General features: G+C 59.9%; 110 protein-coding genes and 1 pseudogene. 50 read left to right on the top strand and 61 right to left on the bottom strand.

The genetic code is table 11. The annotated features are described in order from the left end of the window. Positions 1-73: 73 nt before the first annotated feature. Complete coding sequence (locus ACWIKB_RS08900; RefSeq protein ID WP_475266243.1) at positions 74-802, top strand: class I SAM-dependent methyltransferase; 729 nt, start codon at positions 74-76, stop codon at positions 800-802. Between the two features lie 157 nt (positions 803-959). Here the strand turns inward: ACWIKB_RS08900 and tam are convergent, their stop codons facing one another. Next, entirely contained in the window at positions 960-1,730 is a 771-nt protein-coding gene (tam, locus tag ACWIKB_RS08895) for a trans-aconitate 2-methyltransferase (RefSeq protein WP_475266242.1), read from the bottom strand. 395 nt (positions 1,731-2,125) lie between these two features. Between tam and ACWIKB_RS08890 the strand changes: the two genes are divergently transcribed. From ACWIKB_RS08890 to ACWIKB_RS08880, 3 genes are all read left to right on the top strand, one after another. Then, entirely contained in the window at positions 2,126-2,629 is a 504-nt protein-coding gene (locus tag ACWIKB_RS08890) for an inclusion body family protein (RefSeq protein ID WP_475266241.1), read from the top strand. Positions 2,630-2,752: 123 nt separating this feature from the next. Further along, positions 2,753-3,313, top strand: a complete 561-nt coding sequence (locus tag ACWIKB_RS08885) for an AidA/PixA family protein (RefSeq protein WP_475266332.1) — start codon at positions 2,753-2,755, stop codon at positions 3,311-3,313. Positions 3,314-3,498: 185 nt separating this feature from the next. Then, entirely contained in the window at positions 3,499-3,909 is a 411-nt protein-coding gene (locus ACWIKB_RS08880; RefSeq protein WP_475266240.1) for a low affinity iron permease family protein, read from the top strand. Between the two features lie 44 nt (positions 3,910-3,953). Here ACWIKB_RS08880 and ACWIKB_RS08875 read toward each other — a convergent pair whose 3' ends face one another. The 8 genes from ACWIKB_RS08875 to ACWIKB_RS08840 all read right to left on the bottom strand — a co-directional run bounded on the left by ACWIKB_RS08875 (position 3,954) and on the right by ACWIKB_RS08840 (position 10,049). Continuing rightward, complete coding sequence (locus ACWIKB_RS08875; protein WP_475266239.1) at positions 3,954-4,457, bottom strand: DUF4142 domain-containing protein; 504 nt, start codon at positions 4,455-4,457, stop codon at positions 3,954-3,956. A 74-nt stretch (positions 4,458-4,531) separates the two neighbouring features. After that, entirely contained in the window at positions 4,532-4,690 is a 159-nt protein-coding gene (locus ACWIKB_RS08870) for a KGG domain-containing protein (RefSeq protein WP_082356627.1), read from the bottom strand. A gap of 116 nt (positions 4,691-4,806) precedes the next feature. Next, positions 4,807-6,156 (bottom strand): sensor domain-containing protein, encoded by a 1,350-nt coding sequence (locus tag ACWIKB_RS08865; RefSeq protein ID WP_475266238.1) that lies wholly within the window; start codon positions 6,154-6,156, stop codon positions 4,807-4,809. Positions 6,157-6,258: 102 nt separating this feature from the next. Continuing rightward, positions 6,259-6,897, bottom strand: a complete 639-nt coding sequence (locus ACWIKB_RS08860; protein ID WP_475266237.1) for a LysE family translocator — start codon at positions 6,895-6,897, stop codon at positions 6,259-6,261. A gap of 59 nt (positions 6,898-6,956) precedes the next feature. Further along, positions 6,957-7,373, bottom strand: a complete 417-nt coding sequence (gene fos, locus ACWIKB_RS08855; RefSeq protein ID WP_475266236.1) for a fosfomycin resistance glutathione transferase — start codon at positions 7,371-7,373, stop codon at positions 6,957-6,959. Between the two features lie 7 nt (positions 7,374-7,380). After that, the gene (locus tag ACWIKB_RS08850) at positions 7,381-8,106 is read right to left on the bottom strand and encodes a PA3715 family protein (protein WP_475266235.1); all 726 of its coding nucleotides are present in this window, start codon (positions 8,104-8,106) and stop codon (positions 7,381-7,383) included. Between the two features lie 26 nt (positions 8,107-8,132). Then, complete coding sequence (locus tag ACWIKB_RS08845; protein WP_475266234.1) at positions 8,133-8,870, bottom strand: PA3715 family protein; 738 nt, start codon at positions 8,868-8,870, stop codon at positions 8,133-8,135. Between the two features lie 261 nt (positions 8,871-9,131). Beyond that, positions 9,132-10,049, bottom strand: a complete 918-nt coding sequence (locus tag ACWIKB_RS08840; RefSeq protein WP_475266233.1) for a LysR substrate-binding domain-containing protein — start codon at positions 10,047-10,049, stop codon at positions 9,132-9,134. 78 nt (positions 10,050-10,127) lie between these two features. On the opposite strand from ACWIKB_RS08840, the gene ACWIKB_RS08835 reads away from it, so the two are divergent. Beyond that, positions 10,128-10,616, top strand: coding sequence for a DMT family transporter (locus ACWIKB_RS08835; RefSeq protein WP_475266232.1), 489 nt, complete (start codon positions 10,128-10,130; stop codon positions 10,614-10,616). A 78-nt stretch (positions 10,617-10,694) separates the two neighbouring features. Here ACWIKB_RS08835 and ACWIKB_RS08830 read toward each other — a convergent pair whose 3' ends face one another. The 4 genes from ACWIKB_RS08830 to ACWIKB_RS08815 form a co-directional block, all read right to left on the bottom strand. Then, the gene (locus tag ACWIKB_RS08830) at positions 10,695-12,026 is read right to left on the bottom strand and encodes an MFS transporter (protein ID WP_475266231.1); all 1,332 of its coding nucleotides are present in this window, start codon (positions 12,024-12,026) and stop codon (positions 10,695-10,697) included. 188 nt (positions 12,027-12,214) lie between these two features. Beyond that, complete coding sequence (locus ACWIKB_RS08825) at positions 12,215-13,141, bottom strand: hydroxymethylglutaryl-CoA lyase (protein WP_475266230.1); 927 nt, start codon at positions 13,139-13,141, stop codon at positions 12,215-12,217. Beyond that, the gene (locus ACWIKB_RS08820; RefSeq protein WP_475266229.1) at positions 13,138-14,331 is read right to left on the bottom strand and encodes a CaiB/BaiF CoA transferase family protein; all 1,194 of its coding nucleotides are present in this window, start codon (positions 14,329-14,331) and stop codon (positions 13,138-13,140) included. The genes ACWIKB_RS08825 and ACWIKB_RS08820 overlap by 4 nt, the downstream gene beginning before the upstream one ends. A gap of 255 nt (positions 14,332-14,586) precedes the next feature. Beyond that, the gene (locus ACWIKB_RS08815) at positions 14,587-15,495 is read right to left on the bottom strand and encodes a LysR family transcriptional regulator (RefSeq protein ID WP_475266228.1); all 909 of its coding nucleotides are present in this window, start codon (positions 15,493-15,495) and stop codon (positions 14,587-14,589) included. Positions 15,496-15,695: 200 nt separating this feature from the next. Here ACWIKB_RS08815 and ACWIKB_RS08810 point away from each other — a divergent pair, with 200 nt between their 5' ends. Together ACWIKB_RS08810 and ACWIKB_RS08805 are read left to right on the top strand one after the other, a co-directional pair. Then, entirely contained in the window at positions 15,696-16,931 is a 1,236-nt protein-coding gene (locus ACWIKB_RS08810) for an aminotransferase class I/II-fold pyridoxal phosphate-dependent enzyme (RefSeq protein ID WP_475266227.1), read from the top strand. 17 nt (positions 16,932-16,948) lie between these two features. After that, positions 16,949-18,115, top strand: coding sequence for a multidrug effflux MFS transporter (locus ACWIKB_RS08805; RefSeq protein WP_475266226.1), 1,167 nt, complete (start codon positions 16,949-16,951; stop codon positions 18,113-18,115). On the opposite strand, the gene yiaY is transcribed toward ACWIKB_RS08805, so the two are convergent. Next, positions 18,112-19,260, bottom strand: a complete 1,149-nt coding sequence (gene yiaY, locus ACWIKB_RS08800; protein WP_475266225.1) for an L-threonine dehydrogenase — start codon at positions 19,258-19,260, stop codon at positions 18,112-18,114. The genes ACWIKB_RS08805 and yiaY overlap by 4 nt on opposite strands. Positions 19,261-19,419: 159 nt before the next feature. Here yiaY and ACWIKB_RS08795 point away from each other — a divergent pair, with 159 nt between their 5' ends. Then, positions 19,420-20,439: a DUF4917 family protein gene (locus ACWIKB_RS08795; protein ID WP_475266224.1), complete on the top strand. Its 1,020-nt coding sequence runs from the start codon at positions 19,420-19,422 to the stop codon at positions 20,437-20,439. 147 nt (positions 20,440-20,586) lie between these two features. Here the strand turns inward: ACWIKB_RS08795 and ACWIKB_RS08790 are convergent, their stop codons facing one another. Further along, the gene (locus ACWIKB_RS08790) at positions 20,587-21,129 is read right to left on the bottom strand and encodes a helix-turn-helix domain-containing protein (RefSeq protein WP_475266223.1); all 543 of its coding nucleotides are present in this window, start codon (positions 21,127-21,129) and stop codon (positions 20,587-20,589) included. A gap of 159 nt (positions 21,130-21,288) precedes the next feature. Here ACWIKB_RS08790 and ACWIKB_RS08785 point away from each other — a divergent pair, with 159 nt between their 5' ends. Together ACWIKB_RS08785 and ACWIKB_RS08780 are read left to right on the top strand one after the other, a co-directional pair. Next, entirely contained in the window at positions 21,289-22,071 is a 783-nt protein-coding gene (locus ACWIKB_RS08785) for an aldolase (protein ID WP_054615903.1), read from the top strand. Between the two features lie 29 nt (positions 22,072-22,100). Then, positions 22,101-22,988 carry a dihydrodipicolinate synthase family protein gene (locus ACWIKB_RS08780; RefSeq protein WP_475266222.1) on the top strand — a complete coding sequence of 296 codons (888 nt, stop codon included), beginning with the start codon at positions 22,101-22,103 and terminating at the stop codon, positions 22,986-22,988. A 131-nt stretch (positions 22,989-23,119) separates the two neighbouring features. Here ACWIKB_RS08780 and ACWIKB_RS08775 read toward each other — a convergent pair whose 3' ends face one another. From ACWIKB_RS08775 to ACWIKB_RS08765, 3 genes are all read right to left on the bottom strand, one after another. Continuing rightward, positions 23,120-23,464: a YegP family protein gene (locus ACWIKB_RS08775; RefSeq protein ID WP_475266221.1), complete on the bottom strand. Its 345-nt coding sequence runs from the start codon at positions 23,462-23,464 to the stop codon at positions 23,120-23,122. 167 nt (positions 23,465-23,631) lie between these two features. After that, the gene (locus ACWIKB_RS08770; protein WP_475266220.1) at positions 23,632-23,937 is read right to left on the bottom strand and encodes a ribbon-helix-helix domain-containing protein; all 306 of its coding nucleotides are present in this window, start codon (positions 23,935-23,937) and stop codon (positions 23,632-23,634) included. 14 nt (positions 23,938-23,951) lie between these two features. After that, a complete protein-coding gene (locus ACWIKB_RS08765; protein ID WP_034151484.1) occupies positions 23,952-24,533 on the bottom strand; it encodes a DJ-1/PfpI family protein in 582 nt (193 codons plus the stop codon). A 291-nt stretch (positions 24,534-24,824) separates the two neighbouring features. Here ACWIKB_RS08765 and ACWIKB_RS08760 point away from each other — a divergent pair, with 291 nt between their 5' ends. Then, positions 24,825-25,715 carry a DMT family transporter gene (locus ACWIKB_RS08760; RefSeq protein ID WP_163908887.1) on the top strand — a complete coding sequence of 297 codons (891 nt, stop codon included), beginning with the start codon at positions 24,825-24,827 and terminating at the stop codon, positions 25,713-25,715. A gap of 83 nt (positions 25,716-25,798) precedes the next feature. On the opposite strand, the gene ACWIKB_RS08755 is transcribed toward ACWIKB_RS08760, so the two are convergent. The 5 genes from ACWIKB_RS08755 to ACWIKB_RS08735 form a co-directional block, all read right to left on the bottom strand. Beyond that, positions 25,799-27,013, bottom strand: a complete 1,215-nt coding sequence (locus ACWIKB_RS08755; protein ID WP_475266219.1) for a class I SAM-dependent methyltransferase — start codon at positions 27,011-27,013, stop codon at positions 25,799-25,801. A 408-nt stretch (positions 27,014-27,421) separates the two neighbouring features. After that, positions 27,422-28,039, bottom strand: coding sequence for a TPM domain-containing protein (locus tag ACWIKB_RS08750; protein ID WP_475266218.1), 618 nt, complete (start codon positions 28,037-28,039; stop codon positions 27,422-27,424). A gap of 28 nt (positions 28,040-28,067) precedes the next feature. Beyond that, on the bottom strand, positions 28,068-28,826 hold the full coding sequence (locus ACWIKB_RS08745) for a TPM domain-containing protein (RefSeq protein WP_475266217.1): 759 nt from the start codon (positions 28,824-28,826) through the stop codon (positions 28,068-28,070). A 33-nt stretch (positions 28,827-28,859) separates the two neighbouring features. Beyond that, positions 28,860-29,813, bottom strand: a complete 954-nt coding sequence (locus tag ACWIKB_RS08740) for a TPM domain-containing protein (protein ID WP_475266216.1) — start codon at positions 29,811-29,813, stop codon at positions 28,860-28,862. Continuing rightward, the gene (locus tag ACWIKB_RS08735; protein ID WP_475266215.1) at positions 29,813-30,421 is read right to left on the bottom strand and encodes a LemA family protein; all 609 of its coding nucleotides are present in this window, start codon (positions 30,419-30,421) and stop codon (positions 29,813-29,815) included. The genes ACWIKB_RS08740 and ACWIKB_RS08735 overlap by 1 nt, the downstream gene beginning before the upstream one ends. Before the next feature lie 248 nt (positions 30,422-30,669). Between ACWIKB_RS08735 and bglX the strand changes: the two genes are divergently transcribed. Beyond that, complete coding sequence (gene bglX / locus ACWIKB_RS08730) at positions 30,670-32,961, top strand: beta-glucosidase BglX (RefSeq protein WP_475266214.1); 2,292 nt, start codon at positions 30,670-30,672, stop codon at positions 32,959-32,961. Positions 32,962-33,230: 269 nt separating this feature from the next. Here the strand turns inward: bglX and ACWIKB_RS08725 are convergent, their stop codons facing one another. The 5 genes from ACWIKB_RS08725 to ACWIKB_RS08705 all read right to left on the bottom strand — a co-directional run bounded on the left by ACWIKB_RS08725 (position 33,231) and on the right by ACWIKB_RS08705 (position 37,600). Further along, positions 33,231-34,388, bottom strand: coding sequence for a phospholipase D-like domain-containing protein (locus ACWIKB_RS08725; protein WP_475266213.1), 1,158 nt, complete (start codon positions 34,386-34,388; stop codon positions 33,231-33,233). Between the two features lies 1 nt (position 34,389). Next, a complete protein-coding gene (locus ACWIKB_RS08720; RefSeq protein WP_475266212.1) occupies positions 34,390-34,980 on the bottom strand; it encodes a YceI family protein in 591 nt (196 codons plus the stop codon). 135 nt (positions 34,981-35,115) lie between these two features. Continuing rightward, positions 35,116-35,439, bottom strand: coding sequence for an amidase (locus ACWIKB_RS08715; RefSeq protein ID WP_475266211.1), 324 nt, complete (start codon positions 35,437-35,439; stop codon positions 35,116-35,118). Continuing rightward, a complete protein-coding gene (locus ACWIKB_RS08710; protein WP_475266210.1) occupies positions 35,436-36,530 on the bottom strand; it encodes a serine hydrolase domain-containing protein in 1,095 nt (364 codons plus the stop codon). The genes ACWIKB_RS08715 and ACWIKB_RS08710 overlap by 4 nt, the downstream gene beginning before the upstream one ends. Positions 36,531-36,712: 182 nt before the next feature. Next, positions 36,713-37,600: an acyl-CoA dehydrogenase middle domain-containing protein gene (locus ACWIKB_RS08705; RefSeq protein WP_475266209.1), complete on the bottom strand. Its 888-nt coding sequence runs from the start codon at positions 37,598-37,600 to the stop codon at positions 36,713-36,715. A gap of 155 nt (positions 37,601-37,755) precedes the next feature. On the opposite strand from ACWIKB_RS08705, the gene olsB reads away from it, so the two are divergent. After that, positions 37,756-38,511 carry an L-ornithine N(alpha)-acyltransferase gene (gene olsB, locus ACWIKB_RS08700; protein ID WP_475266208.1) on the top strand — a complete coding sequence of 252 codons (756 nt, stop codon included), beginning with the start codon at positions 37,756-37,758 and terminating at the stop codon, positions 38,509-38,511. After that, a complete protein-coding gene (locus tag ACWIKB_RS08695; protein ID WP_475266207.1) occupies positions 38,511-39,302 on the top strand; it encodes a lysophospholipid acyltransferase family protein in 792 nt (263 codons plus the stop codon). Before olsB ends, ACWIKB_RS08695 begins: the two co-directional genes overlap by 1 nt. Positions 39,303-39,389: 87 nt before the next feature. Here ACWIKB_RS08695 and ACWIKB_RS08690 read toward each other — a convergent pair whose 3' ends face one another. Beyond that, entirely contained in the window at positions 39,390-39,989 is a 600-nt protein-coding gene (locus ACWIKB_RS08690; protein WP_475266206.1) for an acyl carrier protein phosphodiesterase, read from the bottom strand. A gap of 168 nt (positions 39,990-40,157) precedes the next feature. Here ACWIKB_RS08690 and ACWIKB_RS08685 point away from each other — a divergent pair, with 168 nt between their 5' ends. Genes ACWIKB_RS08685 through ACWIKB_RS08675 form a run of 3 tightly spaced genes read left to right on the top strand, consistent with a single transcriptional unit; the run spans position 40,158 to position 42,719 of the window. Further along, the gene (locus ACWIKB_RS08685; protein WP_054046859.1) at positions 40,158-40,478 is read left to right on the top strand and encodes an ArsR/SmtB family transcription factor; all 321 of its coding nucleotides are present in this window, start codon (positions 40,158-40,160) and stop codon (positions 40,476-40,478) included. Between the two features lie 2 nt (positions 40,479-40,480). Beyond that, positions 40,481-41,647, top strand: coding sequence for an MFS transporter (locus tag ACWIKB_RS08680; RefSeq protein WP_475266205.1), 1,167 nt, complete (start codon positions 40,481-40,483; stop codon positions 41,645-41,647). Between the two features lie 22 nt (positions 41,648-41,669). After that, positions 41,670-42,719, top strand: coding sequence for an alkene reductase (locus ACWIKB_RS08675; RefSeq protein WP_475266204.1), 1,050 nt, complete (start codon positions 41,670-41,672; stop codon positions 42,717-42,719). Between the two features lie 270 nt (positions 42,720-42,989). Here the strand turns inward: ACWIKB_RS08675 and emhR are convergent, their stop codons facing one another. Continuing rightward, complete coding sequence (emhR, locus tag ACWIKB_RS08670) at positions 42,990-43,622, bottom strand: efflux system transcriptional repressor EmhR (protein ID WP_475266203.1); 633 nt, start codon at positions 43,620-43,622, stop codon at positions 42,990-42,992. A 265-nt stretch (positions 43,623-43,887) separates the two neighbouring features. Here emhR and emhA point away from each other — a divergent pair, with 265 nt between their 5' ends. The 5 genes from emhA to ACWIKB_RS08645 all read left to right on the top strand — a co-directional run bounded on the left by emhA (position 43,888) and on the right by ACWIKB_RS08645 (position 52,428). Beyond that, positions 43,888-45,042 (top strand): efflux RND transporter periplasmic adaptor subunit EmhA, encoded by a 1,155-nt coding sequence (gene emhA / locus ACWIKB_RS08665; protein WP_475266202.1) that lies wholly within the window; start codon positions 43,888-43,890, stop codon positions 45,040-45,042. A 3-nt stretch (positions 45,043-45,045) separates the two neighbouring features. Continuing rightward, entirely contained in the window at positions 45,046-48,195 is a 3,150-nt protein-coding gene (emhB, locus tag ACWIKB_RS08660; protein WP_475266201.1) for an efflux RND transporter permease subunit EmhB, read from the top strand. Continuing rightward, positions 48,192-49,652, top strand: coding sequence for an efflux RND transporter outer membrane subunit EmhC (gene emhC / locus ACWIKB_RS08655; protein ID WP_475266200.1), 1,461 nt, complete (start codon positions 48,192-48,194; stop codon positions 49,650-49,652). The genes emhB and emhC overlap by 4 nt, the downstream gene beginning before the upstream one ends. A 425-nt stretch (positions 49,653-50,077) precedes the next feature. Further along, entirely contained in the window at positions 50,078-51,337 is a 1,260-nt protein-coding gene (locus tag ACWIKB_RS08650; RefSeq protein WP_475266199.1) for an OprD family porin, read from the top strand. A gap of 275 nt (positions 51,338-51,612) precedes the next feature. Continuing rightward, a complete protein-coding gene (locus ACWIKB_RS08645; protein WP_475266198.1) occupies positions 51,613-52,428 on the top strand; it encodes a methyltransferase domain-containing protein in 816 nt (271 codons plus the stop codon). 155 nt (positions 52,429-52,583) lie between these two features. On the opposite strand, the gene pcaC is transcribed toward ACWIKB_RS08645, so the two are convergent. The 11 genes from pcaC to pcaR all read right to left on the bottom strand — a co-directional run bounded on the left by pcaC (position 52,584) and on the right by pcaR (position 63,528). Next, entirely contained in the window at positions 52,584-52,976 is a 393-nt protein-coding gene (gene pcaC, locus ACWIKB_RS08640) for a 4-carboxymuconolactone decarboxylase (protein WP_475266197.1), read from the bottom strand. A 10-nt stretch (positions 52,977-52,986) separates the two neighbouring features. Continuing rightward, positions 52,987-53,793 (bottom strand): 3-oxoadipate enol-lactonase, encoded by an 807-nt coding sequence (gene pcaD / locus ACWIKB_RS08635; RefSeq protein ID WP_475266196.1) that lies wholly within the window; start codon positions 53,791-53,793, stop codon positions 52,987-52,989. Between the two features lie 11 nt (positions 53,794-53,804). Then, the gene (locus ACWIKB_RS08630; protein WP_475266195.1) at positions 53,805-55,169 is read right to left on the bottom strand and encodes a 3-carboxy-cis,cis-muconate cycloisomerase; all 1,365 of its coding nucleotides are present in this window, start codon (positions 55,167-55,169) and stop codon (positions 53,805-53,807) included. A gap of 45 nt (positions 55,170-55,214) precedes the next feature. Continuing rightward, on the bottom strand, positions 55,215-56,519 hold the full coding sequence (locus tag ACWIKB_RS08625) for an MFS family transporter (RefSeq protein ID WP_475266194.1): 1,305 nt from the start codon (positions 56,517-56,519) through the stop codon (positions 55,215-55,217). Between the two features lie 194 nt (positions 56,520-56,713). After that, positions 56,714-57,280 (bottom strand): protocatechuate 3,4-dioxygenase subunit alpha, encoded by a 567-nt coding sequence (pcaG, locus tag ACWIKB_RS08620; RefSeq protein WP_475266193.1) that lies wholly within the window; start codon positions 57,278-57,280, stop codon positions 56,714-56,716. Between the two features lies 1 nt (position 57,281). Beyond that, positions 57,282-57,986, bottom strand: coding sequence for a protocatechuate 3,4-dioxygenase subunit beta (pcaH, locus tag ACWIKB_RS08615; RefSeq protein ID WP_475266192.1), 705 nt, complete (start codon positions 57,984-57,986; stop codon positions 57,282-57,284). A gap of 35 nt (positions 57,987-58,021) precedes the next feature. Next, positions 58,022-59,227, bottom strand: coding sequence for a 3-oxoadipyl-CoA thiolase (gene pcaF / locus ACWIKB_RS08610; RefSeq protein ID WP_475266191.1), 1,206 nt, complete (start codon positions 59,225-59,227; stop codon positions 58,022-58,024). Next, positions 59,224-60,006, bottom strand: coding sequence for a CoA-transferase subunit beta (locus ACWIKB_RS08605; RefSeq protein ID WP_475266331.1), 783 nt, complete (start codon positions 60,004-60,006; stop codon positions 59,224-59,226). The genes pcaF and ACWIKB_RS08605 overlap by 4 nt, the downstream gene beginning before the upstream one ends. Then, the gene (locus ACWIKB_RS08600) at positions 60,003-60,860 is read right to left on the bottom strand and encodes a CoA transferase subunit A (protein WP_054046891.1); all 858 of its coding nucleotides are present in this window, start codon (positions 60,858-60,860) and stop codon (positions 60,003-60,005) included. The genes ACWIKB_RS08605 and ACWIKB_RS08600 overlap by 4 nt, the downstream gene beginning before the upstream one ends. 280 nt (positions 60,861-61,140) lie before the next feature. Beyond that, positions 61,141-62,487 (bottom strand): 4-hydroxybenzoate transporter PcaK, encoded by a 1,347-nt coding sequence (gene pcaK, locus ACWIKB_RS08595; protein WP_475266190.1) that lies wholly within the window; start codon positions 62,485-62,487, stop codon positions 61,141-61,143. Positions 62,488-62,685: 198 nt separating this feature from the next. After that, positions 62,686-63,528, bottom strand: a complete 843-nt coding sequence (gene pcaR, locus ACWIKB_RS08590; protein ID WP_054046895.1) for a pca regulon transcriptional regulator PcaR — start codon at positions 63,526-63,528, stop codon at positions 62,686-62,688. A gap of 677 nt (positions 63,529-64,205) precedes the next feature. Between pcaR and ACWIKB_RS08585 the strand changes: the two genes are divergently transcribed. Further along, positions 64,206-64,406, top strand: a complete 201-nt coding sequence (locus tag ACWIKB_RS08585; RefSeq protein ID WP_007903846.1) for a hypothetical protein — start codon at positions 64,206-64,208, stop codon at positions 64,404-64,406. Positions 64,407-64,782: 376 nt separating this feature from the next. Beyond that, complete coding sequence (locus ACWIKB_RS08580; RefSeq protein WP_054046896.1) at positions 64,783-66,258, top strand: inorganic phosphate transporter; 1,476 nt, start codon at positions 64,783-64,785, stop codon at positions 66,256-66,258. Positions 66,259-66,511: 253 nt separating this feature from the next. Here ACWIKB_RS08580 and ccoM read toward each other — a convergent pair whose 3' ends face one another. Continuing rightward, positions 66,512-66,625: a cytochrome c oxidase subunit CcoM gene (ccoM, locus tag ACWIKB_RS08575; protein WP_054046898.1), complete on the bottom strand. Its 114-nt coding sequence runs from the start codon at positions 66,623-66,625 to the stop codon at positions 66,512-66,514. Positions 66,626-66,769: 144 nt separating this feature from the next. Continuing rightward, complete coding sequence (locus ACWIKB_RS08570) at positions 66,770-66,931, bottom strand: hypothetical protein (protein WP_008016476.1); 162 nt, start codon at positions 66,929-66,931, stop codon at positions 66,770-66,772. A gap of 171 nt (positions 66,932-67,102) precedes the next feature. Here ACWIKB_RS08570 and ACWIKB_RS08565 point away from each other — a divergent pair, with 171 nt between their 5' ends. The 3 genes from ACWIKB_RS08565 (at position 67,103) to ACWIKB_RS08555 (ending at position 69,721) form a co-directional block, all read left to right on the top strand. Then, positions 67,103-67,975, top strand: coding sequence for a LysR substrate-binding domain-containing protein (locus tag ACWIKB_RS08565; RefSeq protein ID WP_475266189.1), 873 nt, complete (start codon positions 67,103-67,105; stop codon positions 67,973-67,975). Between the two features lie 88 nt (positions 67,976-68,063). Beyond that, the gene (locus tag ACWIKB_RS08560) at positions 68,064-68,534 is read left to right on the top strand and encodes a RidA family protein (protein ID WP_475266188.1); all 471 of its coding nucleotides are present in this window, start codon (positions 68,064-68,066) and stop codon (positions 68,532-68,534) included. Continuing rightward, positions 68,531-69,721 (top strand): aminotransferase class V-fold PLP-dependent enzyme, encoded by a 1,191-nt coding sequence (locus tag ACWIKB_RS08555; protein WP_475266187.1) that lies wholly within the window; start codon positions 68,531-68,533, stop codon positions 69,719-69,721. Before ACWIKB_RS08560 ends, ACWIKB_RS08555 begins: the two co-directional genes overlap by 4 nt. Before the next feature lie 45 nt (positions 69,722-69,766). Here ACWIKB_RS08555 and ACWIKB_RS08550 read toward each other — a convergent pair whose 3' ends face one another. Next, a complete protein-coding gene (locus tag ACWIKB_RS08550; RefSeq protein WP_475266186.1) occupies positions 69,767-70,108 on the bottom strand; it encodes an aspartate-semialdehyde dehydrogenase in 342 nt (113 codons plus the stop codon). A 261-nt stretch (positions 70,109-70,369) separates the two neighbouring features. Here ACWIKB_RS08550 and rapA point away from each other — a divergent pair, with 261 nt between their 5' ends. Beyond that, on the top strand, positions 70,370-73,216 hold the full coding sequence (gene rapA / locus ACWIKB_RS08545) for an RNA polymerase-associated protein RapA (RefSeq protein WP_475266185.1): 2,847 nt from the start codon (positions 70,370-70,372) through the stop codon (positions 73,214-73,216). Positions 73,217-73,376: 160 nt separating this feature from the next. Here rapA and ACWIKB_RS08540 read toward each other — a convergent pair whose 3' ends face one another. Together ACWIKB_RS08540 and ACWIKB_RS08535 are read right to left on the bottom strand one after the other, a co-directional pair. Further along, positions 73,377-74,726: a spinster family MFS transporter gene (locus tag ACWIKB_RS08540; protein ID WP_475266184.1), complete on the bottom strand. Its 1,350-nt coding sequence runs from the start codon at positions 74,724-74,726 to the stop codon at positions 73,377-73,379. A gap of 141 nt (positions 74,727-74,867) precedes the next feature. After that, positions 74,868-74,957 (bottom strand): annotated as a pseudogene (locus ACWIKB_RS08535) (metal ABC transporter ATP-binding protein); the annotation flags it as partial. Positions 74,958-75,097: 140 nt separating this feature from the next. On the opposite strand from ACWIKB_RS08535, the gene ACWIKB_RS08530 reads away from it, so the two are divergent. Together ACWIKB_RS08530 and ACWIKB_RS08525 are read left to right on the top strand one after the other, a co-directional pair. After that, entirely contained in the window at positions 75,098-75,463 is a 366-nt protein-coding gene (locus ACWIKB_RS08530) for a YkgJ family cysteine cluster protein (RefSeq protein WP_475266183.1), read from the top strand. A 149-nt stretch (positions 75,464-75,612) separates the two neighbouring features. After that, entirely contained in the window at positions 75,613-77,895 is a 2,283-nt protein-coding gene (locus ACWIKB_RS08525; protein WP_475266182.1) for a putative bifunctional diguanylate cyclase/phosphodiesterase, read from the top strand. Here ACWIKB_RS08525 and ACWIKB_RS08520 read toward each other — a convergent pair. After that, entirely contained in the window at positions 77,786-78,682 is an 897-nt protein-coding gene (locus ACWIKB_RS08520) for an NAD(P)-dependent oxidoreductase (protein WP_475266181.1), read from the bottom strand. The genes ACWIKB_RS08525 and ACWIKB_RS08520 overlap by 110 nt on opposite strands. 196 nt (positions 78,683-78,878) lie before the next feature. Here ACWIKB_RS08520 and ACWIKB_RS08515 point away from each other — a divergent pair, with 196 nt between their 5' ends. After that, positions 78,879-81,074, top strand: a complete 2,196-nt coding sequence (locus ACWIKB_RS08515) for a hypothetical protein (protein ID WP_475266180.1) — start codon at positions 78,879-78,881, stop codon at positions 81,072-81,074. Between the two features lie 309 nt (positions 81,075-81,383). Here ACWIKB_RS08515 and ACWIKB_RS08510 read toward each other — a convergent pair whose 3' ends face one another. Further along, positions 81,384-81,689, bottom strand: coding sequence for a DUF2288 domain-containing protein (locus ACWIKB_RS08510; RefSeq protein WP_475266179.1), 306 nt, complete (start codon positions 81,687-81,689; stop codon positions 81,384-81,386). A 350-nt stretch (positions 81,690-82,039) separates the two neighbouring features. On the opposite strand from ACWIKB_RS08510, the gene ACWIKB_RS08505 reads away from it, so the two are divergent. The 5 genes from ACWIKB_RS08505 to ACWIKB_RS08485 all read left to right on the top strand — a co-directional run bounded on the left by ACWIKB_RS08505 (position 82,040) and on the right by ACWIKB_RS08485 (position 87,042). Next, positions 82,040-83,167 carry a branched-chain amino acid ABC transporter substrate-binding protein gene (locus ACWIKB_RS08505; RefSeq protein WP_403017736.1) on the top strand — a complete coding sequence of 376 codons (1,128 nt, stop codon included), beginning with the start codon at positions 82,040-82,042 and terminating at the stop codon, positions 83,165-83,167. Between the two features lie 232 nt (positions 83,168-83,399). Further along, positions 83,400-84,323, top strand: coding sequence for a high-affinity branched-chain amino acid ABC transporter permease LivH (gene livH / locus ACWIKB_RS08500; protein WP_475266178.1), 924 nt, complete (start codon positions 83,400-83,402; stop codon positions 84,321-84,323). Further along, entirely contained in the window at positions 84,320-85,576 is a 1,257-nt protein-coding gene (locus tag ACWIKB_RS08495; RefSeq protein ID WP_475266177.1) for a high-affinity branched-chain amino acid ABC transporter permease LivM, read from the top strand. The genes livH and ACWIKB_RS08495 overlap by 4 nt, the downstream gene beginning before the upstream one ends. Then, complete coding sequence (gene livG / locus ACWIKB_RS08490; RefSeq protein ID WP_475266176.1) at positions 85,573-86,340, top strand: high-affinity branched-chain amino acid ABC transporter ATP-binding protein LivG; 768 nt, start codon at positions 85,573-85,575, stop codon at positions 86,338-86,340. Before ACWIKB_RS08495 ends, livG begins: the two co-directional genes overlap by 4 nt. Beyond that, positions 86,341-87,042, top strand: a complete 702-nt coding sequence (locus ACWIKB_RS08485; protein WP_201201292.1) for an ABC transporter ATP-binding protein — start codon at positions 86,341-86,343, stop codon at positions 87,040-87,042. Positions 87,043-87,596: 554 nt separating this feature from the next. Here ACWIKB_RS08485 and ACWIKB_RS08480 read toward each other — a convergent pair. Next, the gene (locus tag ACWIKB_RS08480) at positions 87,597-88,511 is read right to left on the bottom strand and encodes a LysR family transcriptional regulator (RefSeq protein ID WP_475266175.1); all 915 of its coding nucleotides are present in this window, start codon (positions 88,509-88,511) and stop codon (positions 87,597-87,599) included. Between the two features lie 105 nt (positions 88,512-88,616). Between ACWIKB_RS08480 and ACWIKB_RS08475 the strand changes: the two genes are divergently transcribed. After that, the gene (locus tag ACWIKB_RS08475; RefSeq protein WP_201201277.1) at positions 88,617-89,216 is read left to right on the top strand and encodes a short chain dehydrogenase; all 600 of its coding nucleotides are present in this window, start codon (positions 88,617-88,619) and stop codon (positions 89,214-89,216) included. 24 nt (positions 89,217-89,240) lie between these two features. On the opposite strand, the gene ACWIKB_RS08470 is transcribed toward ACWIKB_RS08475, so the two are convergent. Beyond that, positions 89,241-90,326: an acyltransferase family protein gene (locus ACWIKB_RS08470; protein ID WP_475266174.1), complete on the bottom strand. Its 1,086-nt coding sequence runs from the start codon at positions 90,324-90,326 to the stop codon at positions 89,241-89,243. 144 nt (positions 90,327-90,470) lie between these two features. Here ACWIKB_RS08470 and ACWIKB_RS08465 point away from each other — a divergent pair, with 144 nt between their 5' ends. Continuing rightward, a complete protein-coding gene (locus ACWIKB_RS08465) occupies positions 90,471-91,124 on the top strand; it encodes a COG3650 family protein (RefSeq protein ID WP_475266173.1) in 654 nt (217 codons plus the stop codon). A 94-nt stretch (positions 91,125-91,218) separates the two neighbouring features. Next, entirely contained in the window at positions 91,219-92,832 is a 1,614-nt protein-coding gene (locus tag ACWIKB_RS08460; RefSeq protein WP_475266172.1) for an NAD(P)/FAD-dependent oxidoreductase, read from the top strand. A gap of 253 nt (positions 92,833-93,085) precedes the next feature. Here the strand turns inward: ACWIKB_RS08460 and ACWIKB_RS08455 are convergent, their stop codons facing one another. Continuing rightward, complete coding sequence (locus ACWIKB_RS08455; RefSeq protein ID WP_475266171.1) at positions 93,086-94,180, bottom strand: PLP-dependent cysteine synthase family protein; 1,095 nt, start codon at positions 94,178-94,180, stop codon at positions 93,086-93,088. 258 nt (positions 94,181-94,438) lie between these two features. Between ACWIKB_RS08455 and nhaA the strand changes: the two genes are divergently transcribed. From nhaA to ACWIKB_RS08430, 5 genes are all read left to right on the top strand, one after another. Further along, the gene (gene nhaA / locus ACWIKB_RS08450; RefSeq protein ID WP_475266170.1) at positions 94,439-95,623 is read left to right on the top strand and encodes a Na+/H+ antiporter NhaA; all 1,185 of its coding nucleotides are present in this window, start codon (positions 94,439-94,441) and stop codon (positions 95,621-95,623) included. A 31-nt stretch (positions 95,624-95,654) separates the two neighbouring features. Continuing rightward, positions 95,655-96,134 (top strand): hypothetical protein, encoded by a 480-nt coding sequence (locus ACWIKB_RS08445; protein ID WP_475266169.1) that lies wholly within the window; start codon positions 95,655-95,657, stop codon positions 96,132-96,134. A 142-nt stretch (positions 96,135-96,276) separates the two neighbouring features. Next, the gene (locus ACWIKB_RS08440; RefSeq protein ID WP_475266168.1) at positions 96,277-97,497 is read left to right on the top strand and encodes a colicin E3/pyocin S6 family cytotoxin; all 1,221 of its coding nucleotides are present in this window, start codon (positions 96,277-96,279) and stop codon (positions 97,495-97,497) included. A 7-nt stretch (positions 97,498-97,504) separates the two neighbouring features. Further along, complete coding sequence (locus tag ACWIKB_RS08435; RefSeq protein WP_475266167.1) at positions 97,505-97,759, top strand: colicin E3-like toxin immunity protein; 255 nt, start codon at positions 97,505-97,507, stop codon at positions 97,757-97,759. Beyond that, the gene (locus tag ACWIKB_RS08430; RefSeq protein WP_475266166.1) at positions 97,756-98,025 is read left to right on the top strand and encodes a pyocin S6 family toxin immunity protein; all 270 of its coding nucleotides are present in this window, start codon (positions 97,756-97,758) and stop codon (positions 98,023-98,025) included. Before ACWIKB_RS08435 ends, ACWIKB_RS08430 begins: the two co-directional genes overlap by 4 nt. A 71-nt stretch (positions 98,026-98,096) precedes the next feature. Here ACWIKB_RS08430 and ACWIKB_RS08425 read toward each other — a convergent pair whose 3' ends face one another. Beyond that, positions 98,097-98,561: an outer membrane lipoprotein gene (locus ACWIKB_RS08425; protein ID WP_054046952.1), complete on the bottom strand. Its 465-nt coding sequence runs from the start codon at positions 98,559-98,561 to the stop codon at positions 98,097-98,099. A 166-nt stretch (positions 98,562-98,727) separates the two neighbouring features. Between ACWIKB_RS08425 and ACWIKB_RS08420 the strand changes: the two genes are divergently transcribed. Continuing rightward, positions 98,728-98,964 (top strand): hypothetical protein, encoded by a 237-nt coding sequence (locus ACWIKB_RS08420; RefSeq protein ID WP_475266165.1) that lies wholly within the window; start codon positions 98,728-98,730, stop codon positions 98,962-98,964. Between the two features lie 5 nt (positions 98,965-98,969). Here ACWIKB_RS08420 and pdxH read toward each other — a convergent pair whose 3' ends face one another. The 5 genes from pdxH to dinG form a co-directional block, all read right to left on the bottom strand. After that, positions 98,970-99,617, bottom strand: a complete 648-nt coding sequence (pdxH, locus tag ACWIKB_RS08415; RefSeq protein ID WP_475266164.1) for a pyridoxamine 5'-phosphate oxidase — start codon at positions 99,615-99,617, stop codon at positions 98,970-98,972. Between the two features lie 23 nt (positions 99,618-99,640). Further along, entirely contained in the window at positions 99,641-100,753 is a 1,113-nt protein-coding gene (locus ACWIKB_RS08410) for an OmpA family protein (protein ID WP_475266163.1), read from the bottom strand. Positions 100,754-100,866: 113 nt separating this feature from the next. Beyond that, positions 100,867-102,012, bottom strand: a complete 1,146-nt coding sequence (locus ACWIKB_RS08405; protein ID WP_475266162.1) for a serine hydrolase domain-containing protein — start codon at positions 102,010-102,012, stop codon at positions 100,867-100,869. Between the two features lie 227 nt (positions 102,013-102,239). After that, on the bottom strand, positions 102,240-104,735 hold the full coding sequence (locus tag ACWIKB_RS08400; RefSeq protein ID WP_475266161.1) for a beta-agarase: 2,496 nt from the start codon (positions 104,733-104,735) through the stop codon (positions 102,240-102,242). A gap of 95 nt (positions 104,736-104,830) precedes the next feature. After that, the gene (dinG, locus tag ACWIKB_RS08395) at positions 104,831-106,975 is read right to left on the bottom strand and encodes an ATP-dependent DNA helicase DinG (protein ID WP_475266160.1); all 2,145 of its coding nucleotides are present in this window, start codon (positions 106,973-106,975) and stop codon (positions 104,831-104,833) included. 99 nt (positions 106,976-107,074) lie between these two features. Here dinG and ACWIKB_RS08390 point away from each other — a divergent pair, with 99 nt between their 5' ends. Next, positions 107,075-107,539 (top strand): CopD family protein, encoded by a 465-nt coding sequence (locus ACWIKB_RS08390; RefSeq protein WP_475266159.1) that lies wholly within the window; start codon positions 107,075-107,077, stop codon positions 107,537-107,539. Between the two features lie 228 nt (positions 107,540-107,767). Here ACWIKB_RS08390 and ACWIKB_RS08385 read toward each other — a convergent pair whose 3' ends face one another. The 4 genes from ACWIKB_RS08385 to ACWIKB_RS08370 form a co-directional block, all read right to left on the bottom strand. Beyond that, complete coding sequence (locus ACWIKB_RS08385; protein WP_475266158.1) at positions 107,768-108,526, bottom strand: collagen-like protein; 759 nt, start codon at positions 108,524-108,526, stop codon at positions 107,768-107,770. Further along, on the bottom strand, positions 108,519-108,797 hold the full coding sequence (locus ACWIKB_RS08380) for a DUF1145 domain-containing protein (protein ID WP_475266157.1): 279 nt from the start codon (positions 108,795-108,797) through the stop codon (positions 108,519-108,521). The genes ACWIKB_RS08385 and ACWIKB_RS08380 overlap by 8 nt, the downstream gene beginning before the upstream one ends. 150 nt (positions 108,798-108,947) lie before the next feature. Continuing rightward, positions 108,948-109,670, bottom strand: a complete 723-nt coding sequence (locus ACWIKB_RS08375; protein WP_475266156.1) for a PA1041 family peptidoglycan-binding anchor lipoprotein — start codon at positions 109,668-109,670, stop codon at positions 108,948-108,950. Positions 109,671-109,761: 91 nt separating this feature from the next. After that, positions 109,762-110,457 carry a PA1041 family peptidoglycan-binding anchor lipoprotein gene (locus tag ACWIKB_RS08370; protein WP_475266155.1) on the bottom strand — a complete coding sequence of 232 codons (696 nt, stop codon included), beginning with the start codon at positions 110,455-110,457 and terminating at the stop codon, positions 109,762-109,764. Positions 110,458-110,648: 191 nt separating this feature from the next. Between ACWIKB_RS08370 and ACWIKB_RS08365 the strand changes: the two genes are divergently transcribed. The 4 genes from ACWIKB_RS08365 (at position 110,649) to ACWIKB_RS08350 (ending at position 112,466) form a co-directional block, all read left to right on the top strand. After that, positions 110,649-111,146 (top strand): DUF6231 family protein, encoded by a 498-nt coding sequence (locus ACWIKB_RS08365; protein ID WP_475266154.1) that lies wholly within the window; start codon positions 110,649-110,651, stop codon positions 111,144-111,146. A 4-nt stretch (positions 111,147-111,150) separates the two neighbouring features. Continuing rightward, positions 111,151-111,627, top strand: coding sequence for a YchJ family protein (locus ACWIKB_RS08360; protein WP_475266153.1), 477 nt, complete (start codon positions 111,151-111,153; stop codon positions 111,625-111,627). Between the two features lie 132 nt (positions 111,628-111,759). Next, positions 111,760-112,245: an LEA/WHy family protein gene (locus ACWIKB_RS08355; protein ID WP_475266152.1), complete on the top strand. Its 486-nt coding sequence runs from the start codon at positions 111,760-111,762 to the stop codon at positions 112,243-112,245. 5 nt (positions 112,246-112,250) lie between these two features. Next, positions 112,251-112,466, top strand: a complete 216-nt coding sequence (locus ACWIKB_RS08350; RefSeq protein ID WP_054046981.1) for an SEC-C metal-binding domain-containing protein — start codon at positions 112,251-112,253, stop codon at positions 112,464-112,466. Positions 112,467-112,530 lie beyond the last annotated feature (64 nt).

Below are 112,530 nucleotides of genomic sequence, written 5' to 3'. Positions count from 1 at the left end.
CATCACTCTTCGAGGGAAACCAATCGGCGGCAACTCGTGCCGCCCGTGACCAACTCAGCAGAGCAATCCGAACATGACGCAAAACATTTACGACGATCCGGAATTTTTCCAGGGCTACAGCCAGATGGGCCGTTCCATCGGCGGACTGGATGCCGCGCCTGAATGGCCGGCGCTTCAATCCATGTTGCCGCCGATGAAAGGCTTAAAAGTGGTGGACCTCGGCTGCGGTTACGGTTGGTTTAGCCGTTGGGCGAGTGAACAAGGCGCTCATAGCGTGCTCGGTCTTGATGTGTCGGAGAAGATGCTGGAGCAGGCGCGTAAGACGACCTTCGCTGCCAACATCCAATATGCGCGCGCCGATCTGGAGCAACTTGATCTGCCCGCAGGCAGTTTCGATCTGGCCTACAGTTCTCTGGCATTGCACTACATCAAGGATCTGCCGGGGCTGTTCAAAAATATCCACGCCGCCCTGAAACCTGGTTCGCGTTTTGTGTTTTCCATCGAGCACCCGATCTTCATGGCGCCGCGTAATCCGGGCTGGTTGATTGATGGCGAAGGTCGCAAGCGTTGGCCGGTGGACAGTTATCAGCTGGAAGGCGAGCGGGTGACTAATTGGCTGGCTGAGGGTGTGATCAAGCAGCACCGCACGGTGGGAACTTTGTTGAATGCCTTGATTGGGGCGGGATTCGCGATTCAGCATGTGAATGAATGGGGGCCGACGGATGCGCAGGTGGCGGCGCAGCCGGCGTTGGCGGAGGAGCGTGAGCGGCCGATGATGATGTTGGTTGGGGTTGAGCGTTGATACTAAGATAAATCGAACACTCATTACTCTGTGGCGAGGGAGCTTGCTCCCGCTGGGCTGCGAAGCGGCCCCAAGAAGGGGACTGCTGCGCAGTCCAGCGGGAGCAAGCTCCCTCGCCACAGGTTCAGTGTCACGCTCAGGTGACGGGCATTGGCTTTCACCGCGTCGCGACAATGAACAACCGCGGAAACGGCAACAACACTGTCCCATCCTCCAGCGCCGGATAAGCCTGCTCAATCGCCGCCAGATACTGCTTCAAATATTCCTCTCGCTCGCCCTCGTCCAGCGGATCGAGAAACGGCCGCAACCCGCTCCCCTTGAACCACTCCACCACGCCCGAAGCCCCACCCGTCAGCGGATGATGGTAAGTCGTGCGCCACACATCGACCCGCGCGCAATGCGGTCGCAGCATCGAGTAGTAAGCGCTGGCACTGGCCATTTCCGTCCTCTGCCCGGCAGCGTCCGCCAACTTGCTGGCCCACGGGCCATTGGCGGCGACTTCGCGCATTAAACGGTGGGAAGGCTCATTGAGATTGTCGGGCATCTGGATCGCCAGGCTCCCGCGCTTCGTCAGTCGGGAAGCCAGCGAAGGCAACAACGTTGCGTGATCAGGTAACCACTGCAAAACCGCGTTGGCGAAGATGACGTCGAACGGGCCGCTATCGTTCCAGGTTCCGATGTCAACGGTGTCGAACTGCACGTCTGGCAGACGCTTGCGGGCGGCGTTGATCATATCGGGCGAACTGTCCACACCACGCACCAGCGCATTGTCGAAACGCTCCACCAGCAACTCGGTGGAGTTGCCGGGGCCGCAGCCGATGTCAATGGCCGAGCGCGCGTCCACGGGCGGGATCGCTGCGAGCAGGTCGCGGGCCGGGCGGGTGCGTTCATCTTCAAAAGCGACGTATTGTTTGGCGGACCAACTCATTGCGTTCTCCTGTCGAGGGATTGTCCTGGCCTGGGCCGGCAACCGGTTCGCTACGATACCTCGATCCCGCGCGCCAGCCCTATTCGACTTATGTAACACGGAGGGTCTGAAGCGGGATTTTCTTATCGCCAAATCATCGCAAGCCATAACCAAATTGACCGTTCGTCGAGGGAACAGCCAAGCAATTTTGACAGCCTATATTTCGCATCTATAGTCCTAATCGCGGCCAGTCGGAAGGAACCCGACCTGTCAATTTGCACGCATGGAGCAAGGCCTGTTCAAGCCTCGTGCATGGTGGGTTCCGCCCGTAGTGTTTCAGCAACGGCCGCAAGGCAAGCAAGCGTTGTCATGCCTGGAAAATTGCCGGGCAATCACTATGAACAAGGAGCTTTACTATGTCTCGAGTCACGGATGTGCTGGTCTCTATCGACACCGAAACCATTCTGAAAAACTACCCGAACATCAGCAAAAACCCCGCTTCGCCAACGCTGATCGATGTCAATCATGTGTACATGGTGACCAACCGGGACAACGTGATCAATGGCCAGGCCGGTGGCGAACTCAATTTGAAAGCGCAGGTAGGCGACTTGATTCGCTGGCGTGAAACCAGCCTGTCGCAGAGCTTCGAGACCGCGGTGATTTTCTACAAATTCATTGGCAACGTCGGCAATGAATTGATCTCCACACCAACGCCACGCAAGGCCACAGCCTGCGTCGCTGTTCCTAACACCAGCAATCCATCGGTGCCGAGCTGCCAGAAAGTCGATAACCATTACTGGTCTTCGGAAACCCTGTCGTGCGGCAGCGTGACCTACCACTTCCACTTCCTGATCGTCGATCGCGACTGCAAAGTCGTCGGCTGCTGCTCGTGGGATCCGTTCATCACCATCCGCAACTGACGAAGGCTGGCCCCTTGGCGACAAGGGGCCAACCCGGACCGTTGCCGTTTCGCCAGGAACAGGATGTCTTGCATGAACCGAAGCGGCTGCCGTGTTGTGCCAACATCATGAAAGGAATCCATGATGACTTCCGAACCGATCAAATCGCCTTCATCCACTGTCGCGATGGCCAACAACGTGTTGCTGATCATCGATGCTGAATCGCTGCTTGCCAAGTATCCAACCCCAAGTCTTGAGGCTGAAAAACCGACGACTATCAGCGATGGATTTATCTTTGTGGCTAGCGGGATAAACTCCAAAAAAATTGCTGAAAATGACAGCAAACTGACATTAAGCGCAAGCAATGGAACAACCTTCCATATTCGTGGCAGAACCGTGAGCCTGGTCGCCGAACACAGCGTGGTTTTCTACGACATGGCAGTGGGCGATTCCCAAGTGCTGTCGCCGCCAAAACTGCTGGTGAAAGGTGGGCTCACCGTGCCGGCGCCCGACCCCGCGAACCCGACCCAACCGAGCAGCCACTTAGCCGATGATCATTATTGGGAATGCTCGCAACTGACCCCAGGCGTTGCGGCCTGCGAGCTGAGTTTTATGTTGGTGAATCAGAGCTGTGAAGTGGTGGGGTATTTCAGTTGGGGGGTTGAGGTGAAGCTTTCTGCTGGAGAATCCAGCCTAAAAAGCTAAGCGCAAACCCTGTGGGAGCGGGCTTGCTCGCGAAGAGGCCATCAGATCCTACATCCATGTTGGCTGACATACCGCTTTCGCGAGCAAGCCCGCTCCCACAAAATTGCGGCGTCACTAGATCAATAGAATTTTCATCAAGCCGTCGCTGTCTGAATTTCAGGCGCATCCCTATAAGGAACACGGCAATGAAATTCGCAAAAATCTCGCAGAAGCTTGCCTTGTGGGCTGGCAGTCCCCGGACGTTTTTGATTGCGATCATTCTGATTGTTGTGTGGGCGCTGACCGGGCCGATCTTTCATTACAACGACACCTGGCAGCTGATCATCAACACCTCGACCACCATCATCACCTTCCTGATGGTGTTCCTGATCCAGAACACCCAGAACCGCGATACGGATATCTTGCACTTGAAAATCGATGAGTTGCTGCGGGTAACGACTGAGGCGCAGAACGCGATGTTGGGGCTGGAGGCGCTGGATTTGAAACAACTGGAAGAGTTGCGCAAGCAATATCGCAAGATTGGCGAAGGCGAAACGATTGCCATGGACATCGCCCCCAACGGCGACAAACCGAAGCCAAAACTGGATCAATGCTGAGTCGCCTATTGCGGGTGACTTCGGTCACCCGCGCAGCATAAGGGTTAGCGGCTGGCTTGCAGTGCCTTGGCCATCTGCAGATGGTTTTGCAGTTTGGGCAAGGTTTCTTCGGCAAACGCTTTGATTTCAGGGACGTCGGTGGTCTGCGCTTCTTGCTGAATCTGCGCGATGGCCTCCTGGGTGGTTTTCACCTGACTGGCGGCGTAAGCCTGGTCGAAGGTCGGGCCATCCTTCACTTCGGGGATCATCGTTTTGGACTTATCGATCACTTCTTCCCGGGGGGCGACCGGCAAATCGAGCTTCTTGGCAATTTTCGCCAGATGCTGATTGGCGGTGGTCAGGTCGTTGATGACAACGACGGTGTAGTCCTTGACCTCTTTGGATTCGGTTTTCAGGTGTGCCAGGCGACTGGCTTCGATGTCGGCCATGCCTTTGGCGGACGCATCGTTGATGAAGTCGGCAGGCGACTGGGCCAAGGCGCTGCTGGCAAACAGGCCCAGCAACGTGGCAAAACTGGCATTGCGTAAACGGGTGGCCATCCGGCTCATGGTCGCGCCCTCCTCGAAATAAAATTCAAACGGGAGCTTGCGCCCCCGTCTCTCAATCAAAACTACCGTCGCCACTAACGAGATTTCTGACCACCTTTGCGGCCCATATCGGTTTTCGCAGGGTCTTTCTCGACAGTCGTGGTGGTAGTTTTCCCACCTTTGCGACCGGCTTCAGACGCCTTCGTTCGATCGTTGGCGAAGTTTCCCGAGTTAGAGTTTCTTGAAGTAGGCATGATTCTCATCCTCTTGGTGTTGATCGCGGCGAGCAAACGCCCGCATAGGATCAGAATTCCCATTGAGCCAAAGGTTTAGAAAAACTGGGGATGCTGCGACGAACGGCAGCGAACGTTCAGACTTCAAGCCGCCGATGCCGAAGGCGTTTGACGGCGTACATGGCCTCATCGGCATAGCGGAACAACTGTTGTTCTTCCGTGCCGTGCTCAGGGTAGAGCGCCGCGCCGATGCTCGGTTCGATGTTCAGGCTGTGGCCATCCAGACGCAACGGCTGCACCAGCACCTGACGGATTTTTCCGACGACACTGTCGGCGTCTTCTGCGGCTTGAATGCTGTGCAGCAGCACCACAAACTCATCGCCACCGATGCGCGCCACCGTGTCGGTGTCTCGCACACAGCCCTTGATGCGATTGGCCACCGCTTGCAGCAGCATGTCGCCGACGGCATGGCCGTGGGTGTCGTTGACCTCTTTGAAGCGGTCGAGATCGACGTACAGCAACGCCATTCGTCCGCCCTCCGAACGGGCCAGCGCCAGCGACGCCTTGAGCCGATCACGCAACAACTCGCGGTTGGGCAGTTGGGTCAGTTGATCGTACTGGGCCATGCGTTGCAGCCGAGCATGCAATTGCTTGCGCTCGATGGCTGTGGCCACTTGGGCGCAAACGTATTGCAGCAGTTCTTTGTCCTGCTCGGTGTAGCGCTCGCCGCCGGCCACGCTTTTGACGATCAGCGCGCCGATGGTGCCGTTTTGCGAATTCAGCGGCACGCCGAGCCAGCAGGGTGAATCCTGCCCCGCCACCAGCACTTCGAAACCCTCGGGTAGCTCGCTCTGGTCCGGGGTCAGCAGGATCGGCTGCCCACTGCGAATGACCTCGGTGCACAAGCGTCCAGTGACCGTACCGGGCAGCTCTGGCTGATGTTCAAGGTCATCGACGTGATAAGGGAAGTTCAGTTGCGCGCAGTGTTCGTCGTACAGCGCGACGGAAAAATTCAACGCCGGCAGCCATTCTCCGATGATCGTGTGAATGCGCTTGAACAGCGCCAGCAAATCCTCCGCCGCATGGGCTGCTTCGGAAATCGCATACAAAGCCGCTTGTCGCGACTCTGCCTGCTTGCGTTCAGTGATGTCCCGGGCGACGGCGATGCGCAGTTGATCGACTTCCGACCAACGCGCCGACCAGAGGATGTGCACCACCCGGCCGTCCTTGCGCAGGTAGCGGTTTTCGAAGTTGAGCTTGGGTTCGCCGCCCATGATTTCCCGAGCGGCATCGAGGGTGCGCTGGCGGTCGCCGGGGTGCACCAGGTCGATCATCGGCTGGCCGATCAATTCATCCGGCGTGTAACCGAAAACGCGCTCGCAAGCCGCGCTGACAAATACAAAGCGACCTTGTTTATCCACCGCACAAACGGCATCCAGCAACAGGTCGATGTAGCTCGCCAAAGGCGCGGAATTTCGGGTGGTCATGGTGCAGGGCGCATGTCCGGGCAATGCAGCGATAAAAAACCGTCCCTGACCGATCAACGCCTGAGCGCTGACTGTGTGACTGACGCCTCCCTGCGATCAGACTCAAGCCTTGTTCGACACCAAACCCGGCAGCGCATGCGCCAGGGCGTTGATCGCGAAGCCGATGAACATCACCCCGCACAGCCGCGTGATCAACAGTTCATGGCGTTGATACAAGGTGCGCACTCGCCGCGCACCGACAATGCCAATGAGAATAGCGTACGCCAGCAATCCGCCCACGAAGCTCAGGGCAATCAGCCACGGCAACATCGACCAATGGAGCAGCTCGGCACGGCTGGACAGCAGCGCGGTGAATGTCGCCACCGCCACCGGGTAGGCTTTCGGGTTGGTCAGACCAAACAGAATGCCGTGCCAGAACGGCTGCCGCGCCGGCCCTTGCGGTGCATCGGCGCTGCTGCGACGAGCCCGAATCGCCCGCAGACCGAGCCAGAACAGATAGAGCCCGCTGAGCACGCCCAACACATCGAACGCGGTGCTGCCAATTTCCCGGGCACCGACAATCGCGATCAGAGCCGTGCTGCACCAGACCACGTCCCCGAGCAAATGCCCGCACAGGAACCCCGCCCCCGCGCGCCGACCGCGAGCCGCGCCAATCCCGAACACCGCCAACACGCCAGGTCCTGGGGTGATGCCATAAATGAAGCCGGAGGCGAGAACGGCCATTAGCAGCGATGGGGTCATGGGGAAGTCCTGTTTGGGGCGATTGGTCGCAAGTCTATCTCAGGTCCCTGGACGTCGACTTACAGATCGTCGAAGAACTTCATGCCTGCGTAGGGCTTTTGCCGACAAGCGTTTAACCGAGAGGCAAGATCACCGACGTGGACTTCTAGCTTGTGGCCATCCGGGTCGAGGAAGTAGAACGAGGCTCCTTCGCTACGGTTATCGCGCCATTCTTTTACACCGGCAGATCGCAGGCGTTCGACGAACGGCAGGAAATCCGCAGCGCTGAGGGTGAAGGCGTAATGGGTGTAGTCGGCGGCGGGTTCGGCGTTGCGCAGTGGGTCGAGGGAAAGGCACAACCACAGGCCCGGTAGCGAGAGGTAAGCGCCGGTGTCCCAACTTGCTTCGAGACGAAGTTGCAGCAGGTTTTGATAGAACGCCACGCTGCGGTTGAGGTCGGTGACGGCGAGGGTCAGGTGGTTGAGGCCGGTCAGCATAGGGTGATTAACCTTTGAGGGCTTCTGGCACGACGTATTGTTTACCGTCGTAGCTCAAGGTGACGTGGGTTGTTTTCAACGCCTTGGACTTGCCTTGGCACTTTTCGCCGAGGACGAAGTTTTCGGTCACCGTCACCGTGGAACTGACCACAAGATCTGCAAAGCCGTTGTGCACTGTTTTGCCGATATCGACGGTTCTTTGTGTTCGCTCGCCCTGTCCCGCGCAGTTGCCGTCCCACTCGCCCCGGCCTGTGGCAATGACCAGCCCTTCCAGCACGGGGCGCAATGCTTCGCCCTCCTTGAGATAAAGGGCCAGTTCGGTTTTGTGATACGGACTCACGCTTGAGCTGTGTTCAAATTTCGATCGAATACCAAATGCACGATCATCCTGCGTCAGTTTGTACCGCGCCGTATCAATGGCCAGCCCTTCATACGCCACGGCGTCCGAAGAATAGGCGTCTTTCTTACGGTAAGTGGCCAGGGGTTTCGAACTGGCTGAATGAATAACCGATAACTCCAGGTCGACGTTTCCGCCGTCGTTGTTGCCATCTACGGAATCCGGTTTGAACGTCGACGTGGCGACAATGGTCTGGTCGTCATACGCCGGCCAGACTTTGCAAATGGTGAACGATAGCGTGCCGAAGGGGGCTTCTTCGCAACCTGCTTGTGCCTGACTGGTAGCACTTATCAAGCCAAGCATGGCGAGTGAGCTCAGCAGTTTCTGTGTGGTCATCTTGTTCCTCCCTGATAGATGCATCGTCACTCACTGCGCTTGAAGTCGCCTGGCAGCACGTAGTTTTTGCCGTCATAGCGAAGCGTTGTCTGCATCGGTTTGGCGGTCACAGAGTTGGATTCACACGCCTCGCCCTCGCCCTTCCCAACCGTGTCCATGGACACCGTTTTGACGATCAGGTCCGCGAAGCCATGTGAACTGGTTTTGCCGATTTCCAGCGTCCGGGTGATTTCAAAACGTGCACCGGCGCAATCGCCATCCCATTCACCTCCGTACTGATAGGTGATGAGTCGATCCATCACCGGCCGCAGCGTGTTGCCCTCTTTGACGTACAGCGTGAGCACTGTTTCATCCGATGGATAGAGGCGTGACGAGCCTTTGAACGTGGCGCGCACGCCGAAGGCTCGCAAGTCAGGCGTGAGTTTGTAGCGTGCGGTATCGAGTTGCAGGTCTTCAAAGACACTGGCGTCCGACTGAAAAGCCGATGACTTGTGATACGTCGCCAACGGTGTCGAAGCGCCAGCCGACACAACGGCAAGATCCAGATCATATTTACCCTCAGGCCCGGAGCCGCTTGCCGAAAATCCCGATTCAAACTGCGACATCGCCGTAATCGTCAGCCCCGGATATGCCGGCCAGTCTTTGCACGTCGAATGACCGAAATCGCCATACAACGTTGGTTTCTCACACTCAGCAAACGCCTGCGCCGTCATCACCAACCCGCACAGCGCCACACAACCCATCCATCCAGACTTCAATGTCATTCCCTGTTCCTTGTGTGTTTCAAAAAATATCAGACGAATTCAGCCGCGCACTATCCTCGGCAAGAAGCGTCCGTTCAACCAATTGTTACGACAAAACCGTAACGCGCCCTGTAGCAGCTGGCGAAGCCTGCGTTCGGCTGCGCAGCAGTCGTGAAATCAGCCAGCGCGGTGTTTCAGGAAGACCGCGCGAACAGGTTTTACGACTGCTGCGCAGCCGAACGCAGGCTTCGCCAGCTGCTACAGGGCGTGTGTTTCCTGAAATTAATCAGCGGCTGGTTTTATTCCCTGCTCAATCCGCCCATTCAACCAATTCAACGCCTGGTCCCCTCCTCGCCGTTTATGCCAGACCAACACAAAGCTGAACGACGGAATATGAAACGGCGGCGCAACGACAATCAGCGACGGTTCATCAATCCCGCGCAACCCACGGGAAGCCACGGTCAGGATCAAATCCGTGCCGCTAATAAACTCCGGTGCCACGCTCCAGTGCGGCAGGCTGATGGCCACGCGGCGGCGTTCGCGCAGGGCTGTTAGCGCCCGTTCGATTTCCGGGGTGCCGCTGCCACGCATTTCCAACAGGACGTGGGGGCGGGCCAGGTAGGTGGGCAGGTCGAGCGTACCGTCGGCGGGCAGGCTGTGGCGGTCGACGAGGCAGGCGTAGTGCTCGTCGAACAGCGGCGTGCTGCGCAGTTCGTTGGGCAATTCGGGAAACACGCCCGCCGCCACATCAATATCGCTGTTGAGCACGCCATCGAGCATGCCTTCGCGGCTGGCGTGGCTGATTTGTAGATCGATGCCCGGCGCTTCCCGACGCAACGTGCGGATCAGCCCCGGCAGGACGATGGCGGCACCATAGTCGGACATCGCAAGGCGAAAGGTGCGCTTGGCGGTGGCGGGGTCGAAGGTGTTGGGCGCCAGCAGCGATTGCACCTGGGCCAGGGCTTCGGCCAATGGCGCCATTAATTCCAGCGCACGCGGGGTCGGCACCAGACTGGCGCCAGCGCGTACCAGCAATGGATCACCGAGCAAATCGCGCAAGCGCCCCAAGGCGTGGCTGACCGCCGGTTGACTCAGGTGTAAACGCTCGGCGGCACGGGTCACGTGTTGCTCGCTGAGCAAGGCGTCGAGGATGACCAACAGGTTGAGGTCGATGCGCCGAAGATCATTCATCTGATGCATGTTCCGGATAGCAAAACGGAATTTAAATCTGCGCGACGAATACCCTACAGTCCAGCAAAACCTGTTGGAGACATGATCATGAGTACGTTGCAGTGGGCCGGTCTGTTGTTGCTGGCGGTGATTGCCGGGGCGGTGGTGCCGTTTCAGAGTGCGATCAACGCCAACCTGAGTCGCGGCCTCGGGCATCCGCTATGGGCGACGCTGGCCTCGCTGCTGGTGAGTTTGCTGGTGCTGCTGCCGATTATTCTCGCCCTGCGTTTGCCGCTGCCGTCCCTGGTGTTTGTCAGCAAGGCACCGCTGTGGATGTGGTTCGGCGGCGTGTTCGGCGTGTGCTTTGTGGCGTTGGCGGTGATGTTGCTGCCCAAGCTTGGGGCGTCGGGGTTTGTGGTGCTGGCGCTGACCGGTCAGGTGATTGCCTCGATGGTGCTCGACCATTTCGGGTTGTTCGGGTTGGTGGAGCGGCAGTTGACCTTGCCCCGGGTGTTTGGCGCGGTGTTGCTGGTGGCAGGGGTGGTGTTGATTCAGTTCAGCGGACCGTCGGGTAAGGCGTTGATAGCGACTTCTTGAAAAACAAAAGATCGCAGCCTCTGGCAGCGTCTACGGGGATGCGTGGTCCCTGCAGGAGCTGCCGAAGGCTGCGATCTTTTAAAACTTGTCGAGCGTGCGCAGTTTCTGCGGCAACCCCCACAACAGCAGCGCAGCAGCAATCAACGCGGCGACACCGATGACGTACAGCGCCGGGGTGGTGCTGCCGGTCAGGTCCTTGATCCGCCCGACCATCACCGGGCTGACGATGCCGCCAAATTGCCCGAGGGTGTTGATCACCGCGATCCCGCCCGCCGCACCGGCGCCAGCACCGGCCAACAGTTTTGGCGGCAGGGTCCAGAAGCTTGGGATGCAGGCAATAATCCCGGCACCGAGCAAGCCCAGCGCGACGATCAGGAAGGTCGTGTGGTTGGCGAAGATCCCGGCGCAGAAGAATCCGACCGCGCCCAGCGTCACCAGGCCGGCGACAAACTTGCGTCGCTCGCCGGTCGAGTCCGACAACCGCCCAATCACCACCATACTGATCGCGCCGCAGATGTAAGGGATCGCCGTCAGCAAACCAATCATCACCGGGCTCTCGGTGCCGGCGCTGCGAATCAATTGCGGGGCCCAGAAATTCAAGCCGTAGGACGCAACCTGAATCAGGAAGTAGATCAGCCCCAAGGTCAGGAACCCTGGAATCTTCAACGCCGCGAGCAGCGAACCGCCACCCTTGTGTGGCTCATGATGGGCAATGCGACTGGCCAGCAACGTCTTCTCCGAAGGCGTCAGCCAATGGGCGTCTTCGATGCGGTCCTTGAGCAACTTCAGCACCAGAAAACCGAGAACGATGCAGGGCACGCCGCCGAGCAGGAACAGCCAGTGCCAGCCGCGCATGTCCATCACGCCGTCGAGGTGTTGCAGCACCAGACCGGAGAACGGCGCGCCGACCAGACCGGCAAATGCCGAGGACAGAAACAGCATCGAAGTGATGCGCCCGCGATAGTGCTGCGGGAACCACAGCGTCAGGTAATACAGGACGCCTGGCGCGAAACCGGCCTCCATCGCGCCGATCACAAAGCGCAGGGCGTAGAACTGCCATTCGCTGTTGACGAAGACCATGGCGGCGGTGGCGACGCCCCAGGACATCATGATCCGGGCGATCCAGCGCCGGGCGCCGACCTTGTACAGCATCATGTTGCTCGGCACTTCGAACAGCACGTAACCGACCACGAACAGCCCGGCGCCGAGGCCGTAAGCGGTGTCGCTCAGGCTCAGGTCGGTCTGTAGCTGGAACTTGGCGAAGCTGATGTTGATGCGGTCGAAAAACGCGAACAGGTAGCAGACCATGATCAGCGGCATCAGGCGCCAGGCGACTTTGCTGACCAGGGCTTTTTCAACATCGTGGCTAACGGACGGGCTCGCGCCCGCCTCCAGAACATTAAGGCTCATGGTGTTTCTCCAGGCGGACTTCCCGTGGGTGTCCGATTGTTTTTGTTGTCTGGTTGAGGTGCTTTGGAATGCTTTTTACTGTGGGAGCGGGCTTGCCCGCGAAGGCGGTGTGTCAGGCAATGTTGATGGCGACTGATATGACGCCTTCGCGGGCAAGCCTCGCTCCTACAGGGGGGTATTCGGTGTGCTTAGGATGGGGTCGGATGCAGGTCGCAATTGCGTCCGGCCTTGGCCAGTTGACCGGGCACTTCGTGGCCCAGCAGCGCCGGCAAGCCTCGGGACAGTTTCAGCAGCAACGGCAAATCGATGCCGGTGTGAATGCCGACTTCTTCGCACAGGTTGACCAGGTCTTCAGTGCAGATATTGCCCGAGGCACCCGGGGCAAACGGGCAACCGCCAAGTCCGCCGAGTGCCGCGTCGAAGCGTCGGGCGCCGGCCTCGTAGGCGGCGAGGACGTTGCACAAACCGAGGCCACGGGTGTTGTGGAAATGCAGGGTCAGGTCCGCCGGCGCAACACGCTGCAACACCCGCCGCACCAGTCGATCCACCTGTCGTGGATTGGCCATGCCAGTGGTGTCGGCCAGGGTGATGCCTTGAATACCGAGTTCCTGATAGGCCTCGACTATTTGCAGTACGCGGTCCTCATCGATCTTGCCTTCGAACGGGCAACCGAATGTGGTGGCGATGCTGCCGTTGAGTCGCACCTGCGTGCCGCCGACGTAGTGCACGATCTCACCGAACGCCGCCAACGAGTCTTCACAACGCATGCGCATGTTGGCCAGGTTGTGCGTCTGGCTGGCGGACATCACCAGGTTCAGCTCATCAGCCCGTGTCGCCAGCGCACGTTGCGCGCCTTTGAGGTTGGGGATCAGCGCGACATAGATGACGTTGGGTTGGCGGGTGATGCCCTTGAACACCAGCTCACCGTCACGCAACGCCGGAATGGCTTTTGGCGAGACGAACGAACCGGCCTCGATACGGCTGAACCCGGCCAGCGACAGTTGATCGATCAGCGCAATCTTGTCGGCGGTTTCCACCCAGGTCGGCTCGATCTGCAAGCCGTCACGCGGTGAGACTTCCTGAACGATCAACGTCTCGGAAAAGTCAGTGATCATTGCACCACCCCTTCGGCTTTCAGCCGTTCGATGTCAGCACCCGTCAGGCCCAGCCCGGCCAGGATGCCGTCGGTGTGCTGACCCAGTTGCGGCCCGGACCAGTTCACGCCGCCGGGGGTTTCGGAGAGTTTGGGCACGATGCCCGGCATCTTCACCGTGGCGCCGCCGGGCAGTTCGGCGTTGAGCAACATGCCCCGCGCCTGATAGTGCGGATCGGCGACGATGTCGGCCACGGAATAGATGCGCCCAGCCGGGACTTCGGCGGCTTCCAGCGCTGACAGCACGTCGTTGATTGGCAGGCTGCTGGTCCAATGAGTGATGGCCGCGTCGAGCACATTGCTTTTCAAGGCGCGCCCGTCGTTGTGGGCGAATTCCGGCGCGTCGGCCAGATCGCTGCGACCGATCACATTCATCAGGCGCTTGTAGATGGGGTCGCTGTTGCCGGCGATCACTACATAAGCGCCATCGGCCGTGAGGTAAGTGTTGGACGGCGCAATGCCCGGCAGCGCGCCGCCACTGCGTTCGCGGATATGGCCCTGCATGTCGTATTCCGGCACCAGACTTTCCATCACGTTGAACACGCTTTCGGCCAGGGACACATCGACCACTTGCCCGCCGCCCTGCCCGGTCTTGACCCGCAGCAACGACATCAGCGCGCCGATCACCGCGTGCAACGACGCCAGGGAATCGCCGAGGCTGACGCCGACCCGGGCCGGCGGTGAACCGGGGGTGCCGGTGGTGTAGCGAATCCCGCCCATGGCCTCGCCGATGGCGCCGAAACCCGGACGATCGCGGTACGGGCCGGTCTGGCCGTAGCCGGAGATTCGCACCAGGGTCAGATTAGGGTTGAGGGCATGCAGCACATCCCAGCCCAGGCCGAGTTTTTCCAGGGCACCGGGGCGCAGGTTTTCGATCAGCACGTCGGCGCTGGTCGCCAGTTGCTTGACCAGTTCGATGCCTTCAGGGGATTTCAGATTGAGGGCCAAGGACTTCTTGTTGCGCGATTGCAGGTACCACCACAGCGAGGTGCCCTCGTGCAGCTTGCGCCATTTGCGCAGGGGATCGCCCTGGCCCATGGCTTCGATCTTGATCACCTCGGCGCCGAACTCGGCGAGCATGCGCGCGGCAAACGGCGCGGCAATCAGCGTGCCGATCTCGATTACTTTGATTGCACTCAAGGGGGCAGTCATCGCGGGTACCTCTTATTCTTGGAATATGTGGCCAAGGCTAGAGGACCGGGGGGTGGGGAATCCAACCTTCAGTTGGCAACGGGCGTTCGTGAAACGCGAACGCTCTGATCAATTGTCGTCACCTTAAGTCCGCCTTCGCGAGCAAGCCCGCTCCCACAGGGGGATCTCTTGCGTACACAAAATTTATGTTCACTGGAGATCTAATGTGGGAGCGGGCTTGCTCGCGAAGAGGCCAGCCCATTCAATACAAATTTGTCAGGCAGCCCCACGCAACTGCTCAAACAACATCCGACTCACCGGCGACAACCCCGCCTCATCGCGCACCACCAGAATCAACGCCCGATCCGACCAGTCATCCGTCAACGGCACCGCGTGCAACCCCAGCGCCCGCCCAAACAACTCATAGGCTTTCTGCGGCAAAATCCCGATGCCCATGTTGGCCTGGACCATCCGGCACATCGCATCAAACCCCGGCACATGAATCCGCAACCGCAGCACTTTGCCTGCCTTGCGCGCCGCCGCGTGGGTACGCATGTTGATCGAGCTGGCGGCATGCAGGCCAACGTAGTCGCTATCCAGCGTGTCGGCAAACGCCAGGGTCTCACGGTTGGCCAAGGGATGATCCGCCGGCATCAACACCACCAGTTTGTCTTGGCGATAGAGCACGCTGTGCAGACCTTTGACGTCGCTGTCACTGGAGCAAATCCCGAGATCCGCCACACCATCGAGCACCCCTTGAATTACCCCGCTGCTGGGCCGTTCTTCAAGGTCAGTCTTCACTTGGGGATGTCGCTCGGAAAAGTCCCGCAGGTCTTCCGGCAGAAACTGAATGATCGCCGACAGATTAGCCAGCATCCGCACATAACCGCGAATCCCATGACTGTGCTCGCCCAGTTCCAGGCCCATTTTCTCGACGTTGAACAGCATCTGCCGGGCATGGTGCAGCAGCGTTTCACCGGCCGGCGTCAGAGTCATGCCCTTGGCCTGGCGCACGAACAGGCTGATGCCGAACGCCTCCTCCAGCTCCATCAAACGCTTGCTCGCCGCCGACACCGCAATCGCTTCACGGGTGGCAGCACGGGTCAGCGTGCCCTCTTCGTGGACGGCGACGAACAGCTGGAGAGTGATCAGGTCGAGACGGCGGATCAGGCTTTTTTGCAGCATGGGGGGCTCGATGGCTTGGGTTCGGCTGAGTCGGCAGGATAGCCCGGTTTTGGCCCACAACCTCACACGCCATCGTCCTACACATAAATCTCTTGTAACACTCAACCCTGCCGGAATTGGCTGATTCAATGACCCCGTAGCACTCTGTAAAGTCTGGAAACACCACGGACGCTACACCACCCAAGGAAAGGCACCCTCACATGGACCAGACAGCGCACACGGCAAACACCTTCACCAACTATCGAAAACTGATCTCACTGGCCGATCACGACTGGGAAACCGCCGAAGCCGGGAAAGTCGCCGGGCTCAATGTCGATATCCGGAGCGCCAACCGTATGGTTGACCAATACGGACGCGCATTTCATCACTTCTGCACCACCTCTTACCTGGGCCTGGATCACCATCCCGACCTGCTCAAAGGCGCCATGAACGCGTTGTGGGAAACCGGGACCCTGCGTGTCGCCAACTCGAAAAACCGCTGCAAACTGGCCATCCTCGAGCGCTACGAAACCGAACTGTCGGCCTTGTTCGGCGCTCGTTGCCTGAGCACCTTGTCGTGCAGCGCGGCGAGTGCCGGGATCCTGCCGTTGCTGGCCAGCGGCGTGTTTACCGAAAACCGGCCACCGGTGATGGTGTTCGACCGGTTGGCGCACTACTCGATGAATCACCTCAAAGCTGCATGCGCAGACGAAACCAGGGTCGTGACGTGTCCGCATAACGACATGGACTTCCTGGAAAAACAGTGTCAGCAACACTCGACCGTCGCCTATGTCGCCGACGGCGCTTACAGCATGGGCGGGGTGGCAGACCTGAAGAGTCTTTTGTACCTGAAGGATCGCTATGGGCTGTTTCTCTACCTGGACGATTCCCACGCCCTCTCCGCCGTCGGAATGCTCGGTGCTGGCCTTGTACGTCCCAGGTTGCAAGCCCTTGAAGATGACTGCCTGATCGTCGCGTCACTGGCCAAGTCGTTCGGTGCCAGCGGTGGCCTGGTGATGTTCGGCAATGAACGGCAGCGCAAGCTGATTCAGCGTTACGGCGGCCCGAGCAATTGGTCGCAGAGCCTCAACAGTGCAGCCATCGGTGCAGGCCGGGCCTCGATCAAGCTGCACCGCACCCTGGAATTCACCGCGTTGCAGGAAAAACTTCAGGTTAATATCCAGCTCTTTGACAGCCTGATTCGAACCGAACAGCACGGCAGCAACATGGCGATTCGCTTGATCCGCTGCGGTGCAGCGGCGCTGGCCAACAGCGTGGCAACCGAATTGGCCAATCTCGGGTTCTTCACTTCTGCGGTGTTTTTCCCGGTGGTCGCGCAGGGTCAGGCGGCCATCAGGATCACGCTGCGTGCCGACATGGACGCCGCGTTGATTCGCCATTTTTGTGACCTCATCACCGAGCTTTTGCGCACTCACGGCCAGGACGTCAGCAGCTGAATCCCAAGGAAGATTCCATGAAGAGCACCACCACCCTCCTCGTCACCTGCAGCACGGTTTTTCTCGCGCAACTGGGCATGAGCATTTACTTGCCGGCGCTGCCAGAGATTGCCCGGCATCTGTCCGCCGACGCTTCACAGGTGTCTTGGGGGCTGGCGGTGTACCTGATCGGCATGGCGTTGCCGATGCTGTTCTGGGGCAGTCTTGGCCAGCGCATTGGGCGTAAACCGGTGTTACTGGCGGCGCTCGGCATTTATGGATTGGGCAACCTGGCCCTGCCTTTGGGCCAGACGCTGGAATCGTTCCTGTTTTTTCGATTGGTGCAGGGCATTGGCGCCAGCGGGATTTCGGTGATGGCCAGGGTGTTGATCCGCGACAGTTTTCGCGGTGACTTGCTGGCCAAGGCCTTGTCCTGGATTTCGATTTCCTTCGTGGTGGCGTTGGGGATCGGCCAGTACCTGGGGTCGATCATTCAGGTGGCGCTGGGTTGGCCGGCGATCTTTTACCTGCTGGGAAGTGTGAGTCTGGTGATGGGAGTGATCGTGGCGCGGGTCACGTTCCCGGTGCTGACTGAAGAGAATGCTCAGTCATCTGCCTGGCCGAGTTACGGGCGCATTTTGCGTCACCGATCTTTCCTGCTGCCGGCCCTCGCCGGCGGCCTCGGTTACGGGGTGATCATCGCGTTCAACACTGCGGCACCGTTGATTCTGCAAGGGCCGTTCAATTGGTCGGCCGTGGAGTACGGCCTATTGGGTTGGCCGATCAGTGCGGCGTATTTTCTCGGAGCGCTGGGCGTGAATCGCTTCGTGCTGCGCACCGGTCAGCATTGGCTGATGACGCTGGGCGTGGGGTTGGTGTTGGCCGGCAGCGGGGTGATGCTGCTGGGGAGTCTGGCGGGGACATCGGTGGCGTTGCTGTTCTGGCTGCCCTACTGCTTTGCAGTGCTCGGCCAGTCGTTGAACTATCCGATCAGCCTGTCGCTGGCCAACGATGGCTCACCGGTCGGTGGCGCCTATGCGATGGCGTTGAGCGGTTTCATTCATCAACTGATGGCCGCCGTCATCGGCGGTATCGCCAGCCTGATTGCCAGTCCGCAGGCGTGGCCGTTGTCGTTGTTGTGCACCTTGCTGGCCCTGGGCGCGATGCTCTGCGTGAAGCTCGCGCCGGGTCGCAAAACCGCCTAGAACGCGCTACGAAAAATCTCTTCGATCTGCCGCTGATCCGCCGCTCGCGGGTTGGTCAGGCCACAGGCGTCTTTCAGGGCGTTGGTGGCAAGGATCGGAATGTCGTTGAGCTTGGCGCCGAGGTCGCGCAAACCACCGGGAATTTCCACGTCCTTGGCCAGGCTGCGGATCGCCGTGATGGCCGCTTGCGCGCCCTCTTCCGGGCTAAAGCCGCGAATGTCGGCACCCATGGCGTTGGCCACGTCGGTCAGGCGATCGGCGCACACCAGCGCGTTGAAGCTCTGCACATGAGGCAGCAGCACCGCGTTGCACACACCGTGGGGCAAGTCGTAGAAACCGCCCAACTGGTGGGCCATCGCGTGCACGTACCCCAGCGACGCGTTGTTGAACGCCATGCCGGCGAGGAACTGTGCATACGCCATGTTTTCCCGCGCGGCCATGTCGCTGCCGTCACGCACGGCCAGGCGCAGGTTGTTGCTGATCAGGGTGATGGCTTTCAACGCGCAGGCGTCGGTGATCGGGTTGGCAGCGGTAGAAACGTAGGCTTCGATGGCGTGGGTCAGTGCGTCCATGCCGGTGGCGGCGGTCAGGCTCTTGGGCATGGCGACCATCAGCGCCGGGTCGTTGACCGACAGCAACGGTGTGACGTTGCGGTCGACGATGGCCATTTTCACGTGACGCGATTCGTCGGTGATGATGCAGAAGCGGGTCATCTCGCTGGCGGTGCCGGCGGTGGTGTTGATGGCGATCAGCGGCAGTTGCGGCTTCTCCGATTGATCGACGCCTTCGTAGTCGCGGATCTGCCCGCCGTTGGTCGCGCACAGGGCGATGCCTTTGGCACAGTCGTGGGGCGAACCGCCGCCCAGCGACACCACGAAATCACAGCGACTTTCCTTGAGCAGGCCCAGGCCGCGCTCGACGTTGGCGATACTCGGGTTGGGCTTGGCGCCGTCGAAGATCACCGAGTCGATGTCCTGCATCGCCAGTTTCTCAGCAATCATCGCCGCCACGCCGGCCTTGGCCAGCCCGGCGTCGGTGACGATCAGCGCCTTGCGAAAGCCGTACTTGCGAATGGCCTCCATCGCTTCGTCGAGGCAACCGGTGCCCATGATGTTCACGGCGGGGATGAAAAACGTGCTGCTCATGAGCGAATCTCCTGGCGGGGTGCCGAATCGATAGCTCCGATTCAGCGGATGAGCACAGGATCGACCGATCAGTCACGGCGCATGTTGATCTGGCTCAACCCCCGGTCGTGATAAAGTCGCCGCCCATCAGACCTTTCGCTTTTTGAGACGACCAACGCAATGACCGATTTCCAGGATGTTGATGCCCAACTTGAAGACTGGAACGCCTTGCGCACCACTGCTTCGTTCAGCGGCCTGCTGCTGGGCAACGGCGCCAGCCGCGCGGTGTGGGACGACTTTGGCTACGACTCGCTGTTCGAAAACGCCCGCACCGTCGAAGAAAAGCCCCTGAGCCAATCCGAGCTGAGCGTGTTCGATGCGATGCAAACCCGCAGTTTCGAGCAGGTCCTCAGCGCGCTGAAAATCACCAGCCGCGTCAACAAAGCCCTGGCCGTCAGCTCCGCCGCGCCGCGCAATCGCTACTACGCGATCAAAGAAGCGCTGATCAACACCGTGCACGCGGTGCATATCCCGTGGCGGTTGGTCGTGCCATCGACTTTGGCGACGATCAACCGGGAACTGGCCAACTATCGGACGGTGTTCACCACCAACTACGACTTGCTCGGCAACTGGGCGATCCAGCACTCACCTGATGTGGTGACTGATCTGTTCCACGGCAGCGAACCGAGCTTCGACTTGAGCGCCAGCGCGACCGACAAGCCACGCTTGTTGTACCTGCACGGCGGCCTGCACCTGGTGCGTAATCAGGACGGCACAGCTCGGAAATTGATGTCGACCGAGGGCACGTTGCTCGGCAGTTTCGCCATCAACAACACGATCAAAACCCTGGACGACGTGCCGCTGTTCGTCAATGAAGGGCCGGCCCAAGACAAGCTCAAGACCATTCGCAGCTCGGATTATTTGTCGTTCTGCTATGACCAGTTATTGGGGCATGGGGATGGGTTGTGCATTTTTGGGCATGCGCTGGGCGAGCAGGACAGCCACATCATCCATGCGTTGCGCCAGGCGAAACCGAAGGTGGTGGCGGTGTCGATTTATCCGCGCAGCAAGGCGTTCATTCAGCATCAGAAGCGGCATTACGCGAAGGTGTTTGAGGGGACGGGGGTTGAGTTAAGGTTTTTTGATTCCAAGACTCATGCACTCGGTAGCTCGAAATTGACCGTGCCGGTAGAAGTCTGAAGCAAACACCAAACTTGTGGCGAGGGGGCTTGCCCCCGTTGGGTCGCGAAGCGGCCCCCTACGGTCCTTCAGATACAACATGCCAGCAGGTTTTACTACTGCTTCGCAGCCGAACGGGGGCAAGCCCCCTCGCCACAAAAGCGCTCATCATTCTTCCGAGCTATGCACCACCACCAATAACTGCGCCTGAACCTCTCCCACTGACCGTATCCGATGCGGCTTCTGCGCATTGAAGTGCAGTGCATCCCCACGGTTGAGCAGCACCCGCTCGTTCATGAAGTCCACTTCCACCTGCCCTTCGTGGACGAACAGAAACTCTTCCCCCAGGTGTTCCTTGAAGGTCTTGTCGGTGAATTCGCTCGGCGGGTAGATGATGAACGGCAGCAAGCTGCGTTCACTGACCTGATGGGCCAGCACCGCGTAACCGGGGCTGTGGTCGTTGGCGGCCAGGGACTGGCGTTCGTCGCTGCGCACCAGGCTGTAGCTGTCGAGGCTGATGCTGTCTTCGGAGAACAACTCCTCGACCTTCACGTTAAGCGCCTTGGCCAGTTTCAGCGCAGCCGCGATCGACGGGGTATTCAGCCCACGCTCGACTTTCGACAGATAACTCTTGGTCATGCCGGACTTTTCGGCCAGGGCCTCCAGCGTTACGCCAAGTTTTTTTCTGAGTAATTTCAAACGGATAGACATGTGCAGCGATTAATCCATCAAGGAGTCAACGATTTGTCCTTGCCAATGACACAAAGTGTCATATAGCCTCTTTAGTGTCATTTGCATTCACCCACGACCTTGCAAGCAACGAGTGAACGGCAAACCCGACGTCCATTGAACCACCCAAAGGACACCGATATGGCCAAGACCTTAGCACTACCCAAAGACCAACTGGTCAAGCAAGCGCTGATCCAGATGCAAAACACCCTGGCGGATAATACGTGGACCGACCGGCAAAAGCTGGCCCTGACCTGCCGCATCCTGTTTGAGAACGGTCACGACTCCGGCCTGGCCGGGCAGATTACCGCTCGCGGCCCGCAACCGGGCACCTATTACACCCAGCAACTGGGCCTGGGTTTCGATGAAATCACCGCTGGCAATCTGCTGCTGGTCAATGAAGACCTGGAAGTGCTTGAAGGCCACGGCATGCCGAACCCGGCCAACCGTTTCCACAGTTGGGTGTACCGCGCCCGGCCGGACGTGAACTGCATCATTCATACGCACCCGACCCACGTGGCTGCGTTGTCGATGCTCGAAGTGCCGCTGCAGGTCTCGCACATGGACCTGTGCCCACTCTACGAAGATTGCGCGTTTCTCGAAGCCTGGCCGGGGGTGCCAGTAGGCAATGAAGAAGGCGAAATCATTGCCGGCGCACTCGGCGACAAACGCGCGATCCTGCTTTCCCACCACGGCCAGTTGTCCACCGGCGCGAGCATCGAGGAAGCCTGCGTGATTGCGCAACTGATCGAACGCGCGGCGAAGTTGCAGTTGCTGGCCATGAGCGCCGGGACGATCAAACCGATCCTGCCGGAACTGGGCCGTGAAGCCCATGACTGGATTTCCAAACCGAAACGCCACGCCGCCGCGTTCAACTACTACGCTCGGCAGAACCTGCGCCAACACGCCGATTGCCTGAACTGACCCCACCCATTTTCAAAAGGAGCGACAGCATGTCGAACCCAAACATTCACGGCATCATCGGCTACACCATCACCCCGTTCACCGCCAATGGCGAAGGCGTCGATCTAAACGCGCTCGGGCGTTCCATCGACCGACTGGTCGACAGCGGCGTCCACGCCATCGCACCGCTGGGCAGCACCGGTGAAGGCGCTTACCTGAGCGACGCGGAATGGGATCAGGTCAGCGAATTCAGCATCCAGCATGTGGCGAAACGGGTGCCAACCATCGTCAGCGTGTCCGACCTGACCACCGCCAAAGCGGTGCGCCGCGCGCGTTTCGCCGAAGCCCATGGCGCCGATGTGGTGATGGTGCTGCCGGCGTCCTACTGGAAACTCAGCGAAGCGGAAATCCTCGCCCACTACCGCGCCATCGGCGAGAGCATCGGCGTGCCGATCATGCTCTACAACAACCCGGCCACCAGCGGCACGGACATGTCGGTGGAGTTGATCCTGCGGATTTTCAACGCCGTGGAAAACGTCACGATGGTCAAGGAAAGCACCGGCGACATCCAGCGCATGCACAAACTGCAACTGCTCGGCGAGGGTCAGGTGCCGTTTTACAACGGCTGCAATCCACTGGCGCTGGAAGCGTTCGCCGCCGGGGCGAAAGGCTGGTGCACAGCGGCGCCGAACTTGATACCGCAGCTCAATCTGGATTTGTATGACGCGGTGCTGGCCAATGATTTGGGCAAGGCGCGGGCGTTGTTTTATCGCCAGTTGCCGCTGCTGGACTTCATTCTCAAGGGTGGTTTGCCGGCGACGATCAAGGCGGGTTTGCGCATGACCGGGTTGGAAGTGGGTGATCCGCGTTTACCGGTTTTTGCGTTGAGCGAAGCGGGTTGCGGTCAGTTGCAGGGGTTGTTGAAAGTACTGCGGTGATTTCAATACATACATAAAACCAATGTGGGAGCGAGCCTGCTCGCGAAGGCGTCGTGTCAGTCGACAGAAATGTTGTCTGACACACCGATTTCGCGAGCAAGCCCGCTCCCACAGTGGATTTGTGTTGGGGTTCAAAGCACCGGCAATGTCTTGTCCTTGATCACCGTGGTCGGCCCGTTCGCCTTCACACTGGCGATGCCCTTCTCCCGCGCAGCGTCCGAGGAATAGGCCTCGCTGCTGCCAATAATCTCGTGATTACCCGCCTTGAGATTGAAGTAAGGATGGCCATCCTTGGTGGCCTTTTTCTCGTAGCGTTCATCCATCGGGCTGTTTTTCTGCACCGCGGCTATGCCGCCATCGGCGGCGGCGCGGGTGGTGTAGTGCTCGCTGTTCAGAATGATTTCGGCGTTGGCTGCTTTCAGTACAAACCGAAACTGCCCACTGCTGGTTTTGCTGACTTCGTACCATCCGGACATGCTCGTTCTCCTTGGCAATTGAGAGGGTTCGCGCCAAAGAGTAAAGACCACGCGGCTGTTTCTGTCGCCTGGGCCGGCCCCTTCGCGGGCGAGCCTCGCTCCTAAAACGGCATACATTTCCCTGTAGGAGCGAGGCTTGCCCGCGAAAGCGGTCGACTCGGTCTGAGCTACTTCACCGCCGAGCGCACCACCGACAACTCCGGAGTCGTCACCCGCCGCTGACTCAAATACCGCATGCAACTCACCCGCAGGAACGAAGCAAAATTCACCACTTCCCCGCGATAGTTCATCACCTCTTCATACAGCTTGGCGATCAACTGGTTGGTGGTCATGCCGTCGACTTCGGCGATTTCGCTGAGGATGTCCCAGAACTGATTTTCCAGCCGCAGGGTGGTGACCACCCCGCAGATGCGCAGCGAGCGGGAGCGCGACTCGTAGAGGATCGGATCGGCTTTGACGTAGAGCTCGCACATGGAAACGTCCCTCGTTACAACGTGATTTTTGTGCCCAGCAAGCCGAGGAAACCGGCGAGCCAGCTCGGGTGCGCCGGCCAGGCGGGAGCAGTGGCCAGATTGCCTTGAACGTGACCTTCCGTCACCGGAATATCGATGAACGTACCGCCAGCGAGGCGAACTTCCGGGGCACAGGCCGGGTAAGCGCTGCATTCGCGACCTTCAAGAATGCCGGCCGCAGCGAGCAATTGCGCACCGTGGCACACGGCGGCGATCGGCTTGCCGGCCTTGTCGAAATCTCGTACCAGCTCCAGGACTTTTTCGTTCAGGCGCAGGTACTCCGGCGCACGACCGCCCGGTACCAGCAGCGCGTCGTAATCGGCAGCGTTCACCTTGGCGAAGTCGAAGTTCAGGGCAAACAGGTGACCGGGTTTTTCGCTGTAGGTCTGGTCGCCTTCGAAGTCATGGATCGCGGTGCGTACGGTCTGACCGGCGGTCTTGTCCGGGCACACGGCGTGCACGGTGTGGCCGACCATCAGCAGCGCCTGGAACGGCACCATCACTTCGTAGTCTTCGACGTAATCGCCGACCAGCATCAGAATTTTCTTGGCAGCCATGGGGAGGACTCCTCTGGGAATACGTGGGCGTGCAGGAGTATTCAAGGTAGTCCTTATCCGCAGGGTCGGGTAATAACCAGCTACTACGGCGTTATCGTTCTTCGCGAGCAAGCCCGCTCCCACAGTTGACCGTATTCCCATGGGCGACTCGGTCAACTGTGGGAGCGGGCTTGCTCGCGAAGGCGTCCTCAAACTGTACGGATAACTCTGCGCCTAGCTGTAACAGCGGCAAACCCAATGTTTATGGCTAGATGAACACTCTTCCCGCCACCCTGAATCTGGTTAACCCTCATGTCCTCGCGCGAAAACACCGGCATGGCCCTCGGCCTGCTCGGCGTCGTCATCTTCAGCCTCACCCTGCCCTTCACACGGATCGTCGTGCAGGAAATCCATCCGCTGCTCAACGGCCTGGGCCGTGCGTTGTTTGCGGCGGTGCCGGCGGCGTTGTTGTTGCTGTGGCGACGGGAGAAGTGGCCGACCTGGAAACAGGTCAAGGGCCTGACGCTGGTGATCGCCGGGGTGATCCTCGGCTTTCCGGTATTGTCAGCTTGGGCGATGCAGACGTTGCCGGCCTCCCACGGTGCACTGGTCAATGGTTTGCAACCGCTGTGCGTGGCGCTGTACGCCGCGTGGTTGTCCCATGAACGCCCGTCGAAAGCCTTCTGGGCCTGCGCCGCGCTGGGCAGTGCGTTGGTGCTCGGTTATGCGCTGATCAGCGGCGCAGGCAGCATTCAGGCCGGTGATTTACTGATGCTCGGGGCGATTGCCGTAGGTGGCCTGGGTTACGCCGAGGGCGGCCGGTTGGCCAAGGAGATGGGTGGCTGGCAGGTGATCTGCTGGGCGCTGGTGCTGTCGACGCCGTTGCTGATCGGCCCGGTGACGTACCTGGCGTTGCAGCATCAGGGCGAGATTTCGGCCAAGACCTGGTGGGCGTTTGGTTACGTCTCGCTGTTTTCGCAGTTCATTGGTTTCTTTGCCTGGTACGCCGGGTTGGCGATGGGCGGGATTGCGCGGGTCAGTCAGATTCAGTTGCTGCAGATCTTCTTCACCATTGCGTTTTCGGCATTGTTCTTCGGCGAACACATCGAGCCCATTACCTGGCTGTTTGCGGCCGGAGTGATCGTGACGGTGATGTTGGGCCGCAAGACGGCGGTCAAGCCCGCGCAAGTGGCCACAGCATAAACCTGTAGGAGCCAGGCTTGCCGGCGAAGGCGTCTTTGAAATCGCCTTCGCCGGCAAGCCTGGCTCCTACAGGGGTGTGGTGATCAGAGGTAGCCGTCAGCCCGCAGCAACGTTTCCAGGCAATGTTCGGTGATCTGGTAGAAGTCCTTCAATTCCTGAATCTTCACCAACAACTGCGCCGGGTCCACCGGCTCGGCGCGTTTGACCGCCAGGATCATCTTGTTCTTGTTGGTGTGGTCCAGTGAGATGAACTCGAACACCTTGGTCTCGTAACCGCAGGCCTCAAGGAACAACGCGCGCAGGCTGTCGGTGACCATTTCCGCCTGCTGGCCCAAGTGCAAACCGTATTGCAGCATCGGCTTGAGCAGCGCCGGGCTCTGGATTTGCAGGCGGATCTGTTTGTGGCAGCACGGCGAGCACATGATGATCGACGCGCCGGAACGAATGCCGGTATGGATCGCATAGTCGGTGGCGATGTCGCAAGCATGCAGGGCGATCATCACGTCCAGTTCGCTTGGCGCCACGCTACGTACGTCGCCGCATTTGAACACCAGCCCCGGATGTTCCAGCTTCACCGCGGCGGCGTTGCACAGGTTGACCATCTCTTCGCGCAGCTCGACGCCGGTGACTTCGCCTTCAGCGTTCAAGGTGTTGCGCAGGTAGTCGTGGATCGCGAACGTCAGGTAGCCCTTGCCCGACCCGAAATCCGCCACGCGCACCGGTTTATCCAGCGCCAGCGGAGAGGTGGTCAGGGCATGACTGAACACTTCGATGAACTTGTTGATCTGCTTCCACTTGCGCGACATCGCCGGGATCAGCTCGTGCTTGCTGTTGGTCACGCCGAGGTCAGCGAGGAACGGCCGGCTCAGGTCGAGGAAGCGGTTTTTCTCGCGGTTATGCTCAGCGGACGGCACTTCACGCAATTGCTGGGGTTTGCTCTTGAACAGCGAGCTCTTGCCCTTTTTGCTGTATTCGAGCTGAGCTTCGTCGGTCAGGGACAACAAATGCGCATTTTTAAACGCTTCGGGCAGCATTGCGGCGATGGTCGCCACGCCTTCGGCCAGCGGGAAGTTCTTGGTGATGTCGCGGGTCTTGTAGCGATAGACGAAGGACAGGCAAGGCTGATCCTTGACCGTGAGCTGCTTGATGATCAGCCGCTGCAAATCCACTTCGGCGCCGACGTACTTGGCCAGCACCAGTTTGATGAAGGCGTTCTGGTCGAGGCTGGTTTGCAGCAGGTCGATGAATTGAGCGTGGTGATCCGGCGCGAGGCTGGCGGGAGTGGCGGTAACGGACATGGGCAAAACGGCCTCGGGCGGTGCGAATCGGGGAATGGCGGGTATTTTAGGGGGGATGGGGGTTTGGGACACGCTGTTATTTACCGAACGGTTTGAAAACCACCCCTCACCCCAACCCTCTCCCCAAAGGGGAGAGGGGAAAGGGAGCCAATTGGGGGTATTTCAAATCCTGAGTTCGACGCCGATTTTTCAGGTCGATGTAGCTCGAAAGAACAACTCGGTCGGCCCCCTCTCCCAAAGAAGGGGGGAGGGGAAAGGGAGCGGATAGGGGGGTATTTCAAATCCTGAGTTCGACGCCGGTTTTTCAGGTCGATGTAGCTCGAAAGAACAACTCGGTCGGCTCCCTCTCCCCTCTGGGGAGAGGGCTGGGGTGAGGGGTGGTTCTAAAGCCGAACGAAAAACCCGCCCCTAACCCAATACCACCAACCGATTCGGCAATTCGTTCCTCACCTGCGTCACCGGCACATGCACCTTGAGCAATTCGCCGCACGCTTCGATACACGTCACAAACCCCTGCAACGTCTGGCCCTGCTTCACCTGCTGGGTGAACGCCGCGACAATCGCATCCCAGCTCTTGTTATCCAGCCGTCTGGAAATCCCTTCGTCCACAAGAATCTCCACGTAGCGCTCGGCTTCGCAGACAAAGATCAGCATCCCGGTGCTGCCCACGGTGTGGTGCAGGTTCTGCTCCAGAAACTGCCGGCGCGCCAGGTTTGAGGCACGCCAGTGGCGAACCCGGCGCGGGATCAGGTGGGTGGTGACTTGGGGAATGCGGAACACCAGGCACAGCACGATAAAACTGGCCCACTGCACCAGCAACAGGCTGTGCATGGTCAGCACGCCGCTCAGGTAATGCACGACACCCGGCACCACCAGCGCCAGCAAACTGGCCCACAGCAACGGAATGTACGCGTAGTCGTCGGCGCGGGCCGCGAGCACGGTGACCAGTTCGGCATCGGTTTCGCGCTCGACCCGGGCAATCGCCTCGGCGACCTTGCGTTGTTCGTGTTCAGTCAGTAATGCCATGTTTACCCATGCCTTTTCATTATTGTTATCACCAGCCGCCCGACGAACCGCCGCCCCCGAAACTGCCCCCGCCGCCGCTGAAGCCCCCGCCGCCTCCACCGCCGCCGCCAAACCCTCCACCGCCGAAACCGCCGCTTGAACCACCGGAGCCGCCTCGGCCGGTCGGCAGGATACCGAGCATCTGGCAGATGAAAATAGTCAGGATGAACAACATCACCAGAAAGATGAACACGCCGGGATGGCGCGAGACGAAATCGCTGTCCTCATCACCTCGCGGCTCATAGACAGTCGACGGTTCGTCCAGCGGACTGCCGCCCAACACCACCAGCATCGCTGCGACCCCGTCGCTGATGCCCTTGCTGAAATTGCCGGTCTTGAACGCCGGGGTGATCACCTGGTTGATGATCACCGAACTCTGCGCATCGGTCAGGCGATCTTCCAGGCCATAACCGACTTCGATCCGAAGCTTGCGCTCATCCCGAGCGACGATCAGCAGCGCACCGTTGTTCTTGTCTTTCTGGCCAATGCCCCAGGCGCGCCCGAGTTGATAACCGAAATCGGCGATGTCGGTGCCCTGCAAGTCCGGCAACGTGACCACTACCAATTGCTCACCGGTCGCGGTTTCATGGGCCTGGAGCTGTTGCGTCAACTGCTCGCGCACCGCTGGCTCGATCATTTGGGCGTTGTCCACTACCCGTCCGGTCAGCGGCGGGAACTTCAACTCGGCCTGAGCCGTGACCGCAACAACCCAGAGCAACAGCACCAGGCCGGATTTGAAGATTCCCATCAGCACCTCTTCCTTAATGATTCACCCGGCGCACTACCAACTGCCGGAAGCCCCGCCACCGCCAAAGCTGCCACCGCCGCCCGAGAAACGGTCCGAGTCCGAATCAGAACTCGAACTGCTGCTGGAATCGTCAGAGCTGCTGGAGCTGCTGCTCCAACTCCAACTCGACTCCTGATCAGCCTTCGGTTCCCGTCGCGGCGGGCTGTCATCTTTGGCTGGCACGTATTTGTCAGACTCGGACGGGAAGTATTCCTCTTCTTGCCACGACCGGAGGAACCCCACGATGGGAATCCCCAGGAAGACACCAAAGAACACGAGCTTTACCCACCAAATCCAGTCAATCGAATCCAGCCAGCTCCTTTCCACGGAACGACTGACCACCCTCGGCAAATTGGCTGACCCAAGCATCCTTACGATCGAGGTAGTCCCGGCAATGATCCCTGAGGAGTACAGATCATCCTTGAAATAGGGAACGATCGATTCATTGATGATAAAGCCGGCCCACATGTCATTGATCTGCGCCTCAAGCCCGTACCCTACTTCAATCCGCACCTTACGGTCATCGCGCGCCACCAGCAGCAGGACGCCATTGTTTTTGTCCTTCTGCCCGATGCCCCAATGCCGGCCCAGTTGCACGCCGAACTCTTCGATGCTGTAGCCCCCCAGGCTCGGGACCGTGACTACCACCACTTGATCGGTCGTGGCCTGTTCCAGCCGCTCAAGCATTTGCTGAAGGTAAACCACCGCCGAAGGCGTCAAGAGTCCCGCGGTGTCGACGACTCGCCCGGTGAGCTTGGGAAACAGACTTTCCAGGGATGCTGCCGTTGCAGTGGCCGGTGCTGGCTCGACCTGCGAAACGGGCTGCGCTTGACGCAACACTAACCCGTCCGTGGGTGTTGGAGCCTGTTGCTGCGCCATCACGGCGCAACTGGTTACCAGCCACAGCGACAGCAGCGTGCCTCGCAGCACGCGCTGTACGCCGCCCATCAGAATTTAACTTGTGGCGCTTTGTCGGCGTCCGGGCTGGTGGCTTCAAAGGTTTCGCGGATCGGCAAATCGCTGTACATCACGCTGTGCCACAGGCGACCGGGGAAGGTGCGGATTTCGGTGTTGTACTTCTGCACGGCGAGGATGAAGTCGCGACGCGCCACGGCGATGCGGTTTTCGGTGCCTTCAAGTTGCGATTGCAGGGCCAGGAAGTTCTGGTTGGCCTTGAGGTCGGGGTAGCGTTCGGACACCACCATCAAACGGCTCAGGGCACCGGTCAGTTGATCCTGGGCTTGCTGGAATTGCTTGAGTTTTTCCGGGTTATCCAGCGTTTTGGCATCGACCTGGATCGACGTTGCCTTGGCCCGGGCTTCAATCACGGCGGTCAGGGTGTCTTCTTCATGCTTGGCGTAGCCCTTGACGGTTTCCACCAGGTTGGGGATCAGGTCGGCGCGGCGCTGGTACTGGTTCTGCACCTGGCCCCAGGCAGCCTTGGCCTGTTCGTCGAGGGTCGGAATGTTGTTGATGCCGCAACCCGCCAGCAGGGTGGTCAGCAGCATCAGGGCTGCGACTTGCAGGCTCGAGCGATAGTGAAGTCGTACATTCATGTAGTGGGTGCTCCCGTGCACATTCCGTTGAAAAACAACCTGCGACCTTCAAACCCGGCTGATGAGGCATAATCTGCCGCCACCACTGGATTGCATCGGGCCAATGGGCTAAAAGATGCCCTGCGCGAAAAAGAGTTCAGAAGTGTGCTGCATTTTCCTGAACAACGCCCGAACAACAATAGTCGCTCCCTAAATTTTGGCTGACCGGCGCGTATTCACTGCCGTTTAGGCCTTTGAGAAAACTATTCATGAAGAAGCTGTGTTTGCTGGGCCTGTTCGTCAGTCTGGCCAGTCATAACGTACTGGCCGCCACGACCCCCGCACCCCTGGAGAACAAGGACGCTTTCATCAGCAACCTGATGAAGCAAATGACCCTCGATGAAAAAATCGGCCAGTTGCGCCTGATCAGCATCGGCCCGGAAATGCCTCGGGAGCTGATCCGCAAGGAAATCGCCGCCGGCAACATCGGGGGCACGTTCAACTCGATCACCCGCCCGGAAAACCGTCCGATGCAGGACGCGGCCATGCGCAGTCGGTTGAAGATCCCGATGTTCTTCGCCTACGACGTGATCCACGGCCACCGGACCATTTTCCCGATCCCGATTGCCCTGGCGTCGAGCTGGGACATGGACGCTATCGCACGCTCCGGGCGCATCGCCGCCAAGGAAGCCGCGGCCGACAGCCTAGACATCACTTTCGCGCCGATGGTCGATATCTCCCGCGACCCACGATGGGGCCGGACGTCCGAAGGTTTCGGTGAAGACATCTATCTCGTTTCCCGCATCGCCGGCGTGATGGTCAAGGCCTTCCAGGGCCAGGGCGCCAACGCGGCCGACAGCATCATGGCCAGCGTCAAGCACTTCGCCTTGTACGGCGCGGTCGAGGGCGGTCGCGACTACAACGTGGTCGACATGAGCCCGGTCAAGATGTACCAGGATTACTTGCCGCCGTACCGCGCCGCGATTGATGCCGGCGCTGGCGGGGTGATGGTTGCGCTGAACTCGATCAACGGCGTACCGGCCACCGCCAACACCTGGCTGATGAACGACCTGTTGCGCAAGGAATGGGGCTTCAAGGGCCTGGCGGTCAGTGACCACGGGGCGATTTTCGAGCTGATCAAGCACGGCGTCGCAGCGGACGGTCGTGAAGCGGCGAAGCTGGCGATCAAGGCCGGCATCGACATGAGCATGAACGACACCCTGTACGGCAAAGAATTGCCGGGGCTGTTGAAGGCGGGCGAGATCGAGCAGAAAGATATCGACAACGCCGTGCGTGAAGTGCTGGCCGCCAAGTACGACATGGGCCTGTTCAAGGACCCGTACCTGCGTATCGGCAAGGCCGAGGATGACCCGGCCGACACCTACGCCGAAAACCGCCTGCACCGTCCGGAAGCCCGCGACGTGGCGCGCCGCAGCCTGGTGTTGCTGAAAAACCAGAATGACACCCTGCCGCTGAAGAAAACCGCGAAGATTGCTCTGGTCGGTCCATTGGCCAAAGCGCCGATCGACATGATGGGCAGCTGGGCCGCCGCCGGTAAGCCGGCGCAATCGGTAACCCTGTTCGACGGCATGAACGCCGCCGTGGCCGACAAGGCGACACTGATCTATGCGCGTGGCGCCAACATCACCAGCGACAAGAAAGTCCTCGATTACCTGAACTTCCTCAACTTCGATGCCCCGGAAGTGGTGGATGATCCGCGCTCGGCCCAGGTGCTGATCGACGAAGCGGTAAAAGCCGCCAAGGACGCCGATGTCGTCGTTGCAGCGGTAGGCGAATCCCGTGGCATGTCCCACGAATCGTCGAGCCGTACCGACTTGAACATCCCGGCCAACCAGCGCGAGTTGATCAAGGCCCTGAAAGCCACCGGCAAACCGCTGGTGCTGGTGCTGATGAACGGCCGGCCGCTGTCGATTCTTGAAGAGAAAGACCAGGCTGACGCGATTCTGGAAACCTGGTTCAGCGGCACTGAAGGCGGCAACGCGATCTCTGACGTGTTGTTCGGCGACTACAACCCATCGGGCAAACTGCCGATCACCTTCCCGCGTTCGGTGGGCCAGATTCCGACCTACTACAACCACCTGAGCATTGGCCGGCCGTTCACGCCGGGCAAACCGGGCAACTACACCTCGCAGTATTTCGATGACACCACCGGGCCCCTGTTCCCGTTCGGTTTCGGCTTGAGCTACACCACGTTCAGCGTGGACGACATGGCATTGTCGTCGACCACCCTGAACAAGACCGGCAAGCTCGACGCCAGCGTCATGGTGAAAAACACCGGCCAGCGTGACGGCGAAACCGTGGTGCAGCTCTACATCCAGGACGTGACCGGCTCGATGATCCGCCCGGTCAAGGAACTGAAGAACTTCCAGAAAGTAATGCTCAAGGCCGGCGAACAGAAAGTCGTGCACTTCACCATTACCGAGGACGACCTGAAGTTCTACAACGCCCAGCTGAAATACGCCGCGGAACCGGGCAAGTTCAACGTGCAGATCGGCCTGGACTCCCAGGACGTGACGCAGCAGAGCTTTGAATTGCTCTAACTATCCAAACGCCACAAAACTTGTGGGAGCGGGCTTGCTCGCGAAAGCGGTCTGACATTCAACTGATGTGTTGAATGTTCAGCAGCCTTCGCGAGCAAGCTCGCTCCCACAGTTGATTTGGGTTGAAATCAAATCTTGTGCCCGACACCAATCCTCCTGTAGGAGCGAAGCTTGCTCGCGAAGAGGCCGTCACATTCAACATCTTCGTTTAATGTGATGGCGCCTTCGCGAGCAAGCTTTGCTCCTACAGGGGTATGCGGTGTGGATGACTACCCGCGTCGATCCAGCAGATTCACCACCAGCCGATCCACATAGCCCCAAATCCTTTGCTTGACCCGCCGCCACAGCGGTCGGCGTTGCCATGCCTCGAGGCTGACTTCCTGGCTAAGTGCAAAGTCCTTCTCGAAACTCGCCACCACCGCCGCCGTCAACTTGGGGTCCAGCGCTTCAAGGTTGGCTTCCAGGTTGAAGCGCAGGTTCCAGTGGTCGAAGTTGCACGAACCGATGCTCACCCAGTCGTCCACCAGCACCATTTTCAGGTGCAGGAAGCACGGCTGGTACTCGAAGATTTTCACCCCGGCCTTGAGCAGTCGCGGGTAGTAGCGGTGCCCGGCGTAGCGCACTGATGGGTGATCGGTGCGCGGCCCGGTCAGCAGCAGGCGCACATCGATGCCACGCGCAGCAGCCTTGCGCAGCGAACGGCGGACTTTCCAGGTCGGCAGGAAATACGGGGTGGCCAGCCAGATTCGCTTTTGGCCGCTGTTCAAGGCACGGAACAGTGACTGCAGGATGTCCCGGTGCTGGCGGGCGTCGGCATAGGCGACCCGGCCCATGCCCTCGCCGATGGAAGGTACGCGGGGCAAACGTGGCAGGCCGAAGTGCGAGGCGGGTTTCCAGGCCCGGCGATGGCGGTTGGCGATCCATTGGCGGTCAAACAGCAATTGCCAGTCGAGCACCAGCGGCCCGGTTATTTCCACCATCACCTCGTGCCATTCGCTGGTGTCTTCGCCCGGCGTCCAGAATTCATCCGTGACACCGGTACCACCGACCACCGCCAGGTTCTGGTCCACCAACAGCAACTTGCGGTGATCGCGATAGAAGTTGCCGACCCAACGCCGCCAGCTCAGGCGATTGTAGAAACGCAGTTCCACACCCGCCGCCATCAAGCGTTGACGCAGATTCAGCGTGAACGCCAGGCTGCCATAGTCATCGAACAGGCAACGCACCCGTACACCGCGCTCGGCGGCTTGCACCAGCGCCTGGACCATGGCCTCGGCGCAGGCCCCCGCCTCCACCAGATACAGCTCCAGTTCGACTTGTTCTTCAGCGCGGGCAATCGCCACCAACATGCGCGGAAAGAACTGCGGGCCATCGATCAGCAGTTCGAAGCTATTGCCTTCACGCCACGGGAATACGGCACCGGCCATGTCAGCGGGCCGTGAAAATCAGTACCGCACCCACCGGTACCGACAGACTGATGGCCGACAAACCGGCAACCTTGCGCAAACTTTCCAGCCCGGGGGCCAGGTCGAAATCTTCAGCGTTGATCACCAGCGGCTCCAGGGTCACCACTTGAAAGCGCCGGTCATCGAGCCGGGTCGCCAGCAGTTCAGCGTTGTATTCGTGTTGTTTGCCGTGAAGGCTGACGGTCAGCGGCAAACGCAACTCCAGCTGTGCACCGGGGGCCAGGTCGTTGATCGGTCGCAAGTCGATCTGCGCGGTGATCAGCGCTTCAGGGAAGGTCTGGATTTCGAACAGATCCTTGCGCATCCGCTCGTCACGCAGCGGGATGCCGCTGTTCACCGAGTCCATCTCGATTTCTACTTGCGCCAGGCCCGTCGGCTCGACTTTGCCGTGCAACACCAGAAAGCGCTGCACTTCGGAAATGTTGGCGTTTTTGGTGCTGATGAACGACAGCCGCGATGACTCACCGTCCAGGTACCAATCGGCGCGGGCCGACAGCGTGGCACCGGCCAGCAGCAGGAAGCCGAGGGTTTTGCAGAGGGAGCGGTTGAACATAGAGACTCGTGGGGCAGATAAACCTGAGCGAACCTTAACCGGGCATGGGCGTGTTGCAAACCTTGAAGATCAAAAGATCGCAGCCTTCGGCAGCTCCTACAGGGGAATGGCGTACATCCGTAGGAGCTCGATCTTTCAAGGTGCCAACCGGCATCCTTGGCGCTCGCCGATCCATTGCGCGCTATTGCTGCGCCCCATGCCGCTGGCCGTCACGCGTTTGGTCGCTTCGTCATCGGTAAACCCACTGGTGGGCAACCACTGTTTTACATAGCCACGGCAATACCCGGCGTCGTTGTTCATCACATAACGACACGAGCAATATTCCTTGGCGGTGTAGGCGCTGATGATGTCCGGAAAGGCCCACAGCGCCACTCGCTCTTGCCAGATCCAGCCGAGCAACACCACCAGCAGCAATAACAGAACGCTGACAACGGGGCGACGGCGAACAAAACGGCTCATGGCTGCACCTTCCCGGCAAACGCCTTGAGCGCGAGTTTGAGCAATTCGTTGTGCCGGTAACTGCCATCACGATCATCGCCATAGCGGACGATCACCAGATTTTCACTCGGAATCACATACAGCGCCTGCCCCCAATGCCCCAACGCGGCAAAGGTGTCGGCCGGTGCGGCAGGCCACGGTTGCGCCGCGCCATCCACCGCACGATTGAGCCACCACTGGCCGCCGGGCACGGCCTCGTCCTGATGGGCGCGATACCCGGCAAACGGTTCGCGGTTAAAAGTGACCCAGTCCTTGGGCAGCAATTGCCGATCCCCCCAACGACCGTCGCGAGCCATCAACAAACCGACCCGCGCCAGATCCCGGGCGGTGAGGTAGGCGTAGGACGAGGCGACAAACGTGCCGGTGGCATCGGTTTCCCAAACGGCATGGCGAATGCCCAAGGGCTCGAACAGCGCGGTCCACGGATAATCCGGATAGCGGCTCGGGCCGACGATGTTCTTCAGCGCCGCAGACAGCAGGTTGCTGTCGCCGCTGGAATAGCGGAACGCCTGGCCCGGCGCTGCATATTCATCGTGCCCGGCGGTGAACGCGGCCATGTTCGAATGGCCACGGGTGTAGAGCATGGCCACCACCGAAGATTTCAATGGTGCGTATTCGTAGTCTTCCTGCCAGTCCAGGCCGGAGGCCCAGTGCAGCAGGTCGGCCAGGGTGATCGCCGGGTGATTTTCCAGCGCCGGGTAAAACTTCACCGCCGGGTCCTGCAACGTGAACAAGCCTTCGCCATAGGCCACGCCAAGCACCGCGGCCATCAGGCTTTTGCTGATGGACCAGGTCAGGTGCGGGGTGTCGGCGGTGGTCGCGCCGGCGTAGCGCTCGTAGATCAGTTGACCGTCGCGGATCACCAGCAAAGCGTCGGTGCGGATGCCGGTTCGCGTGGCGTCGTCGCGGGTGGGGAAGGCGTAGGTTTCCATCGCTTCGAGGGCCGGGCCGGTGATTTTCGGGCCTTGTGGCCATTGTTCGGCGGGCCAGTTTTCGGCGTGGGCCGTCAGGCTGAGCAGGAGCATGAAAAGCAGGGACACGCCTTTGAACATGGTGAGGGCTCGGGGGATGGGCCTGCTGAGACTAGTTGAGGTTGGTTACAGTTTTGGCATTTGTGGTGTTAATGAGGCCGCATTCGCGAGCAAGCCCGCTCCCACAGGGATCTTCAGTGATCACAAAATTTGTGTGCAAAGGAGATCAAATGTGGGAGCGGGCTTGCTCGCGAAGAGGCCAGTCAATCCAGCGAAGATCCCGCCAAAGCCTTGGCCAACCGCTTCCCCCGCGCCCCCGACGCCAGATCCATCACCGCTCGATCGCGCTGCCACATCGCCACCCACAACGGCGGCCCACCCGCCAACGCCTGATCCACCTCAGCCTTGAGCCCCTCAAACTGCGCAAACAACCCGCCCAACACCACATGCCCGGCCGCACTACTTGGCGCCTGGCGACTGGCCTCAGCACACCCGGCCAACAGCGCCAGTAAGCGCAGTTGCAGGGTTTGCGGCCAGTCACTGTCCTGACCGACGCCATACAGCCACGCGGTCATGGCGCTCAACACATAGATGTCTTCCAGCGTGCGGAACGGTTTGACATAAGCGTCCCAGCCATCGCCCGCCAGCAACTCGCAGAAGGCATTGTCGAGAAACACCCGACCATGGCTGATGTCCGGCATCAACGGTATGGCCGGGAGTTTTTCCAGGCGCACGCCCGGTTCACCGGGATACACCACCGCCAGGCTCAGTCGCGGTTTTTCGCCAGGCTCTTCGCTGCGTGCGGCGATCAGCAGCCAGTCGGCGGCATCGCCAGCGGTGACGAAATCCTTGCGCCCGTTCAGGCGCAGGTCCTTGAGGCGGGTCTGCATGTCCGCCGGGCGCAGGCTGCGCTGTTCGGTCGCGCACAACGCGCCGAGGCTCTGCGGCGCACTCGGCCAGAGCATGCGCAATGCCGCCTGATACCCCACCAGAAACGCCAGCCCCGGCGTCGCCATCAAGCGTGCGCCGGCCACCGCCAATTCGAACGGCGTGACCGTGCCCAACTGATGCAACAAGGTCGCGAAACCTTCGGCCAGGTCAGCGTTGGCGGGCACGCGTTCGCGGCGATTGAGCAGGGTTTGCCAGGGCATTAAGAGGCTCCTTGTGGGCTGTCATATAAGCATCACCAAAGCTTCATGGCGATGACACCGGGGCTACATAGCCTGACTTTGCACAACACGGCTGCATAAAGAAAGTCGATCGGCTGCAACCCACGACGGGTGCCCGGCCCGTACGGAGATTCACAATGACTCAGATCGCCCGCATCAGCGACACCGGCAATGAACGCCGCCTGCAAGCCGAACGCCTGATCGGCAGCAAGGCCTTGCAAGAAGCCCAGGCTTTGCGTTTCAACGTGTTCAGCGGCGAATTCAACGCCAAGCTGAAAGGCGCTGAGCGCGGTCTGGACATGGATGATTATGATGTTCACTGTGCCCACATCGGCGTGCGTGACTTGAACACCGGCCGTCTGGTGGCGACTACCCGTTTGCTCGACCACACCGCCGCCAGCAGCCTGGGCAAGTTCTACAGTGAAGAAGAATTCAGCTTGCACGGTCTGGTTCACTTGAAAGGCCCGATCCTGGAAATCGGCCGCACCTGCGTCGACCCGGCCTACCGCAACGGCGGCACCATCGCCGTGCTCTGGGGTGAATTGGCCGAAGTCCTCAACCAGGGCGGCTACAGCTATTTGATGGGCTGCGCGAGCATCCCGATGCAAGACGGCGGGATTCAGGCACACGCGATCATGCAGCGCCTGCGCGAACGCTACCTGTGCACCGAACACCTGCGCGCCGAACCGAAAAAGCCGCTGCCGACCCTGGATATTCCCTCGAACGTGATCGCGGAAATGCCACCGCTGCTGAAGGCCTATATGCGCCTGGGCGCGAAGATTTGCGGCGAGCCGTGCTGGGACGAAGACTTCCAGGTCGCCGACGTGTTCATCCTGCTCAAGCGCGACGAACTCTGCCCGCGTTACGCCAAACACTTCAAGGCGGCCATGTAATGAGCCGCCTTCGGGTGTACGCGCGAATTGCGCGAGTGCTTTTCGTGGTCGCGCTGGGATTGACCATGGCCAGTGTGTTTGGCTTGTTCGAACGCGCGGGGATTGCCCATTCGATGGTTCGGCGTCAGCGTTGGTCGCGGTTTTTCATGGCGCGGCTGAGCAACGCCCTGCCCTTTCGCGTGACCGTGCACGGTGAGCTGCCGAAGACGCCGATGCTGTGGGTCAGCAATCACGTGTCCTGGACCGACATCCCGCTGCTGGGCATGATCACGCCGCTGTCGTTCCTGTCCAAGGCCGAAGTGCGCACTTGGCCGGTAGCCGGCTGGTTGGCGGCCAAAGCGGGCAGCCTGTTTATCCGCCGGGGTTCGGGCGACAGTCAGTTGATCCGCAAGCAGATGACCCGTCACCTGGAGCAACAGCATCCGCTGCTGATGTTCCCGGAAGGCACCACCACCGATGGCCGTTCGTTGCGTACCTTCCACGGTCGTCTGTTGTCAGCAGCGATTGACGCTGAAGTGGCGATGCAGCCGGTGGCGATTCGGTATCTGCGCGATGGCGAAATCGATGCGCTGGCGCCGTTCATTGGCGACGATGATTTGCTCTCGCACCTGATGCGTTTGTTTGCCAATGATCGGGGGGATGTGGAGATTCACTTGCTCAAGCCGATTGCGTGCGAAGGTCGCGAGCGTGCGGCGCTGGCGTTCGAAGCGCAGCAGGCGGTGCAGAAGGCATTGTTTGGGGCGATCCCGGAAAAACAGCAAATCCCGATGCGCCCTGCTATCGCAGCTTAAACCCACATCTTCCTGAGCAAACAAAATCCCCTGTGGGAGCGGGCTTGCTCGCGAATGCGATGTGTCAGTCGACAGCAATGTTGAATGTCAGTCCGCTTTCGCGAGCAAGCCCGCTCCCACATGGGTTTGTGCAAACTGTTGCAACTGTGGATAGAACAACCTGAAATCCTCACTCAACGGCTCATACAACACCCGCAACTCCTGCATCGCCCCCGCCAGTTCCTCAGGCTTGGTCAACCGCCGGGAAATCCCCCGCAGCACCTGCGCCAGCACTTCGAAATCCTCGTACGACCCCAACCAGTCATTCGCCACCATGTGCGGCGCGATTTGCGCCAGGCGTTCCGGCAGTTGCGGCTCGCTGGACAGCACCCGGTACACGTCCGAGGTGAACAGCGCCAGCGGCTGATCAGCGTAGAGCGTCCAGTCCCGCGCAAGGCAATGGTCGAAAAACACGTCGAGGACAATCCCGGCATAGCGCCGACGGGTGACGGAAAACCGTGACAAGGCGATGTCCACCAACGGATGGCGGTCGGTAAACACGTCGATGCTGCGATGCAGCTGGATGGCGGCTTCGATCTCCGGGTTGAACTGCCCTTGCAGCCGCCCTTTGACGAAATCGCCGTAGAGGCTGCCGAGCAATTGACCGGGGCGCTGGCCACCGAGGTGCAGATGTGCGAGATAATTCATGGGCGCAGCTTAGCACTGCGCATTCGTATCGACACCCAACGTATCGTTATAACCCGATATACCGATTTACTCGGTCATCAGACCAAAATCATATTGGTATATCGGGATATACCGATTTAAAGTTCGCCCCATCGCGATATAGCGTTTTACTCATCACGAGCCCACACCATGACCCTAGACCTCGACGAAATAATAAAAGCCCTGGCACACCCAGTACGCCGAGACATCCTCATCTGGCTGAAAGACCCCAAGGTCCAGTTTCCGGAACAGATCCACAACCACGAGTACGGCATTTGCGCCGGGCAGATCGATCAACGCTGCGGCCTGTCGCAGTCGACCGTGTCCGCGCATTTGGCAACGCTGCAGCGTGCGGGTCTGATCAGCAGCCAGAAAGCCGGTCAATGGCACTTCTTCAAACGCAACGAGGACGTGATACAGGCGGCCCTCGACGCCATCGTCAAAGAGCTCAGCGCTCCGACAAGGAATTAACAATGCCCCTCTCGCTACTCATTCTGGCCCTGAGCGCCTTCGCCATCGGCACCACCGAGTTCGTCATCATGGGCCTGCTGCCCGATGTGGCGGCCGACCTCGGTGTATCGATCCCGGGCGCCGGCTGGCTGGTGACCGGTTACGCCCTGGGCGTGGCCATCGGTGCGCCGTTCATGGCACTGGCCACCGCCCGCTTGCCGCGCAAGGCCGCCCTGGTAGCGTTGATGGGGATTTTCATTGTCGGCAACCTGCTTTGCGCCATGGCCAGTGACTACAACGTGCTGATGTTCGCCCGTGTGGTCACCGCCCTGTGCCACGGCGCGTTCTTCGGTATCGGTTCGGTGGTAGCGGCAGGCCTGGTGCCGGCCAACAAACGCGCTTCAGCCGTGGCCCTGATGTTCACCGGTTTGACCCTGGCCAACGTCCTCGGCGTGCCGTTGGGCACTGCGCTCGGTCAGCAATATGGCTGGCGTTCGACCTTCTGGGCGGTGACCGTCATCGGCGTGATCGCACTGATCGGCCTGATCCGTTTCCTGCCGGCCAAGCGTGATGAAGAAAAACTCGACATGCGTGCCGAACTGCGCGCCCTCAAAGGCGCCGGGATCTGGCTGTCGTTGAGCATGACCGCGTTGTTCGCCGCCTCGGTCTTCACCCTGTTCACCTATGTGGCACCGCTGTTGGGCGAAGTCACCGGTGTCTCGCCACGCGGCGTGACCTGGACCCTGATGCTCATCGGCCTGGGCCTGACGGTCGGCAACATCATCGGCGGCAAGCTCGCGGACAAAGGCATGGCGGCGACGCTGATCGGTGTGTTCATCACCATGGCAGTGGTTTCCACCGTGCTGACCTGGACCAGCGTTGCGCTGATCCCGACTGAAATCACCCTGTTCCTCTGGGCCACCGCGTGTTTCGCCGCCGTACCGGCCCTGCAAGTGAACGTGGTGACCTTCGGCAAAGCGGCACCGAACCTGGTGTCGACCCTGAACATCGGCGCGTTCAACGTCGGCAACGCACTCGGTGCCTGGGTCGGCGGCAGCGTCATCGCCCACGGCTTCGGGCTGACCAGCGTGCCACTCGCGGCTGCCGCACTGGCGGTACTCGCCCTGCTGGTAACCCTGATTACTTTCCGTCAGAGCGGTAACCCCGAACTGGCCCCTGCTACCAACTGAAACCTCACGAGGGTTGTATTTCATGACGACTATTTTCGATCCGATCAAACTGGGCGACCTCGAGTTGGCCAACCGCATCATCATGGCACCGCTGACCCGCTGCCGCGCCGACGAAGGCCGTGTGCCGAACGCGTTGATGGCCGAGTACTACGTACAACGTGCCTCGGCCGGCCTGATCCTCAGCGAAGCCACCTCGGTTACACCGATGGGCGTCGGCTACCCGGACACCCCGGGCATCTGGTCCAACGACCAGGTACGCGGCTGGGCCAACGTGACCAAAGCGGTCCACGCGGCCGGCGGCAAAATTGTCCTGCAACTGTGGCACGTCGGCCGGGTTTCCCACCCGTCGTACCTGAACGGCGAAGCACCGGTCGCACCGAGCGCCATCCAGCCGAAAGGTCACGTCAGCCTGGTTCGTCCGTTGGCCGACTACCCAACCCCACGCGCCCTGGAAATCGCTGAAATCGCTGATGTCGTCGACGCTTACCGCGTCGGTGCCGAAAACGCCAAGGCTGCCGGTTTCGACGGCGTGGAAATCCACGGCGCCAACGGCTACCTGCTCGACCAATTCCTGCAAAGCAGCACCAACCAGCGCACCGACAACTACGGCGGCTCCCTGGAAAACCGTGCACGCCTGCTGCTGGAAGTGACGGATGCCGCGATCGAAGTCTGGGGCGCCGGCCGTGTCGGTGTGCACCTGGCACCGCGCGCTGATTCCCATGACATGGGCGATGACAACCTGTCTGAGACCTTCACTTACGTGGCTCGCGAATTGGGCAAACGTGGCATCGCCTTCATTTGCTCCCGCGAGAAAGAAGCCGGCGACAGCCTGGGCCCGCAATTGAAAGAAGCCTTCGGCGGCCCGTACATTGCCAACGAGCGCTTCACCAAGGACAGCGCCAACGCCTGGCTGGCCGAAGGCAAGGCCGATGCGGTCGCGTTCGGCGTACCGTTCATTGCCAACCCGGACCTGCCTGCACGCTTGAAGGCAGACGCGCCGCTTAACGAAGCGCGCCCGGAACTGTTCTACGCCAAGGGCCCGGTCGGTTATATCGACTATCCAACGCTGTAAACCTCGCTGACATTAAAAAGCCCCGACTCGAAAGAGCCGGGGCTTTTTTGTGTGCAGCGCTCAAAAGACCGCAAGATTCGGACGCTGCCGCGGGTTTATTTACAGTCATTCACACGCACGAAACAAAATCCCTACAAATTACGTAGCTCACTACCTATCAACCTGCTACTAGTGCGTATATAAAAGCACATCAAGGTGCCGAGGCGCGCAAAGCAGATTTTGCTGCTGCCTAGAGCATTGAAACAACCTGATCCAATTACGCATTTTGTTTCATTTGCGCAGGCTGGGGCTCAAGCGCAGCATATCCAACCCTGTATCGACCCACCGCTCGGCTTCGGCGTGCAGCTCGAAGCTGTCCGGCGCCAGCAACCACTGATACAGGATGCCGTCGATGTAGGCATGCAGGCTGATCGCCGCGCGAGCCGTGTCGAGATCTTCCGGCAATTGGCCCCGATTCACCGCGTTCGTCAGGGCCAGGGCAATTCGCACGTTGCAGTCTAAGCTGACCGTCCGGCGTTGCTGGCGCAGGTCACACATTTCATCGGTGAATTCGCACTTATGAAACAGAATCTCATTGATGCGTCGGGTTTTCGGGTCCAGAGCAACTTGATGAAACAAATGAGTCAGCAGCTTGCGCATACAGCCCAGCGGATCGAGTTCGTCCTCGCTCTCGCTGGCCTTGGCCATTTCATCCAGAGGCTCATGCAAGGTATCGAGCATCGCCTGCACCAGGTCCGCCTTGTTGCTGAAATGCCAGTAGATGGCCCCGCGAGTCACGCCGGCCAAGGTCGCGATGTCCGCCAGTGTCGTGCGCGCCACGCCCCTTTCATAAAAGGCTTTCTCTGCCGCTTCGAGTATCTGGCTACGGGTTTCTTGAGCTTCCTCTTTGGTACGACGGACCATGGCAGTACAACCTCAATCAGGATGCTTCAGCGATGTCTGAATATGCGCTGAATAAAAGTGGAGCGAACGTTCTCGGACGTCGTCCCCGGCCTACAATTCAAACCTTTAAGCGGCATTTGTAACGGTGTGGGTACGCAGCCAAGGTATTTACAAACAACCATGAACGTAAGTATATTCCTTAGCAAGCTACTTATCCACTCAGCGCACATTTTTTAACCTTCCACATTTCTAGTGCGCATCTTGCGCGCCTGACCCGAGGATTTTCATGCAATTCAAGCCAGCTGTTACCGCTCTGGTCACCGCCGTCGCCCTCGCATCGCTGCTCAGCGGATGTAAAAAGGAAGAGGCACCTCCTGCCGCTCCCGCCCCTCAGGTCGGCGTCGTCACCCTGCAACCTCAAGCCTTTACCCTGACATCCGAACTTCCAGGCCGTACCAGTGCGTACCGCATCGCCGAAGTCCGCCCTCAGGTCAACGGCATCATTCTCAAGCGCCTGTTCAAGGAAGGCGGCGACGTCAAGGCTGGCCAGCAGCTCTATCAGATCGATCCGTCGGTCTATGAAGCCACTCTGAAAAGCGCCGAAGCCAACCTGCAACAGACCAAGTCGATCTCCGATCGCTACAAGCAACTGGTCAATGAGCAAGCCGTCAGCCGTCAGGAATACGACACCGCCACGGCCAATCGTTTGCAATCGGAAGCGTCCCTGCAGTCGGCCCAGATCAACGTGCGCTACACCAAGGTCTACGCACCGATCACCGGTCGTATCGGCCGCTCTTCGGTGACCGAAGGCGCGCTGGTCACCAGCGGCCAGACCGATGCGATGGCAGTCATCCAGCAGTTGGACCCGATCTACGTAGACGTCACCCAGTCTTCGGTGGAGTTGCTTGAACTGCGTCGCGAACTGGAAAGCGGTCGCCTGCAAAAGGCTGGCGACAACTCGGCCGCGGTCAAGCTGACCCTGGAAGATGGCAGCCAGTACAAGCAGGACGGCAAACTGGAATTCTCCGAAGTCTCGGTTGACCAGACCACCGGTTCCGTCACCCTGCGCGCCGTGTTCCCCAACCCTGATCACACCCTGCTGCCCGGCATGTTCGTGCACGCCCAGTTGCAATCCGGTGTGAACAGCGCGGCGATCCTCGCGCCACAACAAGGCATCACCCGTGACCTCAAAGGCACCCCGACCGCACTGGTCGTCGGTCCCGATAACAAGGTCGAGCTGCGTCAGCTCAAGGCCAGCCGTACAGTCGGCAGCCAATGGTTGATCGAAGACGGTCTCAAGGCAGGCGATCGCCTGATTACCGAAGGGCTGCAATTCGTCAAACCTGGCGTTGAAGTCAAGGCCACTGAAGCAACTAACGTTGGCAAGAACCCGGCCCCCGCTCAGACAGCTGATAAGGCTTACAGCGGCAAAGGGGAGTAAACCATGTCGAAATTTTTTATCGACCGTCCGATTTTCGCTTGGGTAATAGCCCTGGTGATCATGCTGGTCGGGGCTCTATCGATCCTCAAACTGCCCATCAACCAGTACCCGAGCATTGCGCCGCCGGCCATTGCGATCTCCGTGACCTACCCAGGCGCGTCCGCACAAACCGTGCAGGACACCGTGGTGCAGGTCATCGAGCAACAGCTCAACGGTATCGATAACCTGCGTTATGTGTCGTCGGAAAGTAACTCCGACGGCAGCATGACCATTACCGCGACTTTCGAGCAGGGCACCAACTCCGATACCGCGCAGGTTCAGGTCCAGAACAAACTGAACCTGGCCACCCCGCTGCTGCCGCAAGAAGTGCAGCAACAGGGTATTCGCGTGACCAAGGCAGTGAAAAACTTCCTGCTGGTCATCGGCGTAGTGTCGCAAGACGGCAGCATGTCCAAGGACGACCTGTCCAACTACATCGTGTCGAACATGCAGGACCCGATTTCCCGGACCGCCGGTGTCGGTGACTTCCAGGTCTTCGGTGCCCAGTACGCAATGCGGATCTGGCTCGACCCTGCCAAGCTGAACAACTACAACCTGACCCCGGCCGATGTCAGTGCCGCGATCTCGGCACAGAACGTTCAAATCTCCTCCGGTCAACTCGGCGGTTTGCCAGCGTTGCCTGGCCAGCAATTGAACGCCACGATCATCGGCAAGACCCGTCTGCAGACTGCCGAGCAGTTCAAGGCAATCCTGCTGAAGGTCAACAAGGACGGCTCGCAAGTGCGTGTCGGTGATGTCGCCGATGTCGGTCTGGGTGGTGAGAACTCCAGTATCGCGGCCCAGTTCAACGGCAAGCCGGCTTCCGGTCTGGCGGTGAAACTGGCCAACGGCGCCAACGCCCTTGATACGGCCAAGGCCCTGCGTAAAACCATCAACGACCTGAAACCGTTCTTCCCTGAAGGGATGGAAGTGGTGTTCCCGTACGACACCACTCCGGTGGTGACCGAGTCGATCAAGGGTGTGGTTGAAACCCTGGTCGAAGCGATCGTGCTGGTGTTCCTGGTGATGTTCCTGTTCCTGCAGAACTTCCGCGCCACCGTCATCACCACGATGACTGTACCGGTGGTATTGCTGGGTACGTTCGGGATCCTCGCGGCGTTCGGTTTCAGCATCAACACCCTGACCATGTTCGGTATGGTGTTGGCCATCGGCTTGCTGGTGGACGATGCCATCGTCGTGGTGGAAAACGTCGAACGGGTAATGAGCGAGGAAGGACTGTCGCCCAAGGAAGCCACCAAGAAATCCATGGGGCAGATCCAGGGTGCACTGGTCGGTATCGCGCTGGTGCTGTCGGCGGTACTGCTGCCAATGGCATTTTTCAGCGGTTCCACCGGTGTGATCTACAAACAGTTCTCGATCACCATCGTCTCGGCCATGGCCCTGTCGGTAATGGTTGCGCTGATCTTCACCCCGGCACTTTGCGCCACCATGCTCAAGGCGATTCCGAAAGGCGAGCACGGCACACCGAAACGCGGCTTCTTTGGCTGGTTCAACCGTAACTTCGACCGTGGCGTCAAAAGCTACGAGCGCGGTGTCGGCAACATGCTCAAGCACAAGATCCCGTACCTGCTGGCTTACCTGCTGATCATCGTCGGCATGATCTGGTTGTTCACCCGCATCCCGACGGCGTTCCTGCCGGAAGAAGACCAGGGTGTACTGTTCGCCCAGGTGCAAACCCCGGCCGGTTCCAGTGCCGAACGCACCCAAGTGGTGATCGACGAGATGCGTTCCTACCTGCTGGAGAAAGAATCCGGCGCGGTAGCCTCGGTGTTCACCGTGAACGGCTTCAACTTCGCCGGTCGCGGCCAGAGCTCTGGCCTGGCGTTCATCATGCTCAAGCCATGGGGCGAGCGTAACGCTGACAACAGCGTGTTTGCCCTGGCAGGCCGTGCCCAACAGCATTTCTTCACCTTCCGCGATGCCATGGTGTTTGCCTTCGCACCGCCGGCGGTACTGGAGTTGGGTAACGCCACCGGTTTCGACGTGTTCCTGCAAGACCGTGCCGGTATCGGTCACGACAAGCTGATGGCTGCGCGTAACCAGTTCCTCGGCATGGCCGCACAGAGCAAGGTGCTGTATCAGGTGCGTCCTAACGGCCTGAACGACGAGCCGCAATACCAGCTCGAAATCGACGACGAGAAAGCCAGCGCCCTGGGCCTGACCCTCTCCGACATCAACAGCACGCTGTCGATCTCCTTCGGTAGTAGCTATGTGAACGACTTTATCGACCGTGGTCGGGTGAAGAAGGTTTACGTTCAAGGCAAACCTGGCTCGCGGATGAGCCCGGAAGACTTGAAGAAGTGGTATGTGCGCAACAGCGCGGGCACCATGGTGCCGTTCTCCGCGTTCGCCAAGGGCGAGTGGGTGTACGGTTCGCCGAAACTGGCCCGTTACAACGGCGTAGAAGCGATGGAAATCCTTGGGGCTCCGGCACCAGGCTATTCCACCGGTGAAGCCATGGCCGAAGTTGAAGCCATTGCCAAGAAACTGCCGGCAGGTGTGGGTATTTCCTGGACAGGTTTATCCTACGAGGAGCGGCTGTCCGGCTCCCAGGCGCCAGCGCTTTACGCCCTGTCGCTGCTGATGGTGTTCCTGTGTCTGGCGGCCCTGTATGAAAGCTGGTCGATTCCGATCGCGGTCATGCTCGTGGTGCCGTTGGGGATTATCGGTGCGTTGATGGCCACCAGCCTGCGCGGTCTGTCCAACGACGTGTACTTCCAGGTGGGTCTGTTGACGACCATCGGTCTGGCATCGAAAAACGCCATTCTGATCGTCGAGTTCGCCAAGGCACTGCACGAGCAAGGCAAGTCCCTGCGCGAGGCGGCCATCGAGGCCTGCCGCATGCGTCTGCGACCGATCATCATGACGTCGCTGGCCTTCGTTCTCGGTGTGGTTCCGCTGGCCATCTCCACGGGCGCCGGTTCGGGTAGCCAGCATGCGATCGGCACCGGGGTAATTGGCGGTATGATCACCGCCACGATCCTGGCGATCTTCTGGGTCCCACTGTTCTTCGTCACCGTGTCGTCCATCGGCCAGCGTAATAAAGCCGACGAGGATGACGCCAATGAAACTCCTAAAGAGGCTGGCCAATGAGCAAGTCGCTACTCTCCCTAGCTGTTGCCGCTTTCGTGCTCGGTGGCTGCTCGCTGATTCCTGACTATCAGCAGCCCGCAGCACCGGTGGCGAATCAGTTCCCGCAAGGTCCGGCGTATTCGCCGGCCCAGGCGCCGAACCAGGCTGCGGCCGAACAAGGCTGGAAGCAGTTTTTCCATGACCCGGCGCTGCAGCAGATGATCCAGGTCGCCCTGGAAAACAACCGTGACCTGCGTGTCGCAGCCCTGAACATCGACGCCTTCGCGGCCCAATACCGCATCCAGCGTGCCGATCTGTACCCGGCTGTTTCGGCCAACGGCACCGGTAGCCGCCAGCGTGTTCCGGCGGACGCCTCGCAAACCGGCCGAGCGGGCATCACCAGTTCCTACTCGGCTACGGTCGGTATCAGCGCCTATGAACTCGACCTCTTCGGTCGGGTTCGCAGCCTGAGCGAAGAAGCCCTGCAGAAGTACTTCGCCACCGAAGAAGCACGGCGTAGTACCCAGATCAGCCTGGTGGCCAGTGTGGCCAACGCCTACCTGACCTGGCAGGCCGACAAGGAACTGCTGAAGCTGACCCAGGACACCCTCGGCGCGTTCGAGGAGAGCTACAAGCTCACCTCCCGCAGCAACGAAGTGGGTGTCGCCTCGGCCCTGGACCTGGCCCAGTCGCGTACCTCGGTGGAAAACGCCCGGGCGCAACTGGCCAAGTACACCCGTCAGGTCGCCCAGGATGAAAACAGCCTGGTGCTGCTGCTCGGCACTGGCGTCCCGGCCAACCTGCAAGCGGCCAAGCCTTTGTCGGACGACCTGCTGAGCGATGTACCGCCGGGCCTGCCGTCGGACTTGCTGCAACGCCGTCCGGACATCCTCCAGGCCGAATACAACCTGAAGGCTGCCAACGCCAACATCGGCGCGGCGCGGGCTGCGTTCTTCCCGAGCATCAGCCTGACCGCCAATGCCGGGACCCTGAGCCCGGACCTGTCCGGTCTGTTCAAGGGTGGTTCGGGGACCTGGCTGTTCTCGCCGCAGATCAACCTGCCGATCTTCAACGCCGGCAGCCTGCGCGCCAGCCTGGATTACTCGAAAATCCAGAAAGACATCGGCGTGGCGAACTACGAGAAGTCCATTCAAACGGCCTTCCAGGAAGTCGCCGACGGCCTGGCCGCTCGCCAGACCTACACCGAGCAGTTGCAAGCCCAGCGTGATTTCGTCACTGCGAACCAGGACTACTACCGTCTGGCCGAGCGTCGCTACCGCATTGGTGTCGACAGCAACCTGACCTTCCTCGATGCCCAGCGTCAGCTGTTCAGTGCCCAACAGGCGCTGATCACCGACCGTTTGGCGCAATTGAACAGCGCAGTCAATCTGTACAAGGCGCTGGGTGGTGGCTGGAACGAACAAACGGCGAAGAACGAGCCGTTGAAAGAAGAAGCGCCGAAGTTGAAGTTGTTCTGATAGCGCTTTGAACACAAGAAGCCCACCGATTGGTGGGCTTTTTGTTGGCTGCGGGAAAGATGTATCGCCCGGTCTGACGCCATCGCGAGCAAGCTCGCTCCCACATTAGATTTGCGCTCACCACAGTCCCCTGTGGGAGCGGGCTTGCTCGCGAAGAGGCCAGCCAACACAACACAAAACCCAAGCCAATCTTACGTTCGATAATCGCCCAAAACCCGCTTTCCCCAATTGAACCGCCCCGTCCATCCCCCGCACCATTCGCCCCACAAAACCAATAACAACAGGTTCGACACCATGCCCCCACGCCCTGCCCTGTCCGGCTGATCTCGCCCGTTTTTTGCCCCCAGATTCAACCCCTTGTGTCTGCACCCTCAGGTTGCGGCAGCGCCCCGTTTCACCCCTAACAATTAGAGAGACCCGAGCCCATGAAACCTTCCACCGCGCAGTACATGTTTCCCAGCCTGATCGCCGCCGCACTGGCCAGTAGCGCCCTGCCCGCCGCCGCCGAGGAGTCGGGTTTTGTCGATGGGGCCAAGGTCAACCTCAACCTGCGCAACTTCTACATCAACCGCAACTTCACCAACCCGACCAAGGCCCAAGGCAAGGCTGAGGAATGGACGCAAAACTTCATCCTCGACGCCAAGTCCGGTTTCACCCAGGGCACGGTCGGGTTCGGCATGGACGTGTTGGGGTTGTACTCGGTGAAACTCGACGGCGGTAAAGGCACCGGGGGTACGCAGTTGCTGCCGCTGGATCACGACGGACGCCCCGCAGACAACTTTGGCCGCACCAACGTCGCGTTCAAGGCCAAGCTGTCGCAGACCGAAGTCAAGGTCGGCGAATGGATGCCGGTGCTGCCGATCCTGCGCTCGGACGACGGCCGCTCGCTGCCGCAAACCTTCCGCGGCGGCCAGATCACCTCGAAGGAAATCGACGGTCTGACGCTCTACGGCGGCCAGTTCCGCGCCAACAGCCCACGGGATGACAGCAGCATGAGCGACATGTCGATGGTCGGCAAAGCGGCGTTTACCTCCGACCGCTTCAACTTCCAGGGCGGCGAGTACGTGTTCAACGACAAGCACACCCAGATTGGCCTGTGGAACGCTGAACTCAAGGACATCTACAGTCAGCAATTCGTCAACCTGATCCACACGCAGCCACTCGGCGACTGGACCCTGGGGGCCAACCTCGGCTTCTTCTACGGCAAGGACGACGGCAGCGCCCGGGCCGGCGAGCTGGACAACAAGACCTGGTCGGGCATGTTCTCGGCCAAATACGGCGGCAACACCTTCTACGTCGGCCTGCAAAAACTCACCGGCGACAGCGCCTGGATGCGCGTCAACGGCACCAGCGGCGGCACATTGGCCAACGACAGTTACAACAATAGCTACGACAACGCCCAGGAACGCTCCTGGCAACTGCGCCACGACTACAACTTCGTCGCCCTCGGCATTCCCGGCCTGACCCTGATGAACCGCTACATCAGCGGTGACAATGTGCACACCGCCACCACTACCAACGGCAAGGAATGGGGCCGCGAGAGCGAGCTGGGCTACACCGTGCAAAGCGGCACGCTCAAGGATCTGAACTTCAAATGGCGCAACTCGACCATGCGCCGGGACTTCAGCAACAACGAGTTCGACGAGAACCGCTTGATCGTCAGCTACCCGATCAGTTTGCTGTAAGGCTCAAAGACGCCTTCGCGGGCAAGCCTAGCGCCTACAGAGAGATGCGATTTCCTGTAGGAGCGAGGCTTGCCCGCGAAGAACGATTACGCGGCGCTCCAGTCACCACCCGTCAGCCCACGTGGCACTTTGCCGCCCATCTATTACAGTGAAAAAACCTGACAGGACTCAGGCGTTGTTCAACCCTCCTCCACTTCCGTTATCTGTTGTTGTGGGTCCCAGGACTTAGCCAGGCTGTCATCGGAAGACACCGCTGATCACCAGAGGACCACCTCATGATCACCCGACCAAACCCTGCCCCCGGCGATACCGCCTGGGATGCCAAGGCGTACCAGCAGTTTTCCGGTCTCAGGCAACGACCGGTCAATGAACTGCTCGATCGCGTCCAGCTCCAACACCCCCATTACATCTACGACCTGGGCTGCGGCACCGGCATCGCCACCCTGCTACTCGCCAAACGCTGGCCCCGAGCTCGGTTGATGGGCGTCGATAGCTCGGAGCAAATGCTTTCAGAGGCCCGTAGCCTGCCCATCAAGGCCTTATGGAAACACTGCGATCTGCTGGACTGGCAACCGGAACAACCGGCCGATTTACTGCTCGCCGCGGCAGTGCTGCACTTTGTCACCGGCCACAAGCAGTTGCTGCCTGGGTTGCTCGGCCGGCTCAATCCGGGCGGGTGCCTGGCCGCGCACATGCCCGACTGGCGAGATGCGTTGTGGTATCAACTGATGCTTGAAACGCTCGACAACGGCGGCCCGGGTGGCGCGCCTTTGGGATCACTGGAACTGCGCCACACAATGGCCGCGCGACCGCTACTGTCACTGGAAGACTATTACCGGCTGCTCGCGCCGATCACCCGGACACTGGACATCTGGGAAACCGAACAGCTGCAAGTGGTGGACGGCAGGTCGCCGATCTATGACTGGGTCAAGGTCTCGGCACTACGACCGGTGATGCAGGGGCTCAAGGATGACGAACTGACACGGTTCATTTATCACTACCTGATGCGCGTGCATAAGCATTACCCGCCAGAGCATGATGGGCGCACGTTGTTTCCGTTCAAGCGGGTTTTCATTGTCGCCACCGTCTAAAGCCACCGAAAACCAAACCCTGTGGGAGCGGGCTTGCTCGCGAAGGCGTCGTATCAGACACATTAATGTCGACTGACACGGCCCCTTCGCGAGCAAGCCCGCTCCCACATTTAGTCTGTGCATTGGCACAAACCCTTGTGACTGGCACCAACGCTTTACTCCCGCGACTCAACCCCCAGCTCATCCCATACCGACTCCGCCAGGTGGAACGTGGCGTTCGCCGCCGGGATCCCGCAGTAGATCGCGCTCTGCATGATCACTTCCTTGATCTCGCCACGGGTCACGCCGTTGTTGGCCGCCGCGCGCAGATGCAGTTTGAGTTCTTCGTTGCGGTTCATGCCGATCAGCATGGCGATGGTGATCAGGCTGCGGGTGTGGCGCGGCAGGCCCGGGCGGGTCCAGATGTCACCCCAGGCGTGGCGGGTGATCATTTCCTGAAACTCCGAGTTGAACTCGGTCAGGGCATTCAGACTGCGGTCGACGTGAGCATCGCCAAGCACCGCGCGGCGGACTTTCAGGCCGTCGTCGTAACGTTGTTTCTCGTCCACAAAAACCCCCTCAATGCTTCGACAAAAACGCCAACACCCGCTCGCTGAACGCAGCGCTAGCCTGGACGTTGGACAGGTGCGCGGCATAGAACTCGGCGTACTCGGCGCCCTGCACGTGTGCCTGAATAAAGTGCCCACCAGACGGCGGCGTGACCGCGTCTTCGGTGCCGGCGATCACCAGCAGCGGCACCTTGATCGCGGACAACTGATCACTGAAATCGGCATCGCGCACGGCGGCGCAATTGGCCGCGTAACCTTCAGGCAAAGTGGCCGCGAGCATGTCGGTGATCTTCTTCGCCGCCGCTGGATTGGCTTCGGCAAAGTCCGGGGTAAACCAGCGCGCAATCGACGCATCGCGCAAAGCGACCATGGCCGCAGAACCGTCACGCAGCACGGTTTCGATCCGCGGGTTCCATACCGACGGATCGCCGATTTTTGCCGCGGTGTTGCACACGATCAGCTTATTCAGCCGCTCGCCAGCGTTGATCCCCAGCCACTGCCCGATCAAGCCACCCATGGACAAACCACAGAAATGCGCGCGCTCAATGTGCAACGCGTCCAACAGCGCCAGCACGTCGTGGCCCAGTTGTTCGATGGTGTAAGGCCCCGGCGTCACCAACGACTTGCCGTGACCACGGGTGTCGAATCGCAGCACCCGGAAATGCTTGGTGAACGCCTCAATCTGCGCGTCCCACATGTGCAGGTCGGTGCCCAACGAGTTGGACAACACCAGCACCGGCGCATCGTCCGGGCCAACGAGTTGCGGCCCTTGGATTTGGTAATGCAGTTCGCCCTCGGCGAGTTGTACGAATGCCACGGCAGCCTCCTTCAGGCAGTCAACGCAAAATGTTCAGCCACCGCCCGCTCGACCCAAGTATGGGCCTGACCGAGGTAATGGTGAGGGTCCAGCAATTGATCCAGTTCAGCGTCCGACAGTTGCGCCGTCACTTGCGGCTCATCACCGAGGACTGCACGCAGATGACGCTGTTCCGCCACCGCACGCTTGCAGCACTGTTCCAATAAATGGTGCGCGGTGTCGCGACCGACCCGTTGCGCGAGGACGATGCTCACCGCTTCGGCCAGCACCAGCCCCTGAGTCAGGTCGAGGTTGCGCGACATGCGTGTCGCGTCCACTTCCAGGCCATCGGCCAGCAGCAACGCTTGTTGCAAGCTACCGGACACCAGGCAGCAAATATCCGGCAGGGTTTCCCACTCGGCATGCCACAGGCCCAGGCTGCGTTCGTGTTCTTGCGGCATGGCGCTGAACAGGGTCGAAAGCAAACCCGGCACTCGGGTCGCCGCACCGATCAACACCGCCGCGCCCACCGGGTTGCGCTTGTGGGGCATGGTCGAGGAACCGCCCTTGCCCGGCGCCGCCGGTTCAAACACTTCGCCGGCTTCGGTCTGCATCAACAGGCTGATGTCGCGCCCGAATTTGCCGAGGCTACCGGCGATCAGACCGAGCACCGCACCGAACTCCACCAGACGATCGCGCTGGGTATGCCAGGGTTGCTCCGGCAGCGTCAGTTGCAGTTCTTCGGCCAAGGCGTTGGCAATCGGCATCGCCTGATCGCCGAGGGCCGCAAGGGTCCCGGAGGCGCCGCCGAATTGCAGCACCAGCAAGCGCGGCTTGAGTTCGCGCAAACGCTGGCGACTGCGGGTCACCGCGCCCAGCCAACCGGCGATCTTCATGCCGAGGGTCACTGGCGTAGCGTGTTGCAACCAAGTCCGTCCCGCCAGCGGCGTAGCCGTGTAACGCCGGGCCTGGGTGACGAGGATGTCCGCCAGTCGCGCCAGATCGCTTTCGATCAACTCCAGCGCTCGGCGTAGTTGCAGCACCAGACCGGAGTCCATCACGTCCTGACTGGTCGCGCCCAGGTGCACATAACGCTCAGCCTCGGCATCGTTCGCCGCGATCTGTTTGCCCAGAACCTTGACCAACGGAATCGCCGAATTGCCGGCCGTGGCAATCGCTTCACCGAGGGCGTCGAAATCGTAATGCCCGGCCTGACACGCCGCTTCAATGGAGGCGACAGCGCTGTGCGGAATCAACCCGACCCGCGCTTCGGCCCGGGCCAGCGCCGCTTCAAAATCGAGCATGGCCTGCACCCGGCCCTGATCGCAGAACACCTCGCGCATATCGCGGGCAGTGAAATAGGCATCGAACAATTGATTGTTCGGTCGCTTGTTCATAAACAATCCTTGAGGGCGTGGGCCGCTGGGGCCCACGGGTAAAGATCAAAGGTCGTGATGCAAATACTTCGCCTGTTTCGGCAAGCGCAGGCTGAACAGGAACGCCACCGCCATCATCACCGTGACGTACCAATAGAAGGAGTTTTCCATGCCCACGGCTTTCAGGCTCAGCGCCACGTATTCCGCCGAACCGCCGAAGATCGCGTTCGCCACCGCATACGCCAGGCCAACGCCCAGTGCGCGCACTTCGGGTGGGAACATTTCGGCTTTCACCAAGCCGCTGATCGAGGTGTAGAAACTGACGATCGCCAGCGCCACGGTAATCAGCACAAAGGCCAGGAACGGGCTGCTGACGCTTTTCAGGCTGAGCAGAATCGGTACGGTGAACAGCGTCCCCAAGGCACCGAACCAGAGCATCGAGTTACGCCGGCCGATCTTGTCCGCGAGCATGCCGAACAGCGGTTGCATGCACATATAAAGGAACAGCGCGCCGGTCATGATGTAGCTGGCGGTCTTGGCGTGCATGCCGGCGGTGTTCACCAGGTATTTCTGCATGTACGTGGTGAAGGTGTAGAAAATCAGCGAGCCGCCGGCGGTGTAGCCGAGCACGGTGATGAACGCAGCCTTGTGGTCGCGGAACAGCGCAAGGATGCTGCCGGCGTCCTTGTTTTCGCGCATTTCTTTGCTGGAGGTTTCCTTGAGCGAACGACGCAGGAACAGCGAGATCACCGCCGCCACCGCACCAACCACGAACGGGATCCGCCAGCCGTAGGCACGCAGGTCATCTTCGGTGAGGAACTGTTGCAGGATCACCACCAGTGACACCGCCAGCAATTGCCCACCAATCAAGGTCACGTACTGGAACGAGGCGAAGAAACCGCGCTGGCCCTTGAGGGCGACTTCGCTCATGTAAGTCGCGGTGGTGCCGTATTCGCCGCCCACCGACAAGCCCTGGAGCAAGCGCGCGAACAGCAACATGATCGGCGCCCAGACGCCGATGCTGGCGTAAGTCGGCAAGCAGGCGATGAGCAACGAGCCGAAGCACATCATCAGCACCGAAATCATCATCGAATTCTTGCGCCCGTGCTTGTCCGCGACGCGGCCGAAAATCCAGCCACCAATGGGCCGCATCAGGAACCCGGCGGCGAACACACCCGCAGTGTTTACCAACTGCACCGTGGGGTTGTCGGACGGGAAAAAAGCAGGCGCGAAATAGATGGCGCAGAAGGCATAAACATAAAAGTCGAACCATTCAACCAGGTTGCCGGACGAGGCGCCGACAATGGCGAAGATGCGCTTGCTGCGCTCTTCGCCCGTGTAGTGTTCTGTTGAAGCGGTAGTCGTTGTCATTGTTTTTCACTCAATGGGGACAGTGAGAGTCTAGACACACTTCGCAACAGTCCCGTTCCGCAGTTTCATTAGGCAACGCAATCCCCCTGTGGGAGCGGGCTTGCTCGCGAAGGCGGTGTGTCAGTCGAAATAAATGTTGCCTGACACACCGCTTTCGCGAGCAAGCCCGCTCCCACAGGGGTTGTGGTGGTTGCTCAATAATCGAAGAACACCGTCTCCGCATCGGTCCCCTGCAGAATCACATTCCACTGATAAACGCCCGACGCATCGGCCTTCGCGAGCAACGTCTGGCGGCGCTCCGCTGGCACGCACTCCAACAACGGGTCAGAAACGTTCGCCGGCTCCCCATCAAAGTAAATCCGCGTCAGCAGGTGCTTCACCAACCCGCGCGCAAACACCAATACCACCAAGTGCGGCGCCTGGGTCGTGCCGTTCAAACCCTCAACCGTCCCGGGTTTGATCGTGGTGAAACGAAAGCGCCCTTCGGCATCCACCGGCACCCGGCCAAAGCCTTCGAAGTTCGGGTCCAGGGGTTTGTCCTGCTCGTCTTCGGGGTGGTCGTACTTGCCAGCGGCGTTGGCCTGCCAGACTTCCAGCATCGCGTCGTTGACGAAGTCACCATTGCCATCGACGACTTGCCCGGTGATCGCCACCCGTTGGCCGAGGGTCTGTTCGACGGTCAGGTCTTCGCGGTTCAGCCAGGTCAGGCCGATGTGGTAATACGGCCCGACGGTGTGGGATGTGGTCGCGTTCAGCGTCATCTTATTTCTCCATCGGCGTGGCTTCGCGGCCGCGCAAGACGATGTCCCAGCGATAACCGAGGGCATAGGAAGGAATGGTTTTTTCCAGGTCGAAACTGGCGATCAAACGCTCTTTGGCGCTGGTATCGGGCACGCAGTTGTAGATCGGGTCGTAGGCCAGCAACGGATCGCCCGGGAAATACATTTGGGTCACCAGCCGCGTCAGAATACTCGGCCCGAACAATGAGAAATGGATGTGCGCAGGGCGCCAGGCGTTGTGGTGGTTGCCCCACGGATAGGCGCCGGGCTTGATGGTCTGGAACTGATACCAGCCATCGGCGTCGGTCACGGTGCGGCCGGTGCCGGTGAAGTTCGGGTCCAGCGGCGCGTCGTGCAGGTCGCGGGCATGGTTGTAGCGACCGGCGGCGTTGGCCTGCCAGATCTCCACCAGAATCCCCGGCACCGGCAAGCCGTCTTCATCCAGCACGCGGCCGTGAATGATGATGCGCTCACCCAATGGCTCGCCGCTGTGCTGAGCGGTCAGGTCGTTGTCCTGCTCGTTGATGCGCTCGGCGCCGATGGTTGGGCCGGTGATTTCCGACAGCGAATGAGGCAAAAACACCAACGGCTTGGACGGCGAACGTTTGTTGGTGGATTGATAGGTCGGGTGCAGGTATTCCGGCTGGGTGCCTTCTTGCGGGCGGCGGTAGCCAGGCTTGTCAGTCATTTCGCTTTTCCTCTGTTCTTATTAGTCGGCGGCTGTCAGACGCGTTCGATGGCGAGTGCCAGACCCTGGCCGACGCCGACGCACATGGTCGCCAGACCTTTCTTGCCACCGGTCTTTTCCAGCTGATGCAGCGCCGTCAGCACCAGACGCGCGCCACTCATACCCAACGGATGACCCAAGGCAATGGCGCCGCCGTTCGGGTTGACCTGGGTTGCATCGTCGGCGATCCCCAGCTCACGCAACACCGCCAAACCCTGGCTGGCGAAGGCTTCGTTGAGTTCGATCACATCGAAATCGCTGACAGCCAGACCGAGGCGTTCGGTGAGTTTGCGCACTGCGGGGACCGGACCGATGCCCATGATTCGAGGGGCGACACCGGCGCTGGCCATGCCGAGCACTTTGGCCCGGGCTGTCAGACCGTGTTTCTTCACCGCTTCGGCGGACGCCAGGATCAGCGCCGCTGCGCCGTCGTTCACACCCGAGGCATTACCGGCGGTGACGGTTTTATCAGGACCGTTGACCGGTTTGAGTTTGGCCAGGGTTTCCAGGCTGGTGTCGGCGCGAGGATGTTCATCCTGGGTGACGACGGTTTCGCCTTTCTTGTGGGCAATCCGCACTTCAACGATTTCTTCAGCGAAAAATCCTGCGGCTTGCGCGGCGGCGGTCCGCTGCTGACTGCGCAGGGCGAAAGCGTCCTGATCCTCGCGGGACACTTCGTAGTCGTCCGCCACGTTATCGGCGGTCTGCGGCATCGCATCGACGCCGTACTGGGCTTTCATCAACGGGTTGATAAAGCGCCAGCCGATGGTGGTGTCTTCCAGCTTCATGTTGCGCGAGAACGCCGCATCGGCCTTACCCATCACGAACGGCGCGCGGGACATCGACTCGACGCCGCCGGCAATCGCCAATTCCATTTCACCACTGGCGATGGCGCGGAACGCGGTGCCGATGGCGTCCATGCCCGACGCACAGAGGCGGTTGAGCGTAACGCCGGGAATGCTTTCCGGCAGGCCCGCCAGCAGCAACGCCATGCGCGCCACGTTGCGGTTGTCTTCGCCAGCCTGGTTGGCGCAACCGAGGAACACCTCGTCCACTGCCGTCCAGTCCACCGACGGGTTGCGTTCCATCAAGGCCTTGATCGGCACGGCGGCCAGGTCGTCGGCGCGAACCGTCGACAGGCCACCGCCGAAACGGCCGATGGGCGTGCGAATCGCGTCGCAGATATAAACGTCACGCATCACGCTTCTCCGGGAGCTTGGCCGTGGGCCGCAGCGGTGCGGGCTTCCAGATCCCGCAGCGCTTTGAGTTCAATTTCGCTGGGCTCGGCGGTGTTTTCAACGTGTTCGGCGAAACGGATCGCCCAACCGGTGGCCGCGACCACTTGCTCACGGGTCACGCCCGGATGCAGCGCGGTCACCACGAATTCATGGGTTTCGGCTTCCGGCTCCATGATGCACAGGTCGGTGATGATGCCGACCGGCCCGGCGCCCGGCAGGCCCAGACGCTTGCGCGAATCACCGCCCTCGCCATGGCCGACCGAGGTAATGAAGTCGAGTTTGTCGACAAAGGAACGTGCCGACTGTTTAAGGATGATCAGTACGCTCTTGGCCGAACCGGCAATCTCAGGAGCACCACCGGCACCCGGCAGGCGAACTTTCGGCTGGTGATAATCGCCAACGACCGTGGTGTTGATGTTGCCGAAGCGGTCGACCTGCGCTGCGCCGAGGAAACCGACGTCGATGCGCCCGCCCTGCAACCAATAGCGAAAAATCTCACCGGTCGGCACCACGGTGTCAGCGGTTTCCGCCAGCTCGCCGTCACCAATCGACAGCGGCAACACGCTCGGTTTGGCACCGATCGGACCCGATTCGTAGATAAGGACTACGTCTGGCGAGGAAGTCAGCCGCGCCAGGTTGGCGGCTTTCGACGGCAGGCCGATGCCGACGAAGCACACCGAACCGTTCTTCAAACGGCGGGCGGCGGCGACGGTCATCATTTCATTGGTGGTGTAAGTCATTATTTGGCCTCCGAAGCAGCGGCCAGCTTGGCCTGGAACTCGCTGAAGTCAGCGCAGCCGTGGATGTACTCGTTGATCCACGCGGTGAAGGTGTCACGGTCCCGGGCAATCGGGTCCCAGGCCTGGTAGAAGCGGTTGTCGCGCTCGTTGTAACCGTGAGCGTAGGACGGATGCGCGCCGCCAGGCACGTGGCACACCGCGCTCAAGGCCCAGGTCGGCAGCACACAAGAGTTCATCGGCGCATTGAGGTCGTCGACGATTTCTTCGACGGTAACGATGCAGCGCTTGGCCGCCAGCGCCGCTTCTTTCTGCACACCGAGAATGCCCCACAGCAGCACGTTGCCCTTGCGGTCGGCTTTCTGCGCGTGAATCACGGTGATGTCCGGGCGCACCGAAGGCACAGCGGCCAGCACTTCGCCGGTGAAGGGGCAGGTGACGGTTTTGATCAGCGGGTTGACCTTGGGCAGGTCGGAACCGGCGTAGGCCCGCAGCACCGCGAATGGTAGGCCGGAGGCACCGGCGACGTAGGCGTTGGCCAGGTCGGCGTGGCTGTGTTCTTCGATTTCCAGCGGATGCGGCCACTGTTTCTCGACAGCATCACGCAGACGGTGCAGCGAACCCACACCGGGGTTGCCGCCCCAGGAGAAAATCAGCTTGCGAGCACAACCGGCGCCGATCAACTGGTCGTAGATCAAGTCAGGCGTCATCCGCACCAGGGTCAGATCTTTCTTGCCCTGGCGAATGATTTCATGACCCGCCGCCGTCGGAATCAGGTGAGTGAAGCCTTCGAGCGCGACGGTATCGCCGTCGTTGACGAATTGCTTCACCGCGTCATGCAGCGAAAGGATTTCAGCCATGGGGCAGGCTCCCGATTTGTTGTTTACCGACAGTGGAAGAAAAAGGCGCGAGGTTCAGCGCCGAAGTCACTGAAGAGTAAGCCGCTGAAAATCGCCAAACAATCCGATAATCGACTGAGCGTTCGTTTATCGAACAGATTGTTGTCTGGCTATCGATCCCTTCCGCAGATCGTTCCCACGCTCTGCGTGGGAATGCAGCCGGGGACGCCCCGCGTCCCATTGGAACGCAGAGCGTCCCTTGAGGCATTCCCACGCAGAGCGTGGGAACGATCGCGTACTCTCAGGTCGCATCCGCATGACTGACCATGCCCTTGATCACCACCGCCGTGGTCGCCAATGCCGCCGGAATCACCAGCGCCGTCAGCACCTGCTCAAAATTCCAGCCCAAGCCCAACAACGTCGCACCCATCCACGCCCCCAGGATCGCGCCGAAACGCCCAATCCCGAGCATCCACGACACACCGGTCGCCCGGCCCTGGGTCGGATAAAACCGCGCCGCCAGGGAAGGCATCGCCGATTGCGCGCCGTTGACGCACATCCCCGCCACCAGCACCAATGTCGCCAGCAACGTGATGTGTCCCAGGCTCTGCCCGACCGCGTAGGCAAACACCCCGGCCAACAGGTAGAAAGTGCCGATCACCTTGTGCGGGTTGAACCGGTCCATCGCCCAGCCGACACCGACCGCGCTCAACACCCCGCCAAACTGGAACAGCGCACCAATGAAAGCCGCCTGTTCCATGCTCGCTCCGCTGTCACGCATCAGCGTCGGCAACCAACTGGTCAACAGGTAAACGATCACCAGGCCCATAAAGTAGGTCAGCCACAGCAGCAAGGTGCCGGTGCTGTAGGTACCGGAGAAAATCACCGCGAACACATTGCGTGCCTTCACGGTTTTCTGTTCGGGCACGCTGAAGCTGGACGCCTGGGCCACCACCGTCGGGTCAATCGGCGCCAGGGTTTTGCGCACTTTGTCGGTGCCGCGGTTACGGACTACAAGGAAACGCGCCGATTCCGGCAGCCAGAACAGCAAAACCACCGTAAGGATCAGCGGCAGAATCCCACCGATCAGCAACAGGCTGTGCCAGCCGAACGCCGGGATCAGCTTGGCGGAAATGAATCCACCGCCAGCCATGCCGAGGTTGAAACCGCAGAACATGCTGGTCACCAGCAGGGATTTCTTGCGCTCCGGGGTGTATTCCGACAGCAGCGTGGTGGCGTTCGGCATGCCGGCGCCCAGGCCCAGGCCGGTAAGAAAACGCAGCACCAGCAATTGATCGACGTTGCTGCTGTAGGCCGAGGCCAGGCTGAAGATGCCAAACAGGAACACCGCGCCCACCAGTACGACTTTTCGCCCGAAGCGGTCAGCCAATGGCCCGGAACCGAGTGCGCCGAAGACCATGCCGATCAGCGCGGCACTCATCACCGGGCCGAGGCTGGCGCGGTCGATGCCCCAGTCCTGGGACAGGGCCGGCGCAATGAAACCCATGGCTGCGGTGTCGAGGCCATCGAGGAAGACAATCAGGAAACACAGGATCACCACTCGCCACTGGTAGCGCGAGATGGGCTGGGCATTGATGAAGGACTGCACGTCGAGGCAGTTTCCTACAGCAGACTGAGGCTGGTTCATTATTTTTATTCCACGCAAGGAACGCGTGGCCTCTTCTCATTATTATGGGGGGTCGTCGTCCGGCGTGACCGAGGGTCGATAGCGCCGGATGACGCTGCCGCGACATTAATGATCCGAGGGAAAGAGCGTCAATTCGATAAACGCGACTCTGTGCGTTTATCGAACAGCTTAGGTGGAGACTGCTTAGACAAAGACTGCTTATGCAAAGAGTTGCGCGCTGAGGTCGCGGCTGGCACTTAGCAAACCGGGCAGGAAGCGTTGTTCCAGTTCATTGCGGCTGACGCGCCCGGCGTGAGTACTGACATTGAGCGCCGCCACCACCTGGCCAGACGCGTCGTACACCGGCACCGCAATCGAGCGCAGGCCTTGTTCCAGTTCCTGATCGACGATGCACCAGCCTTGTTGTCGCACCTCTTGCAGGCATTCGAGCAACGCCTCGGGGGTGTGCAAGGTGCGGCTGGTCTTGGCCTGAAACTCCGCATGATCGAGGTATTCGCCCAGCGTCGTGTCATCCAGGGCCGCGAGCAGAATCCGGCCCATGGACGTGCAATAGGCCGGCAGACGCCCGCCCACCGACAGGTCCACGGAAATCAGGCGCTGGGTAGTTGCCGAACGGGCGATATATAGAATGTCGTCGCCTTCCAGAGTCGCCATGTTGCACGCCTCATGCAGTTGTTCGCTCATGCGGTCGAGGTACGGCTGGGCGGACACCGCCAGTGGCGTCGAGGATACGTAGGCATGGCCCAGGGTCAGGACTTTGGGCAGCAGCGAATAAGTCCGGCCGTCGGTGGTGGCATAGCCGAGTTTGATCAGCGTATGCAGGCAACGTCGCACCGCGGCGCGGGGAATTTCCGTGCGATGGCTGATCTGGGCGATGGTCAGGTGCCGCTTGCGCTCCTGAAACGCTTGCACCACCGCCAGGCCTCGGGCAAGCGAGGTCATGAAGTCCGGGTCGCCGGTCATGGCCTGAATTCGCTTGGCGGGGGAGGCGACGATCGGCGGCGCCACCGAAGCGAAGGAATTGCGCAGTTGATCGTTCATATCAGGTCCTTTTCCTACACGGCTCGATGGCTATTACAAGCGGCTCACGGTCGATACACAAGCCGTCGGCCGCAAGATTGGGCGATTATCGAACCATCGACCGATAATCGCAATCGACGGCCAACCTAAACAGGGATCGTGCGGTGCTCTTAATATTTCTTACTCTTGAGCGGTTGCAGACTTAAAAGGCAACTGTAAATGGTTAGAACTTGTCCGACTTGTTGGCGTCAGAAACAGGTCGCTGAAAAGTGGCCCCACCGAACACTCTAATTACCCGTAAAAGTTACGAGTAACAAAATCATCACACACCAGGAACCACTTTTAACTGCGCGGAGATAGTGTTCTTCGAATCGACCGCTATAATGCACCTCAGTGGCCCGCCGGTTTGTTACTTGCCGATTGTGCCACCCGGAGCGCGATGTCCCATCGCCGCCGCCCGCAGCAAGCGCCTGACGCTCATATGTTATGCACCGCCAACGCGCACGCTGAAACAGGACACTGAAGCTACGTCAGCTGTTTTTCTCTGGTGCCGTGGCCGCCTGCAACATGGAAGTGTTGATCATTGTGTCGTTAAAAAGCCGATGCCCTTTCAGGTATTGTCCTTTCGACGAACGTGGTCAATAAACTCGATGCAGCGCGTTTCACCAGAATTTATCTCAACTCAATCAGGTAGCACTGTGACGAAAGACGAACTGCGCGCGGAACTTGAGCGCCAGGAACAACGTTACAAGGAAGTTTACGGCGGGGAAGTCACCACCTACGCCGCCCAGCCCGAACCGGAACGCAAGCCGTGGCGTAAACGCGCCACCGTTCAGGATCAGGCATTCAGCCAAGAACTGCAGAAGATGGAAAAGGAACTCAAAGCCGAAGAGCCTTGACCGGTCCGGCCTGAATCCTTCAAGGGTCTGCGTCTGCATCCGCTAAAAGCGCGGTGTATCGACCATGCCTTTCGCGCCCGCTACAAGCGGGCAGCGGCCACCTCACCCACCGGATGAGGCAAATGGCGCATGTCCGACCCTCTTCTCAGATATTTCACACAAGCGTTTTCGCCTCTCGCGTCTTCGAGAGAAACCCTTGTGGATGCTCGGTTTTCAAAGAAAATCAACAAGTTGCAAAACCCAGTAAAAACCTGGGGCTTAGGGCTTTGCTACAAACTAATTCGTTGAAGAATGTTACCGATGAGCAGCTAGTGCATCGATTTCCAGTCTTTTCTGGCATAATCGCGCCCCCTTACGACCGGGTCAGAAAACCTTCATGATCGATTTATTCAGCGGACTAGATGCTTGGGTGCTTGTGAGCCTCTTGCTCGCCCTGGCCTTTGTCCTCGCCTTCGAGTTCATCAACGGCTTTCATGACACTGCAAACGCGGTGGCCACTGTTATCTACACCAAAGCCATGCCGCCTCACCTCGCGGTGTTCTTTTCCGGCGTGTTCAACTTTCTCGGCGTTCTGCTGGGCGGTGTGGGCGTGGCGTATGCCATCGTCCATTTGCTGCCGGTCGAGCTGCTGATCAATGTGAACACCGGACACGGACTGGCCATGGTGTTCTCGTTGCTCGCCGCCGCCATCACCTGGAACCTGGGCACCTGGTACTTCGGTATCCCCGCCTCCAGCTCCCACACGCTGATCGGTTCGATCCTCGGTGTCGGCCTGGCCAACGCCCTGATCAACGATATTCCGTTGGCCGATGGCGTGAACTGGCAGAAGGCGATCGATATCGGTGCGTCCCTGGTGTTCTCGCCAATGGCCGGCTTCATCGTGGCCGCACTGGTGTTGATCGGCCTTAAGTGGTGGCGCCCGCTGTCGAAGATGCACAAGACGCCGGACCAGCGCCGCAAGCTCGACGACAAGAAGCACCCGCCGTTCTGGAACCGCCTGGTACTGGTGATTTCGGCCATGGCCGTGAGCTTCGTGCACGGTTCCAACGATGGCCAGAAAGGCATCGGCCTGATCATGCTGGTGTTGATCGGTATCGTGCCGGCGCAGTTCGTTCTCGACCTGAGCAGCACCACTTACCAGATCGAACGCACCCGCGATGCGACCCTGCACTTGAGCCAGTTCTACAAGCGCAATGCCGACACCCTCGGTGAGTTCCTGGCCCTGGGCAAAAGCGTTGAAGGCGATCTGCCGGAGAAATTCCGTTGCAACCCGCAACAGACCGAACCGACCATCAGCGCCCTGCTCGACACCCTCAAGGGCGTAGCCGACTACCATTCGCTGCCGGCCGAAAGCCGTATCGAAGTGCGTCGCTACCTGCTGTGCCTGGACGACACCGCACGCAAAGTCGCCAAGCTGCCCGGCCTGCAAGCCCGTGAAAAGGCTGACCTGGACAAATTGCGCAAAGACCTGACTACCACCACCGAATACGCCCCGTTCTGGGTGATTCTGGCGGTTGCACTGGCCCTCGGCCTGGGCACCATGGTCGGCTGGAAACGCGTGGTGTTGACCATCGGCGAGAAGATCGGCAAGCAAGGCATGACCTACGCACAGGGCATGTCGGCGCAGATCACCACTGCCTGCATGATCGGCCTGGCCAACATCTTCAGCCTGCCGGTATCCACCACCCACGTCCTGTCTTCGGGCGTAGCCGGCACCATGGTCGCCAACAAAAGCGGCCTGCAAGGTGGCACGGTCAAAACCATCCTGCTGGCCTGGGTCCTGACCCTGCCAGCCACCGTGGCCCTGTCGGCCGGCCTGTTCTGGCTGGCATCGAAGGCGCTGGGTAGCTGATACATCGCTGCGACGAAAAAGGCGCGCCTCGCAAGAGTCGCGCCTTTTTCATGCCTGCTGCTTTTCGCGAATGCCCACCTGTAGGAGCGAGGCTTGCCCGCGAAAGCGGTGTGTCAGGCAACATCAATATTGGATGTTCCGCCGTCTTCGCGGGCAAGCCTCGCTCCTACAGGGGATTGGTGTTTTTACGGGCAAAAAAAAGGGCAACCGAAGTTGCCCAAAATGCCTTGCGTGCTCATTGCTCTGGAAAGAACTACGGTTTGCGCTTATGCGAATCCTTCCAGATGAAATATCCAAACCCTGCAAAAAACAGAACCATGAGGCCGACTGTCAGCACTCCGGCGATCACCACGTTATCGAAAAACATGACTGGCCTCCTGCACTTGCCCTGTTGCGATGGGGCTAAGTTAACCAATCGGGCAGGAGAGAAAATTGACCGGGATCAATGTCGCCCGAGACTGTGCGTAAAGGAGGGGAAATAACTGACCTGCATCAATCGATGCAGGGGGGCTCAACGCTTTTTCGGTTTGTTCTTCGGCTTTTTCTTCGCTTTACCCAACGGCATGGCCTGTTCGAAGGCCTGGCGCACTTCGTTCAGGCGCTTGTCGTTGAGGTCATGAACCCGCTTGGCGCGTTCAGCGTTAAGGTCGATCAGTTTGTCGTCTTGGCTCATGGTGCTCAGTGCATCGCTGGAAAAGGAAGTTCATCCGGGATTGCGCCAATAATGCGGTCTGGCGCCGGCGCTGACCAGCCACCCAGGCAACAAGGGCCTAACAAAATATGTGCTCACTCCGGTTTTTCACCGCACAATCGGTGCTTTGCGACGGACCCAAAGGACCCAACCGTGGAATTGCACCAGGATCTGCCGCCCTTGATGGCCCTGCGCGCCTTCGAGGCCGTGGCGCGCCATCTGAGTTTTATCAAGGCGGCCGATGAGCTGTCGGTGACCCAAAGCGCGATCAGCCATCAGGTGCACAAACTCGAGGAATTCCTCAACCAGCGGCTGTTTATCCGGCGTACCCGGGCCATCGATCTGACGCCGGCCGGCGAAAGCTACTACCGCAAGATTCAACCCGCACTGGAATCCATTGCCTCGGCCACCCGCGAGCTACGTGGCAATGAACAACAGGAAACCACCCTGCGCATCGGCCTGCTCGCGTCGTTCGCCACCTTATGGCTGGCGCCGCGACTGGCCGGTTTCAATGCACGTCACCCACACATTCATGTGGAACTGCTGCCTTCGGTGCAACTGGCCGACGTCAATGGCGGCGAAGTGGACCTCGCCATCCGTTATGGCAAGGGCGGCTGGCCCAAGGTCCGGGCCCGCTGCTTCATGGTAGAAACCCTCACGCCAGTGTGCAGCCCGGCGTTCAAGGCCCAAGGAATCGACAAAGGCCCGCTGCTGATGGCCAAGTCTTACCAGCCATTTGAATGGATCGACTGGAGCACACTCAACGGCATCGACCTCACCCCCTACCCCAGCGTGATGCTCCACGATTACAACATCGTCGTCGAAGCTGCCGTGGCCGGCCAGGGCATCGCCATGGGTCGCCAACACTTGATCGAACGCCGACTCAAGGAAGGCGCGCTGGTGGAAGCCTTCGACACCCCGCCGTTCAGCAGCGAGATCGGTTATTGGCTGGTCACCCCGGATCGCCCGCCGAGCCATGCCGCCGAATGCTTCGCCCAATGGCTGAACGAAATCGTCGACACATGAGCCATTTGAATACGTCGGATTAAATCTATCCGTTTGTCGCGCCAGCGCGGCGCCAACATGCTGAACCCTTCATTCAGGAGGATTCACCATGACCGACTCACTCGTCCAACGTGTCCAGAAACTCGGCCTGGCCTTGCCAACCCCGAGCCAACCCATCGCCAACTTCGTCAATTATGTGGTCAGCCAGAACCAGTTGTTCGTTTCAGGGCAGATCCCGTTGCTCGACGGCAAGCCAGCGTACATCGGCCGCTTGGGTGAGTCGATCAGCGACGAAGAAGGGGCCAACGCCGCCGAACTCGCCACCCTCGGCCTGCTGTCACAGCTCAGCGACGCATTAGGCGATGACCTGAGCAAACTGGTGCGCATCATCCGCCTCGGCGTGTTCATCGCCAGCGCCGGTGATTTCAAAAACCAGAGTGTGGTGGCCAATGGCGCATCCAATCTGCTGGTCAACGCCCTCGGCGAGAAAGGTAAACATGTGCGCACCGCCATCGGCGTTTCCAGCCTGCCCGCTGGCGTGGCGGTCGAGATTGATGCGATTTTCGAGTTGCATCCATGAACCGCGCCGAAGTGGAGCGCTTGCGAGCTGCCACTCCGGGCTGCGCCAGCGTGATTCACTTCAACCACGCTGGCGCTTCGTTGCCCAGCCAGGCGACCCTCGACGCCATCCTTGAGCAATTGCAACGCGAAGCCCTCGGCGGCCCGATGGAAGCCGCCGACCAAACCATCCAGACCCGCGCCCGGGCGGCGGCAGCCAAACTGCTGAATACCGTGCCCGAGGCCATGGCCTTCGCCAGCAGCGGTTCGGCGGCCTGGGGCATGGCGTTCAATGCGCTGGGGCCGTGGCAAAGCGGCGACCGGATTCTGATCGGTCGCCACGAATGGGGCGGCAATCTGGCGTGCATCGCCCAGGCCGTCAGCGCCGGGGCGCAACTGGAGGTGATTCCGTGCGATGACATGGGCGTGGTGTCAGTGACCGGCCTGCAGCAAATGATCAACCCAAAGGTAAAGCTGATCGCCCTGACCTGGCTCCCCGCCAATGGCGGCCTGATCAATCCCGCCGAGGCGATTGGCGCGGTGGCACGACAGCATGGCATCGCATATTTCGTCGACGCCGGTCAGGCGCTGGGGCAACTGCCCTGCGACGTACAGGCGTTGAACTGCGATGTGCTCAAGGGTGCCGGGCGCAAATTCCTGCGCGGGCCACGGGGTACGGCGCTGCTGTATATAAGGCCGGGGTTTATGGAGCGGCTCAAACCTACGCAACTCGATGTGCTTTCCGCCCCGTGGGACGGCGAAGGTTTTGCCCTGCGCGACGATGCCCGGCGCTTTGAAACCAGCGAAGTGTCCGTGGCGTTACTGGCCGGTTTGGCCAATGCGCTGGAGGAATGCAACAGTCTGGGCACCTCAAACATCCGTCAGCGGATCGATTCGCTCTGTCAGGGTTTACGCGAACGGCTCATGACGATCCCTGGCCTGGAACTGCACAACCTCGGCCCGGCAGACCATCAGTCCGCACTGGTCGCGTTTACGCTCAAGGGTTGGGACAGTGTCGAGCTGAAGCTGCGGCTGGCCCGGCGAGGGATCAATATCGGTGCCAATGGCGTGGCGTATACGCCGCTGGATATGCAGGCTCGCGGGCTGGAGAGCATTGCGCGGATTGCGGTGAGTTATTTGAACACTGAGGAGGAGATTGAGGTGTTGCTCGGGAGTTTGCGGGAATTGGCCGCAGAGGCCGGCGTCTGAAAAGATCGCAGCCTTCGGCAGCTCCTACAGGAGCCGAGTCAGATTTTAGATTTGGATATCGACCCAGAGGCCCTGGCGCGGCTCGTCTTCAATCAGCGGCGCGACCGGCACGGTGTTGTCGGCATTGAGTTCGTCACCGGGGATCGCCAGATGAGCTTCCGGGTCCTGCTCAGCTTCATGGCGACGACGATCCTGTTCCTGGCGGCGGCGTTGTTCCTCGCGCAGTTGCAGGGCGGCCTCTTCCGGGTCGCGCTTTTGCATGTCGATCGTGCTTTCGCTGGAGCTTTCCTGCACAGGCACCACCGGCGGAATGTCCGGACGCTGGCGGATCGGGTCCTGCTGTGAGGTGATCGGCACGGCACTCAAGGGGAGCATCGGTTGCAGCATAATTATTAGTCTCCTGTCATCAGGCTGTCGGCTGCTGCTGCGGCGACTTGAGCCATCGGTCGCAAAGTTGTGAACCGGTTGGCACTGTAGCTGCCGAAGGCTGCGATCTTTTAATCGGACAACGTAGAACCGTGGTGTTCCCCAAGATCAAAAGATCGCAGGCTTCGCCAGCTCCTGCGTGCGTCTACGCGCGTTATTCTTTGGCCTCAGGGTCTCATTCCGTTAAGATAGCCCGCTTTTTCAAGGTGGGAGTCAGGCAGCATGGCGCAGCAGTATCAACCGGGGCAACGCTGGATTAGTGACAGTGAAGCCGAGCTGGGTTTGGGCACCGTTCTGGCACAGGACGGCCGCTTGTTGACCGTGCTCTATCCGGCCACTGGCGACACTCGTCAGTACGCGCTACGGAATGCGCCTCTCACACGTGTGCGGTTTTCCCCGGGTGACTCGATCACTCACTTCGAAGGCTGGAAACTGACCGTACAGGAAGTCGACGATGTCGATGGCCTGCTGGTCTACCACGGCCTCAACGCGCAAAACGAAGTGGTGACCCTGCCGGAAACCCAACTGTCGAACTTCATTCAGTTCCGTCTGGCCAGCGACCGTCTGTTCGCCGGGCAGATCGACCCGCTGGCCTGGTTCTCCCTGCGTTATCACACCCTGGAACACACCAGCCGTCAGCTGCAATCGTCCCTTTGGGGCCTGGGCGGCGTGCGTGCACAGCCAATCGCGCACCAATTGCACATCGCCCGTGAAGTCGCTGACCGTATCGCGCCGCGGGTATTGCTGGCGGACGAAGTGGGCCTGGGTAAAACCATCGAAGCCGGTTTGGTGATCCATCGCCAACTGCTGTCGGGCCGCGCCAACCGCGTGCTGATCCTGGTTCCAGAGAACCTCCAGCACCAGTGGCTGGTCGAGATGCGCCGCCGCTTCAACCTGCAAGTCGCGTTGTTCGACGAAGAACGCTTTATCGAAAGCGATGCCGCCAACCCGTTCGAAGACACTCAGCTCGCCCTCGTGGCGCTGGAATGGCTGGTGGACGATGAGAAGGCCCAGGACGCGCTGTTCGCCGCCGGTTGGGACTTGATGGTCGTCGACGAAGCTCACCACTTGGTCTGGCACGAAGAAAAGGCCAGCGCGGAATACTCGCTGGTGGAACAACTGGCCGAAGTCATTCCCGGTGTATTGCTGCTGACTGCAACCCCGGAACAACTGGGCCAGGACAGCCACTTCGCCCGTCTGCGCCTGCTCGATCCGAACCGTTTCCATGACCTGCATGCCTTCCGCGCCGAGAGCGAAAACTATCGCCCGGTGGCCGAAGCCGTTCAGGAGTTGCTGGACAAGGGTCGCCTGTCGCCCGAAGCACACAAAACCATTCACGGTTTCCTCGGCAACGAAGGCGAAGCGCTGCTGACCGCCGTCAACGATGGCGACGCCGAAGCCAGCGCCCGTCTGGTCCGTGAGCTGCTCGACCGCCACGGCACCGGCCGCGTGCTGTTCCGCAACACCCGCGCCGCCGTGCAGGGTTTCCCGGAGCGCAAACTGCACCCGTACCCGCTGCCGTGCCCGGACGAATACCTCGAACTACCGTTGGGCGATCATGCAGAGCTGTACCCGGAAGTCAGCTTCCAGGCCCAGCCGGACGCCAATGAAGAAGAACGCTGGTGGAAATTCGACCCGCGCGTCGAATGGCTGATCGATCAGCTGAAAATGCTCAAGCGCACCAAAGTGCTGGTGATCTGCGCCCACGCCGAAACCGCCATGGACCTGGAAGACGCCCTGCGCGTGCGCTCCGGCATCCCGGCCACGGTGTTCCACGAGGGTATGAACATCCTCGAACGTGACCGCGCCGCCGCCTACTTCGCGGATGAAGAGTTTGGCGCGCAAGTGCTGATCTGCTCGGAAATCGGCAGTGAAGGCCGCAACTTCCAGTTCTCGCACCACTTGGTGCTGTTCGATCTGCCGTCGCACCCGGACCTGCTGGAGCAGCGTATCGGCCGTCTCGACCGGATCGGCCAGAAGCACATCATCGAGCTGCACGTGCCGTACCTGGAAACCAGCCCGCAAGAGCGCCTGTTCCAGTGGTATCACGAAGCGCTGAACGCCTTCCTCAATACCTGCCCGACCGGCAACGCCTTGCAGCATCAGTTCGGCTCGCGCCTGCTGCCGCTGCTGGAAAACGCTGACGATGGCGAGTGGCAAGCACTGATCGACGAAGCGCGCAGTGAGCGTGAACGTCTGGAAGCCGAGCTGCACACCGGTCGCGACCGTTTGCTGGAACTCAACTCCGGTGGTTCGGGCGAAGGCGATCAGTTGGTCGAGGACATCCTTGAGCAAGACGATCAGTTCGCCCTGCCGATCTACATGGAAACCCTGTTCGATGCGTTCGGTATCGACAGCGAAGACCATTCGGAAAACGCCCTGATCCTCAAGCCGAGCGAAAAAATGCTCGACGCCAGCTTCCCGCTGGGTGACGACGAAGGCGTGACCATCACTTACGACCGCAACCAGGCGCTGTCTCGCGAAGACATGCAGTTCATCACCTGGGAGCACCCGATGGTGCAGGGCGGCATGGACCTGGTGCTGTCCGGTTCGATGGGCAACACCGCCGTGGCGCTGATCAAGAACAAGGCGCTGAAACCTGGCACCGTGTTGCTGGAACTGCTCTACGTCAGCGAAGTGGTAGCCCCGCGCTCGCTGCAATTGGGCCGTTACCTGCCGCCGGCCGCCCTGCGCTGCCTGCTCGATGCCAATGGCAATGACTTGTCGGGCCGGGTGTCGTTCGAAACCCTGAACGATCAACTGGAAAGCGTACCGCGTGCCAGCGCCAACAAGTTCATCCAGGCCCAGCGCGATCAGCTGACGCCACGGATCAACGCCGGCGAAGAGAAGATCACCCCGCGTCACGCCGAGCGTGTGGCTGAGGCGCAACGTCGCCTGGCGGCCGACACCGACGAAGAACTGGCGCGCCTGACCGCGTTGCAAGCGGTCAACCCGACCGTACGCGACAGCGAACTGGTGGCCCTGCGCAATCAACGCGAGCAAGGCCTGGCCATGCTCGACAAGGCTGCGCTGCGACTGGAAGCGATTCGAGTGTTGGTGGCGGGTTAATCGCCCTCCTCTACTCCGTAGAAACAAAGAAGGCCCGCAGAGATGCGGGCCTTTTTTATGCTTTACCTTTGTGGTGTGGCTGATGGCGCCTTCGCGAGCAAGCCCGCTCCCACAGGGGAATGCATTCCAAATGTGGGAGCGGGCTTGCCCGCGAAGGCGGTTATGCAGTCACCGCAGTAACCTCTGGCACAACAACAGCCACCAACCCTTCCTTCATCCGCTTCGCATCCCGCACAAAACACCGCGACGCCATAAACAGAAACACCATGGTGAGAAACAGCGCCACCGGGATCAAATACATCGCGTCGTGCAACCCGACAGCCTTGAACGCCTCGGTCATCTCCCCGGCGCCCGCAGCCAACATCGCGGTATGGGCAAAGTGATCGGACAAGCCGCCCACTACCACCGGCCCCAAACCACCGCCCAGCAGATACAACCCGGCAAAGAACAGCGCCATGGCCGTGGCCCGCAGGCGCGGTTCAACCACGTCCTGAATCGCCGTGTACACGCAGGTGTAGAAGTTGTACGCGAACAGCCAACCGAGGCTGAACACTGCGACAAACACGCCAATCTCGATGCGCCCGGCATGCAGCGCCCACGCGGTGCACACGGTGGAGATGATCAAACTGAACGCGGCAAACAACAGTCGCCCATTGGCCACCCGTTGGTGGATCTTGTCGGCAACCCAGCCGCCCAAGGTCAAGCCGAACAGCCCGGTCACGCCGACAATCACGCCGGTTGCCACCGCCGCTTCATGCAACGGCATCAGGAAATAGCGTTGCAACATCGGCACCAGGAAAGAGTTGCAGGCATAGGTCGCGAAGTTGAAACACAGCCCCGCCAGCACCAACCACAGGAACGTCGGCACCGCCAGCACCCGACGGATCGGCCGGTCCACGCGTTCTTGTGAGACTTGCACGGTTTCTGCCGCGCCGCGTTTCGGTTCTTTAATGAAGAACATAAAGATCGCCAGGATCAACCCCGGCACCGCTGCGATAAAAAACGGCGCACGCCAGCTATCGAACGCCTTGACCATCGCGCCAATGGTGAAGAACGCCAGCAACAAGCCCAATGGCAAACCCAGCATGAAAATGCCCATCGCACGCGCGCGGCGATGGGCCGGGAACAGGTCGCCGATCAGCGAATTGGCGGCGGGTGCGTAGCTCGCTTCACCGATACCGATGCCCATCCGCACAATCAGGAAACTCCAGAAACTGCCGACCAGCCCGTTGACGGCGGTGAGCCCGCTCCAGACCGCCAGGCCCCAACCCATCAGTTTGGCCCGGGAACCGGTATCGGCCATCCGCCCCAGCGGCAGGCCGGCAATGGCATAAACGATGGTGAATGCAGTGCCGATGATCCCTAGCTGAAAGTCGCTGAGGTGCCATTCCATGCGGATCGGTTCGATGATGATGGCGGGGATGGTGCGATCGAAGAAGTTGAACAGATTGGCCAGGAACAGCAGGAACAGAATGCGCCAGGCATTCGCCGCTTGGGTCGAGTTCTGCATGGGGTCCGTCTCTTTTATTGTTATGAAGGCGTCGCTGCCCCCGGAAACTGCAATCTAGTCAGGCGCGCCAGAGCTGTCTGTAATTATTCGTAATGCTGATACCTGCCCATGGCAACCGCCCCCTCCAAACACCACAAAACCCTGTGGGAGCGGGCTTGCTCGCGAAGGCGTCGTATCAGTCGATATCAATGTTGGCTGACACACCGCCTTCGCGAGCAAGCCCGCTCCCACAGGGGAATTGTGGTGTTTTCCATCGTCCGACCAAGCGTTGAAAAATACCTCTGCGCCCCCCTTCCAAACCCCAAGCCGAAGCCTAGAATAGCGACCTGTTCTGCCCCACCGTGTCCCCCATCCCTCTTTGACTATCGCCCATGTCCGAAGCCAGTCCGTGTCTGAATTGCGGTGCCTGCTGTTCTCATTTTCGCGTGTCTTTTTTCTGGGGTGAATGCACCTCGGCCGGGGGGACGGTGCCCGACGATCTGGTCGCGCCGATCAGCCCCAGTCGGGTCGCCATGCTCGGCACAGACTGCAAACCCACCCGCTGCATCGGGCTGGTGGGCGAAGTCGGCAGCCAGGTGCAGTGCTCAATTTATGATCAACGCTCCAGCACCTGCCGGGAGTTCGATGCGTCCTGGGCCAATGGCGAGGCGAACGTGGATTGCGATGCGGCGCGCGCTGCGTTTGGGCTGCCTGCGCTGCAACCGGAGTTCGAAATCCCGTATGAACAGAGCGCTTGAGGCTTAGCGCCAATAGCTATTAGGCCCATACCGAAATCATTGGCGTCACCGTGCCATCACGGCTTGCGCTCTGTACATGACCTCTATACTCCAAAGCATTCGCCGGTGCTCAGGGCACCGGCCAGGATGACTCAGACACGGGGCATGCTATGGAGTGGCTTGGTTTGCAGTTCCTTACCGAGCTGCCGGAAGGCGGGCAGGTCATACTCAACTGCACCCACAACCCTTTTTTGGTGCTGCTGGCCTACGTGGTGGCCTGTGCAGCCGGCTTTGCCACGCTGGACATGACCGAACGGGTCGGCCACGTGGAAAAGTCCGGTACCCAGCGACTGTGGCGCTGGGTCGGTGCCGGGTGCCTGGCGGGCGGTATCTGGGCCATGCATTTCATCAGCATGCTGGCGTTCCAGGCACCGGTCGAAATCCACTACCAATTGCCCGTCACCCTGCTTTCGCTGGTATTCGCCCTGACGGCCTCCTATCTGGCGATGCACACGCTCAGCCATCCTCATGTGACGTTCTGGCAATACCTGCGCGCCGCGATCTGGATCGGCCTGGGCATCGCGACCATGCACTATGTGGGCATGGCCGCCATGCGCTCGATTGCAACGGCCTACTACAATCCCGCCCTGTTCGCCCTTTCCATTGCCATCGCGATTGGCGCCAGCCTCGCCGCGCTGTTGATTTCCAGCCACCTGCGCAATGGCACCGGCCTGTTGCATCAACTGCGCAAATTTACCGCCAGCCTGGTGCTCGGCGCCGGCATCGTCAGCATGCATTTCACCGGCATGGCGGCGCTCACCCTGGTACTGCCGATTGGCAGCCTGCCGATCCTGCCCAGCGAAAATAACCACCTGCAATTGGGGCTGACGGTCGCGGTCATGACCCTGTTGATCATCGGTAGCTGCATCAGCGCCGCACTCGCTGACAAAAAACTGCAAAACAAGGAACACGACCTGCGCCGGGTCAACACCCTGCTCAGCCAACTCGACCAGGCGCGCATGTCGCTGCAACAGGTCGCGCACTACGACGCCCTGACCAACCTGATCAACCGTCGCGGCTTCAATCAGATCTTTGCCGAGAAACTGATCGAGAAAACCAACGAGGGCGGGATGCTGGCGGTGATGTTCCTCGACATCGACCACTTCAAACGCATCAACGACAGCCTGGGCCACGATGCCGGCGACGAATTGCTCAAGGTGCTGGCCAGCCACATCAAAGGCTCGGTGCGCAGTCACGACGATGTGGTGGCGCGCTTCGGCGGCGACGAGTTCTGCATCCTCATCGGCCTGCACGACCGCGAAGAAGCCCGGCACATGGCGCAACGCATCATGTTCAAAATGAAAGAGCCCATCGAGCTGTCTGGCCGGCGCATGGTGATGACCACCAGCATCGGCATCAGCCTGTTCCCCGAGGACGGCAAGACCTGCGAAGAACTGCTGAAAAACGCCGACCTGGCGCTGTACCAGTCCAAGGGCAGCGGACGCAACAGCCTGCATTTCTTCAGTGCGAACCTGCGCACCCGGGCCACGATGGAGCTGCAGCTGGAAGAGGAACTGCGCCATGCCCTGCGCGAAGACGTCGGGCTGAAGCTGTACTACCAACCGATCTACGAGCTTAAAACCGGCCAGGTCACCAAGCTTGAAGCGCTGATTCGCTGGCAACACCCGATTCACGGTTTGCTCACGCCGGACCGTTTCATTGCCATCGCCGAGGCCAACGGGCTGATTGCCGAACTGGACAACTGGGTACTGTGCAAGGCGTGTGAAGACTTGGGTGAGTTGTCCCGCCACGGCTGTGAAGCCCTGAGAATCGCAGTGAACTGCTCGCCCCTGAACCTGGCACGGGAAGAATTGGCCGACGAAATCGAAGAGGTCCTGCGTGTGACGGGGGTCGCGCCTGAACGCCTGGAACTGGAAGTCACGGAAAATGCACTGATGGGCAATATCGCCAACACCCTGGTGCTGCTGCGGCAGATCCGTGCCCTCGGGGTGTCGCTGTCGATCGATGATTTCGGCACCGGTTATTCATCCCTGGCCTACCTCAAGCGCCTGCCGCTGAACACGCTGAAGATCGATCGATCGTTCATTCAGGACATCCCCAGGGCGACCCCGGACATGGAGATCGTCCAGGCAATCATCGTCATGGCGCATACCCTGCATTTGCAGGTGGTCACCGAGGGCGTTGAAACCGTCGAGCAATACGAGTTTCTCGAGCGCTACGGCTGCGATTTCATTCAAGGGTACCTGCTCAGCCGCCCGGTGCCACTGGAAGAACTACGCCCGGTGTTGAACGAAATCAATCAACGCAAACACGCACACACGGTCAGTCCATTGAATCTGGCTCGCGGTATAACCGGACTAACGTTGACGGATCCTTTTCCAAAAAGCCCTGGCCCCCATGCAGGCGCATCAGTTGTGCGGCCAATCCGCTGATTGGCGTGGCCGAGCCCTGTTCGCGAGAGAATTTCACCGCCGTGTCCAGATCCTTGAGCAGCGTGCGCACATGCCATTTCACCGGTTCGAAGCGGCTCTCGGCCATTTGTGGGGCGAGAATCTGCAACGGTTTTGAATCAGCGAAACCGCCGGCCAGCGCTTCGGCGATCAGGCTGGCGTCGACACCTGAACGTTCGGCCAGTGCCACCACTTCGGCGATGACCAGGGCGTTACAGGCGACGATCATCTGATTGCAGGCCTTGGTCACCTGGCCGGCACCGACGGCGCCCATGTGGGTGACCCGATGGCCCAGACTCAGCAGCACTGGCCGCACACGCTCAAGGTCCGCCGCTTCGCCACCGACCATAATCGCCAGACTGCCCGCCTCGGCGCCGACCACCCCGCCCGACACCGGCGCATCCAGCCAGGCCATGCCGGACTGGCTGTCGAGTGCCATGGCCATTTCCCGCGTGGCAGTGGGCTCCAGGCTGGAAAAATCCACCAGCAACTGGCCACTTTTCCCACCCTCGGCAACGCCTGCCGGGCCAAACACCACCTCGCGCACCACCGCCGTGTCCGCCAGACACAGCATCACTATATCCGCGTGCTCACACAGTTCGGCGGGCGTCGCCACCTGCCGCGCTCCCGCTTCTATCAAGGGTGCGCACTTGGCCGGATTGCGGTTCCACACCGTCAGCGGATAACCCGCAGCCAACAGGCGCTGGCACATTGGCAGGCCCATCAAGCCAATTCCGGCGAATCCGAGGGAAGGTAAAGCGGCCATCATTTTGCCTCCTTTTGATTAAAGATCGCCGAATACTGGCCGATCCATCATAAATCAGGAATGGACTCCCCTGAGCGGCGCACCGGTCAAAGCCCTGTCGCTTGGGACATTTACGCGCGCAAAAAGACGCGAAAACTCATTCCGTGAAGTTCGATGACACCTTGTCGTTGAACCAACCAGTCCAGGCACATGGCGCACAATGACTTCTAAAAATAATCCGGCCACTGCGGTATCCGATCTGACGTTGAGCCCTGCGGCCAACAGCCCTTCAGCGTCGAAGCCATTGATCCCGTCGCGCCCGCTGGCGACCCAGCAATACCTTTACTTCACCGAAACCAATACCGACCGCATCCTCGACAACCTCGATGGCCTGCGCGACATGGTGTTCCCGCGCCCACCGCATCTGGAAGGCGACAGCGAACAACACAATGAGCAGGAATTCCCGTCGGTGTGCCTGATCGGCCTGGGCCGTTGCGGTTCGAACATCGCGCTCGACGTGGCCGAACTGGTGTACAACGCGCGCAAGTTCTACCTCAACGAATTCAACAACGAAGATCGCCTGTCGCCGGACAAACGCTACGCCGAAAAAGGCTACAGCCCGGCCCAATGGATTCGTAACAACCTGCGCCTGGGGCCGAACAAGGCCACCAAACCGGTGTTCCTGGTCGAGCCACTGGTGATGCTCGGCGACCTGGACAAAGACATCGCCGGGCGCATCCGTTTCTCGCGCAAGGGCGAAAAAAGCGGCTTCCTGCGCGACTACAGCAAAATGAAAATCATGGACTTGTCGGAAGTCCACGCCGGTGGTGCCGGTAACGCGCCGATCCTTGGTCAGTACCTGGCCAAGATCATCCTGAACAAGGACACCCAGCGTTTCTCCAGCCCTGACTGGAAGATGATTCACTCGTACCTGATCGACAGCTGCGGGATCAAGGCCAACCAGTCGCGTCTGTATTTCTCTATTTTCAGCGCCGGCGGCGGTACAGGTTCGGGCATGGCCTCGGAATTCGGCCTGGCCCAGCAGCACTCGTACATGAACAAGACGTTCGACACCAAGCCGATGGACGAGCACGACAGCAAAAGCGGCCACGCCTTTGTTTTCGAGCCGATCTTCACCAGCGGCATTTGCGTGCTGCCGAACATCTCCGACCACCGCAGCGAAATGTCCGAGGCGCTGCACATCAACGCCGGTCGTCTGCTGTGCAAATACCTGTCTGAAGAATGGGACTTCTCCTACAACTTCGACAACGAAGACAGCAGCGAAGCCAGCGTCATGGGCCGTATCCGCCCATGGAACGCGATGATGCTGATCTCCAACGACATCATGCGTTACGCCGAAGAAAGCGATGATGGCAACATCCAGAACATTGATGTCAATGCGATGGAAAAGCACGCCAACCAGTACATCTCGCAGCAGATCTTCAACATTCTGACGGCGCAGGCGGTCACGACTGACTACGACCAGAACTATTTCCGTCGCGCCGGCATCGACATCGGCGAAACCATTCGCCTGGACGCCAACGACCTGTTCATGAGTCTGGCGGGCCCGGTGGCGATTGCCTACGCCGAATCCGTGGTGCCGGAAACTCCTGCGCCGAGCAGCGATAAATTCAAGGTGTTCGATAAAGAGCCGCAGCGCCTGAACATCGACGACCTGTTCTTCCGCTCCATCGACCTGCCGCACTTCAACAAAGTTACCCAGGCCATCGAAGGCATCAGCCTGTTGCCGATCGAGTCCAAGCGCTATCGCGCATCCCTGGAGCAGTACAAGAATTCCGGCTATGACGCGGCCGCGTTGCACGACCTGCACTTCTTCAAGAACTGCTCGTCTGTGGTGTCGATCGTGTCGTTGCCCAAGGACTACAAGCTGTCCTACATGGACCTGAACCGGTTGAAGACCCACCTCAACAGCCTGTTCCCCAACACCACGCTCAAGCGTTATGCGCTGGTGATCGGCGCCTCGGCCAACCTGTCGCTGACCACCCTGATCGCCAAGAGCCCGTGCCTGTCGGACGACTTCCTGACCCTGATCGTGGCCTTCATCAAGCGCTGCTTTGCGAAAAACCCGTACCGCTTCGACGAGACCCTGGATAACTCGATCCTCGACTTCATCATCCATGAAGACTTCGACGAAGCCCTGATCGACGACTTGCTCAACGAATTCGAAAATCCGGCGAAAATCCTCGATACCAACTGGTACGCGATCAAGCCGATGTATGAGAAGAAGTACCGCGAGCTGATCAGCGACAAAGACAAGTTTGTGTCGATCAACGACATTCGTTTGTCCCGGGATTGCGTGAAGAAGGCGATCAAGTACTTGCGCGAGATTTATCGCCACCGGATTGGCAAGACCAAGGTTATTTCGCTCAATAACCATACTGGCAAGACTTTCTAAGCCAGCGCGAGATCGAGTCGCCTCCAATCGCGAGCAAGCTCGCTCCCACAGGGGACCGCATTCTTTCACACGGAACGCGGTCCCCTGTGGGAGCGAGCTTGCTCGCGATGGCGGCCTCAACTTCAATGCAAATTCAAACATCCAGAAACAATTAAGCAGCCCGCAGGCTGCTCATAAAACTGTTCCCGTTACGTTTACGTCACCCTCTTCAAGACCCTTCTGTGGCCTTTCTCTACGGCAACATGCCATCACGCTACTCGGCTACACACTTTTAGCAGACTGGATGCCGCACCTATTTGGTGCGCAACGTCAGCTCGTCGCCCTTTCCTGGATCAGAATCCACGGCGAAACCACCACGGCCCACAACTGCGGATCGCGCTCGAAAAGATCCAGCGCCCGCGTTTCAGAGAGCTTGGCGAGGGTATCGGCAGCCAGCCAGGCAGCCACTTTCTCGCCTTCGTCGGTGGCCACGGCCTCGGCGGCAGCGATCAAATCAAGGCTGGGGTCGACCCACAATAGGGCACCCTTGGCGAAGAACGGTTCCAGTTCCTTCCAGGTAATAGATGCGGTCTCACCAAGCAGCTTGGCATAGAGGGTGCTAGGTTCTTCAGTCATGGGTCCTGTCCAGAAAAGAAATCGGCGTGAATGATAACGTCGGTGGTCTGGCAGAAAAACCCGGATGCAATTGAGTCACCGAACGAAAAGCGCAGGAAAGCCAAGGAATGCTGATGAATCAAGCGATTAGCCAGCTAACATCCCGCCGCAATTCTGTATTTTTCTTTCAAAAAAGCGACACCCTTTGGTTTTGCCCCTCGGCGCCAGCTTCCCAGGCTGACAATCGGCGCTCTACACTGTACCGGTACAGTTGCCGGGGGCATTTTCCGGAGGATATCCAAGATATCTGACCCGGTTCTGCTGCTACGGCGCCAGGACTATAAAAACTACAACAGTAAGAGTGGAGCACTATGACTAAGGCTACTAAGCAGATTTCCAAACTGTTTGCCGCTATGGTTCTGGCCGGGGTTGCCAGCCATTCGTTCGCAGCTGACACCATCAAGATCGGTATCGCCGGCCCTAAAACCGGCCCGGTAGCCCAATACGGCGACATGCAGTTCAGTGGCGCCAAAATGGCCATCGAACAAATCAACGCCAAGGGCGGTGTCGACGGCAAGAAGCTCGAAGCCGTTGAATACGACGATGCCTGTGATCCGAAACAAGCGGTTGCTGTAGCGAACAAAGTCGTCAACGACGGCGTCAAGTTCGTAGTCGGTCACCTGTGCTCCAGCTCCACTCAACCCGCTTCGGACATCTACGAAGACGAAGGCGTAATCATGATCACCCCGGCTGCCACCAGCCCGGACATCACCGCCCGTGGTTACAAAATGATCTTCCGTACTATCGGTCTGGACAGCGCCCAGGGCCCTGCCGCCGGTAACTACATCGCCGATCACGTCAAACCGAAAATCGTTGCTGTGCTGCACGACAAACAGCAATACGGTGAAGGCATCGCTACTGCCGTCAAGAAAACCCTCGAAGGCAAAAACGTAAAAGTTGCCGTATTCGAAGGCATCAACGCCGGCGACAAAGACTTCTCCTCGATCATCTCCAAGCTCAAGCAAGCCAACGTCGACTTCGTCTACTACGGCGGCTACCACCCGGAGCTGGGCCTGATCCTGCGTCAATCCCAGGAAAAAGGCCTGAAAGCCAAGTTCATGGGTCCAGAAGGCGTGGGTAACGACTCCATTTCGCAGATCGCCAAAGACGCTTCCGAAGGCCTGCTGGTGACCCTGCCGAAATCCTTCGACCAGGATCCGGCCAACGTCGCCCTGGCTGACGCGTTCAAAGCCAAGAAAGAAGACCCGAGCGGTCCGTTCGTGTTCCCGGCCTACTCGGCTGTTGAAGTCATCGCCGGTGGTATCACTGCCGCCAAGAGCGAAGACCCTGCCAAAGTGGCCGCGGCCATCCACGCAGGTTCGTTCAAAACCCCGACTGGCGACCTGAGCTTCGACGCCAAGGGCGACCTGAAAGACTTCAAATTCGTGGTTTACGAGTGGCACTTCGGCAAACCTAAAACTGAAGTTTCGCCTCAGTAAGGCCTTGCCAAGCTGACTGCCAATAAAGCCCACGGCGTGCCGTGGGCTTTGTTTTACGAACGTATTGGGCCGCGCTGGCGTGATCCGCCAGTCTCCCCACCTGAAAATCTCAAAACCGTCATCAGCGGTTCGCTGGCAAACCTCGAATTCGAAGTGGATGCAGATCCACGGGGCTCGAGCGGGAAAATGACTCCACCAGTGAAATGCGTATCAGGTTTTTAGGAGCGCTGTAATGCCTGACATCTATCACTTCTTCCAGCAGCTGGTTAACGGTCTGACCGTTGGCAGCACGTATGCCCTGATCGCCATCGGCTATACGATGGTTTACGGCATCATTGGAATGATCAACTTCGCCCACGGCGAGGTGTACATGATCGGTTCCTACGTGGCGTTCATCGCCATCGCGGGCCTGTCCATGATGGGACTCGACAGTGTTCCGCTGTTGATGACCGCCGCTTTCCTCGCCACCATCGTTGTCACCAGTGCCTACGGTTACAGCATCGAACGGATCGCCTACCGCCCCCTGCGCGGCAGCAACCGTCTGATCCCGCTGATTTCCGCCATCGGCATGTCGATTTTCCTGCAGAACACGGTTCTGCTGGCGCAAGACTCCAAGGACAAATCCATCCCCAACCTGATCCCCGGCAATTTCTCCATCGGGCCAGGTGGCGCACATGAAGTGCTGATTTCCTACATGCAAATCGTGGTGTTCGTGGTGACTCTGGTCGCCATGCTCGGCCTGACGCTGTTCATCTCCCGCTCTCGCCTGGGTCGCGCCTGCCGCGCCTGCGCCGAAGACATCAAGATGGCCAACCTGCTGGGTATCAACACCAACAACATCATCGCCCTGACCTTCGTCATCGGTGCTGCGCTGGCGGCCATCGCGGCCGTGCTGCTGAGCATGCAATACGGCGTGATCAACCCGAACGCCGGTTTCCTCGTCGGCCTCAAGGCCTTCACCGCCGCTGTATTGGGCGGTATCGGCAGCATCCCCGGAGCCATGCTCGGCGGGCTGGTGCTAGGGGTGGCGGAAGCCTTCGGTGCCGATATCTTCGGCGACCAATACAAGGACGTCGTGGCGTTCGGCCTATTGGTTCTGGTGTTGTTGTTCCGGCCTACCGGCCTGCTGGGCCGTCCGGAGGTTGAAAAAGTATGACTAGGAATCTTAAACAGGCGTTGTTCAGCGCCTTGCTGGTGTGGGCCGTGGCCTACCCGGTACTCGGTCTGAAGCTGACCATCGTCGGCATCAACCTTGAAGTGCATGGCACCAGCACCTCAACACTGATCACCATCGCCGTTTGCTCGGTGCTGATGTTCCTGCGGGTGCTGTTCGACCAGCAAATCAGCGCGGCGTGGAAATCCTCGCCGAACATGCCAGTGATGCCGGCCAAGGCCAGTAACTTCCTGACCCTGCCGACCACCCAGCGCTGGATCATCATTGCGCTGATCATCGGTGCCCTGGTGTGGCCGTTCTTCGGTTCCCGTGGCGCGGTGGACATCGCAACGCTGGTGTTGATCTACGTGATGCTGGGCCTGGGCCTGAACATTGTGGTCGGTCTGGCCGGTCTGCTCGACCTTGGTTACGTCGGTTTCTATGCCGTCGGCGCCTACAGTTATGCGCTGCTGTCGCACTACTACGGTCTGAGCTTCTGGATCTGCCTGCCAATCGCCGGCCTGATGGCGGCCACCTTCGGCTTCCTGCTCGGCTTCCCGGTATTGCGCCTTCGTGGCGACTACCTGGCGATCGTGACCCTGGGCTTCGGTGAAATCATCCGTCTGTTCCTGCGTAACCTGACCGACATTACCGGTGGCCCGAACGGCATCAGTAACATTCCCAAGCCGACGCTTTTCGGACTGACCTTCGATAAAACCGCTGGTGAGGGCTTGCAGACGTTCCACGAGTACTTCGGTCTGGCCTACAACCCGGTCAACAAGGTGATCTTCCTTTACCTGATTGCGGTGGTGTTGGCGCTATTCGCCCTGTTCGTCATCAATCGCTTGCTGCGCATGCCGTTGGGCCGTGCCTGGGAAGCGCTGCGTGAAGACGAAATCGCCTGCCGTGCGTTGGGCCTGAACCCGACCATCATCAAGCTTTCGGCGTTTACCCTGGGTGCCTGCTTCGCCGGTTTCGCCGGCAGCTTCTTCGCCGCGCGCCAAGGGCTGGTGACACCGGAGTCCTTCACCTTCATCGAGTCGGCGACCATCCTCGCCATCGTGGTGCTGGGCGGCATGGGCTCACAACTGGGCGTCGTGCTTGCCGCCACGGTAATGATCCTGTTGCCGGAAATGATGCGTGAGTTCAGTGAATACCGCATGTTGATGTTCGGCGCCTTGATGGTGCTGATGATGATCTGGCGCCCTCAAGGCCTGCTGCCCATGCAACGTCCTCACATGGAGCTGCGCAAATGAGCCGCGAGATCCTTAAAGTCGAAAATCTGAGCATGCGCTTCGGCGGTTTGCTGGCGGTCAACGGCGTGGCCCTGACCGTGCACGAAAAACAGGTCGTGGCGCTGATCGGCCCCAACGGTGCCGGCAAGACCACCGTGTTCAACTGCTTGACCGGTTTTTACAAGCCAAGCGGCGGCAGCATCCTGCTCGACGGCCAGGCCATCGAAGGTTTGCCCGGCCACGAGATCGCCCGCAAAGGCGTGGTGCGCACCTTCCAGAACGTGCGCCTGTTCAAGGACATGACCGCGGTCGAGAACCTCTTGATCGCCCAGCACCGTCACCTGAACACCAACTTCCTGGCGGGTCTGTTCAAGACCCCGGCGTTCCGCAAAAGCGAGCGCGAAGCCATGGAGTTCGCCGAGTACTGGCTGGACAAGGTCAACCTGAAGGCCTTCGCCAACCGTCCGGCCGGCACCCTGGCCTACGGTCAGCAACGTCGCCTGGAAATCGCTCGTTGCATGATGACCCGTCCGCGAATCCTCATGCTCGACGAACCGGCCGCCGGCCTGAACCCGAAGGAAACCGAAGACCTCAAGGCGCTGATCAGCGTGCTCCGCAACGAGCATGATGTGACCGTGCTGCTGATCGAACACGACATGAAACTGGTCATGAGCATTTCCGACCACATCGTCGTGATCAACCAGGGCACGCCCCTGGCCAACGGCACGCCGGAACAGATTCGCGACAATCCTGAAGTGATCAAAGCCTACCTGGGGGAAGCGTAAATGCTGCAATTCGAAAACGTTTCCACCTTCTACGGCAAGATCCAGGCCCTGCACGGCGTCAACGTGGAAATCCGCCAGGGCGAAATCGTCACCCTGATCGGCGCCAACGGCGCGGGCAAATCCACCCTGCTGATGACGCTGTGCGGTTCGCCGCAAGCCCACAGCGGCAGCATCAAGTACATGGGTGAAGAGCTCGTGGGGCAGACCTCGGCGCAGATCATGCGCAAGAGCATTGCCGTGGTGCCGGAAGGTCGTCGGGTGTTTGCCCGTCTGACCGTGGAAGAAAACCTCGCCATGGGCGGCTTCTTCACCGACAAGGGCGACTATCAGGAACAGATGGACAAGGTTCTCGGACTTTTCCCTCGCCTGAAAGAGCGTTTTGCCCAACGCGGCGGCACCATGTCCGGCGGCGAACAGCAAATGCTCGCCATCGGCCGTGCGCTGATGAGCAAGCCCAAACTGCTGCTGCTCGACGAGCCTTCACTGGGCCTGGCCCCGATCATCATCCAGCAGATCTTCGACATCATCGAACAGCTGCGCAAGGACGGTGTGACGGTGTTCCTGGTAGAGCAGAACGCCAACCAGGCGCTGAAAATTGCTGACCGCGCGTACGTTCTAGAGAACGGCCGTGTGGTGATGCAAGGCACCGGTGAAGCACTGCTGACCGATCCGAAAGTGCGTGAAGCGTATCTGGGTGGTTGAGCTTTTGCGGTAAATAAAAAACGGCCTTCGGGCCGTTTTTTTGTGCCTGACACCCACTCAACAACACTGAAGATCCCCTGTAGAAGCTGCCGAAGGCTGCGATCTTTTGATCTTTATTTTCTTCATGATCGCTGAAGATCAAGGTCAAAAGATCGCAGCCTTCGGCAGCTCAGGGGGATTTTTGGTGTTTAACAGGGTGTGTTTAATCCGTGTCAGTGTTACTTCCTGCAAGTTACAACGCCTTGCGCCATTGCCTACAGCTACGCCCGAATCCGCTGGCTTGTGCGCCTGGGGGTTGGCCTCTATCGTTTGCTCAAAATCGAACCCTACTGCTCGGCATCCAGCAAAGCATCATGCTCGCTGACTGACGGTGAATCAGGCACTGGGCCAGATCGACCCGCAATACCAGCCTGGCAACACGCCCCCGTAGGAGCTGCCGAAGGCAGCGATCTTTTGATCTTGATGTTTTTAAGATCGCTGAAGATCAAGAGCCAGATCAAAAGATCGCAGCCTTCGGCAGCTCCTACTTTGATCGGCGTGGTTTTGATGGATGCTCAACGCTGGAGGCGATCCAATGCCTCGCCACTGCGCTTGAACCACCCCATCAAATAGTCCGCCAGCACTTGGGTGCGCCTCGGTAACCCGCCCTGATACGGATGCACCAGGTACATCGGCATGCGACGGGTCTGATAATCACGCAGGAGCCAGCGTAAACGTCCGTCGGCCAATTCCGTTTGCAGCAGGTACGACGGCAACCGCGCAATGCCGGCACCGGCCAGTGCGGCTTTTTTCAGCAGGCTGTAATGGTTGCTGGCGAACGGTCCCGAAACTCGCACCCGCAACAACTCGTGTTGCTGGTGATAGAGCCATTCTTCGCGACCGCTGTAATGACTATTGAGCAGACAACGGTGTTCAGCGAGTGCTTGAGGCGTCGACGGTTCGCCATATTGCTCAAGGTAGGCCGGACTGGCGCAGGTCATTTCGTGCCAGGCCAATAACGGGCGGGCCACCAGGCGTTCGTCATTGCCGACCTCGGAGCGCACCGCCAGGTCAAAACCGTCGCGGGACAAATCACGGTAGCTGTTGCTCAAGTCCAGTTCGATCTGCACTTCGGGGTACTTGCTGGAAAACTCCAGCAACAAACCATCGAAGAAGGTTTCCCCTAGCGACACCGGAACCGTCATACGCACCGGCCCGGCCATGTCGTCCTTCAATCGCGCCAAGGCCTGACGCGCCCGCTCCACTTGAACGACAAGCGCCTGGGCTTGGGGCAACAGCGCCGCCCCCGCCGCCGTGAGGCTTAAACGGCGAGTGGTACGTTGCAGCAAGACCACGCAGAACCGCGCCTCCAACAGACTGATGCGCTTGGAGAGCTGGCCCTTGCTGCAACCCAGTTGCTGGGCCGCCAGGGTAAAACTGCCGGCTTCGATCAACACCGCGAACGCCGCCAGATCATCCATTTCGCTCATGGATTGTTTCCATTTGAAAACCAAAGGTTGCCTATTAGCGCGCTTATCCACAGAAAAAACCACTCTAGACTGAATCCTCGTTCAACCACTTCAAGGAACAGCACGATGAAGATTCTTTTGATAGGCGCAGGCGGCACCATCGGTTCGGCGGTCGACAAGGAGCTGTCGCAACGTCACGAAGTCATCCGCATTGGCCGTAACAGCGGTGATCTGCATGTGGATATCAGCGACAGCGCCTCGATCCGCGCCCTGTTCGAAAAAACCGGCAAGTTCGATGCGCTGGTCTGCGCCGCTGGCAACGTAACCTTCGCGCCGCTGGACGAAATGACCGCAGACAGCTTCGCCCTGGGCCTGAAAGACAAACTGATGGGCCAGGTCAACCTGCTGCTGATCGGCCGCGAATTCGCCAATGACGGCGCCTCGTTCACCTTCACCACCGGCGTGCTCAGCCACGACCCGATTCGCAGCGGTGCCTCAGCCGCATTGGTCAACGGCGCGCTGGACAGCTTCGTCCGCGCCGCCGCAATTGAACTGCCGCGCGGCCTGCGGGTGAACTCGATCAGCCCGACCGTGCTGCTGGAAGCCATGGGCAGCTATGCGCCGTACTTCCGTGGCTACAAGCCGGTTCCGGCAGTGGATGTGGCATTGGCCTACGCCAAAAGTGTGGAAGGCTTGCAGACGGGTCAGACCTTTCACGTGGGCTGACCCGCAGCTCGGACGCGGGTGCGGCTAACGAACCATTTCACCCCGCACCACGCGTTCGCGTCCAAACTGCCGCAGCCACCGTTGCATCGGTCGTTCGAACCAGCGGTGGCACAGCAGGCTTGCCACGAGTAACACGGTAAAGAACAGCAGCAACGTCCACGGCTGATAAAAAACACTGCGTCCCGGAAAGTATTTATCGGCCATCAACGCGGCGATGATTTGCAGCGGAAAATGCAATAAATACGAGGCATAGCTGATGTCGCCCAGCCAGGCCAGACGACGGGCGACGGGCTCCAGCACTCGATGACAGGCTGCAATGGCCATGATTGTCAGTGGAAACAACAGCCCAAACTTGATCAGTGGCTGATCAACGCCTAACAGCCACCAACCCGCCACACACCCTGCCGCCAGCCCCCCACCCACCCAACGTGCCGACCAGCGTTGCAACAGCCATGTGACGATCCGATAGCCCAGGCCACCGCAGAAAAAACCGAGCACGCCCAAGGTGATTTTGTACTGTGCAGGAAACACATAAGCCGCCACACCGATCAGCACAACGCCTATCAGGAATGGAAAAGACGAATAGCGCCACAGCAGGAAAAATGCCGCGTAGAGCAGCACTTCAACGGAAATAGACCAGGCCGGACCGTTGAATGACCAGCCCTGTTCAAACCCCCACGCAGGTGCCAGAAAGACATTCAGCACGCCGTGATAGAGATCGTTGAACGGGTAGATGAAGGCGTTGCCCGTATACCGTGTGTAGATCATTTGCAGCAGCGCAACGGCCGCAAAGGTCGCCAGGTGCAGCGGATAGATACGGCTGAAGCGTTCAAGAAAAAACTGCTTGCTGCTCAAGGTTTGTCGAGCCACCGATTGAGCAAATAACCAGGCAAAAATGAACCCCGACAGGCTGAAGAACAGCGCAACTGCATCGCCACCATGTCGATAAAACAATGAAAACACCTGATAAAACGGTTGCTGCTCGGTGTGCAGCGGGCCAGGTAGCGCGCCTTGAAAAAAGAAGTGCTGCCAATGCCAAAACACCACCGCCAACGCAGCGATGCCACGCAGTGCATCCAATGCATAGAGGCGTTTGGGGAAAACAGACACGTGTTGGTGCATGGCAAATGGGCCCGGTCCTGGACAAGTGCGCCACTATGCGGCGGCGCAATGGGCAACTCAATCCCTATACACAAGCCTTGTGATCGCGGGCTTGCCTAAGTAACGTGGCGGCACTTGTCTGGAGAACCAAAGATGCGTGTTGCCCGTTCCCTCGTCCTCGTTGCCCTGCTTCCGTTGTTCGCTGCGTGCCAGTTGTTCGATGGCCCGCGGCAGAGCGCCTCCCACGTGGGGCAGACCCGCATGCAGGGCCAGTTGACCGCGGCCGACGGCAAGCTGATGTTCCAGCCGTGCAATGAATCGCGCAGCCTGGTGGTCAACGACACCGGCGGCACCAGCGTCCTGCAAGAGGCCGCAAGCCTGGCCGATGATCAGGGTAAATTGTTCGCCGACGTGCGTGGCCAGATCGATGGCAGCCGCCTCGACCTTGCGCAGTTGTACCGCGTCGAGCGTTCGGGCACGGCGTGCGATGACCCCAATTTCAAACTGTTGATTCTGCGGGCTGCCGGCCATGGGCCTGAGTGGAACGTCAAAGTCAGCGGCAAAGGCATGGCCATCGACCGTGCCGGCGAGCCTCCACTGGCGGTGCCCTACGTTGAAGAGCAATTGGGCGATGGCCGGTTCAATCTCAGCAGCGAAGCCAACGGCAAGCACATTGAGCTGTGGGTCGCGCCCAATCGTTGCGTCGATAGCAGCACCGGCAGCATCCAGCACATGAGCGCCGAACTGCGGATCGACGGCCAGGTGCAGCGCGGCTGCGGGTATTTCGGCGGCTCGCGTAACGACTGATCGTTTTTGCCTCACGGGACCGGCGTTTGGGGCTTATAATCGCCGCCTTCAAACGCCTTGGCGCAGTTGTGCGCCCCGCGAAACGGACCCTGTCATGTTACGAATCACCGAACTCAAGTTGCCGATCGACCATCCCGAAGAAGACCTGCGCCCTGCCATCGTGCAGCGCCTGGGCATCGCCAGCGATGACCTGCTCGATTTCACCTTGTTCAAGCGCAGCTACGATGCGCGCAAAAAGTCCTCCGAACTGTGCTTCATCTACACCATCGACCTCACCGCCAAGGATGAGGCGGCGCTGCTGCACAAGTTCGCCGATGACCGTAACGTCAACGTGGCACCGGATGTCAGCTACAAAGTGGTCGGCCAGGCGCCCGCCGATCTGCAGCAACGTCCAATCGTCGTCGGCTTCGGCCCGTGCGGGATCTTCGCCGGGCTGCTGCTCGCGCAAATGGGCTTCAAGCCGATCATCCTCGAACGCGGCACCGAAGTGCGCCAGCGCACCAAGGACACCTGGGGCCTGTGGCGTAAAAGCGTGCTTAACCCTGAATCCAACGTGCAGTTCGGTGAAGGCGGCGCGGGGACGTTCTCCGACGGCAAGCTCTACAGCCAGATCAAGGACCCGAAATTCATCGGCCGCAAAGTCCTGCATGAGTTCGTGAAGGCCGGCGCGCCGGAAGAAATTCTCTACGTCAGCAAACCGCACATCGGTACGTTCCGTCTGACCGGCGTGGTGGAAAACATGCGTGAGCAGATTCGCGCGCTGGGCGGCGAAGTGCGCTTCCAGCAACGGGTCACCGACGTGCTGATCGAGGACGGCCAACTGGTCGGCGTCGAGCTTAATGGCGGCGAGCAGATCCATTCGAAACACGTGATTCTGGCCCTCGGCCATAGCGCGCGGGACACCTTCCGCATGCTCCACGGCCGTGGCGTGTTCATGGAAGCCAAGCCGTTCTCGGTGGGTTTCCGCATCGAACACCCGCAGTCGCTGATCGACCGCGCGCGCCTGGGCAAATACGCCGGCCACCCGAAACTCGGGGCTGCCGACTACAAACTGGTGCACCACGCCAAGAACGGCCGTTCGGTCTACAGCTTCTGCATGTGCCCGGGTGGCACCGTGGTGGCGGCAACGTCCGAACCGGGCCGCGTGGTCACCAACGGCATGAGCCAATACTCGCGTAACGAACGCAACGCCAACTCCGGGATCGTCGTCGGCATTACCCCGGAAGTCGATTACCCGGGCGGCCCACTGGCCGGCATCGAGTTGCAGGAACGCCTGGAATCCCACGCCTTTGTGCTCGGCGGCAGCAACTACGAAGCCCCAGCGCAATTGGTCGGCGACTTTATCGCCGGCAAACCATCCACTGAAGTGGGCAGCGTCGAACCGTCCTACAAACCAGGTGTTGCCTTCGGTGATCTGGCCCTGGCATTGCCGGCGTTTGCCATCGAAGCCATTCGCGAAGCCTTGCCGGCGTTCGAGAAGCAGATTCGCGGTTACTCGTTGCACGACGCGGTGTTGACCGGGATCGAGACGCGTACGTCGTCGCCGTTGCGGATTACCCGTAACGAGTCGATGCAGAGCTTGAACGTGAAAGGCTTGTTCCCGGCCGGTGAAGGCGCGGGTTATGCGGGGGGGATCTTGTCGGCAGGTGTCGACGGGATTCGGATTGCAGAAGCCGTGGCTCGCGACATTCTCGGCCTGGAGGCCTGATACACAAATCACTGGTTAGAAAGAAACTGTGGGAGCGAGCCTGCTCGCGAAAGCGGTGGATCAGTCAACATCTCTGTTGAATATTCAGCCGTCATCGCGAGCAGGCTCGCTCCCACATTGGTTTTGAGGTGTGAACACACTGTGGGAGCGGGCTTGCTCGCGAAAGCGGTGGACCAGCCAACATCTCTGTTGAATGGAAAACCGTATTCGCGAGCAAGCCCGCTCCCACAGGGCTTTCAGCGTCTGATCAATGTCAGATGTTGGCGCGCAGGATGGTCGCCGGCAGTGGCTCGCCGCGCTCGACACTCGCTGCCACGGCATCGATCAACCCACTCAACTCATACCCCTGGCCCTTGAGCCAATCCTGGTCGTAATAGGTGGTGGCGTAACGTTCGCCGCCGTCGCACAGGATCGCCACGATCGACCCCGACTCCCCCGCCTCAACCATCTGCTGAGCCGCCATCAAGGCGCCGATCAGGTTGGTCCCGCTCGACCCGCCCACCCGCCGACCCAAGCGCTGCGCCAGGTAATGCATGGCTGCCAGCGACAAGGCATCCGGCACCTTGACCATCGCATCGATCACCTTGGGCAGGAACGACGCTTCCACCCGTGGCCGGCCAATCCCTTCAATCCGCGAACCGCAATCCAGGCGCAACGTGGCATCGCCGGTCTGGTAGTAATCGAAAAACACCGAGCGCTCGGCATCCGCGCACAGCACGCGGGTGCAATGCTGGCGATAACGCACGTATCGCCCGAGGGTCGCGGTGGTGCCACCGGTGCCGGGGCTGGAAATCAGCCAGCTCGGCTCCGGGTGCTGCTCGAAGCGCATCTGCTGGAAAATCGACTCGGCGATATTGTTGTTCGCCCGCCAGTCTGTGGCGCGCTCGGCGTAGGTGAACTGGTCGATGAAGTGACCATCGTGTTCGCGAGCCAGGCGTTCGGATTCGGCATAGATCTGGGTCGGATCGTCTACCAAGTGGCTCTTGCCACCATAGAAAGCGATCTGTGCGATCTTCTCTTTGGACGTGGTCGCCGGCATCACCGCAATAAACGGCAAGCCCAGCAATCGGGCGAAGTACGCTTCGGAAATCGCCGTCGAACCGCTGGACGCCTCGATCACCGGCGCACCGGGCTTGAGCCAGCCGTTACACAGCACATAGAGGAACAGCGAGCGGGCCAGTCGATGTTTCAGGCTGCCGGTGGGGTGGCTGGACTCATCCTTGAAATACAACTCGATGCCCGGCAAACCCGGCAGCGGCAGAGGAATCAGGTGGGTGTCGGCGCTGCGCTGGAAGTCGGCTTCGATGATCCGGATGGCTTCGCGGGCCCACTGTCGGTTGTCGCTCATGGTGGTGATCTCGTTGAATCAGGCAAGAGTCGGCCTTGTTTCAAGGCTCAGCCCACAAGCTTAGGAAAATTCCTGCATCACGCACAGATACAGCTGAGGTCCAATACGTCCAGCAACTGCTAGGCTCAGTCCTCATTGGACCTTGCAGCCATTCGCGCTGTAACGGCATATAACAAAAAAGAATATAACTATTGTTTTAACAACTAACGGTACGGGTTAGGGTGTGCCACCTTTTGAATTCATCGATGGAGAGCGACCTTGCCTCTGCGTAGAACTTTCACGCGTTTCTTTCAGTTGGAAGCTGCCAGCGGTCTGTTACTGATCGCCGCCGCAGCCCTGGCTTTAATCATCAATAACTCATCGCTGTCGTGGCTCTATAACGGCTTGCTGGACACCCCCGTGGTGGCCCAGATCGGCGCGCTGAAAATCGCCAAGCCCTTGCTGCTGTGGATCAACGACGGCCTGATGGCCATGTTCTTCCTGCTGATCGGCCTGGAAGTGAAGCGCGAAGTCCTCGACGGCCAGTTGTCCAAGCCATCGCAAATCGTCCTGCCCGGTGCGGCGGCGATTGGCGGCATGGTCGTGCCGGCGCTGATCTACTGGTTCATCAACCGCGACAACCCGGCGGCACTCGGCGGCTGGGCCATCCCGATGGCCACCGACATCGCCTTCGCCCTCGGCGTACTCGCCCTGCTCGGCAAGCGCGTGCCGGTGTCACTGAAGCTGTTCCTGATGACCCTGGCGATCATTGACGACCTCGGTGCCATCATCGTTATCGCGATTTTCTATTCCGGCACATTGTCGACGCTGTCCCTTGCCTTGGCCGGCGCCTGCATCGTTGCGCTGATCGCGATGAACCGGCTCGGCGTGGTCAAGCTCGGGCCGTACATGATCATCGGCCTGATCCTGTGGGTGTGCGTGCTCAAGAGCGGCGTCCACGCGACACTGGCCGGCGTGACCCTTGCGTTCTGCATTCCACTGCGCACCAAAAATGCCGAACCTTCGCCGCTGATGACCCTGGAACACGCCCTGCACCCGTGGGTGGCCTACGGCATCCTGCCGCTGTTCGCTTTCGCCAACGCCGGCCTGTCCCTGAGCGGCGTGACTGTGGAAAGCTTCACCCACCACGTGCCAATGGGCATCGCCATCGGCCTGCTGCTGGGCAAAACAGTCGGCGTATTTGGCCTGACCTGGCTGGCGGTAAAAATCGGCATCGCCGCCCTGCCCCAAGGCGCCAACTGGGGCCAGGTGCTGGGCGTCGCGATCCTCTGCGGCATCGGCTTCACCATGAGCCTGTTTGTCGGCTCCCTGGCGTTTGTGCCAGGCGCCAGTGAGTACGCCGGGATGGACCGAATGGGGATTTTGACCGGTTCGATTCTGGCGGCATTGATGGGTTACGCGGTGACGGCGATGGCGAGTCGCAAGAGCGCTGTGCAAAACTGAAGATCACTTGGAATTTAAACGGAGCCCCCTCATGGAGTTGCGCAAGGCATTGATGCCACCAGAGCTGGACGAAGCAAAGGTCGTCCGGCTGGCGGGGTTCTCCGCCGAGATAGATTGTGGGAATGAAGACCTGGTTCAAGATCAGTTGACTGCGTTCAACCGCGAAGCGATGACCGATCTGACGTTTATCGACTTTCAGGGAATCTATGGCGGCCAGGATCATGAAACATGGGTTCGCAAAGTCCTGGCCGCGCCCTATGAGCAACGCCTGACGGATATCACCCGGCCCGAACTGATCGAAATGGCCCGCAGGGTCATGGAATGCGATGGCAGCGAACACGCCGTCGAATTCTGGCTGAGCATGCTGGAGCTCAATCTACCGAATGACCGGGTTTCGGATCTGATTTTTTGGCCGGATGAGTATTTCGGCAATGGGGAAAACTCGCGCGAGTTGTCCCCGGAAGAGGTGGTAGACATAGCCTCAAACAGTCGAGCCGCAGAGCAGGATTAGTCCTCTGCACCGTCCTGCCGAGCAAGTAAAGACAACGCCTAACGACATTCGAGACTCGTCCTACAGCCACGCTTAGCCACATTCGTTAACGTCGTGCAGCCTCCTTTCGAGGCTGTCGACGGACGAATTTCAAGGACGATCAGTGGCTGGCAACAAGGACATTCCCCGGGTTAAAAACCCGCCGTCAGGTGACGGACATCGCGTCACCCATCGCTTCATGACCGCCGCCGAACTGGCCGAGCGGGACGCCCGGCAAAGCGCCTACGACGCCATGCTCGCCCGACAAGACGCCTTCGAACGCAGTCTTGCGCCCAGGCCCTCTAAAGACGAAATCGTTCGCGCGGGCTGCGTTTTCGCCAAGTCCTGCAAGCTGCCGGACGCCATCATCGATTACTCCAACCCTTCAGGAATGGTGCCCACCGACAGCCTCAAAGAATACGGGGAAGTCGCTTGGCTCGGTGCTCGCGAGGCAGACGATGCGGGGCTGCTGAATCTGCAAACGATCAGCGCCAATACCCTCCCGCTGGGCATCGGACATATCGCTTTACGCGCCTCGGCCATTTCTGCCTTGCCAGCCATTGGCGCAGCAGGCGCCACCGTATTGGCCGGTTTGGTCGCACTGCTCTGGACGCCGAGCCTGGGCGATAGCGCGCTCTATACCGAAGATCAACTGCGCGCCCTGAAACAGGCTCGCACGCGTGTTCGGTTAAGGGTCGAGCAACAGGCTGACGGCAGCCTCAAGGGTTACGCCTTCTACACCGGCAAGCATCGTGATTGGGAAATGGTTGATGTCGCGCAGTTCGATTTGCGTGACAGTCAGCAGGTCGCGGACCTCGGGGACGGCGTTGAACTGATCTGGACCCCGGCGGTGGAGGGGTCCGACATCCTTGGAATTCCTGCTTTAGAGGCTGCGCCACAAGCACCGCATATCTGGGTTTATCCGCCAACGGAAGCAGCGGATAGCATCATCGTGAACCCGGTTTACCCGCCTGAGTACAAGGATTTCATTCTTGTGTTTCCGGTGGGGTCGGGGGTAAAGCCGGTTTACATTGTTGTTAACGTATCTGGAAGAAAGCTTCCGAACCCTGATCACGACTATCACTCACCACCTGAAACAGAAGAGATCACAGGCTTTTCAGGTTTGAAGGAGGTTAAAAAGAAAACGCCCAAACAGGGGGGCGGTGGGCTCAGGTCCCGCTGGATGGATGCTAAAGGACGGACGATTTACGAATGGGATTCCCTGCATGGTGAACTAGAGGCATACCTCGCTAGCGATGGCAGTCATCTAGGCTCATTCGATCACACGACGGGCGCGCAAATAGACCCACCCAAGAAGAAACGAAGCATTAAAAAGTACTTGTGAGGATTGTATGGGCTTGAAAGTCAGTTTGGATTGGTACGATAAAAAAACAGAAATTGCGAAAGGGAAAGAATATTCCGCAGATTTAGCCGACGACGGCTCAATAATTGACGCGTTGGGCTTGATGAATGTCAGCAATATTTATGACGGTGGTTTCGATGTAAAAGCTGACTGGATTCCTCAACTTCAGCCCTTGTTTATTCACAGAATTGAACCAACCACTTTCGATTACCAAATATCGTTTCGGTATAGGAATACCTGGTGAACATCTTTATCGCACTCTCTGGATTCTTCGCCGAACCCAATACAGACGATTCACTACAGTACGAAAAGGATGTACCGCAAGCGTTCGAAGGAGCAGTACTTAAGGCCATGGGCTGGTCGAGGTTGTGGGATATACCTGAAGGTGAGCACGAGTTATCCCCCACTCAAGCTGTTGCGATTATGAAAATCGTCGACAGCTCTTTCAGAAGCGATTTGGTTTATTACCTGGGACTTTGCCAACGCCTGGAGGTATTGAATAAAACCTAAATCGATACCACAGACACAAAAAACCCCGACCAGTCACCTGATCGGGGTTTTGTTTTGCCACTCGCCTGCGCTTAGTGCGAAACGCGGCTGGTCCCGCCAACAGTAGAAATCCGTACCCGCTCGCCAACACGGAACACTTCATTCTCCTGAACCTGCTGCACATAGGCACGCATGCTGCCGTCGTCTTCACGCACGGTGATCTCAACGCCTTGTGTACGCGTCAGGCCTTCTTCAGTAGCCGAACCAATCAGGCCACCGGCAACCGCACCGATAACCGCTGCAACGATACTGCCGCGACCGCCACCGATGGCGCTGCCGCCAACACCACCCACCACGGCACCGGCTACGCCGCCGACAGGGGTCTTGGTGCCTTCGATTTTCACCGGACGCAGGGATTCGATGGTGCCCATGCGAATCGTCTGCACGCGACGCGCTTCGTCACGGGAGTAGGAGTCACCGGTCAGGCTCGATTGGCAGCCAGTGAGCAACATCGCCATCGTGGAAAAGGAAGCAACCAGCAGAACAGACTTACGCATAGCATCAACTCCAAAGGACAGGTATTCATTAAACTCCGCAGCTTGACGCCTGTCACGGCATCGCCCGGATAAAATTGGTTTCATTCAGGCCCGGTACAGGCGCCTCTGAACTCACAACACAGTAGCGTCAAATCACCAAAACTGCGCCGTTGACCCAAGGATTTTCATGGATTACTTCATCATTGTTGTCACGACTGCAGCCGGTTTGTACTTCCATTGGTGGCTGTACGTACGGATCAAACGCTGGATGGACCGCGATCTGGCGTTAGCCCTGGCCGGGAAGGACGAGCATAAAAGAGCCTTTATGCTCCAGCAACTAACGAACGCTCAGGCGCAAAAGATCAAGCGTCGGGACTTGCCGCAGTGGCTTGAGGCCGCTGCGGCAGGCTATCCCGGTCGGTAGACTGCTTAGGGTGCCAGACGTTCAAGAATCCAGTCGGCGCCCTGCAAGCGGTAGTTGAGGCGATCGTGCAGGCGGCTCGGACGGCCTTGCCAGAACTCGATGCGCTCGGGGAGCAAACGGTAACCGCCCCAATGGTCCGGGCAGTGTGGCTGGGTATCGCTGAAGCGCTGCTCGGTAACTTTGAGCAAATCTTCCAGTTCACCACGATCGGCAATCACCCGGCTCTGGGGCGAAGCCCAGGCGCCGAGGCGGCTGCCCAGGGGCCGGACCTGAAAGTAGGCGTCGGACTCCTCTGGCGTAACCTTCACCACTCGCCCTTCGATACGCACCTGGCGCTCCAGGGTTGGCCAGAAGAACGTCATGGCGGCGAACGGGTTCACCGCCAGATGCTGGCCCTTGGCACTGTCGTAGTTGGTGAAGAAGGTAAAGCCCTGGGTGTCCAGGCCCTTGAGCAGCAGAATGCGGCAATGGGGCCGACCGTCCAGATCGACGGTGGCCAGGGTCATTGCATTGGCCTCGACCGGCACCTGTTCGGTTTTCACCGCATCGGCGAACCACTGATGGAACAGCGCGAACGGCTCGGCCGGGGCTTGCGCCTCGGTCAGGCCGTCACGGGTGTAGTCGCGACGCATATCAGCCAGGGCCTTGGTCATGGCACATTCCTTCTGGTTAACGATCAGTTCTTCGCAGCATCCGCGGCGACGGCTTTCTTGGAATCGGCAGCCGCTTTAGCTGGCGCAGGCTTTTTCGCCGGGGTCGCAGCTTTGGCCGGTGCTTTCTTGGCCGGTGCCTTGGCAGCAGCTTTCTTGGCTGGCGCCTTTTTCGCGGCTGGCACGGCTTTCTTGGCGGCCGGTGCAGGTGTCACTGGCGCGACCACTGGTTTGGCGGTCTGGGCAACCATGCTCACCGGCGCTGGAGCAGGCATGTTGTACTTGCTCAGCAACGCCACCATGGTGTTTTGCGGGGTCACCAGCAGTTCCACTCGACGGTTCAGGGCACGGCCTTCATTGCTGTCGTTGGCGGCACGCGGTGCTTCACCGCCCATGCCGCGCAGCATCAGGCGATCACGCTGCAATCCGCTGAGGCGGAAGATCGCTGCCACGGCCTGGGCGCGTTCCTGACTCAGTTTCACGTTGGCCGGAGCAGCGCCGGAGGTGTCGCTGTGACCGAGGACCAGCACAGCGGTCTTAGGATCGACTTCGAGGATTTTCGCGACACGGCTGAACGGGCCAAGGGTGACCGGCAACAGCATGGCCGGGCGATCCGGGTTGAATGAGCTGTCCACCGGAGCCGTGACTACCAGCACGTTTTCGCGGCGCTCGAGTTGCAGGTTGCTGTCCTTGATCGCTTCGCGCAGGCGCGGTTCGTAGTCGTCGAGCCAGGCCTGGGTCACTTTCGGATCAGGCATCGGCACGGCTTTGGCGGTGCTCTGCTCTTTGCCGCCGAACGGCCACCACCACTTGCCACCCGAATCGGCGTCAGCCTTGGCGACGTCGGCGGGTTTGGCTGCAGGTTTGACATCGGCCTTGGCAACAGGCTTGTCGGCGCTGTCATCGGAACCGAACGGCCAGTACCAATGGCTGCTGCTTTCAGCCTTGGCCACTGGCGCGGTGATGGCTGCTTTCACGGGTGCAGGTGCCGCGGCTGGGGCCGGCTCTTTGGTCGCGACTTTGTCGGAAGAACCGAACTGCCACCAGTGGCTGCCGCCCTCGGCGTCATTTTGCGGAGTTTGCGCACAACCGGTGATGGTGAAGCACAGTGCCAAAGCGAGAGTTTTATTGGAAGACATTGGATATCCACAAAATGAAGTAATAAACACAGGCCCACATCGGGACCGCATAAACAGACGCTTTGAATCGAAAAAGGTTACGAGGTTCCTGTGCAGGAACGTTCAGCAAAGCTTTACAGACAAGTGGCAAGCACCCGTACGAGCTTCTGCGCGCGTGGATCCATCAAGACATACGGTCCCAACGTATTTGTCACAAAACCGAAGGCCACATCGTGCTCTGGGTCAGCAAAGCCGATGGACCCGCCAGCGCCCGGATGACCGAACGCCCGTGGGCCAAGGCCATAGGTGGCATTTGGGACATCCGGTTGATCGAGCATGCAACCCAGGCCGAAACGGGTCCGGGTCAATAAAGTCTTGTCTTCGCCCAGGCTGTGTTCGCGGGTCAACTCATCGAGCATTTCGCTTTCCAGCAGGCTACCGTCCAGCAGACCGGCGTAGAACCCGGCCAGGCTGCGGGCGTTACCGTGGCCATTGGCGGCAGGTTGTTGCATGCGCCGCCATTCCGGTTTGTTGGTGCTGGTCATGATCGACGGCGGGTTGGTGAACGCCCGGGTGGTCATAGCCGTCGGCTCGCGCATGGTCACTTGCAACAGGCGCTGGGCTGCGGCATCGCCGACGTTGCCCTTGCCCCGGGCGATGTGCGCCACACGGTGAAATTCTTCATCGGCCAGGCCGACATGAAAATCCAGGCCCAGAGGCTTGGCGACCCGCGCGACGATGGATTCCCCCGGGCCACGACCGTCGGCACGACGCAGTAACTCGCCCACCAGCCAGCCGTAGGTGATCGCGGCATAGCCGTGGCCCTGGCCCGGCGTCCACCATGGTGTTTCGGCGGCGAGCGCGTCGACCATGGTTTGCCAGTCATACAGCGCTTCGGGGGCCAGCAACTCGCGCAGGGCCGGCAAACCGGCCTGATGGCAGAGCAATTGGCGCAAGGTCACGGATTCTTTGCCGGCGGCGGCGAATTCGGGCCAATAACGGGCAACCGGGGCATCGAGTTGCAACTTGCCTTCCGCCACCAGTTGCAGCGCGGTAACGGCGGTGAAGGTCTTGGTGCAAGAGAACAAGTTGGCGATGGTGTCGCTGTGCCAGGCTTCAGTACCGTCCTTGTCGGCGGTACCGGCCCAAAGGTCGAGGACGGTTTCACCGCCGACCTGGATGCACAACGCTGCGCCACGTTCCTGGGGATCGTCGAACAGTGCGGCAAAGGCTTCGCGCACCGCTTCGAACTTAAGCTCGTAATGACCCTGAATCTGCAAACGCAACTCCCCGGATAAACGCTCTACAAAGTGGTCCGCATTGTTCCAGCCCTAGAGGGTTTTGGGAACAGGGGCGGGCTGGGCGGTGTAGCCGCCCATAGATTTGTTCTGAAAAATGATGATGGATCCGACGGCGCCTTCGCGGGCAAGCCTCGCTCCTACAGGGATCGCGCAAATACTGTAGGAGCGAGGCTTGCCCGCGAAGAACGATAACGCGGTCTTAAGCCTTAATGCCCATTCCCGGAATGCCCACCCGCATGCCCGGCGCCCTGCCCCGGGCCTTTGCCGGCGTCGCCTTTTCTGCCGCCTTCGGCTTCGTGGCTGGCTTTATCCGCCTCGGCCTTGGCCTTCTCGGCCTCTTTGCCCAGTTGATCAACGGTCAGCAAGTTGCTTTTACGCACGCTGTCGACAAAACCCTGGAACGGCAGGTCGGTAATGCCCACCAGGCCGAAGTGGCCGTTCTCGCCGTCAAGCAAACGACCGGTCACTGGCTGATCGAGGTACTGGAACCAGTGCACGCCGACAATCGACGGCTCACTCATCGCCTGTTTGAGGAAGTTGGCGTAGGCCGGGCCACGGTCTTCTTCCTTGGCCAGTTGCGTCACGCCGCCCCAGAACGGGCCACGATCCGCCGAGCCAAAGTTGAACTCGGTGATCAGCACCGGTTTGTCCAGGTTGCGCAGTTTGGCGAAGTCGTAACCGTCCTGCGGTTGCAGGGTGTACATGTTGAAGCTCAACACATCGCAGTACTGCGCGCAGGACTCGACCGCTTCCGGAGTACTAATGGCAAACCGGCCGCCGAGCAGCAACTGGTTCGGCGCGTGCCACTTCAGCGAGTCGGAAATGGTCTTGAAGTAGGTGTCCGCAAAGACCTTCTGGAAGTATTTGAAGTCAGCTTCGATTTCCGGGTGTTCGGCGTTTGGCAGCGGCGCTTCGAAACCCGGGTCTTCCATCAACTCCCAGGCCGGCAGGTCAATACCCCAGGCTTTCGACAGGCCCGCCTGGTTGCGGTACTTGTCGCGCAGTTGCTTGAGGAATGCACGTTTGGCCGGCACGTCGGTGGTCATCTTCAACGTGCCGTAAGCCAGGGCGTACCGGGCTTTCGGATCATCGCCGGGACCGGCCCAAGCCAGCTCGTTGTCGGCGAAGTAACCGATCAGCCACGGATCGTCACGGTGATCCCGGGCCGCGATGGCCACGGCGCGCTCGGTGGCCATGGCGAAACGCGGGTCGAACGGATCGGGCATGCCGCCCCACCAGTCGGTGCCGGTGCTGATGCTGGCGTAATCGCCGACGATCGACAGCGGCAAGGTGTACGGCACGCGATCGGCGTTGCCTAGCGCCGGCTCGCTCCAGTTACCGACAGTGTTGAAGCCCCAGGCTTGCAGGCGATCCAGGGTGTGGTTAGTCCAGCGCTGCTCATCAACTACCGCTTTGCAGGGCTCGACCGCTTTGGCGACGGTCGCTTCGGCGGCGTTGGTCTTGGCGGCTTCGGCAATACCGGATTCGGCGGTCGAAGGCGCGACAGGTTGCTCAGCGGCTTTTTCTGCCGTCTGCGCCACCGCATCAGCCTTGGCCGCTTCGGCAACACCGGCCTTGGTTTCGCTGGTCACCGCGCAGGGTTGACCGTAAAGGCGTTGCAGGTTGGCGCCATAAAAGTCGTACCAACGACCGGCGTTGTAGGCCCGGCCCTGATCGGCGCCGTTGCCGCCACGGTTATCGCCTTCGCCATAATGGCTGGCCAGAGGCTCATCAGGTTTTGGCAGGTTTTCAAACATCCACTCGCGACCGGCGATGTAGGTTTGATCGACGTCCGGGGCGACGGTGTTCACGCCCAGGGAATAAAACGGATGGCCTTCCGGCGTCACCAGATACCAGCGTCCGTCACGTTTCTCGGTACGGAAAAAGCCGCTGGCCTTGAACGCCGGGCCTTTGTTCCAGCCACCGAACTTGTCCAGGGACGACTTCTCGCGCTCAGCCAGCCAGGTTTTCAGTTGTTGCTGTTCTTTTGCCGCGGCGGATTTCAATTGCTCGTCGCTGCTGATCTTTTCTGGCCATTTGGCCCGGGTCGATTGGCCGTAAGCGTCCACCAGAGCGCCATACACGGCTTTGCTCACGTCCTCGCCGTCCTGCACACCAAAGCGCTCCAGCAGGATGCTCTGAGCAACTTTCGGCTGATCCATCGACAGGCTCACCGACACCACTTGGCTGCGATCCAGTTCACCGCTGCTGCTGGCGAGCAACACGCGCTGACCGTCGACCGTCATGGGCATCGGCGGGCCGGCCTTCATGCCCTGACTCAACGGCGAACTGGCCACCAGCGGCACCAGCAGGGTTTGCGCCGGGCCGGCCGGCAGATCGACGCGGCTGACCAGGGTCTTGCCGTCGTTGCTCTGGATGGTCACGTAGAGGGTCAACGCCCAGTTCATCGCGCTCTGGACCCGCAGGCTCATGACACCCGACTGCGACCAGTCCCAGGCACCGGTTTGCGGGGTCAGGCGCAACGCAGGCTTGGCCACCGGGTTGAAAGTCACCCGGCGCAGCACTTCGCCTTCGGCCGTTTGCTCGGCGTTGGATTGCGGCAAGCTGGCGTCCTGGGTCGCCACCTGGACCACGTCGGCGGGGCGAACAAAGTTGAACAGCGTCTGCTGGCCGGCAGGCGCGGCGAGCAAGGGCGTTGCGAACAACAGGGCAAATACAGCAGGCAACGAACGACGAATCATGAGAACGAAATTCTCCCTAACGACCAACAATGGCCAGTGGAAAAGCGATGGCAGAGAGATAGACAACGCGGTGGGCAAAATTGCCCGCCGGTGTATCAGGAAATTTCACGTCGGAAGGGAGGCAATGCATTGAGGATCGCTTTGCCATAACGCTGAGTCACCAGACGCCGATCCAGCAAAGTGATGGTGCCGCGATCTTCTTCGGTACGCAGCAAGCGACCGCAGGCCTGGACCAGTTTCAGCGAGGCGTCCGGCACGGAGATTTCCATGAACGGATTACCGCCACGCGCTTCGATCCACTCGGCCAACGCGGCTTCTACCGGATCGTCGGGCACCGAGAATGGAATCTTCGCGATCACCACGTGCTCGCAATACGCACCGGGCAAATCCACGCCTTCGGCGAAACTCGCCAGGCCGAACAGCACGCTGGAATCCCCGCCATCAACCCGCGCCTTGTGCTTGTTCAGGGTTTCCTGTTTCGACAGGTTGCCTTGAATGAACACTTGCTTGCGCCAGTCGCGGTCCAGACCGTCGAACACGTCCTGCATCTGTTTGCGCGAGGAGAACAGCACCAAAGTGCCCCGCGAACCTTCCACCAGCGACGGCAAGTCACGAATGATTGCGGCGGTGTGGGCCGGCGCATCACGCGGATCGGCTTTCAAGTCCGGCACCCGCAGTACGCCAGCGTCGGCGTGATGGAACGGGCTCGGAACCACGGCGGTCACGGCTTTTTTCGGCAGGCCGGCGCGCATGCGGAAACGGTCGAACGTACCGAGGGCGGTCAGCGTTGCCGAGGTCACCAGCGCGCCGTAGGCCACGTTCCATAGATTGCGACGCAGCATTTCCGCCGCGAGGATCGGGCTGGCGTTGACCTCGATATCGAACAGCGAACCGCTTTCTGCCAGGGTCAGCCAACGGGCCATCGGCGGGTTGTCTTCCGGGTCTTCGGCGGTGAACGCGGTCCACAACTCCCAGTTGCCTGAGGAGCGCGACAACAGGCTGCCAAACAGCGGATACCACTCTTCGGCCTGGTTGCTGGCGATGCCGATATTGACCTCATCGTCCATGCCTTCCTTGAGCAGTTCGGTGAGGCGGGTGAACAAATCGGTCAGGCGGGCGAAGGCTTTTTTCAGCTCGATGCCCATCTCACGCATGTGCTCGGGAATGACCCCGGCAACGAAGCGGTGACGCGGCCGTTCACGGCCTTCGACGTCTTCGCCGGGTTTGAAATCGGCGACCTGCTCACACGCGGTGAACATGAACTGCTGCTGAGTCTTGATCTCTCGCGCCAGCTCCGGCACTTGCTCGATCAATTTGCCCAGGTCGCCCGGCAACGGGTGCTGGGCCAGCAGTTTGGTGAGGTTCTTGGCAGTGGTTTCCAGCCAGTCGGCGGTGGAACGCAGGCGCGTGTAGTGGGCGAAGTGACCAATTGCCTTGTCTGGCAGATGGTGGCCTTCGTCGAACACGTAGATGGTGTCGCGCGGGTCCGGCAGCACGGCGCCGCCGCCCAGGGCCAAGTCGGCCAGGACCATGTCGTGGTTGGTGACAATCACGTCCACTTTGCCCATGCCTTCGCGGGCCTTGTAGAAGGCGCACTGGCCGAAGTTCGGGCAATGCCGGTTGGTGCACTGGCTGTGATCGGTGGTCAGCCGCGCCCAGTCGGCATCTTCCAGGGCGGTGGACCAACTGTCGCGGTCGCCGTCCCATTTATTGCCGGCGAGCTTCTCGATCATGCTGGTGAACAGCTTTTGGCTGGCCTCATCCACTTCGATCTTGAAGCCTTCTTCTTCGAACAGTTGCGCGGTGGCCGTTTGGGCGTGGCCTTCCTGCAGCAACATGTCGAGCTTGGACAGGCACATGTAGCGCCCGCGGCCCTTGGCCAGGGCGAAAGTGAAATTCAGCCCGCTGTTGCGCATCAGGTCGGGCAAATCCTTGTAGACGATCTGCTCTTGCAGGGCCACGGTCGCCGTGGCAATCACCAGGCGTTTGCCGGCAGCCTTGGCCGTCGGGATCGCCGCCAGGCTGTAGGCCACGGTTTTACCGGTGCCGGTGCCGGCTTCCACCGCGACAATCGCGGGGTCGCCACTGCGCCGGCCTTCGTCGTCGGTGTCGATGTCACCGAGGACTTTGGCAATTTCGGCGATCATCAGGCGTTGGCCGTAGCGTGGCTTGAGGCTCTTGGCTTCAAGAAAACGCGTGTAGGCGCCCTGGATCGTGGTTTTGAGTTCGGTGCTGATCATGGATTGTCGGGCGCAAAAAACGCTGGATAAATTTTCAGTGGTTCGGATCGGCGGCTATCATACCGCGCTAATTAATCCCGCGCAGAACGGAGTACCCCAATGACCGCTTTTAGCCTCGTTTATACCCTGCATGTCCTGTCCGCCCTGGTATGGGTTGGCGGTATGTTTTTCGCCTGGATGGTCCTGCGCCCGGCGGCGATGAAGGCCCTGGAAGGCCCCGGCCGGTTGAAGCTGTGGGTAGAAGTGTTTCAAGGTTTTTTCCGCTGGGTCTGGGTGGCAGTGGTGCTTTTGCCGATCAGCGGTGTGGGCATGATTCATCTGCAATTCGCCGGGTTTGAAGCGGCGCCGCGCTATGTGCAGGTGATGATGGGCTTGTACGTGGTGATGACCGCGCTGTTTATCCGGATTCAGGCGTTGTTGCTGCCGGAGTTGCGCACGGCAGTGGACGCGCAGGATTGGCCGGCGGGTGCGGCGGCGCTGGGGAAGATTCGCAAGTTGGTGGGGATTAACCTGATTGTGGGGTTGGTGCTGGTGGCGATCGCGGCGGCTCGGCCGATGTTTTGATGGTTTTGGGGGGGGTTTGAGTTTTGTGCTGGACTCAGGATCCACCCCTCACCCTAACCCTCTCCCCAAGGGGTAGAGGGGACTGACCGAGTTGTTTGTTTGAGTTACATCGACCTGAAAGTCCGAGCCGAACTCAAGTTTTGAACGGCATGAAGATCGGCTCCCTTTCCCCCTCTCCCCTCTGGGGAGAGGGTTGGGGTGAGGGGTGGTTCTAATCCCAAAACCCAATTACAACCGCTGAACCGTCACCGACCCCGCCGCACCGGCAGGCCCCGGCTGACCATCGACACCCGGACGGCCGCTTTTGCCGCCATCAGCCTTGTACACGAGGCAACCCTTGGCCTTGCCACCCGCTCCCGGTTTACCGCCAGGCCCAGCCAGACCACCGGCACCGCCGGCGACTTGAACCTTGATCTGTTCCGCCGGGTAATCGCGCGGCACTTCCAGGCGCACCAGTGCACCGGCCGCCCCAGGCTGGCCGTCGCTGCCATTGCTGCCGTCGAAACCATGACCGGCCTGGCCCCAGGTACAACCCGGCTCTTCGCCATTGGCGCCATCCAGACCGACAAACCCCGGTGCGCCGGCACCACCACGCGCGTCTACGATCAGCTTCGGTGCGTTCAATGATTTGATCTGCAAATTCAGGTTACGACCCGAGCGCGCAGCCTTGAGATACGTCCCCGGCGCACCGCGAGCGGTGATCAGGCTGCCTTCGGACAAATCGGCACGACTGACTTTCAGTTCCAGCGCCTGTTCGCCAGGCACGATGGCGATCCGCGCATCGCGCCCCAGGCGCAATTCGCCGACGGTCACTTGCGTCACATTCGAGGGGATCAGCAAGGTGCCGTAGTCAGCGACTTCGAGTTTTTCCAGCTGCAAGGTGCTGGCGGTGTTGGGCAAACGCATCAGGGAATTGGTTTCGACGCTCACCACCTGGGCGCAGGCCAATGGGCTGATGAGTACCGCGAGCAGACAAAGTTTACGCATGGGAAGCCTTCGGTACGGCCGGGGCCGGAATGGTTTGCAGGTGGAAAACACCAAAGAACAGAATCTTCAGGCGATCACGCCACGGATGGGCACGACCTTTGAGGCTGCGGTTACACAGCAGCACTTCCAGAAGATGGATAACCGCCAGAAGAGCGCCGGCCATACTGACCAGCAGGTGCAGCGGATTGATAAACGGAATCAGCAGATTGACCAGTACCACCAGCCAGAACAATAGGGTCAACAGCTTGCCCAGCCCCCAAAACACCTTCATACGCTCCACCGTTGAGAATTATTCTTTGAGCGCACAGTAACGGCTTCCGCAAGGGATAAGCCAGAGGGCGAGAGAAAATTCTTCAACATGGCCGCCGGATTGCCGACTTTCGTCGCCCGGCGGCTCTAGAACGAGGCTCTTCGTCATGCGTCAGCGGTTGATGTGCAATTCCACACGTCGGTTTTTTGCCCGCCCTTCTTCCGTTTCGTTATCGGCCACCGGTTGGCTTTCACCTTTGCCCTCGCTGGTGAGTTTGTTAGGCGACAGGCCCTGACTCAGCAGATAGGCCGCCACGCTGCTGGCGCGACGTTCCGACAACGCCTGGTTATAGGCATCCGAACCTTTGCTGTCGGTATGACCCACAACCTTGATGCTGACCACGTCCGCATTCTGCAACTTGCCCATCAATGCATCCAGCTGGCTGCGGGCGGCGGGGGTCAGGTCGGACTTGTCGAACGCGAACAGCACATTGCCGGCATCGCTCAGGGTGATGACTTCGGAGACCGGTGCAGATTCGACGGGTTTCACGCTGGCCGGGTATTGCGGCAACGGGCAACCACGATGATCGACCGGGGTGTTGGCCGGTGTGTCGGGGCAACGATCGCGGCGGTCGAAGACCCCGTCGCTGTCTTCATCGCCATCCTGGGCGTAACAGATCAAACCACCGGTCAAGATACCGAGCGCCGCACCACCGGCCGCCCAACCGCCACTTTCGAAAGCGCCCAGGCCACCGCCGACCAGGCCGCCAATGACGCTGCAAATCGGCCAGGTACGTTGATTCAGGGGGGCAGTGCCATCGCTGTGAGTAGCGCAACCGGTCAACAGGCTGCCAAGCAGCAGAACCGGTAAGACGGTCCTTGTGAGAACGCTCATTTGTGAATGCTCCTGTGTTACCGGCCCATACCGGTTACACAGGAGTAAAGACCCGCATCCGCGACTGCACAAGCCGCGGAGCGGAAGGGGCTTAACGCTCGATTTTGATTTCGGTGCGACGGTTCAACGCACGACCATCGGCAGTCTTGTTATCGGCCACTGGCTGGCTTTCACCTTTACCGGTCACCGACACGAAGCTGCTGCGCGGTACGCCATCGTGAATCAGGTATTCCACTACGGAATGTGCGCGTTTATCCGACAGTTTCTGGTTGTAGGAATCACTGCCCACGCTATCGGTATGCCCGGTCACGCTCAGGCGAGCAGTGGACGATTCCTGTTTCAGGCGCGTGGCGACTTTGTCGAGCACTTCTTTATCGGAAGGCGTGAGCGTGGCTTTGTCGAACTGGAAGTGAACATCGCGGATAACAATGGTTTCTTCCTTGACCACTACGACTTCCTCGACCACTGGCGCCGGGGCCGGTGGTGGGCAGCCATCTGCATCGACCTGCACGCCTCTAGGTGTGTGCGGGCACTTGTCGCGACTGTCCGGCACGCCATCGCCGTCTTCGTCGCCATCGCCGTGCACCCAGCAATAGGCCGCCGCCATGCCGCCGACGAACAGCGCGCCGCCGCCAGCCCAGGATGCACTTTCCGTCGCACCCAGCCCCGCACCGACGACACCACCGACTGCCGCACAGGTCGGCCAGTCGGTTTTCTGCAAACCTGCGCAACCAGTCAACACACTGGTTAGCAGAACCAAGGGTAATGCTGTCCGAACTATGCTCATCTAGTTTTCTCCTGAGGGATCGGCTTAAAACCGATTCAGGGAGTAAAGACCGGAGTTTTAATCTCCGCCAGCAATAGGCCATGGCGGTTTTCCCCAATGATCACGGTAGTTCGGCACATTTGGCGTTCAGTGGCTCTAGGCCCGAACGTTGGGGCAGGCTAGTCTTGGCAGACTCTGATTGAGGATCTTCGATGATTGCAGGTATTTCTTCACGCACGCCCCAGCAGGCGTTGGCCGCTTTGCTTGACCGCTACGCCCCCGCGCGCCTGTTGCTGATAGGTGCCAGCCAGTTCCCGGCGCTTGAAGCGTTCAAGCTCGCGCACCCGGACAGTTGCGTCGCCCATGCGGCGCCCGGGCCATTGCCGGCAGAACTGGCAGCGCGGCGCTTTGACCTGGCGCTGGTGGTCGATTGCCTGGAGCACCTGCCCAAACGCGACGGCCTGAACCTGTTGGGCGGGATCCGCAATCTCAACGCCAGTCGCATCGCGGTGTTGGCGGATTTGCCGGCCAGCGGCTGGCAGGAAACCGATTTTTTTTCCCTGGCCCTGCAAGCCAGCGAACGCTTCCAGCGCGACGATCAGGTGTTGACGCTGTTCACCTATGATCTTCTTGACTATAAACAGGTGCCCGACTGGCTCAATTCGCGGTTCTGGGCCAATCCGGAAAACTTCGGGAAATACTGGTGGTAACGCAATGAGTACATCCATTTGCCCTTGCGGCAGCGGCACCCTGCTCGATGCCTGCTGCGGCCATTACCATGCCGGCCATCCGGCCCCGTGCGCCGAAGCCTTGATGCGTTCGCGCTACAGCGCTTATGTGCTGGGGCTGATCGACTATCTGGTGGCGACTACCCTGCCCGCCCAACAAGCTGGGCTCGATCGTCAGTCCATCAGCGACTGGAGCGCCCAAAGCACCTGGCTGGGCCTCGAAGTGGAAAGCTCCGAGGTGTTTGGCGGTCAACCGGAGCATGCCTTCGTGACCTTCACGGCCCGCTGGCACGATGGCGGCGGTGAACACAGTCACCGCGAGCGCTCCTCGTTTGTGCAGAACAACGGCCACTGGTACTTCATCGACCCGACCGTCCAGCTCAAGTCTGGGCGCAATGATGCTTGTCCGTGTGCGAGCGGGCAGAAATTCAAGAAGTGTTGCGCGGGGTATTTTGGCGCTTGAGGCTCTTTGTAGGAGCGAGGCTTGCCCGCGAAGAAGCTGATGCAGTCTTTCTGAAAGTCCGAGTTATCGTTCTTCGCGGGCAAGCCTTGCTCCTACAGGGGCTAGACTGGTTCTCAAGGGAGAACCACCACCATGATCCGTCAACGCCACGCCTTACATCTGCTCACCCTGTTCATCCTCCTGAGCCTGGGCGGCTGCGCCTCCTGGTTCAGCGACGACGAGCCGGATCCCGAGGTGCACCTGGTCAAGGTCGAGGTGGTACGGGCCAAACTGCTGGAACAGAAATTCCTCCTGCATTTTCGCGTCGACAACCCCAACGACAGTGACTTGACCGTCCGCAGCCTTGAATACCGCATTCATCTGGGCGACATACTGCTGACCGAAGGCGAGCACGAGCACTGGTTCACGGTGGGTCCCAAGCGCAGCGCCTATTTCAAAGTGCCGATCCGTACCAACCTGTGGCCCAAGGTGCGCGACCTGGTGAAAATGCTGAAAAGCCCCAAGCAACCCATCCCCTACCGTCTGGAAGGTGAACTGGAAACCGGTTTATTCATCGCGCACTACGTGCACCTGGCGCGTAATGGCGTGATAATCCCCGCCGATTTAATTCCGGAGTAACCCCGATGACCCAGCAACCCCATGTTCATGGCCCTGACTGCAACCACGATCACGACGATCATGCCCATGACCACCATGATCACGACCATGGCCATGTCCACGGCCCGAACTGCGGCCACGCTCACCAGGAACCGGTGCGCAACGCCCTGAAAGACGTCGGCCGCAACGACCCTTGCCCATGCGGCAACGGCAAGAAATTCAAGAAGTGCCACGGCGCTTGATACTTCGGGCGAAGAACTGCTTCGCCGGTTGAATCGCCTTCGCGAGCAGGCTCGCTCCCACATT

This window comes from Pseudomonas sp. 5Vm1k, assembly GCF_056161485.1.
This window is presented reverse-complemented; position numbering and strand designations above follow the sequence as displayed.

Excerpts from the sequence above, each read along its gene's own strand:
- ACWIKB_RS08865 (WP_475266238.1), bottom strand. The coding sequence starts at position 6,156 with ATGACCACCCGAAATTCCGCGCCTTTGGCGAGCTACATCGACCTGTTG.
- ACWIKB_RS08830 (WP_475266231.1), bottom strand. The coding sequence starts at position 12,026 with ATGAGCCTTAATGTTCTGGAGGCGGGCGCGAGCCCGTCCGTTAGCCAC.
- pcaR (WP_054046895.1), bottom strand. The coding sequence starts at position 63,528 with ATGAACGATCAACTGCGCAATTCCTTCGCTTCGGTGGCGCCGCCGATC.
- ACWIKB_RS08845 (WP_475266234.1), bottom strand. The coding sequence starts at position 8,870 with ATGACATTGAAGTCTGGATGGATGGGTTGTGTGGCGCTGTGCGGGTTG.
- ACWIKB_RS08495 (WP_475266177.1), top strand. The coding sequence starts at position 84,320 with ATGACTAGGAATCTTAAACAGGCGTTGTTCAGCGCCTTGCTGGTGTGG.
- ACWIKB_RS08735 (WP_475266215.1), bottom strand. The coding sequence starts at position 30,421 with ATGAATGTACGACTTCACTATCGCTCGAGCCTGCAAGTCGCAGCCCTG.
- ACWIKB_RS08745 (WP_475266217.1), bottom strand. The coding sequence starts at position 28,826 with ATGGGAATCTTCAAATCCGGCCTGGTGCTGTTGCTCTGGGTTGTTGCG.
- ACWIKB_RS08825 (WP_475266230.1), bottom strand. The coding sequence starts at position 13,141 with ATGATCACTGACTTTTCCGAGACGTTGATCGTTCAGGAAGTCTCACCG.
- ACWIKB_RS08630 (WP_475266195.1), bottom strand. The coding sequence starts at position 55,169 with ATGAACAAGCGACCGAACAATCAATTGTTCGATGCCTATTTCACTGCC.
- ACWIKB_RS08510 (WP_475266179.1), bottom strand. The coding sequence starts at position 81,689 with ATGACTGAAGAACCTAGCACCCTCTATGCCAAGCTGCTTGGTGAGACC.
- ACWIKB_RS08420 (WP_475266165.1), top strand. The coding sequence starts at position 98,728 with ATGGATTACTTCATCATTGTTGTCACGACTGCAGCCGGTTTGTACTTC.
- ACWIKB_RS08775 (WP_475266221.1), bottom strand. The coding sequence starts at position 23,464 with ATGTCCGGATGGTACGAAGTCAGCAAAACCAGCAGTGGGCAGTTTCGG.
- ACWIKB_RS08520 (WP_475266181.1), bottom strand. The coding sequence starts at position 78,682 with ATGATGGCCGCTTTACCTTCCCTCGGATTCGCCGGAATTGGCTTGATG.
- ACWIKB_RS08385 (WP_475266158.1), bottom strand. The coding sequence starts at position 108,526 with ATGCGTAAACTTTGTCTGCTCGCGGTACTCATCAGCCCATTGGCCTGC.
- ACWIKB_RS08455 (WP_475266171.1), bottom strand. The coding sequence starts at position 94,180 with ATGAGCGACAACCGACAGTGGGCCCGCGAAGCCATCCGGATCATCGAA.
- emhA (WP_475266202.1), top strand. The coding sequence starts at position 43,888 with ATGCAATTCAAGCCAGCTGTTACCGCTCTGGTCACCGCCGTCGCCCTC.
- ACWIKB_RS08695 (WP_475266207.1), top strand. The coding sequence starts at position 38,511 with ATGAGCCGCCTTCGGGTGTACGCGCGAATTGCGCGAGTGCTTTTCGTG.
- rapA (WP_475266185.1), top strand. The coding sequence starts at position 70,370 with ATGGCGCAGCAGTATCAACCGGGGCAACGCTGGATTAGTGACAGTGAA.
- ACWIKB_RS08755 (WP_475266219.1), bottom strand. The coding sequence starts at position 27,013 with ATGTCCGTTACCGCCACTCCCGCCAGCCTCGCGCCGGATCACCACGCT.
- livH (WP_475266178.1), top strand. The coding sequence starts at position 83,400 with ATGCCTGACATCTATCACTTCTTCCAGCAGCTGGTTAACGGTCTGACC.
- yiaY (WP_475266225.1), bottom strand. The coding sequence starts at position 19,260 with ATGAGCAGCACGTTTTTCATCCCCGCCGTGAACATCATGGGCACCGGT.
- ACWIKB_RS08390 (WP_475266159.1), top strand. The coding sequence starts at position 107,075 with ATGACCGCTTTTAGCCTCGTTTATACCCTGCATGTCCTGTCCGCCCTG.
- emhC (WP_475266200.1), top strand. The coding sequence starts at position 48,192 with ATGAGCAAGTCGCTACTCTCCCTAGCTGTTGCCGCTTTCGTGCTCGGT.
- ACWIKB_RS08675 (WP_475266204.1), top strand. The coding sequence starts at position 41,670 with ATGACGACTATTTTCGATCCGATCAAACTGGGCGACCTCGAGTTGGCC.
- pcaH (WP_475266192.1), bottom strand. The coding sequence starts at position 57,986 with ATGACTGACAAGCCTGGCTACCGCCGCCCGCAAGAAGGCACCCAGCCG.
- ACWIKB_RS08835 (WP_475266232.1), top strand. The coding sequence starts at position 10,128 with ATGAGTACGTTGCAGTGGGCCGGTCTGTTGTTGCTGGCGGTGATTGCC.
- ACWIKB_RS08485 (WP_201201292.1), top strand. The coding sequence starts at position 86,341 with ATGCTGCAATTCGAAAACGTTTCCACCTTCTACGGCAAGATCCAGGCC.
- fos (WP_475266236.1), bottom strand. The coding sequence starts at position 7,373 with ATGCTGACCGGCCTCAACCACCTGACCCTCGCCGTCACCGACCTCAAC.
- ACWIKB_RS08840 (WP_475266233.1), bottom strand. The coding sequence starts at position 10,049 with ATGCATCAGATGAATGATCTTCGGCGCATCGACCTCAACCTGTTGGTC.
- ACWIKB_RS08740 (WP_475266216.1), bottom strand. The coding sequence starts at position 29,813 with ATGGGCGGCGTACAGCGCGTGCTGCGAGGCACGCTGCTGTCGCTGTGG.
- emhB (WP_475266201.1), top strand. The coding sequence starts at position 45,046 with ATGTCGAAATTTTTTATCGACCGTCCGATTTTCGCTTGGGTAATAGCC.
- olsB (WP_475266208.1), top strand. The coding sequence starts at position 37,756 with ATGACTCAGATCGCCCGCATCAGCGACACCGGCAATGAACGCCGCCTG.
- ACWIKB_RS08540 (WP_475266184.1), bottom strand. The coding sequence starts at position 74,726 with ATGCAGAACTCGACCCAAGCGGCGAATGCCTGGCGCATTCTGTTCCTG.
- ACWIKB_RS08805 (WP_475266226.1), top strand. The coding sequence starts at position 16,949 with ATGAAGAGCACCACCACCCTCCTCGTCACCTGCAGCACGGTTTTTCTC.
- ACWIKB_RS08785 (WP_054615903.1), top strand. The coding sequence starts at position 21,289 with ATGGCCAAGACCTTAGCACTACCCAAAGACCAACTGGTCAAGCAAGCG.
- ACWIKB_RS08465 (WP_475266173.1), top strand. The coding sequence starts at position 90,471 with ATGCGTGTTGCCCGTTCCCTCGTCCTCGTTGCCCTGCTTCCGTTGTTC.
- ACWIKB_RS08815 (WP_475266228.1), bottom strand. The coding sequence starts at position 15,495 with ATGCTGCAAAAAAGCCTGATCCGCCGTCTCGACCTGATCACTCTCCAG.
- ACWIKB_RS08555 (WP_475266187.1), top strand. The coding sequence starts at position 68,531 with ATGAACCGCGCCGAAGTGGAGCGCTTGCGAGCTGCCACTCCGGGCTGC.
- ACWIKB_RS08875 (WP_475266239.1), bottom strand. The coding sequence starts at position 4,457 with ATGAGCCGGATGGCCACCCGTTTACGCAATGCCAGTTTTGCCACGTTG.
- pcaK (WP_475266190.1), bottom strand. The coding sequence starts at position 62,487 with ATGAACCAGCCTCAGTCTGCTGTAGGAAACTGCCTCGACGTGCAGTCC.
- ACWIKB_RS08645 (WP_475266198.1), top strand. The coding sequence starts at position 51,613 with ATGATCACCCGACCAAACCCTGCCCCCGGCGATACCGCCTGGGATGCC.
- ACWIKB_RS08750 (WP_475266218.1), bottom strand. The coding sequence starts at position 28,039 with ATGGCATTACTGACTGAACACGAACAACGCAAGGTCGCCGAGGCGATT.
- ACWIKB_RS08885 (WP_475266332.1), top strand. The coding sequence starts at position 2,753 with ATGACTTCCGAACCGATCAAATCGCCTTCATCCACTGTCGCGATGGCC.
- ACWIKB_RS08625 (WP_475266194.1), bottom strand. The coding sequence starts at position 56,519 with ATGACAACGACTACCGCTTCAACAGAACACTACACGGGCGAAGAGCGC.
- pdxH (WP_475266164.1), bottom strand. The coding sequence starts at position 99,617 with ATGACCAAGGCCCTGGCTGATATGCGTCGCGACTACACCCGTGACGGC.
- ACWIKB_RS08460 (WP_475266172.1), top strand. The coding sequence starts at position 91,219 with ATGTTACGAATCACCGAACTCAAGTTGCCGATCGACCATCCCGAAGAA.
- ACWIKB_RS08530 (WP_475266183.1), top strand. The coding sequence starts at position 75,098 with ATGTCCGAAGCCAGTCCGTGTCTGAATTGCGGTGCCTGCTGTTCTCAT.
- ACWIKB_RS08475 (WP_201201277.1), top strand. The coding sequence starts at position 88,617 with ATGAAGATTCTTTTGATAGGCGCAGGCGGCACCATCGGTTCGGCGGTC.
- ACWIKB_RS08880 (WP_475266240.1), top strand. The coding sequence starts at position 3,499 with ATGAAATTCGCAAAAATCTCGCAGAAGCTTGCCTTGTGGGCTGGCAGT.
- livG (WP_475266176.1), top strand. The coding sequence starts at position 85,573 with ATGAGCCGCGAGATCCTTAAAGTCGAAAATCTGAGCATGCGCTTCGGC.
- ACWIKB_RS08400 (WP_475266161.1), bottom strand. The coding sequence starts at position 104,735 with ATGATTCGTCGTTCGTTGCCTGCTGTATTTGCCCTGTTGTTCGCAACG.
- ACWIKB_RS08365 (WP_475266154.1), top strand. The coding sequence starts at position 110,649 with ATGATTGCAGGTATTTCTTCACGCACGCCCCAGCAGGCGTTGGCCGCT.
- bglX (WP_475266214.1), top strand. The coding sequence starts at position 30,670 with ATGAAGAAGCTGTGTTTGCTGGGCCTGTTCGTCAGTCTGGCCAGTCAT.
- ACWIKB_RS08765 (WP_034151484.1), bottom strand. The coding sequence starts at position 24,533 with ATGGCTGCCAAGAAAATTCTGATGCTGGTCGGCGATTACGTCGAAGAC.
- ACWIKB_RS08860 (WP_475266237.1), bottom strand. The coding sequence starts at position 6,897 with ATGACCCCATCGCTGCTAATGGCCGTTCTCGCCTCCGGCTTCATTTAT.
- tam (WP_475266242.1), bottom strand. The coding sequence starts at position 1,730 with ATGAGTTGGTCCGCCAAACAATACGTCGCTTTTGAAGATGAACGCACC.
- ACWIKB_RS08445 (WP_475266169.1), top strand. The coding sequence starts at position 95,655 with ATGGAGTTGCGCAAGGCATTGATGCCACCAGAGCTGGACGAAGCAAAG.
- ACWIKB_RS08780 (WP_475266222.1), top strand. The coding sequence starts at position 22,101 with ATGTCGAACCCAAACATTCACGGCATCATCGGCTACACCATCACCCCG.
- ACWIKB_RS08550 (WP_475266186.1), bottom strand. The coding sequence starts at position 70,108 with ATGCTGCAACCGATGCTCCCCTTGAGTGCCGTGCCGATCACCTCACAG.
- ACWIKB_RS08715 (WP_475266211.1), bottom strand. The coding sequence starts at position 35,439 with ATGAGCCGTTTTGTTCGCCGTCGCCCCGTTGTCAGCGTTCTGTTATTG.
- ACWIKB_RS08790 (WP_475266223.1), bottom strand. The coding sequence starts at position 21,129 with ATGTCTATCCGTTTGAAATTACTCAGAAAAAAACTTGGCGTAACGCTG.
- ACWIKB_RS08580 (WP_054046896.1), top strand. The coding sequence starts at position 64,783 with ATGATCGATTTATTCAGCGGACTAGATGCTTGGGTGCTTGTGAGCCTC.
- dinG (WP_475266160.1), bottom strand. The coding sequence starts at position 106,975 with ATGATCAGCACCGAACTCAAAACCACGATCCAGGGCGCCTACACGCGT.
- ACWIKB_RS08515 (WP_475266180.1), top strand. The coding sequence starts at position 78,879 with ATGACTTCTAAAAATAATCCGGCCACTGCGGTATCCGATCTGACGTTG.
- ACWIKB_RS08355 (WP_475266152.1), top strand. The coding sequence starts at position 111,760 with ATGATCCGTCAACGCCACGCCTTACATCTGCTCACCCTGTTCATCCTC.
- ACWIKB_RS08720 (WP_475266212.1), bottom strand. The coding sequence starts at position 34,980 with ATGTTCAACCGCTCCCTCTGCAAAACCCTCGGCTTCCTGCTGCTGGCC.
- ACWIKB_RS08870 (WP_082356627.1), bottom strand. The coding sequence starts at position 4,690 with ATGCCTACTTCAAGAAACTCTAACTCGGGAAACTTCGCCAACGATCGA.
- ACWIKB_RS08425 (WP_054046952.1), bottom strand. The coding sequence starts at position 98,561 with ATGCGTAAGTCTGTTCTGCTGGTTGCTTCCTTTTCCACGATGGCGATG.
- ACWIKB_RS08360 (WP_475266153.1), top strand. The coding sequence starts at position 111,151 with ATGAGTACATCCATTTGCCCTTGCGGCAGCGGCACCCTGCTCGATGCC.
- ACWIKB_RS08705 (WP_475266209.1), bottom strand. The coding sequence starts at position 37,600 with ATGCCCTGGCAAACCCTGCTCAATCGCCGCGAACGCGTGCCCGCCAAC.
- ACWIKB_RS08900 (WP_475266243.1), top strand. The coding sequence starts at position 74 with ATGACGCAAAACATTTACGACGATCCGGAATTTTTCCAGGGCTACAGC.
- ACWIKB_RS08480 (WP_475266175.1), bottom strand. The coding sequence starts at position 88,511 with ATGAGCGAAATGGATGATCTGGCGGCGTTCGCGGTGTTGATCGAAGCC.
- ACWIKB_RS08710 (WP_475266210.1), bottom strand. The coding sequence starts at position 36,530 with ATGTTCAAAGGCGTGTCCCTGCTTTTCATGCTCCTGCTCAGCCTGACG.
- ACWIKB_RS08505 (WP_403017736.1), top strand. The coding sequence starts at position 82,040 with ATGACTAAGGCTACTAAGCAGATTTCCAAACTGTTTGCCGCTATGGTT.
- ACWIKB_RS08850 (WP_475266235.1), bottom strand. The coding sequence starts at position 8,106 with ATGACCACACAGAAACTGCTGAGCTCACTCGCCATGCTTGGCTTGATA.
- ACWIKB_RS08810 (WP_475266227.1), top strand. The coding sequence starts at position 15,696 with ATGGACCAGACAGCGCACACGGCAAACACCTTCACCAACTATCGAAAA.
- ACWIKB_RS08795 (WP_475266224.1), top strand. The coding sequence starts at position 19,420 with ATGACCGATTTCCAGGATGTTGATGCCCAACTTGAAGACTGGAACGCC.
- ACWIKB_RS08770 (WP_475266220.1), bottom strand. The coding sequence starts at position 23,937 with ATGTGCGAGCTCTACGTCAAAGCCGATCCGATCCTCTACGAGTCGCGC.
- ACWIKB_RS08375 (WP_475266156.1), bottom strand. The coding sequence starts at position 109,670 with ATGAGCGTTCTCACAAGGACCGTCTTACCGGTTCTGCTGCTTGGCAGC.
- ACWIKB_RS08680 (WP_475266205.1), top strand. The coding sequence starts at position 40,481 with ATGCCCCTCTCGCTACTCATTCTGGCCCTGAGCGCCTTCGCCATCGGC.
- ACWIKB_RS08685 (WP_054046859.1), top strand. The coding sequence starts at position 40,158 with ATGACCCTAGACCTCGACGAAATAATAAAAGCCCTGGCACACCCAGTA.
- ACWIKB_RS08725 (WP_475266213.1), bottom strand. The coding sequence starts at position 34,388 with ATGGCCGGTGCCGTATTCCCGTGGCGTGAAGGCAATAGCTTCGAACTG.
- ccoM (WP_054046898.1), bottom strand. The coding sequence starts at position 66,625 with ATGTTTTTCGATAACGTGGTGATCGCCGGAGTGCTGACAGTCGGCCTC.
- ACWIKB_RS08380 (WP_475266157.1), bottom strand. The coding sequence starts at position 108,797 with ATGAAGGTGTTTTGGGGGCTGGGCAAGCTGTTGACCCTATTGTTCTGG.
- ACWIKB_RS08570 (WP_008016476.1), bottom strand. The coding sequence starts at position 66,931 with ATGAGCCAAGACGACAAACTGATCGACCTTAACGCTGAACGCGCCAAG.
- ACWIKB_RS08410 (WP_475266163.1), bottom strand. The coding sequence starts at position 100,753 with ATGTCTTCCAATAAAACTCTCGCTTTGGCACTGTGCTTCACCATCACC.
- emhR (WP_475266203.1), bottom strand. The coding sequence starts at position 43,622 with ATGGTCCGTCGTACCAAAGAGGAAGCTCAAGAAACCCGTAGCCAGATA.
- ACWIKB_RS08650 (WP_475266199.1), top strand. The coding sequence starts at position 50,078 with ATGAAACCTTCCACCGCGCAGTACATGTTTCCCAGCCTGATCGCCGCC.
- ACWIKB_RS08560 (WP_475266188.1), top strand. The coding sequence starts at position 68,064 with ATGACCGACTCACTCGTCCAACGTGTCCAGAAACTCGGCCTGGCCTTG.
- ACWIKB_RS08525 (WP_475266182.1), top strand. The coding sequence starts at position 75,613 with ATGGAGTGGCTTGGTTTGCAGTTCCTTACCGAGCTGCCGGAAGGCGGG.
- pcaG (WP_475266193.1), bottom strand. The coding sequence starts at position 57,280 with ATGACGCTGAACGCGACCACATCCCACACCGTCGGGCCGTATTACCAC.
- ACWIKB_RS08600 (WP_054046891.1), bottom strand. The coding sequence starts at position 60,860 with ATGGCTGAAATCCTTTCGCTGCATGACGCGGTGAAGCAATTCGTCAAC.
- ACWIKB_RS08890 (WP_475266241.1), top strand. The coding sequence starts at position 2,126 with ATGTCTCGAGTCACGGATGTGCTGGTCTCTATCGACACCGAAACCATT.
- ACWIKB_RS08435 (WP_475266167.1), top strand. The coding sequence starts at position 97,505 with ATGGGCTTGAAAGTCAGTTTGGATTGGTACGATAAAAAAACAGAAATT.
- ACWIKB_RS08350 (WP_054046981.1), top strand. The coding sequence starts at position 112,251 with ATGACCCAGCAACCCCATGTTCATGGCCCTGACTGCAACCACGATCAC.
- ACWIKB_RS08370 (WP_475266155.1), bottom strand. The coding sequence starts at position 110,457 with ATGAGCATAGTTCGGACAGCATTACCCTTGGTTCTGCTAACCAGTGTG.
- ACWIKB_RS08690 (WP_475266206.1), bottom strand. The coding sequence starts at position 39,989 with ATGAATTATCTCGCACATCTGCACCTCGGTGGCCAGCGCCCCGGTCAA.
- ACWIKB_RS08760 (WP_163908887.1), top strand. The coding sequence starts at position 24,825 with ATGTCCTCGCGCGAAAACACCGGCATGGCCCTCGGCCTGCTCGGCGTC.
- ACWIKB_RS08820 (WP_475266229.1), bottom strand. The coding sequence starts at position 14,331 with ATGACTGCCCCCTTGAGTGCAATCAAAGTAATCGAGATCGGCACGCTG.